This window comes from Mesorhizobium sp. WSM1293, from assembly GCF_000513875.1.
GTDB lineage: Bacteria > Pseudomonadota > Alphaproteobacteria > Rhizobiales > Rhizobiaceae > Mesorhizobium > Mesorhizobium ciceri.
Genome location: NZ_KI911319.1, coordinates 47,855 through 163,197 on the forward strand (window position 1 = coordinate 47,855; position 115,343 = coordinate 163,197).

At 63.3% G+C, this 115,343-nt stretch carries 101 protein-coding genes and 1 riboswitch (1 of these 102 cut by a window edge); of the genes, 55 read left to right on the forward strand and 46 right to left on the reverse strand.

Going from position 1 to position 115,343, the window contains the following annotated elements:
- Window positions 1-85 precede the first annotated feature (85 nt).
- The 4 genes from M729_RS0130530 to M729_RS0130545 all read right to left on the reverse strand — a co-directional run bounded on the left by M729_RS0130530 (window position 86) and on the right by M729_RS0130545 (window position 4,273).
- Complete coding sequence (locus M729_RS0130530) at window positions 86-1,156, reverse strand: ABC transporter substrate-binding protein (protein ID WP_027163813.1); 1,071 nt, start codon at window positions 1,154-1,156, stop codon at window positions 86-88.
- Entirely contained in the window at window positions 1,141-2,010 is an 870-nt protein-coding gene (locus M729_RS0130535) for an ABC transporter permease (protein ID WP_027163814.1), read from the reverse strand. The genes M729_RS0130530 and M729_RS0130535 overlap by 16 nt, the downstream gene beginning before the upstream one ends.
- Window positions 2,007-2,891, reverse strand: coding sequence for an ABC transporter permease (locus tag M729_RS0130540; RefSeq protein WP_027163815.1), 885 nt, complete (start codon window positions 2,889-2,891; stop codon window positions 2,007-2,009). The genes M729_RS0130535 and M729_RS0130540 overlap by 4 nt, the downstream gene beginning before the upstream one ends.
- A 101-nt stretch (window positions 2,892-2,992) precedes the next feature.
- Complete coding sequence (locus tag M729_RS0130545; RefSeq protein WP_027163816.1) at window positions 2,993-4,273, reverse strand: FAD-dependent oxidoreductase; 1,281 nt, start codon at window positions 4,271-4,273, stop codon at window positions 2,993-2,995.
- 237 nt (window positions 4,274-4,510) lie between these two features.
- On the opposite strand from M729_RS0130545, the gene M729_RS0130550 reads away from it, so the two are divergent.
- From M729_RS0130550 to M729_RS0130570, 5 genes are all read left to right on the forward strand, one after another.
- The gene (locus tag M729_RS0130550; protein WP_027163817.1) at window positions 4,511-5,668 is read left to right on the forward strand and encodes a fumarylacetoacetate hydrolase family protein; all 1,158 of its coding nucleotides are present in this window, start codon (window positions 4,511-4,513) and stop codon (window positions 5,666-5,668) included.
- A 343-nt stretch (window positions 5,669-6,011) separates the two neighbouring features.
- Window positions 6,012-6,947 (forward strand): substrate-binding domain-containing protein, encoded by a 936-nt coding sequence (locus M729_RS0130555; RefSeq protein ID WP_013532868.1) that lies wholly within the window; start codon window positions 6,012-6,014, stop codon window positions 6,945-6,947.
- A 114-nt stretch (window positions 6,948-7,061) separates the two neighbouring features.
- Entirely contained in the window at window positions 7,062-8,048 is a 987-nt protein-coding gene (locus tag M729_RS0130560; protein WP_024502616.1) for an ABC transporter permease, read from the forward strand.
- A gap of 3 nt (window positions 8,049-8,051) precedes the next feature.
- Window positions 8,052-8,843, forward strand: a complete 792-nt coding sequence (locus tag M729_RS0130565) for an ATP-binding cassette domain-containing protein (RefSeq protein ID WP_027163818.1) — start codon at window positions 8,052-8,054, stop codon at window positions 8,841-8,843.
- Between the two features lie 136 nt (window positions 8,844-8,979).
- Complete coding sequence (locus tag M729_RS0130570; RefSeq protein ID WP_027163819.1) at window positions 8,980-10,002, forward strand: LacI family DNA-binding transcriptional regulator; 1,023 nt, start codon at window positions 8,980-8,982, stop codon at window positions 10,000-10,002.
- Window positions 10,003-10,331: 329 nt separating this feature from the next.
- Here M729_RS0130570 and M729_RS0130575 read toward each other — a convergent pair whose 3' ends face one another.
- Window positions 10,332-10,922, reverse strand: a complete 591-nt coding sequence (locus tag M729_RS0130575) for a TetR/AcrR family transcriptional regulator (RefSeq protein WP_027163820.1) — start codon at window positions 10,920-10,922, stop codon at window positions 10,332-10,334.
- A gap of 242 nt (window positions 10,923-11,164) precedes the next feature.
- Here M729_RS0130575 and M729_RS0130580 point away from each other — a divergent pair, with 242 nt between their 5' ends.
- From M729_RS0130580 to M729_RS0130590, 3 genes are read left to right on the forward strand one after another with little or no spacing between them, the layout of a single operon-like run.
- Window positions 11,165-11,419, forward strand: coding sequence for a hypothetical protein (locus tag M729_RS0130580; RefSeq protein ID WP_027163821.1), 255 nt, complete (start codon window positions 11,165-11,167; stop codon window positions 11,417-11,419).
- Window positions 11,413-14,589: a multidrug efflux RND transporter permease subunit gene (locus M729_RS0130585; protein ID WP_024502613.1), complete on the forward strand. Its 3,177-nt coding sequence runs from the start codon at window positions 11,413-11,415 to the stop codon at window positions 14,587-14,589. The genes M729_RS0130580 and M729_RS0130585 overlap by 7 nt, the downstream gene beginning before the upstream one ends.
- 15 nt (window positions 14,590-14,604) lie before the next feature.
- Entirely contained in the window at window positions 14,605-15,756 is a 1,152-nt protein-coding gene (locus M729_RS0130590) for an efflux RND transporter periplasmic adaptor subunit (RefSeq protein WP_013532876.1), read from the forward strand.
- 22 nt (window positions 15,757-15,778) lie between these two features.
- Here M729_RS0130590 and M729_RS1000000139580 read toward each other — a convergent pair whose 3' ends face one another.
- Window positions 15,779-15,964 (reverse strand): hypothetical protein, encoded by a 186-nt coding sequence (locus M729_RS1000000139580; RefSeq protein ID WP_027163822.1) that lies wholly within the window; start codon window positions 15,962-15,964, stop codon window positions 15,779-15,781.
- Between the two features lie 124 nt (window positions 15,965-16,088).
- On the reverse strand, window positions 16,089-16,205 hold the full coding sequence (locus M729_RS1000000139895) for a LysR family transcriptional regulator (protein WP_348626688.1): 117 nt from the start codon (window positions 16,203-16,205) through the stop codon (window positions 16,089-16,091).
- A gap of 132 nt (window positions 16,206-16,337) precedes the next feature.
- Here M729_RS1000000139895 and M729_RS0130605 point away from each other — a divergent pair, with 132 nt between their 5' ends.
- The 7 genes from M729_RS0130605 (at window position 16,338) to M729_RS0130635 (ending at window position 25,252) form a co-directional block, all read left to right on the forward strand.
- Window positions 16,338-17,030 carry a GntR family transcriptional regulator gene (locus tag M729_RS0130605; RefSeq protein ID WP_027163824.1) on the forward strand — a complete coding sequence of 231 codons (693 nt, stop codon included), beginning with the start codon at window positions 16,338-16,340 and terminating at the stop codon, window positions 17,028-17,030.
- Window positions 17,031-17,064: 34 nt separating this feature from the next.
- A complete protein-coding gene (locus tag M729_RS0130610) occupies window positions 17,065-18,171 on the forward strand; it encodes a mandelate racemase/muconate lactonizing enzyme family protein (protein ID WP_027163825.1) in 1,107 nt (368 codons plus the stop codon).
- 1 nt (window position 18,172) lies between these two features.
- On the forward strand, window positions 18,173-19,357 hold the full coding sequence (locus M729_RS0130615) for a mandelate racemase/muconate lactonizing enzyme family protein (RefSeq protein ID WP_027163826.1): 1,185 nt from the start codon (window positions 18,173-18,175) through the stop codon (window positions 19,355-19,357).
- Window positions 19,358-19,604: 247 nt separating this feature from the next.
- The gene (locus tag M729_RS0130620; RefSeq protein ID WP_027163827.1) at window positions 19,605-21,269 is read left to right on the forward strand and encodes an ABC transporter substrate-binding protein; all 1,665 of its coding nucleotides are present in this window, start codon (window positions 19,605-19,607) and stop codon (window positions 21,267-21,269) included.
- A gap of 131 nt (window positions 21,270-21,400) precedes the next feature.
- Window positions 21,401-22,354, forward strand: a complete 954-nt coding sequence (locus M729_RS0130625; protein ID WP_013532881.1) for an ABC transporter permease — start codon at window positions 21,401-21,403, stop codon at window positions 22,352-22,354.
- Window positions 22,351-23,229, forward strand: coding sequence for an ABC transporter permease (locus M729_RS0130630; RefSeq protein WP_027163828.1), 879 nt, complete (start codon window positions 22,351-22,353; stop codon window positions 23,227-23,229). The genes M729_RS0130625 and M729_RS0130630 overlap by 4 nt, the downstream gene beginning before the upstream one ends.
- Window positions 23,222-25,252 carry an ABC transporter ATP-binding protein gene (locus M729_RS0130635; protein ID WP_027163829.1) on the forward strand — a complete coding sequence of 677 codons (2,031 nt, stop codon included), beginning with the start codon at window positions 23,222-23,224 and terminating at the stop codon, window positions 25,250-25,252. Before M729_RS0130630 ends, M729_RS0130635 begins: the two co-directional genes overlap by 8 nt.
- A 25-nt stretch (window positions 25,253-25,277) precedes the next feature.
- Here the strand turns inward: M729_RS0130635 and M729_RS0130640 are convergent, their stop codons facing one another.
- The gene (locus M729_RS0130640; protein ID WP_027163830.1) at window positions 25,278-26,180 is read right to left on the reverse strand and encodes a LysR family transcriptional regulator; all 903 of its coding nucleotides are present in this window, start codon (window positions 26,178-26,180) and stop codon (window positions 25,278-25,280) included.
- Between the two features lie 112 nt (window positions 26,181-26,292).
- Between M729_RS0130640 and M729_RS0130645 the strand changes: the two genes are divergently transcribed.
- The 7 genes from M729_RS0130645 (at window position 26,293) to M729_RS0130675 (ending at window position 34,623) form a co-directional block, all read left to right on the forward strand.
- On the forward strand, window positions 26,293-27,948 hold the full coding sequence (locus M729_RS0130645) for an ABC transporter substrate-binding protein (RefSeq protein WP_027163831.1): 1,656 nt from the start codon (window positions 26,293-26,295) through the stop codon (window positions 27,946-27,948).
- Complete coding sequence (locus M729_RS0130650) at window positions 27,945-28,835, forward strand: DUF427 domain-containing protein (RefSeq protein ID WP_198032156.1); 891 nt, start codon at window positions 27,945-27,947, stop codon at window positions 28,833-28,835. Before M729_RS0130645 ends, M729_RS0130650 begins: the two co-directional genes overlap by 4 nt.
- Before the next feature lie 80 nt (window positions 28,836-28,915).
- Window positions 28,916-29,680, forward strand: coding sequence for an SDR family oxidoreductase (locus M729_RS0130655; protein ID WP_013532887.1), 765 nt, complete (start codon window positions 28,916-28,918; stop codon window positions 29,678-29,680).
- 419 nt (window positions 29,681-30,099) lie between these two features.
- On the forward strand, window positions 30,100-31,074 hold the full coding sequence (locus M729_RS0130660) for an ABC transporter substrate-binding protein (protein WP_027163833.1): 975 nt from the start codon (window positions 30,100-30,102) through the stop codon (window positions 31,072-31,074).
- A 77-nt stretch (window positions 31,075-31,151) separates the two neighbouring features.
- Window positions 31,152-32,237, forward strand: coding sequence for a glycine betaine/L-proline ABC transporter ATP-binding protein (locus M729_RS0130665; protein ID WP_013532889.1), 1,086 nt, complete (start codon window positions 31,152-31,154; stop codon window positions 32,235-32,237).
- Window positions 32,234-34,216 carry an ABC transporter permease subunit gene (locus M729_RS0130670; RefSeq protein ID WP_027163834.1) on the forward strand — a complete coding sequence of 661 codons (1,983 nt, stop codon included), beginning with the start codon at window positions 32,234-32,236 and terminating at the stop codon, window positions 34,214-34,216. The genes M729_RS0130665 and M729_RS0130670 overlap by 4 nt, the downstream gene beginning before the upstream one ends.
- Before the next feature lie 29 nt (window positions 34,217-34,245).
- The gene (locus M729_RS0130675) at window positions 34,246-34,623 is read left to right on the forward strand and encodes a GFA family protein (RefSeq protein WP_013532891.1); all 378 of its coding nucleotides are present in this window, start codon (window positions 34,246-34,248) and stop codon (window positions 34,621-34,623) included.
- A 13-nt stretch (window positions 34,624-34,636) separates the two neighbouring features.
- Here M729_RS0130675 and M729_RS0130680 read toward each other — a convergent pair whose 3' ends face one another.
- Window positions 34,637-35,995 carry an NAD(P)/FAD-dependent oxidoreductase gene (locus M729_RS0130680; protein ID WP_027163835.1) on the reverse strand — a complete coding sequence of 453 codons (1,359 nt, stop codon included), beginning with the start codon at window positions 35,993-35,995 and terminating at the stop codon, window positions 34,637-34,639.
- A 317-nt stretch (window positions 35,996-36,312) separates the two neighbouring features.
- Here M729_RS0130680 and M729_RS0130685 point away from each other — a divergent pair, with 317 nt between their 5' ends.
- Both M729_RS0130685 and M729_RS0130690 read left to right on the forward strand, forming a co-directional pair.
- Complete coding sequence (locus tag M729_RS0130685; protein WP_013532893.1) at window positions 36,313-37,029, forward strand: XRE family transcriptional regulator; 717 nt, start codon at window positions 36,313-36,315, stop codon at window positions 37,027-37,029.
- A 153-nt stretch (window positions 37,030-37,182) separates the two neighbouring features.
- Window positions 37,183-37,554: a DUF559 domain-containing protein gene (locus tag M729_RS0130690; protein WP_027163836.1), complete on the forward strand. Its 372-nt coding sequence runs from the start codon at window positions 37,183-37,185 to the stop codon at window positions 37,552-37,554.
- A 119-nt stretch (window positions 37,555-37,673) separates the two neighbouring features.
- Here M729_RS0130690 and M729_RS0130695 read toward each other — a convergent pair whose 3' ends face one another.
- From M729_RS0130695 to M729_RS0130710, 4 genes are all read right to left on the reverse strand, one after another.
- Complete coding sequence (locus M729_RS0130695) at window positions 37,674-38,714, reverse strand: DUF3445 domain-containing protein (protein WP_024502597.1); 1,041 nt, start codon at window positions 38,712-38,714, stop codon at window positions 37,674-37,676.
- Between the two features lie 9 nt (window positions 38,715-38,723).
- Window positions 38,724-39,689: a PDR/VanB family oxidoreductase gene (locus M729_RS0130700; protein ID WP_027163837.1), complete on the reverse strand. Its 966-nt coding sequence runs from the start codon at window positions 39,687-39,689 to the stop codon at window positions 38,724-38,726.
- Entirely contained in the window at window positions 39,686-40,282 is a 597-nt protein-coding gene (locus M729_RS0130705; protein WP_024502596.1) for a dimethylamine monooxygenase subunit DmmA family protein, read from the reverse strand. The genes M729_RS0130700 and M729_RS0130705 overlap by 4 nt, the downstream gene beginning before the upstream one ends.
- Window positions 40,283-40,424: 142 nt before the next feature.
- On the reverse strand, window positions 40,425-41,558 hold the full coding sequence (locus M729_RS0130710) for an aminomethyltransferase family protein (protein WP_027163838.1): 1,134 nt from the start codon (window positions 41,556-41,558) through the stop codon (window positions 40,425-40,427).
- Between the two features lie 286 nt (window positions 41,559-41,844).
- On the opposite strand from M729_RS0130710, the gene M729_RS0130715 reads away from it, so the two are divergent.
- The 16 genes from M729_RS0130715 to M729_RS0130790 all read left to right on the forward strand — a co-directional run bounded on the left by M729_RS0130715 (window position 41,845) and on the right by M729_RS0130790 (window position 59,422).
- A complete protein-coding gene (locus M729_RS0130715) occupies window positions 41,845-42,132 on the forward strand; it encodes a hypothetical protein (RefSeq protein WP_013532898.1) in 288 nt (95 codons plus the stop codon).
- Between the two features lie 12 nt (window positions 42,133-42,144).
- Window positions 42,145-42,522 carry a hypothetical protein gene (locus M729_RS0130720; RefSeq protein ID WP_027163839.1) on the forward strand — a complete coding sequence of 126 codons (378 nt, stop codon included), beginning with the start codon at window positions 42,145-42,147 and terminating at the stop codon, window positions 42,520-42,522.
- Between the two features lie 35 nt (window positions 42,523-42,557).
- On the forward strand, window positions 42,558-42,719 hold the full coding sequence (locus tag M729_RS1000000138140) for a hypothetical protein (RefSeq protein ID WP_027163840.1): 162 nt from the start codon (window positions 42,558-42,560) through the stop codon (window positions 42,717-42,719).
- 14 nt (window positions 42,720-42,733) lie between these two features.
- Window positions 42,734-44,137, forward strand: coding sequence for an amino acid permease (locus M729_RS0130730; protein WP_024502594.1), 1,404 nt, complete (start codon window positions 42,734-42,736; stop codon window positions 44,135-44,137).
- A gap of 45 nt (window positions 44,138-44,182) precedes the next feature.
- A complete protein-coding gene (locus tag M729_RS0130735; protein WP_024502593.1) occupies window positions 44,183-44,872 on the forward strand; it encodes a hypothetical protein in 690 nt (229 codons plus the stop codon).
- A complete protein-coding gene (locus tag M729_RS0130740) occupies window positions 44,869-45,192 on the forward strand; it encodes a hypothetical protein (protein ID WP_013532903.1) in 324 nt (107 codons plus the stop codon). The genes M729_RS0130735 and M729_RS0130740 overlap by 4 nt, the downstream gene beginning before the upstream one ends.
- Before the next feature lie 104 nt (window positions 45,193-45,296).
- Window positions 45,297-46,193 (forward strand): glutamine amidotransferase family protein, encoded by an 897-nt coding sequence (locus tag M729_RS0130745; protein ID WP_027163841.1) that lies wholly within the window; start codon window positions 45,297-45,299, stop codon window positions 46,191-46,193.
- A 4-nt stretch (window positions 46,194-46,197) separates the two neighbouring features.
- Window positions 46,198-46,923, forward strand: a complete 726-nt coding sequence (locus M729_RS0130750) for a GXGXG domain-containing protein (RefSeq protein WP_013532905.1) — start codon at window positions 46,198-46,200, stop codon at window positions 46,921-46,923.
- A 6-nt stretch (window positions 46,924-46,929) separates the two neighbouring features.
- Window positions 46,930-48,258, forward strand: coding sequence for a glutamate synthase-related protein (locus M729_RS0130755; RefSeq protein ID WP_010914750.1), 1,329 nt, complete (start codon window positions 46,930-46,932; stop codon window positions 48,256-48,258).
- A gap of 62 nt (window positions 48,259-48,320) precedes the next feature.
- The gene (gene glnT / locus M729_RS0130760; protein WP_027163842.1) at window positions 48,321-49,628 is read left to right on the forward strand and encodes a type III glutamate--ammonia ligase; all 1,308 of its coding nucleotides are present in this window, start codon (window positions 48,321-48,323) and stop codon (window positions 49,626-49,628) included.
- Window positions 49,629-49,664: 36 nt separating this feature from the next.
- Window positions 49,665-50,918, forward strand: a complete 1,254-nt coding sequence (locus tag M729_RS0130765) for a sarcosine oxidase subunit beta family protein (protein WP_013532907.1) — start codon at window positions 49,665-49,667, stop codon at window positions 50,916-50,918.
- Window positions 50,919-50,934: 16 nt separating this feature from the next.
- Window positions 50,935-51,210 carry a sarcosine oxidase subunit delta family protein gene (locus M729_RS0130770; protein ID WP_024502588.1) on the forward strand — a complete coding sequence of 92 codons (276 nt, stop codon included), beginning with the start codon at window positions 50,935-50,937 and terminating at the stop codon, window positions 51,208-51,210.
- On the forward strand, window positions 51,210-54,191 hold the full coding sequence (locus M729_RS0130775; RefSeq protein ID WP_027163843.1) for a sarcosine oxidase subunit alpha: 2,982 nt from the start codon (window positions 51,210-51,212) through the stop codon (window positions 54,189-54,191). The genes M729_RS0130770 and M729_RS0130775 overlap by 1 nt, the downstream gene beginning before the upstream one ends.
- Entirely contained in the window at window positions 54,184-54,807 is a 624-nt protein-coding gene (locus M729_RS0130780) for a sarcosine oxidase subunit gamma (RefSeq protein ID WP_013532910.1), read from the forward strand. Before M729_RS0130775 ends, M729_RS0130780 begins: the two co-directional genes overlap by 8 nt.
- A 145-nt stretch (window positions 54,808-54,952) precedes the next feature.
- Window positions 54,953-57,322: an aminomethyltransferase family protein gene (locus tag M729_RS0130785; protein ID WP_027163844.1), complete on the forward strand. Its 2,370-nt coding sequence runs from the start codon at window positions 54,953-54,955 to the stop codon at window positions 57,320-57,322.
- A gap of 390 nt (window positions 57,323-57,712) precedes the next feature.
- Window positions 57,713-59,422, forward strand: a complete 1,710-nt coding sequence (locus M729_RS0130790; RefSeq protein ID WP_027163845.1) for an APC family permease — start codon at window positions 57,713-57,715, stop codon at window positions 59,420-59,422.
- Window positions 59,423-59,491: 69 nt separating this feature from the next.
- Here M729_RS0130790 and M729_RS0130795 read toward each other — a convergent pair whose 3' ends face one another.
- From M729_RS0130795 to M729_RS0130810, 4 genes are all read right to left on the reverse strand, one after another.
- Window positions 59,492-62,638, reverse strand: a complete 3,147-nt coding sequence (locus tag M729_RS0130795; RefSeq protein ID WP_013532913.1) for an efflux RND transporter permease subunit — start codon at window positions 62,636-62,638, stop codon at window positions 59,492-59,494.
- A 199-nt stretch (window positions 62,639-62,837) separates the two neighbouring features.
- Window positions 62,838-63,989, reverse strand: a complete 1,152-nt coding sequence (locus M729_RS0130800) for an efflux RND transporter periplasmic adaptor subunit (RefSeq protein WP_027163846.1) — start codon at window positions 63,987-63,989, stop codon at window positions 62,838-62,840.
- Window positions 63,990-64,045: 56 nt separating this feature from the next.
- The gene (locus M729_RS0130805) at window positions 64,046-64,651 is read right to left on the reverse strand and encodes a TetR family transcriptional regulator (protein ID WP_013532915.1); all 606 of its coding nucleotides are present in this window, start codon (window positions 64,649-64,651) and stop codon (window positions 64,046-64,048) included.
- 452 nt (window positions 64,652-65,103) lie between these two features.
- On the reverse strand, window positions 65,104-66,744 hold the full coding sequence (locus M729_RS0130810; protein ID WP_027163847.1) for an acyl-CoA synthetase: 1,641 nt from the start codon (window positions 66,742-66,744) through the stop codon (window positions 65,104-65,106).
- A 190-nt stretch (window positions 66,745-66,934) separates the two neighbouring features.
- Between M729_RS0130810 and M729_RS0130815 the strand changes: the two genes are divergently transcribed.
- The gene (locus M729_RS0130815; protein WP_013532917.1) at window positions 66,935-67,900 is read left to right on the forward strand and encodes a sugar-binding transcriptional regulator; all 966 of its coding nucleotides are present in this window, start codon (window positions 66,935-66,937) and stop codon (window positions 67,898-67,900) included.
- Between the two features lie 91 nt (window positions 67,901-67,991).
- Complete coding sequence (locus M729_RS0130820) at window positions 67,992-70,046, forward strand: bifunctional aldolase/short-chain dehydrogenase (protein WP_027163848.1); 2,055 nt, start codon at window positions 67,992-67,994, stop codon at window positions 70,044-70,046.
- Between the two features lie 53 nt (window positions 70,047-70,099).
- Here the strand turns inward: M729_RS0130820 and M729_RS0130825 are convergent, their stop codons facing one another.
- The 4 genes from M729_RS0130825 to M729_RS0130840 all read right to left on the reverse strand — a co-directional run bounded on the left by M729_RS0130825 (window position 70,100) and on the right by M729_RS0130840 (window position 74,737).
- Window positions 70,100-70,945 (reverse strand): acyl-CoA thioester hydrolase/BAAT C-terminal domain-containing protein, encoded by an 846-nt coding sequence (locus M729_RS0130825; RefSeq protein ID WP_027163849.1) that lies wholly within the window; start codon window positions 70,943-70,945, stop codon window positions 70,100-70,102.
- A gap of 101 nt (window positions 70,946-71,046) precedes the next feature.
- On the reverse strand, window positions 71,047-72,099 hold the full coding sequence (locus M729_RS0130830) for a substrate-binding domain-containing protein (protein ID WP_023808755.1): 1,053 nt from the start codon (window positions 72,097-72,099) through the stop codon (window positions 71,047-71,049).
- Window positions 72,100-72,150: 51 nt separating this feature from the next.
- Window positions 72,151-73,146, reverse strand: a complete 996-nt coding sequence (locus M729_RS0130835; RefSeq protein ID WP_027163850.1) for an ABC transporter permease — start codon at window positions 73,144-73,146, stop codon at window positions 72,151-72,153.
- Window positions 73,147-73,225: 79 nt separating this feature from the next.
- Window positions 73,226-74,737, reverse strand: coding sequence for a sugar ABC transporter ATP-binding protein (locus tag M729_RS0130840; RefSeq protein WP_027163851.1), 1,512 nt, complete (start codon window positions 74,735-74,737; stop codon window positions 73,226-73,228).
- 135 nt (window positions 74,738-74,872) lie between these two features.
- Between M729_RS0130840 and mtnK the strand changes: the two genes are divergently transcribed.
- Both mtnK and mtnA read left to right on the forward strand, forming a co-directional pair.
- Complete coding sequence (mtnK, locus tag M729_RS0130845; RefSeq protein ID WP_027163852.1) at window positions 74,873-76,147, forward strand: S-methyl-5-thioribose kinase; 1,275 nt, start codon at window positions 74,873-74,875, stop codon at window positions 76,145-76,147.
- The gene (mtnA, locus tag M729_RS0130850) at window positions 76,144-77,238 is read left to right on the forward strand and encodes an S-methyl-5-thioribose-1-phosphate isomerase (protein ID WP_027163853.1); all 1,095 of its coding nucleotides are present in this window, start codon (window positions 76,144-76,146) and stop codon (window positions 77,236-77,238) included. The genes mtnK and mtnA overlap by 4 nt, the downstream gene beginning before the upstream one ends.
- A gap of 10 nt (window positions 77,239-77,248) precedes the next feature.
- Here mtnA and M729_RS0130855 read toward each other — a convergent pair whose 3' ends face one another.
- Window positions 77,249-77,788, reverse strand: coding sequence for an Lrp/AsnC family transcriptional regulator (locus M729_RS0130855; RefSeq protein ID WP_013532925.1), 540 nt, complete (start codon window positions 77,786-77,788; stop codon window positions 77,249-77,251).
- Window positions 77,789-77,837: 49 nt separating this feature from the next.
- Between M729_RS0130855 and M729_RS0130860 the strand changes: the two genes are divergently transcribed.
- The 3 genes from M729_RS0130860 to fba all read left to right on the forward strand — a co-directional run bounded on the left by M729_RS0130860 (window position 77,838) and on the right by fba (window position 81,068).
- A complete protein-coding gene (locus M729_RS0130860) occupies window positions 77,838-79,007 on the forward strand; it encodes an MFS transporter (protein WP_027163854.1) in 1,170 nt (389 codons plus the stop codon).
- A 66-nt stretch (window positions 79,008-79,073) separates the two neighbouring features.
- Window positions 79,074-79,288: riboswitch (FMN riboswitch) on the forward strand.
- A 77-nt stretch (window positions 79,289-79,365) separates the two neighbouring features.
- Entirely contained in the window at window positions 79,366-79,839 is a 474-nt protein-coding gene (locus tag M729_RS0130865; protein ID WP_027163855.1) for a 6,7-dimethyl-8-ribityllumazine synthase, read from the forward strand.
- Window positions 79,840-80,003: 164 nt separating this feature from the next.
- A complete protein-coding gene (gene fba / locus M729_RS0130870; protein WP_013532928.1) occupies window positions 80,004-81,068 on the forward strand; it encodes a class II fructose-bisphosphate aldolase in 1,065 nt (354 codons plus the stop codon).
- 57 nt (window positions 81,069-81,125) lie between these two features.
- On the opposite strand, the gene ftsZ is transcribed toward fba, so the two are convergent.
- Entirely contained in the window at window positions 81,126-82,160 is a 1,035-nt protein-coding gene (gene ftsZ / locus M729_RS0130875) for a cell division protein FtsZ (protein ID WP_013532929.1), read from the reverse strand.
- Window positions 82,161-82,643: 483 nt separating this feature from the next.
- On the opposite strand from ftsZ, the gene M729_RS0130880 reads away from it, so the two are divergent.
- Window positions 82,644-83,999 (forward strand): glutamine synthetase family protein, encoded by a 1,356-nt coding sequence (locus M729_RS0130880; protein ID WP_013532930.1) that lies wholly within the window; start codon window positions 82,644-82,646, stop codon window positions 83,997-83,999.
- Window positions 84,000-84,005: 6 nt separating this feature from the next.
- On the opposite strand, the gene M729_RS0130885 is transcribed toward M729_RS0130880, so the two are convergent.
- From M729_RS0130885 to M729_RS0130900, 4 genes are all read right to left on the reverse strand, one after another.
- Window positions 84,006-84,803, reverse strand: a complete 798-nt coding sequence (locus M729_RS0130885) for an amino acid racemase (RefSeq protein ID WP_027163856.1) — start codon at window positions 84,801-84,803, stop codon at window positions 84,006-84,008.
- Entirely contained in the window at window positions 84,800-86,161 is a 1,362-nt protein-coding gene (locus M729_RS0130890) for a cation:dicarboxylase symporter family transporter (protein WP_027163857.1), read from the reverse strand. The genes M729_RS0130885 and M729_RS0130890 overlap by 4 nt, the downstream gene beginning before the upstream one ends.
- 2 nt (window positions 86,162-86,163) lie before the next feature.
- Complete coding sequence (locus M729_RS0130895) at window positions 86,164-87,003, reverse strand: transporter substrate-binding domain-containing protein (RefSeq protein ID WP_050596388.1); 840 nt, start codon at window positions 87,001-87,003, stop codon at window positions 86,164-86,166.
- 205 nt (window positions 87,004-87,208) lie between these two features.
- Window positions 87,209-87,898, reverse strand: coding sequence for an SDR family NAD(P)-dependent oxidoreductase (locus M729_RS0130900; RefSeq protein WP_027163859.1), 690 nt, complete (start codon window positions 87,896-87,898; stop codon window positions 87,209-87,211).
- A 370-nt stretch (window positions 87,899-88,268) separates the two neighbouring features.
- Here M729_RS0130900 and M729_RS0130910 point away from each other — a divergent pair, with 370 nt between their 5' ends.
- Window positions 88,269-89,384: an anhydro-N-acetylmuramic acid kinase gene (locus M729_RS0130910; RefSeq protein WP_027163860.1), complete on the forward strand. Its 1,116-nt coding sequence runs from the start codon at window positions 88,269-88,271 to the stop codon at window positions 89,382-89,384.
- On the opposite strand, the gene M729_RS0130915 is transcribed toward M729_RS0130910, so the two are convergent.
- The 3 genes from M729_RS0130915 to M729_RS0130925 are packed head-to-tail and all read right to left on the reverse strand — an operon-like array spanning window position 89,381 to window position 93,146.
- A complete protein-coding gene (locus M729_RS0130915) occupies window positions 89,381-89,803 on the reverse strand; it encodes a GNAT family N-acetyltransferase (RefSeq protein WP_027163861.1) in 423 nt (140 codons plus the stop codon). The genes M729_RS0130910 and M729_RS0130915 overlap by 4 nt on opposite strands.
- Window positions 89,800-91,191, reverse strand: a complete 1,392-nt coding sequence (locus tag M729_RS0130920) for a sigma-54 dependent transcriptional regulator (protein WP_027163862.1) — start codon at window positions 91,189-91,191, stop codon at window positions 89,800-89,802. Before M729_RS0130920 ends, M729_RS0130915 begins: the two co-directional genes overlap by 4 nt.
- Window positions 91,188-93,146 (reverse strand): sensor histidine kinase, encoded by a 1,959-nt coding sequence (locus M729_RS0130925; RefSeq protein WP_027163863.1) that lies wholly within the window; start codon window positions 93,144-93,146, stop codon window positions 91,188-91,190. Before M729_RS0130925 ends, M729_RS0130920 begins: the two co-directional genes overlap by 4 nt.
- A gap of 169 nt (window positions 93,147-93,315) precedes the next feature.
- Here M729_RS0130925 and M729_RS0130930 point away from each other — a divergent pair, with 169 nt between their 5' ends.
- Complete coding sequence (locus M729_RS0130930) at window positions 93,316-94,644, forward strand: dicarboxylate/amino acid:cation symporter (RefSeq protein WP_024502566.1); 1,329 nt, start codon at window positions 93,316-93,318, stop codon at window positions 94,642-94,644.
- 67 nt (window positions 94,645-94,711) lie between these two features.
- On the opposite strand, the gene M729_RS0130935 is transcribed toward M729_RS0130930, so the two are convergent.
- The 12 genes from M729_RS0130935 to M729_RS0130990 all read right to left on the reverse strand — a co-directional run bounded on the left by M729_RS0130935 (window position 94,712) and on the right by M729_RS0130990 (window position 106,309).
- Window positions 94,712-95,740, reverse strand: a complete 1,029-nt coding sequence (locus tag M729_RS0130935) for an ROK family protein (RefSeq protein ID WP_027163865.1) — start codon at window positions 95,738-95,740, stop codon at window positions 94,712-94,714.
- Window positions 95,737-96,459 (reverse strand): ribulose-phosphate 3-epimerase, encoded by a 723-nt coding sequence (locus M729_RS0130940; RefSeq protein ID WP_013532941.1) that lies wholly within the window; start codon window positions 96,457-96,459, stop codon window positions 95,737-95,739. Before M729_RS0130940 ends, M729_RS0130935 begins: the two co-directional genes overlap by 4 nt.
- Window positions 96,456-97,289: an alpha/beta hydrolase gene (locus M729_RS0130945; protein WP_027163866.1), complete on the reverse strand. Its 834-nt coding sequence runs from the start codon at window positions 97,287-97,289 to the stop codon at window positions 96,456-96,458. Before M729_RS0130945 ends, M729_RS0130940 begins: the two co-directional genes overlap by 4 nt.
- Complete coding sequence (locus tag M729_RS0130950) at window positions 97,289-98,107, reverse strand: sugar phosphate isomerase/epimerase (protein WP_027163867.1); 819 nt, start codon at window positions 98,105-98,107, stop codon at window positions 97,289-97,291. The genes M729_RS0130945 and M729_RS0130950 overlap by 1 nt, the downstream gene beginning before the upstream one ends.
- Window positions 98,107-99,183 (reverse strand): Gfo/Idh/MocA family oxidoreductase, encoded by a 1,077-nt coding sequence (locus M729_RS0130955; RefSeq protein WP_027163868.1) that lies wholly within the window; start codon window positions 99,181-99,183, stop codon window positions 98,107-98,109. The genes M729_RS0130950 and M729_RS0130955 overlap by 1 nt, the downstream gene beginning before the upstream one ends.
- A gap of 11 nt (window positions 99,184-99,194) precedes the next feature.
- Window positions 99,195-100,016 (reverse strand): sugar phosphate isomerase/epimerase, encoded by an 822-nt coding sequence (locus M729_RS0130960; RefSeq protein ID WP_027163869.1) that lies wholly within the window; start codon window positions 100,014-100,016, stop codon window positions 99,195-99,197.
- A 63-nt stretch (window positions 100,017-100,079) separates the two neighbouring features.
- A complete protein-coding gene (locus tag M729_RS0130965) occupies window positions 100,080-100,922 on the reverse strand; it encodes a carbohydrate ABC transporter permease (RefSeq protein ID WP_013532946.1) in 843 nt (280 codons plus the stop codon).
- Between the two features lie 5 nt (window positions 100,923-100,927).
- Window positions 100,928-101,824 (reverse strand): sugar ABC transporter permease, encoded by an 897-nt coding sequence (locus tag M729_RS0130970; RefSeq protein WP_027163870.1) that lies wholly within the window; start codon window positions 101,822-101,824, stop codon window positions 100,928-100,930.
- 138 nt (window positions 101,825-101,962) lie between these two features.
- Complete coding sequence (locus M729_RS0130975) at window positions 101,963-103,210, reverse strand: sugar ABC transporter substrate-binding protein (RefSeq protein WP_027163871.1); 1,248 nt, start codon at window positions 103,208-103,210, stop codon at window positions 101,963-101,965.
- A gap of 110 nt (window positions 103,211-103,320) precedes the next feature.
- Window positions 103,321-104,466: an ABC transporter ATP-binding protein gene (locus M729_RS0130980; protein WP_027163872.1), complete on the reverse strand. Its 1,146-nt coding sequence runs from the start codon at window positions 104,464-104,466 to the stop codon at window positions 103,321-103,323.
- An 88-nt stretch (window positions 104,467-104,554) separates the two neighbouring features.
- Window positions 104,555-105,505 (reverse strand): PfkB family carbohydrate kinase, encoded by a 951-nt coding sequence (locus tag M729_RS0130985; RefSeq protein ID WP_027163873.1) that lies wholly within the window; start codon window positions 105,503-105,505, stop codon window positions 104,555-104,557.
- Window positions 105,506-105,508: 3 nt separating this feature from the next.
- Window positions 105,509-106,309 carry a class I fructose-bisphosphate aldolase gene (locus M729_RS0130990; RefSeq protein WP_023756676.1) on the reverse strand — a complete coding sequence of 267 codons (801 nt, stop codon included), beginning with the start codon at window positions 106,307-106,309 and terminating at the stop codon, window positions 105,509-105,511.
- A gap of 162 nt (window positions 106,310-106,471) precedes the next feature.
- On the opposite strand from M729_RS0130990, the gene M729_RS0130995 reads away from it, so the two are divergent.
- The 3 genes from M729_RS0130995 (at window position 106,472) to M729_RS0131010 (ending at window position 109,613) form a co-directional block, all read left to right on the forward strand.
- Window positions 106,472-107,233 (forward strand): DeoR/GlpR family DNA-binding transcription regulator, encoded by a 762-nt coding sequence (locus M729_RS0130995; RefSeq protein WP_013532952.1) that lies wholly within the window; start codon window positions 106,472-106,474, stop codon window positions 107,231-107,233.
- Window positions 107,234-107,500: 267 nt separating this feature from the next.
- Window positions 107,501-108,649: a Gfo/Idh/MocA family oxidoreductase gene (locus tag M729_RS0131005; protein ID WP_027163874.1), complete on the forward strand. Its 1,149-nt coding sequence runs from the start codon at window positions 107,501-107,503 to the stop codon at window positions 108,647-108,649.
- A gap of 10 nt (window positions 108,650-108,659) precedes the next feature.
- The gene (locus M729_RS0131010; protein ID WP_084652783.1) at window positions 108,660-109,613 is read left to right on the forward strand and encodes an alpha/beta hydrolase; all 954 of its coding nucleotides are present in this window, start codon (window positions 108,660-108,662) and stop codon (window positions 109,611-109,613) included.
- On the opposite strand, the gene M729_RS0131015 is transcribed toward M729_RS0131010, so the two are convergent.
- Window positions 109,610-110,644, reverse strand: coding sequence for a LacI family DNA-binding transcriptional regulator (locus M729_RS0131015; RefSeq protein ID WP_027163876.1), 1,035 nt, complete (start codon window positions 110,642-110,644; stop codon window positions 109,610-109,612). The two genes, M729_RS0131010 and M729_RS0131015, sit on opposite strands and share 4 nt — an antisense overlap.
- A gap of 339 nt (window positions 110,645-110,983) precedes the next feature.
- On the opposite strand from M729_RS0131015, the gene rsgA reads away from it, so the two are divergent.
- Entirely contained in the window at window positions 110,984-112,024 is a 1,041-nt protein-coding gene (rsgA, locus tag M729_RS0131025) for a ribosome small subunit-dependent GTPase A (RefSeq protein ID WP_050596389.1), read from the forward strand.
- Between the two features lie 19 nt (window positions 112,025-112,043).
- Here the strand turns inward: rsgA and M729_RS0131030 are convergent, their stop codons facing one another.
- On the reverse strand, window positions 112,044-112,577 hold the full coding sequence (locus tag M729_RS0131030) for a sterol desaturase family protein (RefSeq protein ID WP_027163878.1): 534 nt from the start codon (window positions 112,575-112,577) through the stop codon (window positions 112,044-112,046).
- Between the two features lie 173 nt (window positions 112,578-112,750).
- Here M729_RS0131030 and M729_RS0131035 point away from each other — a divergent pair, with 173 nt between their 5' ends.
- Window positions 112,751-113,221, forward strand: coding sequence for an NUDIX domain-containing protein (locus M729_RS0131035; RefSeq protein WP_027163879.1), 471 nt, complete (start codon window positions 112,751-112,753; stop codon window positions 113,219-113,221).
- 10 nt (window positions 113,222-113,231) lie between these two features.
- On the opposite strand, the gene pobA is transcribed toward M729_RS0131035, so the two are convergent.
- Together pobA and M729_RS0131045 are read right to left on the reverse strand one after the other, a co-directional pair.
- The gene (gene pobA / locus M729_RS0131040; protein WP_027163880.1) at window positions 113,232-114,404 is read right to left on the reverse strand and encodes a 4-hydroxybenzoate 3-monooxygenase; all 1,173 of its coding nucleotides are present in this window, start codon (window positions 114,402-114,404) and stop codon (window positions 113,232-113,234) included.
- Window positions 114,404-115,343 carry the 3' portion of a 3-carboxy-cis,cis-muconate cycloisomerase gene (locus tag M729_RS0131045; protein ID WP_027163881.1) on the reverse strand. It continues 113 nt past the right edge of the window, so 940 of the gene's 1,053 nt are visible here — the last part of the coding sequence; its start codon lies beyond the right edge, outside the window; the stop codon is at window positions 114,404-114,406. Before M729_RS0131045 ends, pobA begins: the two co-directional genes overlap by 1 nt.

Here is a 115,343-nt window from a genome sequence, read left to right on the forward strand (position 1 = left end):
GGAGTGAGACGCTGGTGTTCCCTGGAGCACCCCTCATCCGTCGCCTTCGGCGACACCTTCTCCCACAAGGGGAGAAGGGGGAGCTTTATCCCCCCGCCTTCACCTTCTCGAACATCTTGGCGAGGTCGTCATTCTGTTTCATCGGTCCGGTGAAGATGGTGGTCTTCAGCATCACCTCCGGGTCGGACGGCAGCTGCAATTTCTCCAGTTCCTCCTTCGGCACCGCCGCGAAGGCCGAACTGGTCGAGCTGCCATAGCCGTAGGCCTCGATCAGGTATTTGCCGGAATCCGTCTCCAGCCGGCTGTTGATGAAATCATAGGCGAGGTCGACATTCTTGGCGTCCTTGAGCATCACGAAGCCGCAGGCCCAAGTCAGCATGCCCTCCTTGGGCTTCATGAACTCGACCGACACGCCCTGCTTCTTGAGCGAGGTGGCCGACGCGTTCCAGGTCATGGCGGCGACCAATTGGCCGCTGGCCAGCGCCTGTTCGACGGAGGTCATGTCGGTGGTGTAGTTGGAGAGCAGCGGGCGCTGCTCGCGCAGCTTCTCGGCCACCTTGTCCATTTGCTCCGGCGTCATGTCGAACGGATTGACGCCGGCGAGCAGCGCCGCCACGACAGGCGTGTCATGCACCGCGTCGATCGTCGCCATGCGACCGGCATACTGCTTGTCCCACAGAAGGTTCCAGCTCGCTTCCGGGTTCTTCACCAGATCGGTGCGGTAGAGGATCGAGGTGTTGCCCCAGTCCCACGGCACCATCCAGACCTTGCCGTCGCCAGCCTGCAGGTCTGGCAGGTTCTTGAACACCGGGAAGATCGAGTCCCAGTTCTTGATGCGCTTGGTGTCGATCGGCTGCAGCAGGCCTTCCTTGTTCCAGCGCGCCACCTTGTCATAGCAGGGATGCGCAATGTCTGGGCGGAAGCCGGCCTTGACCTTGGTGAAGGCGTCATCGTCGTCACCGAAGATCGAGGCCTCGACGCCATCGGGATGCGCGGCAAGGAAGCTCTTGTTGAAGTCGGGCAGTTCATAGCCCGACCAGGTGAAATATTGCAGCTTGTCGCCGGCGAAAGCGACGGTCGACGACAGCGCCAGCGCGAACGCCGTCAATCCAGCGCAAACAGTCTTTGCAGAGATCGATTTCAGGTCGAATGCCATTGCAGTTCTCCTCTCTTGGTTTGTTTTGGTTGTGATGGATCCGCGGGCTTTGGCGCCGTGGCGGACAAGCCGCGATGGCGCAGGATTTCAGCTGCTGCAGCGATGACGAAGGACACCGCCAGGATCGAAGTGCCGAGCGCCATGACCGTCGGCAGCGACCGGGGAAAACGCAGTTGGCTCCAGATGTAGAGCGGCAGCGTCGGCTCGGTGCCGGCCAGGAAGAACACGACGATGAATTCATCGAAGGAGATCAGGAAGGCCAGCATGAATGCCGAGACGATGGCCGGCAGGCTGAGCGGCAGCATGACCCGCCGGAAGGTCGTCCAGTCGGAGGCGCCGAGATCGAGTGCCGCCTCGCGAATGGTTTTCGGGATGGCGGCGAAGCGGCTGCGCATGATCACCACGGTCGTCGGCAGCGCCACCAATATATGGCCGAGAACGATGGCGACGCGCGATGGCCCCAGACCAACGAGGTTGATGAGGATCAGCAGCGATATGCCGACGATGACGCCCGGGATCAGGATCGGCAGCCTTGCGATGGCGCTGATGGTGGCGGCCAGCGGCGAGCGGCCGTAGAGGTCCATGTAGGATACGGTGATGCCGCACAGCGTCGCACCCGTGGCGGCGATGGCGCCGATGGCGAGGCTGTTCAAGAGTGCACCGGTCAGCGCCGAATTGCCGAACAGCGTCGCGTACCATTGCAAGGTAAAACCTTGCAGCGGAAACGCTGCCTGGATCGAGTTGTTGAAGGAAAACAGCGGGATCAGCAGCACCGGCAGATAGAGAAAGACCAGATAGGCGGCGACATACATGCCGAGCCAGCGGCCACCTCCCTGCGTGCGTGCAGTGCTCATGTGCGGCTGCCAAATCTGCGGTCGGCGAAGCGGGCGACCAGCACCACGCACAGGATGACCAGCATGACGGCGACGGAGAGTGCTGCGCCAAACGGCCAGTCATTGGCCTTGCCGAATTGCGCCTGGATCAGCGTGCCGATCATGGTGCTGGCCGGGCCGCCGACGAGCGCCGGCGTGACATAGTCGCCGACCGTCGGCACGAAGACGACGAGGGCTGCCGCCAGCACGCCCGGCATCGAATTGGGCAGCACGATCCGGCGGAAAGAGGTGAATGGCCGCGCGCCGAGATCGGAAGCGGCCTCGATCAGCGATTTCGGGATGGTGTCCAGCGCCACGTAGATCGGCAGGATGGCGAAAGGCGCATAGGCGTGCGCCAGCGTGACGACGACGGCGGCCGGCGTGTTGAGAAAGGCCAATGTCGGCTCGGACCAGATGCCGCTTTCGATCAGCGCCGAGTTCAAAACGCCATTGTAGGCGAGCACGATCTTCCAGGCGAAGACGCGCAGGAGATAGCTGGTCCAGAACGGCAGCGTCACCAGGAACAGCAGCAGGCCGCGCCGCCGGCCGGTATGGAAGGCAAGGTAGTAGGCGACGGGATAGGCAGTGACGACCGTCGCCAGCGTGACCAGAGCGGCAATGATCAGCGAGCGCAGCGTCACCGTCCAGTACAGCGGATCGGACACCACGGTGGCGAAGTTCGCGACGGTGAAACCGGCGCCGAGCAGCGAACCGTCATTGCCGCGGAAGGCGAGGAAAAGCACGAGGCCAAGCGCAAACAGGATCAGCAGCAAGGTGACCAGCGCGCCCGGCAGCAGCATGGCGACCCGGAAGCCCTGGGAAGACCGGGCCTCTGGCGCTGATGTGGCAACTAGGGTCGACATCGACCTGCCTATTGGAGATTTGAAAGCCTAGAGTTTTTCATATCCATGAAACTGTCAAGCAGAATCCCCTAACGGAACTCCAAGGAGATAAAGCGCCCTGGTCAGCGCTCCAACGCATCGAGCAAGCGATACCAGGCGATGGTCGCGGCGACGCCGACCTGGCGGAAGGCGTGAAACGGGATCGGCCGGATCGGCGAGACCGGGAAAGGCAATTGCCTGGCGTCGCCACTTTGGAGGTAGCCGGCGATGCGCTCGCCAAGCGCAGTCATCAGGCCGACACCACGACCCTGGCAGCCGACCACGGCGAGCAGGCCTTTCTCCGGCTCGTGGATGTGCGGCAGGTGGTCCGGCGTCATCGCCACCCGGCCGAACCAGCGCTTCTCGATGGGAACGCCGGACAGCGAGGGATAGAGCCGTACCAGCGCACGCTCGAGATGCGCCCAGTCGCCGGCGCTCGTCGGCAGCGCCATGCGGCCCCGTCCGCCAAGCACCAGCCGGCCGTCGGCGCTCTTGCGGTAGTAGACGAGGATGCGCCTGGAGTCCGACACCGCCTGCCCGCCCGGCAGGATCGTGGCCGCCAGGTTGGACGGCAGCGGCGCCGTGGCGATCTGAAAGGAATGCAGCGGCACGATCGTCTGGGCGAGACCGGGGATCAGACCGTCCGTATAGGCGTTTGTCGCCAGCACGACCGCCTTTGCCTGCAATTCCAGGCCATTTTCGATCAAAATACGCCAAACACCGGCGGCATTGGCGAGCCGCACGACCCTTTGGCGCTCTGCTATCCTCACGCCAGTCGCGGTCCCGACCCGGGCAAGTTCAGACGTGTAGGCGAGCGGATCGATCACACCGGCGCGGCGGTCGAGCCAGCCGCCGAGATAACCCTGTGCGCCGGTCCTGGCTGCGGTCTCCGCTGCGTTCAGCAACCGGACGTCGGCACCGCGCGCGTGCCATTGCCGGTCGCGGTTCGTCGCCGCCTTCAGCGCGGCCTCGGTGTGCGCCGCCTGGATCCAGCCATTTCGAACGAACGGCACCGCCAGATTCTCGTCGCGGATCAGCTCGAACACCGCGTCGGCGGTCGACGCCGCGAAATTGACAAGAGCCTCGCCGCGCTCCGGGCCAAAATGCTCAAGCAACCATTCCGGATCGTATTTCAGGCCGGGAATGACCTGGCCGCCATTCAAGCCTGATGCGCCCTGGCCGATCTCGCCGGCGTCCAGCACCTGCACCGACAGGCCAAGCCGGGCGGCATGCAAGGCAGTCGACAAGCCCATGATGCCACCGCCAACGATGGCGAGATCGACCCGTTCGCCATTCGGAAGCGATTGAAACGTGGAAGCTGCCTGCGGCCTGCGCCAGATGGGATCGGAGAATGCTGTCGCCAAGGGTCACCTGAATGCGCTGCGATTGGTGAAAATCCTAGTCAGAATTTCACAATTTTGAAAGAGCACCATGGCTTTCGCCTGTGGACTGCCGCCGAGACGACCGGAGACCCAGAGTTCCGATCGCCTGCGACGGGATAGACCTTTGACGGGAATCCGGTGAAAGTGCCACGCCGATCCGGCTAGCCCACATTGTCGATCACTTCACCACATTGTCGATCACTAAGAGGACAGAGCGCCATGACGAACCCGACCCACCTGCCCAGCGAGGGCCTTTTTGTCGGACGCGCCAGAAGCAGCGGTGCTGCATACCCGCTGGTCGTCACGGTTCGCGATGGCACGGTCTTCGACATCACCTCGCGTACGGCACCGACCATGCGCGACCTTTGCGAGATGGCCGACCCGGCTGGGCATGTCCGCTCGGCCGAAGGCAGACCGATCGGTTCGCTCGATGACATCGCCGCCAACAGTTTTGAAACCGGGCGCGATCCAGCAAAACCCTACCTGCTCTCCCCGGTCGACCTGCAGGCGGTCAAGGCATCGGGCGTCACCTTCGTCGTCAGCCTGCTGGAACGGGTGATCGAGGAACAGGCGCGTGGTTCGGCTGAAAAAGCCGATGCCATCCGCGCCGACATTGCCGGACTGATCGGCCATGACCTGTCGAAGCTGAAGCCCGGTTCGCCCGAGGCGATGGAGATCAAGGCCAAGCTGATTTCGCGCGGCGCCTGGTCGCAATATCTGGAAGTGGGCATCGGCCCCGATGCCGAGATCTTCACCAAGTGCCAGCCGATGGCCTCGGTGGGCTTCGGCGCCGATGTTGGGCTGCACCCGGTGTCGACCTGGAACAATCCGGAACCCGAGATCGCCATGATCGCCGCCTCCAGCGGCAGGATCGTCGGCGCCACTATCGGCAACGACGTCAATCTGCGCGACGTCGAAGGGCGTTCGGCGCTGCTGCTCGGCAAGGCCAAGGATAACAATGCCTCGGCCTCACTCGGTCCCTTCATCCGCCTGTTCGACGACAAATTCTCCATCGATGACGTCAAGCGCGCCGTCGTGCGCCTGAAAGTCGAGGGCGAGGACGGGTTCTCGCTGGAGGGCGCAAGCTCGATGGCCGAGATCAGCCGCTCGCCGGAGGAACTGGTCGCCGCGGCCATGGGGCCGCACCACCAGTATCCGGACGGGCTGGCGCTCTATCTCGGCACCATGTTCGTTCCATCCAAGGATCGCGGCGAGAAGGGCAAGGGATTTACCCACAAGGTCGGCGACATCGTCACCATCTCGTCGGAAAAATTCGGTGCGCTGGTCAACCGGGTGCGGCTGTCGCCCGACTGCCCGCACTGGACCTACGGCGCCAGCCACCTGATGCGGGAGCTGGCCAGAGCCGATCTGATCTAGCAACTGATATCGTCGGCGCCCTGCCAGGGCGCTGCGACCTGGTCCCGTGGGCCTGGGATGGTCGTCGGCGTGCCCTTGTCGGCGCAGGCCGCGTTCGCGCGAACGAAACAATCACACCAATTATCCGACAGTCGGAAAATCACCTCAACTGATGCAATCTGATGGGACGGCTGATGACGCCCCGTCAGGCGCCCACTACACCTGCAGATGGAGGCCTGGCAGATGGAGGGCTTGCCATCCGTCGAAAAAGGGGATGCTCTGACGCATCCGATCGGCGCTGGCAAAAGACGCAGAACAAGGGAACGGATTTTGAACTGACGATCTACAAACGGGAGGAAATCAAATGCTGACACGGCTAAGACTCGTTCTATACGGCCTGTTGGTGGCGCTGATGGTGGTACCAGCAGCGGCACAGGCCAAGACGTTCTACTGGATTTCGCATGGCGGTCCGGCCGATCCGGTCTGGACCTACTTCCTGGCCGGCGCCAAGCAGTGGGCCAAGGACACCGGCAACACGGTCAACACCTCGTTCCACAACGGCGATGTCGCCTCGCAGCAGGAAGCGGTTCGCGCCGCCCTCTCCGCCAAGGCCGATGGCATCGTCACCACGAGCCCCGATCCGGGCAGCCTGATCGAGATCGTCAAGGAAGCGCGTGCGGCGAAAGTGCCGATCATCAATTTCAACACGCCTGATCCGAAAGCCGATTTCAACGCCTATGTCGGCGGCGACAATGTCACCTTCGGCAAGCATTGGGCACAGTATCTGGTCGACAAAGGCCTGGTGAAGAAGGGCGACTTCGTCTGGATGCCGGTCGAAATCCCCGGCGCCACCTATGGCGTGCAGGAAGAGGAAGGCATCAAGAGCGTCTTCGAGCCGCTCGGCATCACCTATGAAATCACGGAAGCGACGCTTGATCAGGCTGAAGTGATCAACCGCATGGTCGACTACCTCACGGCGAACAAGGCCAAGGTCAAGGCGATCATCGGCCTAGGCGACCTCGTCACCGGCTCGATCAAGCGGGTGTTCGACCAGGTCGGCATCAAGCCGGGCGAAATCCCGGTCGTCGGCTGGGGCAATTCGCTCGACACCACCCAGGAAGTGCTGAACGGCTATGTCAATGCCGGCCAGTGGCAGGACCCGCAGGCGACCAGCTATGTCGCGCTTTCGCTGGCCAATATGGCCGCCGGCGGCATTCCTCCGGGCTTCAACGTCATCACCGGCGCGCTCTATGAAAAAGACACCGCGCAGATCTACGACGACATCCTGTCCGGCAAGTAACATCCAATCTCAACAGTCGCGGCCGCCCAACGGTCGCGACTGGCTCTCCATTTCGCCGAGCCCTTCGCACGCGATGTGCAACGCTCAGCCTTCCACTCATGTCGCGGATTGCCTGTGGAAAATCATTCGCTCGTCCCACGCCTGATCGCACGGCCGGAATTCGGCCCTTTCGTGCTGCTCGTCGTCGAGATCGCCGTTTTCTGGAGTTTCAACCACGACTTCCTGTCGCCGCAGAACATCTCCAACACGCTGGCTTTCACGGTCGAGCTCGGCCTGATCGCGCTGGCGATGACGCTGTTGATGACGTCCGGCGAGTTCGACCTCTCGGTCGGCTCCTTGTTCGGCTTCTCGCCGGTCTTGATGTGGACCCTGTTCAACAGCGGCCTGACCTCGCTCGAAGTTGGCTTTGTCGCCGCGCTGCTGGTCGCCGCCTTCATCGGGCTGGTCAATGGCTGGTTCGTGACGCAGCTCAAGATCCCATCCTTCCTGGTGACGCTCGGCATGCTGCTGGTGGTGCGCGGCACCGCCCTTTTCGTCACCGACGGTTTTCCCCAGCGCACCTGGAGTGCGGAGGGCAGCTGGCTGGCGGAAGCGCTGGTCGGCGACTTCTTCATCGGCCCGTTCCGCATCTACATGTCACTGTTCTGGTTCATCGCCGCGGCGATCGCGCTCGGCTACGTACTGACGCAAAGCCGCACCGGCAACTGGATCCAGGCGGCCGGCGGCAACCCGAGCGCGGCGCGGGCGCGCGGCGTCAATGTCAGCGGGGTCAAGATCGGCTTGTTCGTGCTGTCGTCGGTCATGGCCTCGCTTGCCGGCGTCATCTCTTCGTTGCGCACGTCCGCCGCCAACCCCAACAGCGGTACCGGCTATGAGTTGGAAGTCATCGCCATGGTGGTGATCGGCGGTACCGCACTTACCGGCGGGCGCGGCACGATCATCGGCACCGTGCTCGGCATCCTGATCCTGCGCGTGATGCGCAACGGCATCGTGCTGATCGGCGTGCCTGGTCTTGCCTACAACATCTTCATCGGTGCCATCATCCTCGGCATGATGGCACTGCATTCATGGCTGGAACGCCGGCATCAGGCGGGGACTTGAACCATGGCCGAGCTACTGATCCGCATGACGAACATCCGCAAGTCCTACGGCCGCGTGCAGGCGCTGGAGGATGCCAATTTCCATGTCAATGAACGGGAGATCGTCGGCTTGCTCGGCGACAATGGCGCCGGCAAGTCGACGCTGATCAAGGTGCTTTCGGGTGCCGTTCCGCTGACCAGCGGCGATATCTTCATCCGTGGCAAGAAGGTGAGCCTGCGCAGCACCAGCGACGCCATCGCCCATGGCATCGAGACGATCTACCAGGACTCCGCACTGGTCACGCAACTGTCGATCGCCCGCAATCTGTTCCTCGGACGCGAGCCGATCAAACCGCCGCGCTTCCTCAACCGGATGGACCAGGAGGCGATGAACACGGTTGCCCGCGACCTGCTCAAGCAGGTCGGCATCTCGAAGAACATCCCGCCGACGACGCCGATCGGTTCTCTCTCCGGCGGCGAGCGTCAGGCGGTGGCGATCGCGCGCGCCATGCATTTCGACAGCGACCTGATCATCCTCGACGAGCCCACCAACAATCTGGGCGTCGCCGAAACACAGGGCGTGCTGAGTTTCGTGCGCAGCGCCCGCGATTCCGGCCATTCCTGCATTTTCATCGCCCACAACATCCACCATGTCTTCCAGGTGGTCGACCGCATCGTCGTCATGCGCCGGGGCAAGGTGGTCGCCGACGACATCGACCCGAAGACGACCAGCGTGGCGGAGGTAGAGCGGATCATCACCGGCATGTCGGACAAGGAAATCCGCGATGCCATCACCGATGGCAAGCCGTCGCACTGACTGTCGGGTGATGGCGGCAATCACCGCTGCCTCAGATCGCATCGCTTGTCTGGCGCGGCATCGCAGGGCGCATAGGTAGCGGCATGAAAGCCACCGTTTCGGATATCGTCCGCAATTGCGGGCTGTGGGTAGCGGCATGAAAGCCACCGTCTCGGATATCGCCCGCAATTGCGGGCTATCGACCGCAACGGTCGACAGAGTGCTGAACAACCGGCCGGGTGCGAGTGCGGCCAACCGCCAGCGCGTCATGGAGGCGGCCAAGCAACTCGGCTACCTGCCGGTCGCCGATCAGGTGACGCTGCCCTCGCGGCCCGCCCATCTCGAATTCCTGCTGCCGATCGGCAGCAATGCCTTCATGTGCGATCTCGCCCGGCATATCGAGGACTACGCCGCGCGTCTGCCGCTTGTCGCCTCGTGCCGGATCCACAATCTCGCCGGTATCTCGCCGAACGCGCTGCAGAGCGCTGTCGAAAACCTGTCGCTCAGGGCCAATGGCGTTGGCGTGATCGCTGTCGATCATCCGCGTACGCGCAACATCCTGCGCGACATCGTCGAAGCCGGCATGCGTCTGGTGACGCTGGTGTCCGATGTTCCTGCGGCACCGCGCGCGGCCTATGTCGGCATCGACAACCGGGTGGCGGGACGAACGGCGGCGCTGCTGATGGGACGCTTCCTTGGCGGCCGCACCGGCCATCTGGCGATGGTCGTCGGCTCACGTTCCTATCGCGGCCACGAGGAACGCGAGATGGGTTTCCGCTCGGTGCTCAATGAGGAGTTTCCCAATCTGACCGTCAGCAGCGCCGTCGAGATCAACGACGAGCCCGATGCCAGCTACACCGAGACCATGAAGGCACTGCACGACGAGCCGGAGTTGCTCGGCATTTATTGCGTCGGAGCTGGACATTCGGGCGTTGCAAAGGCGATCCGCGAGGCCAGGCCGAACCGCAAGCCGGTGTTCATCTGCCACGACCTGACCAAGGACACGCGCGGTCATCTCGTCGACGATCTCGCCGATGTCGTCATCGACCAGAATGCGCGGCTGATCGCCGAGCAGTCGGTCATTCGCCTGCTCGGCTCGATTGCCTCCTCCGCACCCTATCTGACGCGCAAGTTCATCGAACCGCGCTTGATCTTCAGGGAAAACGTGCCGGTGCAGTGAAGCAGGCGGCCTGCAAAAATGCCTGTTGCCGGATTTGTATGATAATTGGCACGGCAAATCTGCACAGCAGCTATGCAAGTTTCTTTGTTGCCGGATCGTTGGGCAACTCGTAGGTTCTGGTTGTCGGCCATCTACTCCTCCCAGATGCGATGCCGACGCTGAATGGGGTGCACCTCCTCCCGCGCCACATTCGAAAATCGAGCCCGCTGCCACCTCCTCCCGGCAGCGGGCTTTTTTCGTTCAGCCGTCGGAATTCCCATGCCGCCTGGGTAAATGCGTGGGCGGCCCTCCTTCATAGAGCCGTAAACCGCCAACAATCGTAGCAGATCTCAACCGGCGGCAGCGCCCCGGAACGAAACGATCAGCCCTTCGGCCATGCGCACGAACTGCGTGCTCGGCCCTTCGGTACCCACGGTCTGCACGCTGACACGCGCGCCCTCGAACAGCAGCGACAGCGTATCGGCGAGCAGTTCGGCCTGACCAATGCCGGCATCCCGACATAGCGTCACGAGGCGCGCGCGTTGGGCTTCCTTGAGCTCCTTGATCACCAGCCTGGCCGGATGATCCGGCTCGGTCAGTTCAGCGGCGGCATTGGCCATGTCGCAGCCGCGGCCGTCCGCATTGAGCATGGCAGCCGCCTTACGAACCCAGGCATGCAGTTGGGCCAGCTTGTCACCAGGAAATTCGGCCTCGAAGGCATCCCACATAGCGCCGGCCTTGGCCGCATTGGCGCGCAGGCATTCGACGATCAGTTCGTCCTTGGATTCGAAGTGACGATAGAGCGTCATCTTGTTCGTGCCGGCAGCTTCGGTGATGGCGTCGACGCCGACGCCCTTGATGCCATGCTTGTGGAACATGTCGCGTGCCGTCTCCAGGATTCGATCCCGGGGACGAGAGCGCTCCACGATGCCGTCTGTCATCATGATCTCCTTTCGTTTCCAAAAAACCCTCGGCCACCTCTTGACTAGGGTGTTACCGGTCTGTAACTTCCAGAATGTTACTTACTGGTAACACCTATATCGTCCACCGTCAATAACAAGGCCGTGAACTGGCCCTGCCGGACGAGAGGGACAAGAAACTGCCAATCATGCGGCCTCGGCCGGTGAAGAGATGAAAACGGTTCGCGAGCACGGGCTGCGAATCGACAGACAAGGAGCCGGCCATGCCACAGCGCCGCGATCTTACCATAGATGAGGCCGTCCGGGATCCGATGATCCGGCTGGTCATGAAAGCCGATGGCGTCGACCCGCGCGCCTTCGAGACGATGCTGCGCTCGCTCGCCGATGCGCAGCGCCACGAGGTGCCGTTGCTGCGTTCGCGGGACGACCTCGGTGACAAGCGCGGCCAAAGGCTGTCCAGGGTTGCCAGCGCCTTCGGGCGGGCAACAGCAGCCGGAGAGGCGTGCGTGTCGTGGTAAACTTTTTCATTCACCGTCCGATCTTCGCCTCGGCGATCGCCATCATCATGGTGCTCGCCGGGTCGATTTGTTATTTCCTGCTGCCCGTCTCGCAGTTTCCCGACATCACGCCGCCGCAGGTCGTGGTCAGCGCCCATTATCCGGGCGCCAGCGCGCAAGTGGTGGCCGACACGGTGACGACGCCGCTGGAGCAGCAGATCAACGGCGTGCAGGGCATGACCTACATGTCGTCGACGAGTTCCAATGACGGCTCCTCGACCATCACCATCACCTTCGATGTGGGCTATTCGCTGAGCACCGCCGCCGTCGACGTGCAGAACCGCGTCTCGCAGGCCGCCTCGTCGCTGCCGGCGATCGTCAATCAGGGCGGCGTGACGATCAAGAAGCAGAATCCGAACTTCGTCCTCATCGTCAACCTGACTTCGCCCGACAGTTCGGTCGATCCGGTGGCGCTGAGCAACCTTGCCTATCTGCAGGTGGTCGACCCGCTGAAGCGGCTGCCCGGCGTCGGCGACGTGCAGATCTTCGGCGAGCGGCGCTATTCGATGCGCGTCTGGCTCGATCCCGACAAGCTCGCCAATCTCGGCATCACCGCCGTCGATGTGCAAAACGCCATCGCCGAGCAGAACGTCCAGGTGGCGGCCGGCAAGATCGGCCAGTCGCCGGCACCCGCCGGCACCGCCTTCGAGATGCAGGTCAACGCCGTCGGCCGCTTGAGCGATCCCAAGGAATTCGGCGACATCGTCGTGCGCGCCAACACCGATACCGGCTCGCTGGTCAGGCTGCGCGACGTCGCCCGCATCGAACTCGGCGCGCTGCAATATTCGTCGTCCGCCTTCTTCGGCAAAGACCCGACCGTGGTGCTTGCCGTTTACCAGATGCCCGGCTCCAACGCGCTCGATCTGCAGCAGCGCGTCAAGGACAAGATGCAGGAGCTGTCGGGCCGTTTCCCGAAGGGCGTGTCCTATGCGATGCACTACGACACCACCCGCTTCGTCTCGGCGTCGATGCATGACGTGCTGATCACGCTCGGCGAAGCGCTGGTGCTGGTCGTCGCCGTGGTGTTCCTCTTCCTGCAAAGCTGGCGCACGACGATCATCCCGACCATCGCCATTCCGGTGTCGCTGGTGGCGACGCTGGTCGTCATGGAGATGCTCGGCTTCTCGCTCAACATGCTCTCCCTGCTCGGCATGGTGCTGGCGATCGGCCTCGTCGTCGACGACGCCATCGTCGTGGTCGAGAATGTCGAACGACAGCTGGAGGCCGGGCTCAAACCGCTTGCGGCGACCAAGGCCGCAATGACCGAGGTCACCGGCCCGATCATCGCCACCACCGCGGTGCTGATGGCGGTGTTCGTGCCGGTCGCCTTCATTCCCGGCGTCTCCGGCAAGCTCTACAACCAGTTCGCACTGACGGTGGCGATCTCCGTCGGCATCTCCGCCTTCAACTCGCTGACGCTGAGCCCCGCGCTCAGTGCCGCCTTCCTGCGGCATCGCGGCGAAACGCAGTTCGCCCCGTTCCGCTGGTTCAACACCGGCTTCGACAGGCTGTCGCACGCCTATGCCAATGGTGTGCGCATCCTCATCCGCTTGCGCTGGATCATGCTCGGCCTGTTCGCGGCGGGGCTGGTCGCCACCTACTTCGTCTGGCAGCGGCTGCCCTCGACCTTCCTTCCGGTCGAGGACCAGGGCTATTTCTTCGTCGTCATCCAGTTGCCCGACGGCGCGTCGCTGGAACGCACCGACGCGGTGGCGCAGAAGGCGCGTGACATCCTGCAGGCGACGCCCGGCGTCGACATCGTCGGCTCGATCAGCGGCCTGAACTTCCTGACCAGTGCCGCGCAATCGAATTCGGCGGTCGAATTCGCCATCCTGAAGCCGTGGGAGGAGCGGGGCCCCGACCAGAGCGCGTCGAAGCTCGTCGCCGATGTGCGCGGCAAGCTGATGCAGATCCCGGAAGCCTTCGCGCTGAGCTTCGATCCGCCGTCGATCCCCGGTATCGGCACGACGGGCGGCTTCGAATTCGTCGTCGAGGATCTGACCGGCCGCGGCAGTTCAGCCCTCAACGATGCGACGCAAGCCGTGATCGCCGAGGCGCGCAAGCAGCCGGAAATCAACCCGCAGCAGCTGTTCTCGCCGTTTTCGACCTCGACGCCGCAGTTCAACTACGACCTCGACCGCAGCAAGGCCAAACTGCTCGGCCTCAACCTGCCTGACGTCTTCAACACGCTGCAGATCTATCTCGGCTCGCTCTACGTCAACGACTTCAACCTGTTTGGCCGCACCTTCCGGGTGACCATCCAGGCCGACAAGGATGCACGTGCAGGTGCCGCCGACATTTCGCGGCTCTATGTGCGCAATGCCTCCGGCGGCATGGTGCCGCTCTCGACGCTGGGCAAACTCGTGCCCTTCGTCGGCCCGGAGACCGTGCCGCACTACAACAACAATGCCTCGGCCTCGATCAATGGCGGCGCCGCACCGGGCTTTTCCTCCGGCCAGGCGGTTGCCGCCATGGAACGGGCCGCTGCAACCGCGCTGCCAAGGGATTTCGGTTTCGAATGGACCGGCATCACCTTCCAGGAGCTCAAGGCAGGATCGATCGCGTCCGTCGTCTTCGGCCTCGCCATTGTCTTCGTCTTCCTGATCCTGGCGATGCAGTATGAGAGCTGGGCGATGCCGTTCATGGTGCTGTTGGCGGTGCCACTGGCCCTGTTCGGCGCCTTCGCAGCGTTGTTGCTGCGTGGCATGCAGATCGACGTCTACTCGCAGATCGGCTTCGTCATGCTGATCGGCCTGGCGGCCAAGAATGCGATCCTGATCGTCGAATTCGCAAGGCGACGGCGCGAGGAAGGCCTCAGCATCGTCGACGCGGCGATGGAGGCGGCACGGCTCAGGCTGCGGCCGATCCTGATGACGGCCTTCGCCTTCATCCTCGGCGTGCTGCCGCTGATGTTTGCGACCGGCGCCGGTGCGGCAAGCCGGCAGTCGATCGGCACCACCGTGTTCGGCGGCATGGTCGCGGCGACCATCCTGTCGCTGGTGTTCGTGCCGGTGTTCTACGCGGTCATCGAACAGCTGCGTGAACGCCGCGGCAAAGACGAGCCCACCTCTCAAGACAATGAACCAACTGCTGAGCACGCTTTACCGCCCCTGGCGGAAGCGGCCGAATAAGATTGGAGACTGATCATGCGTAAATGGAAAATCGCGTTGGGAACGGCTGTCGCGCTGGGTGCGATCTCGGTGGCCAGCGTCCACCTGCTCGATATGGGCAATCTCAGCCTCAATGCCGGCACGGCAGGTGCGGCGCCCGCCCCGGCGGCGTTCGTCATGCCGGTGCCGGTGGTCAGTGTCGTCAAGAAGACGATCCCGATCTACCTCGACTATGCCGCGCGGACAGAGCCGATCCGCAGCATCACCTTACAGGCGAGGATTCCCGGCTATCTGCAGGAGCAGACTGCAGCCGACGGCGTCGACGTCCGGCAAGGCGATCTCCTCTACAAGATCTCGCCTGACGACTTCCAGGCGGCGCTCGACCAGGCCAAGGCCCAAGTGCAGCGCGACACGGCGACGCTCGACTATGCCCGCTCGAATCTTGGTCGCGGCACCGAGCTCGCCAAGAGCGGCTACCTCGCCAAGGACGGCTTCGACCAGCGCACCAGCACCTTGCGCGAAGCGCAGGCATCGCTGGCGCTGAACCAGGCGGCGGTCCGCACGGCAGAGCTCAATCTGAGCTACGCTGAAATCCGGGCGCCGTTTGCCGGGCGCCTTGGCCGCAACCAGGCCTCGGTCGGAACGCTGGTGAGCGTCGCCGGCACCGTGCTCAACACGCTGGTGCAGCTCGACCCGATCTACGTCACCTTCAACCCGAGCGAGACGGATCTGACCGAGATCGAGCAAGCCCGTGCGAACGGCCCGATCGAAGTGGATGTCCTGCTCCCCGGCCAGACCGAGGCAAGCCAGAAGGGCGAGCTTACCTTCATCGACAATTCGGTCGACCGCTCGACCGGCACGATCACGGCGCGCGCGACGATCGGCAATGGCAAGTTCACGCTGCTGCCGGGCCAATATGTCCGTGTCCGGCTGCATGTGAGAGAGCAGGCCGATGCGCTGATGGTGCCACAGACTGCGCTGGGCTCAAGCCAGCTCGGCAAATATCTCTATGTCGTCGGCAAGGGCAACACGGTCGACCAGCGGCTGGTTTCGCTCGGACCGACGAGCGGCGATCAGGTCGCCATCCTCAGCGGCGTCGCCGAGGGCGACCAGGTGATTACGGGCAATCTGCAGAAGATCGGCCCCGGAGCGCCCGTATCGCCGATACCGGAAAAGCCGGCCACCTGAACACCCCCGTCAGGATCCGGCTTCAGCGCGGCGCCGCGGCCTTCCCACAGGTCGCGGGCGCCGCTCGACTGAGCAGTTCCACCAGGCCGGCAACATCGGCCCGGTCGGCCTTGGCCGGCGGCATGAATGCACAATAGGGGTGCCCGAGGTGCACCGAGACGGAGGAGAGCGCAATCAGCCGACCGGCCTCCAGATCGGCGCGCGCCATGACCCGCTGGCCAAGCGCGATGCCCAGGCCGAGCCTTGCCGAGGCGATCGGCGTCGGTGAGCGCGATGCGGTTGCCGCTGCGCGCGAACAGCTGCTTGCCGAACCAGGTTTCGAGATTGCGTATCTACTGGCTGACCGCCGCCGACGAAACGCCGAGTTCAGAGGCGGCCAGAGTGAAGCTGCCGGCACGGGCGGCAACTTCAAAAGCCTTGATCGCATTCAGCGGCGGCAACCGTTCCACAGCGGCTCCATATGACTCGCCAGAGGGAATTTCGAAACGGTCTCTGCAGCGTTGGCCAATCAATTGAGATAGCCTCTTGTTAGATTGTCGACAATCTGCTTGTCTTGCTTTCGGTTTCCTGGGAGTGGCCGAATGGCGAAAGCGGATTTCAGTCCTATCGCGGATACGACGCGACGCGCCGAGATCGTTGCGCTGTTGCGGCGCGCGATCCTGACCGGCCAGCTCGCACCCGGCCAGAAGCTCAACGAGCTCCGTATCTCCGAACAGATGCGGGTCAGCCGCGCGCCGCTGCGCGAGGCGATGCGCGAGCTGGTCCAGGAAGGAATCCTGACCAGCATCCCCTATGCCGGCACCTTCGTCATCGAGGTCACAGCCAAGGACATCGACGATGCCTATTCGTTCAACAAGGTGATGGACGAGCTGGCCATCGAGCGGGCGTGGCCGCTGCGTGACCGGCGCTTCTTCGACGAACTCGACCGGCGCCACGAAGCCGTGAAGCAGGCGACCCGCGCATTGGACACGACACGCCAGATCGAAACCGCGCTGCAACTGCATGGCCTGATCTACGAATGGGCCGACAATTCGGTGCTGCTGGAAACCTGGCAGCGGCTGACCAGCCGGCTGCAGATGTATTTCGCGCTCCACCAGCATGCCCGCAACGAGCCGGTGCCGGCCGAAGACGTTCACGAGACCTATGTGCGGTTGCTGAAGGGCAAGGACATGCGTGCGGCCCAGCGCCATGCCAGGGAGCACATCGATCTCGACTTCGAGGAGTTGCTTGCCTACGCCCGCAGCCTCGAACAACGCCCGTCGAGGGGCGCCTGACCGTTCCCAACACCACAGACAGCGGACAAGACACGTGCAGATCGAGACCATCAAGGCCTACCACGTCATGCAGCCCTTCGTGGACGGGCCATACCGCATGTCGAAGGGGCGCGAGGCCGACGCCTTCGACGCGGTGATCGTGTCCATGACATCAGATAGCGGCATCACCGGCTGGGGCGAGATGGCGCCGCTCGGCAATTTTTACTCGGCCGCCTTCCCCGCCGGCGTTCGCGCCGGCGTGGTCGAGATCGCGCCGCATCTGATCGGCCGCGATCCGCGCGGGCTGGCCAGCATCGGGCGGCTGATGGACACGGTGTTCAAGGGCCATCCCTACATCAAGTCGGCGCTCGACATGGCCTGCTGGGATCTGGCGGCGCGCGCAGCCGACGTGCCGCTGGTCACGCTGCTCGGCGGCAAGGAAAGCGACACCGCGGAACTCTACAAGGTCGTCACGCACGGGAGCGTCGACGCCATGGCCGCGCTGGCCAAGCGCATCGTCAAGGACGGCTTCCACCGGCTGCAGGTCAAGGTCGGCGGCAATGTTCATGACGACATCGAACGCGTCATCGCGGTTGCCTCCTCGGTGCCGAAAGGCACGGTCATCTTCTGCGACGCCAATGCCGGCTGGACTCCCTATCAGGCGCGCCAATTCGCCGATGCCACGCGCGCCATCGACTACACGTTCGAGCAGCCCTGCACCACGATCGATGAAAACATGTCGGTGCGCCGCATGCTCGACAAGCCGATGGTGCTCGACGAATCCGTCACCTCGCTCGAGGCGATGCTGGAAATTCATCGCCTGGGCGCGGCCGACGGGCTGACGCTGAAGATCTCGCGCCTTGGCGGCGTGACGAAGACGCGCCAGATCCGCGACATTGCCGTTGACCTCGGCCTCATGATCACGGTCGAGGACACGGGCGGCGCCGAGATCGACACCGCGGCGATGGCGCATCTGTCGCTGTCGACGCCGGAAGAGCGCCGGCTGCACGCCATCGCCTTCCATGAATGGGTGACGGTGCGCACGGCATCGAACATGCCACCAGTCACCGGCAGCCGCATGGGCATTCCAGACGGGCCGGGTCTCGGCATAGACGTCGTTCCCGATCTGCTCGGCGCGCCGTTCTTCGAGGTCGGGCGCTGAGATGAAAATCCGCAGCATCAAAGCCACGCCGATCAATCTGCGCCTCGAAGCGCCCTATGCCTGGGTGTTCGGCGAACTCGACGGATTTTCCCCGACCGTCGTCGAAGTCGAGACCGAGGATGGCCTGGTCGGCCTCGGCGAAGCGCCGACGCCAGCGGCGGCCGCGATCATCAACGATGTCCTGGCGCCGCGGCTGGTCGGGCGCGATGCCTTCGACATCGCCGGCGCCGAGCATGTCTGCCTGCCCTTTTGGACCGGCGTGCAGTCGATCAACGACCGCACACGCATCATGGCTTTCGGCGCCATCGAGATAGCTTTGTGGGACCTGCGCGGCAAGGCGTGGAACCAGCCGCTCTACCAGTTGCTCGGCGGCGCCGTACGCAAGGATATCCCGTTCACCGACTATTTTTCGCTGCGCGGTGATGGGCCAAAGGTGAAGGGCGAGACGGCGCCCGAGGAAGTCGCCGACTATTGCGTCGAATTGCACGAGACGCATGGAACGACTTTCTTCGAAGGCAAGTTCTCGACCGAAGATCCGAAAATCTCGCTCAGGATGGTCGAGCTGATCCGCAGGAAACTCGGCGACGATGCGATGATCCGTATCGATTCCAACCAGGCGTATTCGCTCAGCACCGCGCGGCGGCTGGCGCGCCCGCTGGAAGAATTGGGCGTGCGCAACTGGGAGGATCCGGTGGCGACCATCGAGGAGATGCGCGAGTTGCGGCGCCATTGCTCGATCCCGTTCTCGACCCACAACATCGACATTGCGCGCGCCATGGAAACCAAAGTGCCGGACGCGTTCGTCGGCAACCCGACGACGCATGGCGGCATCGGCCGGCTGCTGCGCTTCGTCGGCGCCTGCGAGCATGCCGGGATCGATTTCTGGTGCTACAGCGGCGACAGCGGCATCGGCAGCGCCGCCTATCTGCACCTGTGCGCGGCACTCGGCTGGATCAGGGAGCCGAACCAGTCGCTGTTTCGCATGCTGCCGATGGATGTCACCGAGGAAGGACCGTTTTCGCCGAAGAACAATTTCGTGCGCGTTCCGGAAGGTCCCGGTCTCGGCGTCACCTTGTCGCGCGAAAACCTCGCTGCCTGTCACAGAGACTTTACCGAGAAAGGACCGTGCAACAAGTATCATGACCCGGCAAAGCCCGGAACCTATCGCCGTTTGCCGCTGAACTAGATGACGGCTAGCGGCCAAGACCGACGGCCAGACACGAGAAGCCAACCGCCGCGACTTCGGTCGGGAAGGTTGGACAAAGACGGTGGAAGCCGTGCAGCCAACAATCCCGAGCGTCCATGCCACGACTGGATGGACCGGACAAAACCGCATGCTAAAGTTCCGGTAGACAGGCCTCCGATGCCGGGAAAATGGAGCAATCCACGAAAATTTCGTCAACCATAAGAAATAGGGGAAAGGGTAAAAACCCATGAGCAAGAACCACAGCATTCTCGACCTGATCCGGCGCAATCGCACGCCGCTTGAAAATCACCTGATCGATGGCCTCGTCGACGGCCGTGTCAGCCGCCGCGACTTCGTCCGTCACGGCAGCCTGCTCGGCCTGTCGTTGCCGCTGCTGGGCCGCATAGGCATGGCCGCCGGCCTTGGCGGCATGCCGTCGCTGGCGCGCGCCCAGGGCGCGCCGGGCGCCACCATCCGCGTCGCCAGCAGTGTGCCGGCGGCGACGATCGACCCGGTCAGCATTGCGGACGCCGGCGGCCTGCTGATCATGCAGCAGGTTGCCGAATTCCTTTGCGTCGACGGCCCCGATCTGGTGCTGCAGCCGGCCTTGGCCGAAAGCTGGAAGCCGAACGACAACGGCACGGTGTGGACCTTCAAGCTGCGCAAGGGCGTAAAATTCCACAGCGGCGGCGAGATGAAGGCCGACGACGTCGTGGCCAGCATCGACCGCCTTGCCGACCCGGCCAACTCGTCCAATGCGCTGTCGGTGTTCACCGGCATCCTGCAGAAAGGCGCTTCAAAGAAGGTCGACGACTACACGGTGGAATTCCACCTCGATGCGCCGAACGGCAACTTCCCCTACATGGTGTCGTCCGACAACTACAACGCCGTCATCATCCCGGCGAGCTACAAGGGCGACTACGAAAAGAGCTTCGACGGCACCGGGCCGTTCAGAATTGAGAAATACACGGCAAAGGTCGGCGCGTCCTTCGTCCGCAACGAGGACTATTGGGGGCCGAAGGCCTTGCCCGAGCGCACCGAATTCACCTTCTTCACCGACATGCAGCCGCAGATCCTGGCGCTGCAGGGCGGACAGGTCGACATCATCAACCAGATGCCGGTGCTGGCCGGCGTCGCTCTGCTCAACGATCCGAACATCGACATCATCAGCCTGAAGTCGTCGGCCCATCAGCAACTGCACATGCGCTGCGACGAGGGTCCGTTGAAGGATGCGCGCGTGCGCCGAGCCATTGCGCTCTGCCTCGATCGCGACAAGCTGGCCGCCGGCCTGATGAAGGGACGCTCCGCCCTGGGCAATGACAGCCCGTTCGCCGCCGTCTATCCTTCGACCGATACGAGCGTGCCGCAACGCAAGCAGGATATCGCCCAGGCCAAGCAGCTCATGGAAGCAGCCGGCCTTGGCCAGGGCTTCAAGATAACCCTGACCACCGAACGCTACCTGGAAATCCCCGAATACGCCCAGCTCATCCAGAACTGGGTCAAGGAGATCGGCGTCGAGCTCGACCTCAACATCCTCGACCAGAGCGGCTATTACGGAGACGCGGTGTTCGGCAAGTCGAACTGGCTGGATTCGGTGATGGGCATCACCGACTACGGCCACCGCGGCGTGCCGAACGTCTATCTTGCGGCACCGCTGAAGAGCGAAGGCACTTGGAATGCGGCGCATTTCAAGAACAAGGACTATGACGCGCTGGCGACCAGCTACATCGCAGCCCTCGACCTCGAGGCGCAGAAGGCCGACGCCGGCGAGATCCAGAAGCTGTTGCTCGAGGAAACGCCTGTTATTTTCGGCTATTTCTACGACTATCTGACGGCGACGGCGAAGGGCGTGGCCGGCGTACAGCCGACCGCCATGTCGCAGCTGTTCCTCGACAAGGCATCGAAAGCCTGAACTAACTCTTTGTTGGAGCATGACCTTTTCCGAAAACCGGTCCCCACTTTTCGGGATCATGCTCAAAGGGAAAGCCAATCCTCTAACAGCCAGCTCCCGCATGGGGGCTGGCTCCACAAGGAGTCTTAGCCATTCTCTCCTTCCTTGCCCGGCGTGTCTCGCTGTCGCTGGTGACGCTGTTCCTGCTCAGCATCATGGTGTTCCTGGGCGGCCAGGTGCTGCCCGGCAATGTCGGGCGCGCCATATTGGGTCCGTTCGCCGACCAGCGCGCGGTCGACGCGCTCAATCACACGCTCGGCGTCGATCGCCCGCTGCTGGCACAGTACTGGGGCTGGATCTCCAATTTCGTCCAGGGCGACATGGGCACGTCCTACATCTTCCGCTCGCCGGTCGCGCCTTTCGTCATCGATGCGCTCGGCAATTCGATGAAGCTGGCGGCGGTCGCCTTCGTGCTGGTGGTACCGATCGGCATCCTCGGCGGCGTCGTCGCCGCGCTCAACCTCAACCGCCCGCTCGACCGCATCATCAGCCTCGGCGGTCTGTCGGTGACGGTGCTGCCGGAATTCGTCACCGGCATCATCCTGATCCTGATCTTTGGTGTCTGGCTGCGCTGGCTGCCGATATCGGCCGCATGGCCGCGCGACGCCGGCTTCTTCACGCAGCTCTACTACCTGATCCTGCCGTCGCTGCCGCTGTTCCTGGTGCTGTTCGGCTACATCGCCCGCATGGCGCGCTCCGGCATGATCGAAGCGCTCGATTCCGACTACACGCGAACGGCCGTGCTGAAGGGCCTGCCCTGGCGCACGGTGATCTGGCGCCATGTGCTGCGCAATGCGCTGCTGCCGACCATCACCGTTATCGCCACGCAGACCGGCTACCTCATCGGCGGCCTTGTCGTTATCGAAACGCTGTTTCGCTACCAGGGCATCGGCTCGCTGATCTTCACTGCCGCGCGCGGCAAGGATTTCCCGATGCTGGAATCCGGCATCCTCACCATCGGCATCGTCTATGCCGTGGCCACTCTTGTCGCCGACTTCCTCTATTCCGTGCTCAATCCGCGCATCCGGCTGGGGTCAGACCAATGAGCACCATCCAGACCACCTCCTCGACACCCGACGACACGCGCCCGCGCGGCCCGCTGGCCGAGGTCTTCTTCTCGCTGCTGCGCTCGCGAACATTCCTTGTCGGTTTCGCCATCGTGCTGTTCTGGGTTGCCTGCGCGCTGTTCGGCGAGCACTTCGCACCCTACGACCCGCTCGCCGACGACATCATCAACGCGCTGGCGCCGCCTTCTTCCGAACACTGGTTCGGCACCGACCAGATCGGCCGCGACGTCTTCTCGCGCGTCATCGTCGGCTCGCGCGACATCCTGACCGTCGCCCCGCTGGCGACCTTGCTGGCGACAGTGGCCGGCACGGCGCTCGGCCTCGTCACCGGCTATTTTCGCGGCCTCGTCGACGATGTCGTCAGCCGAATCCTGGAAGCCTTCATGGCGATCCCGGTGGTCATCGTTGCGTTGCTGGCGATCGTTGCGCTCGGCACCTCGAAGACGACGGTCATCGTCGTCATCGGCTTGAGCTTCGCGCCCATCATCGCGCGCACCGTGCGCTCCGCGGTGCTGGCCGAGCGTGAACTCGACTATGTCGCTGCCGCGCAGCTAAGGCATGAAAGTGCCCTGCATACGATGTTCGTCGAGATCCTGCCCAACGTCATTCCGCCGATCCTGGTCGAAACCACTGTGCGGCTCGGCTATGCCATCTTCGCCGTCGCCACGCTCTCCTTCATGGGTTTCGGCATCCAGCCGCCCTCGCCCGACTGGGGGCTGTCGATCTCCAACAATTACGGCATGATCGGCGGCGGCTTCTGGTGGACGGTGCTGTTCGATGCGCTCGCCATCGCCTCGCTGGTCATCGGCGTCAATCTGGCCGCCGACGGCGTTCACGGAGCGCTCAATGACTAACTCCGCCAAGGCCGAAAACGCACTCGAAGTCACCGATCTTTCGGTTGCCTACCGCGTCGCCGGCCGCAACCGCGCCGTGCTGCGTAACCTCAGCCTCACCATCGGCCAGGGCGAAGCCTATGGCCTGGTCGGCGAATCCGGCTGCGGCAAATCCACCGTGGCGCTTACGGTGGTGCGCTATCTGCCGAGAAACGGTTCTATCACCGGCGGCACGATCTCGCTCGACGGCCAGAACGTGATGAAACTCGACGCCGAGGCGCTCAGGCGGGCGCGCGCGGAAAGCGTCTCCATGGTCTATCAGGACCCGGGCAAGGCGCTGAACCCGTCGATCCGCGTCGGCCGTCAGTTGACCGAGATTTTTGAACTCGGCGGTATTTCGGGACAAGCGGCCACCGACCGGGCGATTGCGATGCTCAATCGCGTGCGCATCTCCGATCCGATGAGCGTGATGCAGCGCTACCCGCACCAGCTTTCCGGCGGCATGCAGCAACGCGTGGCGATCGCCATGGCGCTGGCCAACGATCCCTCGATGCTGATCCTCGACGAGCCGACCACCGGCCTCGATGCGACGGTAGAGGCCGAAGTGCTCGACCTGATCGCACGGCTGCGGCAAGAACTCTCGGCCTCGATCCTGTTTATCAGCCACAACCTCGCCGTCGTCTCCAACATGTGCGACCGCGTCGGCGTGCTCTATGCCGGCATGCTGGTCGAGGAAGGACCGACGGAGGTCGTCTTCAACGACCCGCGCCATCCCTACACCGTAGCCTTGCTGCGCTGCCTGCCGCGCGGGGGCCAGCGCAAGGACCAGGGCCGCCTCGATACCATTCCCGGCTTCCTTCCCGGCATCGGGGCCGACATCAAGGGCTGCGCCTTCGCCGATCGCTGCGCGCTCGCCGACGACCGCTGCCGCAGCGAATTGCCACCGCTCTACGATCTGGGCGGCCGGCTGTCGCGCTGCTTTCATCACGACAAGGCGCAGGCGCTGCCGCGTGCGACACCGAGCGATGTGGCGCCTGTACCAAGGGCGGCGGCAGCGCCGGTGCTGCGCGTCACCGGGCTGAACAAGACCTATGCCAGCCATGGCCATGCACTGCGCGCCGTGAAGGACGTGTCGCTCGACCTGCGGCCTGGCGAAACGCTCGGGCTGGTCGGCGAATCCGGCAGCGGCAAAACGACCTTCGCCAGGCTGCTGCTCGGCCTTGTGCCGCCGGACGCAGGCGGCACGATCGAGCTGGAAGGCAAGGCGCTGGCGCCCAGGCTGGAGAACCGCAGCGACGACCAGATCAAGGCGATGCAGATCGTCTTCCAGAACCCGGACTCCGCACTCAACCGATCGCATTCGATCCGGCATCTGATCGGACGCGCGCTGAAGCGGCTGGCGGGCCTCTCCGGCAAGGCGCTGGAGGCTCGTCTCAACGACCTCGTCCGCTCGGTGCGGCTCACCGACCGCCATCTTGCCGTCAAGCCACGCCAGCTCTCCGGCGGCCTGAAGCAACGCGTCGCCATTGCCCGCGCCTTCGCCGGAGACCCGCGCATCGTCGTCTGCGACGAGCCGACCTCGGCGCTCGACGTCTCGGTGCAGGCTGCCATCCTCAATCTGCTCGCCGACCTGCAGTCGAAGGAAGACGTCAGCTACATCTTCATCTCGCATGATCTGGCCGTGGTGCGTTACCTCTCCGACAAGATCGCCGTGCTCTATCTCGGCCGCATCATGGAGCTCGGACCGTCGGAAGAGGTCTTTTCCGGGCCGCATCATCCCTACACCGAAGCGCTGCTGTCGGCCGTGCCCAAACTCGACCAGACCGAGACGGCGCGCATTCGTCTCGACGGCGAAATCCCGAGCGCCACCAATCCGCCGTCGGGCTGCGTGTTCCACACGCGCTGCCCGCGCAAGATCGGTCCGATCTGCGAACAGCAGGAGCCGCCGCTGAGCGAGGCCCAGCCCGGCCATTCGATCCGCTGCCACATTCCATATGCCGAACTGGCCAGGCTGCAGAGAGCGGCCGTGACCGAGCCGGCATAGCGCCGCGCTTCCGTGGCTTGGCCAGTCAGACCTGGCCGGCCATGCTGAGAGCACGGTCACCTTCCGAAAAGCCCTGCCCTTCGGCCCAGTCCCTGGCCAGCGTGCGCAGGCCTGTGAGCGCGACATCCAGGACATCCGAAGAAACAGGATTGGAGGGATAGGCGAGGTAGATCGGCCGCTGGAACACCGGCGCGTCGTCGATGCGCCGCATTTCGCCGCGCTCGATATGGCCGCTGACGGCGCTGAGCGGCAGATAGGCGGCGGCTTGCTGCGACAGGACATGCTGGAGGCCGATAAAGACCAGTCCGGCCGATATGGCCGGCTTGACCATGCCGGCAAAGGCGCGGTCGTGCTCGATGCGGAACTCAAGCCCCCAGTCCATCAGGATGTAGTTTTCGGTCCACGGCCTGGTCTGCGCGGCGTGCTGCACCAGCACGACCTGATCGACGGCCAGTGTTTCGTAGACGATGCCGGGGTGCGGCCGCGGCAGATAGAGGATGCAGATATCGAGCAGGCCTTCCGCCAGTTGGTCGATCGCCGAGTCCGGGAAACTGCCTTCAAGCCGCAGCGCCACGTTCGGCCGCCTGGTGCGCATCCACTCGACCCATGGCGAGGTGACGCGGTCCCACAGATAGGCAGGCGCGGTCAGCCGCAGCAAGGTCTCGTAGCCATCGGGAACGGCGATGTCCTGCCGCGATTGCTCCCAGGTGCGGGTGATGGAAGAGGCATGTGGCAAGAACTGCCGGCCGGCCGGCGTCAGCGTGACGCCATCGCGGTCGCGCACGAAAAGCCGGCGGCCCAACTGCTCCTCCAGCCCCCTGATCCGTGCGCTGACGGTGGACTGCGCGAGGTTGAGCCGGCTGGCCGCAACGGTGAAGCTGCCATGGGTGGCGACTTCGAGAAAGCTGCGCAGATTTTCAGTGTCCATGCCCACCTCTGCATCGAAAATTTCGATGACCCCTATCAAAAAATATCGCTTTCCGGCGACAGTCAACAATGAACTAGATGGCCGAACCCCAAGACAAGCGAGGAATCCAGCCATGCCCAAGCATTTCCGGATGATCGACAACGCTCGCAGAACGCTCACTGCAATCGAAAATTCCGCTGTCGACGAATTGCTGGCCGGCAGGATGGACCGCCGCGACTTCCTGCGCCATGGCAGCGTGCTTGGTCTCTCACTGCCGTTCCTGGGCAGCCTTGTCGCGGCCGCCGGCCTCGGCACGCAGCAAGCACGCGCGGAGGGCAAGCCGGGCGGCACGGTGCGCGCCGGCGTGGCGACGCCGGGCGGCGCCATCGATCCCGTCACCTATTATGACAGCGGCAGCTACCAGCTGGTTTTCCAGACCGCCGAATTTCTCTGCATCACGCAGCCGGACCTCACCTTGAAGCCGGTGCTGGCGGAAAGCTGGGCGCCGAACGAGGACGGCAGCGTCTGGACGTTCAAGCTGCGCAAGGGCGTGAAATTCCACAATGGCGAGGATTTCAAGGCCGACGACGTCGTCGCGACCTTCGACCGGCTGGCCGACCCCAACGGCGCTTCTAATGCACTTTCCGTGTTCAAGGGGCTGCTGTCGAAAGGCGGCACCCGGAAGGTCGACGACCACACCGTCGCCTTCCATCTCGATGCGCCGAATGGCAGCTTTCCCTATTCGGTGTCGATCGACAATTACAACGCCGTCATCCTGCCGGCGAGCTACAAGGGCGACTACGAAAAGACGTTCGAAGGAACCGGGCCATTCCGGCTGGAGACCTACACGCCAAAGGTCGGCGCGACCTTCATCCGCAATACCGACTATTGGGGCGAGAAGGCGCTGCCTGACCGGCTCGAATTCAAATTCTACGGCGACGTGCAACCGCGCATCCTGGCGCTGCAGGCCGGCGAGGTCGACATTCTCGACGCCGTTCCGCTCGATGTAAGCCAGGTGGTGCTGAACAGTCCTGATATCACGGTGCTGCGTGTCGCTTCGACCGCGCACCGGCAGCTTCACATGCGCTGCGACACCGGCCCCTTCACCGACAAGCGCGTGCGCCAGGCGCTGGCGCTGTGCATCGACCGCTCCAAGCTGGTCGACGGGCTGTGCCGCGGCATGGCGGCGACCGGCAATGACAGCCCCTTCGCACCCGCTTTCCCCGCAACCGACAAGACGGTGCCGCAGCGCGTCCAGGATATCGCCAAGGCCAAGCAGTTGCTGGAGGCGGCGGGCCTTGCCAGTGGTTTCGACATCACGCTAACGACGCTGCGCTATTCCGACATTCCCGGCTACGCGCAATTGTTCCAGAATTTCGCCAAGGAAATCGGTGCCCGCATCTCGCTCAACATCGAGGACCAGGACAAATATTACGGCAAGGCGGTGTTCGGCCAGTCGGACTGGCTGGACAGCCCACTTGGCATCACCGACTACGCCCATCGCAGCGTGCCGAACGTCTTCCTGAAGAGCCCGCTGGTCAGCGACGGTCCGTGGAATGCGGCGCATTTCAAGAGCCCGGCCTATGACGGCATGGTCACCAGCTATCTCAAGGCGCTCGATGTCGGCGCGCAGCGCGCTGCCGCCTCCGACATCCAGAAACTGCTGCTCGACGAGACGCCTGTCATCTTCAGCTATTTCCCCGATCTGCTGGTGCCGGTGCGCAAGAATGTCAGCGGCTTGCCGCCGATCGCCGCCGGCCTGCTGCTCGATCGCGTGTCCCTGAGCTGATCGTGCCTCAACGCCCGATGACAGAAGAAACAAAACGGGAGACTACCATTCGCAAGCCTCATCTGCGCGGCCGCGGGCCGCATTTTCCCTTGCTCGACACCATCGTGCAATACGACTTCGAGCCGGGCTACATAGCCTTCACCATGCCGACGCAGAAGCGCCTGCGCGTGCAGGTGGGGTCAATGACCGTGGCCGATACGACCAACGCCTTGGTGTTCTACGAATCCGATCATCTGCCGGTCTACTATTTTCCGATCGGCGACGTTCGCGAGGAGTTCCTGCTGCCGAGCAAGACCACGACAGAGGACCCATTCAAGGGCACAGCCACCCACTATTCGCTCAACACCGGCATCACGCTGGTCGAGGACGCGGCCTGGCGCTATCTCGATCCGGTCAAGGGCTGTCCGCCGATATCGGACTACATGTCGTTCACCTGGAGCAAGATGGGGCACTGGTTCGAGGAGGACGAGGAGATCTTTGTCCACGCCCGCGATCCCTTCCGCCGCGTCGACTGCCTGCCGTCGTCGCGGCGCGTGCAGGTCATCCTCGATGGTGAGCAGGTCGCCGATTCACGCCGCGGCGTGTTCCTGTTCGAGACCGGCCATCCGGTGCGCCACTATCTGCCGATCGCCGACACGCGGCTCGATATGTTCGCGCCCAGCCGCTACATCTCGCGCTGTCCTTACAAGGGCATCTCCAACTACTATCACGTGACGACCAAGGCCAAGCGCCACGAGAACCTGGTCTGGTATTATCCTGAGCCGGTGCACGAGGCGGAGCGCATCAAGGGGCTGGTCTGTTTCCACCACGAGCTGGTCGACAAGATCCTGGTCGATGGCGTCGAAATCCCGAAGGAAGCCACGGCCGCGTCGAGCGGTTATTTCTAGGCATCGACGCCGCTTGCGCGCGGGCGCTTGATCGAAGCACGGGTCAGCGCATACCCTCCCTGGGACAGGGAGGACACTCGATGGATCTTTTCAAGCTGGATGGCGATGTCGCGCTGGTCACCGGCGCCGGCAGCGGCATCGGCCAGGCCATCGCGATCGGGCTGGCCGAGGCAGGCGCCGACATCGCCTGTTTTGGTCATGCGTCGAAAGGTGGGCTGGATGAAACGGCGCACCGGATCACGGCACTCGGCCGCAAGGCGCTGGTGCTGAACGGTACAGTGACATCGCAGAGCGATCTGGCGGCGGCGATCGATCGAGTCGAGAGCGAACTCGGTGCGCTGACCGTTGCGGTCAACAATGCCGGCATTGCCGGCTCCGAACCCGCCGAGACGATGCCGCTGGAGACGTGGCAGAAGGTGCACGAGGTCAATGTCGCCGGCGTGTTCCTGTCCTGTCAGGCCGAAGCGCGCAAGATGCTGGTGCGAGGCAAGGGCTCGATCATCAACATCGCCTCGATGTCGGGCACCATCGTCAACCGGGGCCTGACGCAGGCGCACTACAACTCTTCGAAGGCCGCCGTCATCCACATGTCCAGGAGTCTCGCCATGGAGTGGGCCGATCGCGGCCTGCGCGTCAATGTCGTCAGCCCGGGCTACACACTGACGCCGATGAACAAGCGGCCTGAGGTGGCCGAAGAGGTGAAGATCTTCAAGCGCGACACGCCGATGGGGCGGATGGCGGCGCCGGAGGAAATGGTCGGACCGACGGTGTTCCTGGCCAGCCGCGCAGCGAGCTTCGTCACCGGCCTCGACCTGATTGTCGATGGCGGCTACGTCTGCTGGTAGAGGTTCAACTTCGCCTGCAGTCTGAATTTATACGCCTCGCGCGGTGTTAGTCGTTGCGCGACATGAACCTTGATCTATATAATTTCATCCCATGAAACTGGCTTGGCGAGATGGCGCTTGCCGGGTCGACAGCCGAGAACATGAGACCTTGATGGCTCGCACCTTGCAAGGCGCCGCAAGACTGGCAATCGATCCGCAGATGACCGCCCCCGCAGCGATCCGTCGGCAACCATGACGCCGACACTGCAGTCCTGTTCCATCATCACTAGAATTGAGCACCATCTTGCCTGCGCCGGCCAAAGCCGGGGCAACAATCTGGCGCCGACGGCCTTGCGCAAAGACCAGCCTTTCCAACACAATCAAGAAAAGCCGCAAGAAGGGAACGAACGATAATTTTCACAGCTTGAAGGAGAACAAGCATGTCACTTCGCAGTGTGATTTCGAACTTAACAATGGGAACCTTCGCACTCGCCGCGGCGAGTGCACTGACACCTTCCGCCCAAGCCGCCGCACCAGAATCCAACGATCCGATCAAGATCGCGCTGTTCGACTGGACCAGCGTCAATCTGAACGCCAAGATCCTTGGCGGTATCCTGGAAAAGCTCGGCTATACCGTCGAGTATCCCACGGCCGACTACCTCTCCAGCCTGACCACGGGCCTCACCAATGGCGATCTCGATGTCGGCCTGGAGTTCTGGGACACGACCGCCGGCGAAGCCATGAAGGCTTCCGATGCGACCGGCCAGACCGAACGGCTGGGCAAGCTCGGACCCAAGGCCAAGGAAGAGTGGTGGTTTCCGGAATACATGAAGGAGAAATGCCCGGGCCTGCCCAATTGGGAAGCGCTAAAGGACCCGAAATGCGCCGAAGCCTTCTCGACGGCGGAGACCGCACCGAAGGGACGCTATCTCGGCGGCCCGGTGACCTGGGAAGGCTTTGACGACGAGCGCGTCGAGGCGCTGAAACTGCCCTTCACCGTCATCCATGCCGGCACCGACGCGGCGATGTTCGCCGAGCTCGATTCCGCCTATCAGCGCAAGGCGCCGATCATGCTGTGGATCTATTCGCCGCATTGGGCGCCGGCCAAGTACAAGGGCGAGTGGGTTGAATTCCCGGAATACACGCCCGAGTGCTACAACGACCCGAAATGGGGCGTGAACCCCGACGCCAAATATGACTGCGGCAAGCCGCATGGCGAGATCTGGAAATACTCCTGGTCCGGCATGAAGGACAAATGGCCGGTCGCCTACAAGGTGGCCAAGGCCTACACGATTGACACCGATGAGCTCAACAAGATGAGCGGCGAGATCGATCTCGGCGGCAAGACACCGGAAGACGTCGCAGCTGCCTGGATCGCCGCCCACGAGGCCGACTGGAAAGCCTGGGCGCAGTGATCGTTCCGACTGGAAAAATGAGACCCGGCTGCTGACCAGCCGGGCCTCACTTGTTGATATTCCAGAGGGACGTTCGAATGACGGACAGGACTGAACAGGAGCCAAACACGGCGGGCGCGCCAAAAGACGCCCGTCCGGTAAAGCTTGCCTGCCGCAATGTCTGGAAATTGTTCGGATCGAACGCGGCCAATTTCATCCGTGAACGTGACGGCAAGGCCAGCATGGCCGACGTCACGGCTGCCGGGCTGGTCGGCGCGGTGCGCGCCGTCGACCTTGAAATCCGCCAGGGCGAGATTTTCATCATCATGGGCCTGTCGGGCTCCGGCAAGTCGACGCTGGTGCGCTGCATGTCGAGGCTGGTCGAGCCGACCCACGGCAAGGTCGAATTCGAGGGCAATGACCTGCTGAAAATCTCCGATGCAGCACTCATCGAATTGCGACGACACCGCATGGGCATGGTGTTCCAAAATTTTGCGCTGTTGCCGCATCTCAACGTGCTGGAGAACATCGCCTTCCCACTCAGCATCCAGGGGCAGGACCGGGCGACACGCGAAGCAAGGGCGCGCGAGGTCATCGAGCTTGTCGGCTTAAGGGGTCGCGAGCATTTCTATCCGCGCGAACTGTCCGGCGGCCAGCAGCAGCGTGTCGGCATCGCCCGCAGCCTGGCGACAAAACCGGAAATCTGGTTCCTCGACGAGCCGTTCTCGGCGCTCGATCCGCTGATCCGCCGCGAGATGCAGGACGAGCTGATGCGGTTGCAGATGATGCTGCACAAGACCATCGTCTTCATCACCCATGATTTCGACGAGGCCATCCGGCTGGCCGACCGCATCGCCATCATGAAGGATGGCGAGGTCATCCAGATCGGCACGCCGGAGGAACTGGTGGTCAATCCGGCGACCGACTACGTCGCCGAGTTCACCCGCGACGTCGACCGCGCCAAGGTGATCTCGGCACGCAGCCTCATGCGCGCCTGCGACGGCTCGGAGCACGGCGGAACGGTGGCGCCGGAGGCCAAGATATCCAGCTTTTCCGCCAGCATCGTTGCCGCCAACAAGCCGTTCGCGGTCGTCAACGGCAGCGGCAAGCCGATCGGCGAGGTGACGCCGCAAGCGGTGATCGATCTGCTGGCCGGCATTGAGCGTTCCGGAGCCGGCACATGACGGTGACGGCAAGCGCCGGCGAAACACGGTCGCGCCCGGTTCAGGTCTGGCTGCTCGTCTGGGCGGTGGCACTCGCGGCCGCGCTTGTCGTGTTCCTGTTGCAAGACCACCTGCCCTGGGCGGTCAATTATCCGGCCAGCGCCGTCGTGCCGGTCGCCGATTGGATCAGCGCGCTGATGCGCTGGATCAAGTCGAACCTGTCGTGGCTCACCCGCTCGATCACCGCTGTGCTCGGCGTTCCGCTCGATTTCGCGCTCAATCTGCTGGCCAAGAATTTCAAGATCGGTCACGGCGCGGACGCCTATGTCCTGCCGCGGCTGTCCTGGGTCGGCGTCTGTGCTGCCGCCTTCATCGCCGGGCATGCAGCCGGCGGCAGAAAGCTCGGCCTGCTGGTCGGCGGCTGCTTTCTCTATATCGCGCTGTTCGGCCAATGGACCAGCGCCATGCTGACGCTTGGGCTGATCTCCATCGCCGTGCCGTTCTGCATCGTCACCGGGCTGTTCGCCGGCATTTGGGCGTGGCGCAAGCCGTGGGCCGAAAGGCTCATCGTCTCCCCTGCCCTTGACCTGATGCAGACGATCCCGACCTTCGCCTATCTCATCCCAATGCTGCTGCTGTTCGGCAACAGCCCGGTCTCGGCGATGATCGCAACCGCCATCTTCGCCACCCCGCCGATGGTGCGAGCAACGATGCTCGGCCTGTCGCGGGTGCCGTCGGAGATCGACGATTTCAGCGAAATGGCCGGCTGCACGGCGCAGCAGAAACTGTGGCGGGTGCTGCTGCCGTCGGCGCGGCCGACATTGATGGTCGGCGTCAACCAGGTCATCATGCTGGCGCTGAACATGGTGATCATCGCTTCGATGATCGGTGCCGGCGGCCTCGGCTACGACGTGCTCCTGGCGCTACGCGCGCTGAAGGTCGGCGAGGCGATGGAAGCCGGCCTTGCCATTGTGGCACTCGCCATCGCACTCGACCGGCTGAGCCAGGCCATCGCGCACAGCCAAGCAAAGGGCCATGTCCATCAGGAGGTAAGCCCGAGCCTCTGGCGGCGCTACCCCAACCTGACGCTGGCCATCGCCATCCTTGTCGTGACAACACTGTCCGGCCTGTTCGTGCCGGCCTTGGCAGTGGTGCCGAAAGCGATCACTTTCACCACGGCGCCGCTGTGGAAGGCGGCGGTGAACTGGGTGACCATCAATTTCTTCGACACGATCGAAGCGTTTCGCGTGGCGCTCATCCTCAATCTGCTGAACCCGCTGCGCGCCTTTTGCGAGGGCTTTCCGTGGCTCGGCGCCGTCTTCCTGCTCGGCCTTGCCGGCTATCAACTCTCCGGCCTGCGTCTCGCCGTCCTCGTCGCCGCGCTGACCGCCTTCTGCGCCATCACCGGCCTGTGGGAAAAGACCATGGCGACGGTCTATCTCTGCGGTATTTCGGCCTTCATCGCCTGCCTGATCGGCATCCCGATCGGGCTGATGGCTTCGCGCAGCGACCGGTTCGAGAAAATCGTCACGCCGGTCATCGATACGCTGCAGGTGCTGCCATCCTTCTGCTTCATCATCCCGGTGGTGATGCTGTTTCGGGTCGGCGACGTCACCGCCATGATCGCGACGATCGCCTTCGCCGTGGTGCCGGCGATCCGCTACACCAATCACGGCATCAGGCAGGTGCCGCCGGCGCTGATCGAGGCGGCCAAGGTTTCGGGCTGCACGCCGCGCCAGACCTTCTTTCGCGTGCAACTGCCGCTGGCGCTGCCGGAGATCATGCTGGGCGTCAACCAGACGATCCTGATGGCGCTGGCAATGATCATCATCTGCGCCATGGTCGGCACCCGCGATCTCGGCCAGGAAGTGTTCATCGCACTGTCCAAAGCCGATTCCGGCCGCGGCATCGTCGCCGGTCTCGCCATCGCCTTCATCGGCATCGTCGCCGACCGGCTGTTCAGCGCCTGGACGGCGAAGGCGCGCGCAAGGCTGGGTTAGGATTAGCCGCCCCGACACAGGAGAGAATGATGACTGGCCGGATCGCTCACTGCACCTGCGGCCAATTGCAGATCCGCTGCCCGCAAGAGCCGGCCAAGGTCTCGCTTTGCCATTGCCTGGACTGTCAGCGGCGGACCGGCAGTCCGTTCGGGATCGCCGCTTTCTTCGATGCCGCCGAGACCGAGATCAGCGGCTCATTCCAGACATTCCAACGCGATTCCGACAGCGGCTTTCCCGTCACCTTCCATTTCTGCGGAACGTGCGGCTCAACGGTCTTCTGGTATCCGTCACGAAAACCGGCGGCGGTAGCCGTCGCAGTCGGCTGCTTCGGAGACCCGGCATTTCCGGCGCCGACGCAGTCTGTCTATGGCGAGAGTCGCCACGGTTGGGTCGAGGCGCCGGCCTGACGGCGCCCACTCGTTATTCCGCCGCAACGCCCTTCACCTCAAGATAGCTCTCCATCGAATCATCGAGCGCCTGCAGCCACGGCGTATGATGCAGCGGCGCCATGGTGCCGGTCATCAGCGAGCGGTAGGCGTGGTCGCGGAAGCTCATAATGTCTTCGCCCTTGTGGTGTTCCCATTCCATGAAGGTCTGGTTGACCGCCTCGACGTCGAAACCGGGATAATCGGTCTGGTCCATCAATTCCTTGGTGTAGTCGCCCTGGAACCAGATCATGTGCTCGGCGTCTTCCAGCGTTTCCTCACGCGCGCGCCACTTCGCGCCGTGAGCGGCCATCGCCTCGGCCGAGGGCAGCTTGATGCGGCCCATGATGACGTCGCGGGCAAACCAGGCCTGCGCGTCGAACATATTGAAGGTGTAGAACTGATCCTGCATGCCGATATAGGAAAGCTGTGGGTTCTTCTCCCAGACGACGCCTTCATAGAGATCGAGCGGCCACATGCGGTTGGCTGTCTTGAGCTTCAGATCGTCGGTCAGGAAGGGGAAGGAATGCAGGTACCCGGTGCACAGGATGATGGCGTCGACATCCTTGGTCGTGCCATCCTTGAAATGCGCGGTCTTGCCGACGACCTTCTGCAGCAGCGGCACCTCTTTCCAATTCTCCGGCCATTTGAAACCCATCGGCTTCGAGCGGTAGCTGGAGGTGATGGATTTGGCGCCGTATTTGTAGCATTGCGAGCCGATGTCCTCGGCCGAATAGGAGCGGCCGATGATCAGGATATCCTTGCCCTTGAACTCCATCGCGTCGCGGAAATCATGGCTGTGCAGGATGCGGCCATTGAAGGTGGAGAAACCCTCGAAATAGGGCACGTTGGGTACCGAGAAATGCCCGGAGGCGACGACGACATTGTCGAACTCTTCCGAGTAGGTGACGTCGTTGGTGCGGTCATGCGCGGTGACGGTGAATTTCTTCGTCTCGTCCGAAAACGTCACCATGCGCACCGGGCTGTTGAAGCGCACCCATTTGCGCAGGCCTGATTTCTCGACGCGCCCCTTGATGTAGTCCCACAGCACGGCGCGCGGCGGATAGGAGCCGATCGGCCGGCCGAAGTGCTCCTCGAAAGTATAGTCGGCGAATTCCAGGCATTCCTTTGGTCCGTTCGACCAGAGATAGCGATACATGGAACCGTGCACCGGATCGCCATGCTCGTCGAGACCGGTGCGCCAGGTGTAGTTCCACAGGCCGCCCCAGTCCGACTGCTTTTCGAAGCAGACGATCTCGGGAATGTCGGCGCCCTTGTCGGCCGCCGATTTGAAGGCCCTGAGCTGTGCCAGGCCGGATGGGCCGGCTCCGATGACGGCAACGCGACTTTTCATGGCAGGCCTCCCGATCTGGTTTCGACTTTTGCCTTGAAGCAACTCCCAAGGGGAAAGCGCTATGCGCTTTCCCGGAATTGCTCTTACGAAACAAATTTCACTCACAGGGACAGTAATTGGCCCTTTCGTGCTGTCAACAGCCCGGTGCGGAAACAACGTTCCGCCGATGTGGATTTCCCGCAAAAAACCGGACGCGGCCAAACGCCGGATCGTGCGCATGCGCTTTCAGGCGACTTGCCGTCGCAGTTGCGCTGCTGTATCGGCACCTGACATGTTCACCTAGAGTGAAATAAATCCGCAGGAGTGCCGGGGGCGACATGGCGAAGAAGGTTTCCGATTCCAAGGCTGGTCCAGCCGGTGCAAAGGCCAAGCCGCAGCCAAAGGTCTCGGCCGACGGGAAAACCATCCGCGCGCCGCTGACGCAGAACCCGCATGCCATTCGCGACACGCGCGAAAAGGTGCTGGAGGTGGCGATCGGCCGCGAGGTGCGCGCCTTCCGCAAGAAGCTCGGCATCACCGTCGCCGATCTGGCGGTCGCCACCGACATTTCGCTGGGCATGCTGTCGAAGATCGAGAATGGCATCACCTCGCCGTCACTGACCACCTTGCAGGCGCTGTCGCGGGCGCTCGGCGTCCCGGTGACAGCCTTCTTCCGCCGCTTCGAGGAAGAGCGCAGCGCCGTTTTCGTCAAGGCCGGCCAAGGCCTCGATGTCGAGCGCCGCGGCACGCGCGCCGGTCACCAGTACAATCTGCTCGGCCATATCGGCTCCAACACCAGCGGCGTCGTCGTCGAGCCCTATTTGATCACGCTGACCGAGGATTCCGATGTGTTTCCGACCTTCCAGCATGAGGGCATGGAGTTCCTCTATATGCTCGAGGGCGAGGTCGTTTACCGGCACGGCAGCAATCTCTACCCGATGAAGCCCGGCGACAGCCTGTTCTTCGACGCCGACGCGCCGCACGGGCCGGAACAGCTGACGAAACTGCCGATGCGGTATCTGTCGATTATCTGCTATCCGCAGAGCGCGGGTTGAGCGGGACTCGATCTCCCCTTGGTCTCTCGTGAGGCAAATCGGCTTCGCGACGGCTCCTCTTTTGCAGCACTGGTAGTTGGCGAAAGCCGAAGTGACATTCGATCTCCCCCCTTGAGGGGGAGATGTCCGGCAGGACAGAGGGGGCGAGCCGCGATGACACACAATCTGGTATCCGCCAAGAACCGCCGCAATGCGCGCACGATGCGCAAGGTGATGACCGATGCCGAACTAAAGCTTTGGAATGAGATCAGGGCACACAGGCTAATGGGACTAGGGTTTCGGCGCCAGATGCCTATCGCCGGCCATATCGTCGATTTTGCATGCCCGGACAAAAAGCTGATCGTCGAGCTTGATGGTTCTCAGCATGGCCAGGCCGAAACGTCGGAATCAGACGCTGCAAGAACTGCCAAGTTTGAAGCGCTGGGCTGGACGGTCCTGCGCTTTTGGAACGACGATGTCATTCGCGATATCGACAATGTCTGCCAGCATGTCGTGATTATGGCTGGGCTGGACGACGCGTCGTAAGCGCGGAGGTGGAGATTGGGCAAGGCAGTCGCTCCACGGCGCCCCCCTCTGCCCTGCCGGGCATCTCCCCCTCTTGGGGGGAGATTGGCTGCTTTGGAGGCAGCGCCAACATCAGCTATTCAATCCGGCCCGAACCCAGGGCTCGTCGGGCTGCCGTCGTCGAGCTTCGACAGCCACTCGACCAACGTTGACCTATATCGGGTCAGGCCCTTGTAGTTGGCGAGTTCGTCGGGAAGGTCGCGGATGACACGGTGCAGGCGCCGGGCCCATTTTGGTTGCGTCACCAGCTCATCCATCTTGATCAGATAGCAGCGGATCGGAAAGACGATGCCATTCGAGCGCGGCAGGCGCCAAAAACTCTGCAGCTCGACGCGCAGATGCACTTTGTCGCCGACATTTTCCGGCGTCACCGTAGCCCGGTCCGGACCCCATTTGTGATAGTTTTCGGGGCTGGTGTCGAGGCGCGGATTGATGGTCATCGTCCAGTTCAGGCGCCTGGCCGGCTTGCCTTGCTGGATGTTGGTGAGGAATTTCAGCGCCCTGACAAAAATCCCCTTCTCATGCGCCAGCGGCACCGGCGCGTGCCATTCGAAAAAGTTCATGCCGATGTCGAAATCGAGCGACCAGTCGGCTTGGGTGGTGACCATGCCGGCATCCATCCACAGATTGCCGTCGCGCTGGTCGAGGATGCAGAAGTCGCCCTGGCTCTGGCGGGTGATGTACTCCATCGGGCCGTAAGGCAGCGTCGAGGTGTCGCCGAAGGTGAAGGTGTCGTCGATGCCGAGCGGCCGGTTGATCCAGCGCCAGCGGTCGCCGTCGCGGGTCAGCGTGAAATGCTCGGGATAGCCCAGCGCCTGCTGCTCCATCAGCAGTTCCAGCAAGTCCCAACCGGCCAGCGTCATGTGCGGCAGCGACTGGCAGCGCAGCGGGTCCTCGGCCAGCACCAGCGCGCGGTCCTGCATCTCGGCGACATAGTGCTCGTCGACGTCGATCAGGTTTTCCAGCACGCTGCCCTTGGGGCCGACGACATGCGGCTCGATGTTGACCGCATACATGTAGGCGTCTTCGTGGAACGGAAACGGGAAGCGCCTGATGTGCTCAGGGCTGTTCCTGAAGGTGAAGTCGTCGCGGAACGTTTCCTTGCGAAAGGTGATGCCCATGATTTCCTCCTAGCGCTCCAGGACCAGCGACCGGCCCTCGAAGCGCGACACGCACGGCATGATCTTCTTGCCCGAACGGTGCTCTTCCTCGCTCAGCCAGTGGTCGTTGTGGATGAACTTGCCGTCGCAAGAGATGACGTTGGTTTCGCACTGGCCGCAGACGCCGCCGCGGCAGAGATAGGGCGGATCGACGCCGGCCGCTTCGATCGCTTCCAGCAGGCTCTGCTGCTCATCGACGCGGATCGTCTTGCCGCTGACGGCAAGCGTCACGTCGAAAGGCAGGCCAGGCTGGGGGGCCGCGAAATGCTCGAAATGCACGGTTTCCGATGGCCAACCGAGGCTTGCCGCGCGATCACGCACCCAGTTGATCATGCCGGCCGGGCCGCAGACATAGAGATGCGTGCCGAGCGGCTGCGTCGACAGCAGCCGGTCGAGTTCGATGCGCTCGTCAAGGTCGTCATGATAGAGCCTGACCCGTCGGTCGTAGCGCTCGCGCAGCACATCGGCGTAGGTGCCGAGCGATGCGGTGCGGCAGGTGTAGTGCAGTTCGAAATTGCCGCCTTCCGCCGCAAGCTGAGCGGTCTGCGCCATGAACGGCGTGATGCCGATGCCGCCGGCCAGCATCAGATGCTTTTTGGCGCGCAGGTCGAGCGAGAACAGATTGACGGGATAGCTGACCACCATCTCCATGCCGGGCTTGACGTTCCGGTGCATGAACAGCGAGCCGCCGCGGCCGACATCGTCGCGGCGCACAGAGATCGTGTATTCGCGCGTGTCGAGCGGCGAGCCCATCAGCGAATAGGGGTTGAGCCTGGTGCGTTCGCCGTCGCGCATCTCGACCACGATATGAGCGCCGCCGGAAAAGGTCGGCAGCAACTCGCCGTCGCGCCGGCGGAAATGGAAGCGGGTGACGAGGTCGTTGACCGGGACGACGTCGCTGACCACGACATCGAGTTTTGTGGTTCCGGTGCTCATCGGAAAACCTCCTCCATCGGAGGAATCTCGCTGCGATCCTCGGCGTTGATGCAGACGCCCTGGAACGCCGCGATGCGCCTGGAATAATGATCGCGCACCAGAAGCAGCAGGCCGCAATGCGCGCAGGTCGCCGGCTGCGTCGTCACATTCTCGGTGATGCCCTTGCAGTGGACGCATTGCATGCGCCGCGCCAGCGAACCGCGGTGCTCGGTCTGGATCGAAGTGTGGTCGATGCCGGCTTCAAGCGCCACCTGCATCGCCTGGCCGATCAGGCCCTCAGTGCCGGCGAGATAGAGGCGCAGGCCCATATGCGCATTTGCCAGTGTCTGCCTAAGCCGTGGCAGCAGGCTGGCGAAGGATGGCGACAGATGAAACTGCACCGGTCTCAGCGCTTCGAGGGCTGCGGTGTGTTTGCCGTCAGGCCCGGGAATGAAGACGATTTCGGCGTCGTCGAAAAACCCGGGCGGCGCCCTCCCGGCCATCTCCGCTATCGCCAGCGCCCCTTCCGCATCCGCGATAAAAAGATGATGCTTGCCGGGCTGCGGAGACAAGGTTCCGTAAACAGGCCGGCTGATGATGCTTTTGGCTGCCATTTAAGTCTTCTTGCCTTCGAGCGCTTCACCGTTTCATAGAAACGGCGGACCGCTCTATCTCTTTGCTTTGACGCAATTCCGGACGGAAAACCGTTTCACACTTTTCCTGGAATTGCTCGAACCCCTCGCTGTTGATTATGCCTCAACCTTTCGCCGTGCGCTTGGTCTTCTTGGGATCGTCGAATGGCAATGGCTGGGCGGTGGCCTTGATGGCGCCGCTCCTGTTGCGGATTTCGAGCTTGGTGTCCTTGACCGCGCAGTCGACGTCGAGGCGGGCTATGCCCATCGATTTCTCGACCAGGGGCGAATACATGGCGCAGGTCACCACGCCCACCTTCTTGCCGTCGCGATAGACCGGCGCACCCTCATCGGCCGGCTCCTTGCCGTCGAGCAGAACGCCGTAGATCTTGAAGCGCTCCTTACCCTTGAGGCGATAATGCTCCTCGGCGCCGCGAAAGCCGGTCTTTCCGGGGCTGACGGTGAAGTCGAGGCCGAGCTCCCACAGCGTGTCGCCGGGTCCTTCGTTCTCGAACGGATATTTCTGCGAATTGTCGTAGGGGTAGAACAGCAAGTAGCTTTCCACCCGCAGCATGTCGAGGGTGGTGAAGCGGCACGGAATGATGCCGGCGCTCTTGCCCTCGTCGAGGATCCTGTCCCAGATCGTGCCGGCATCCTGGCCGCGGCAGAAGATCTCGTAGCCGCGCTCGCCGGTGTAGCCGGTGCGCGAGATCATGACGGGCAAACCGAACAGTTGCGTCTGCATATGATGGAAATAGTTGAGGTCGCGAATGCCCGGCACGTGCTTGGCCAGATAGTCGACGGCGGTTGGCCCCTGCAGCGAAAGATCGTGCAGATTGTCGTCGAAGCGCAGCGACACGTCGCGGCCCATAGCCGCCCGCTGCAACTCCTCATGACCGGTGCCCGAACCATGCACGACCATCCAGGCATTGGGGCCGGTGCGGTAGAGGATGCAATCGTCGGTGAATTTTCCCGCCTCGTTCAGCATGCAGGCATAGGCCGACTTGCCGGGGTAGATCTTTTCGACGTCGCGCGTCGTCGCCAGGTCGATCAGGTGTGAAGCATGCGGCCCGGTGATGTGCACCTTCTTGAGGCCGGAGACATCCATCAGGCCAGCCTTGGTGCGGATGGCGATGTACTCCTCGTCGGCATCCTTGTCGTAGGTCCAGGCGGTTCCCATGCCGCTCCAGTCTTCGAGCTTCGAACCGAGCGCTCGGTGGCGATCCGCCAGGGTCGAAAATCTCCAGGATGCCGTCATCCGCTCGTCCTCCGTTTCGATAATGCTCTGCTGTTCCCTGCCCCCTGCGCAGTGGCGGGAGCTTTGACCGAATATTGATCGCAAACGCCAGGACGCCGCAATACCCATAAGCAATTAATTTCATTGTCAGGCAAAATCCACCGCGCAAAGCAAACAGTTAACCTCACGTAAATCGCGCTTGACAATTGCGGGATTCGGACTGAATTTATGAAAAAAATTTCACTCTCTTGAAAGAGGGCAGCGGCCGGCCAATTCGGGGCCTGGCGTTGGAAAAAGGGGAAAACCGATGTCAGACATGCAACAGCGCATCGAAGCGCTGTACCGTTCCGACGTGCGCGGATCTGCGCTCCTGATCGTCTGCCTGTGGGCGACGATCCTCTTCGTCCTGCTCATGACATGGCCCTACATCCCGCACAGCGGCATCAAGGCCGTGGTCGCGATCGCCGCCGCCGCCGTGCTGATCTTCAACACGGCCGCCATCCTGGCGATGGTCAAGCACTACAAGGAAGACAAGGAATTCATCTACGGGCTCGACATCAAGAACGCCGACGCATTCCGCAACCGCAAGTCCTGAGGGGTAGAAGAAATGTCCCGCTACACGCCGCCGGAGCAGAGCAAGGCCGGGCAGGTTTTCGACATCGCCGTCGTCGTCGTCGCCATTTTCGTGGCGCTGTGGCTGCCGCTGAAACTGGGCCTCGCCGGTGCGGCGAAATCCATCGATGCGCTCGACGCCAAGACGTGGGAAGCGCTCGGCCAGAACCCGACCATGGCCTCGATCTGGGAAAAGCTCGGCTACACGCCCGAGACCGCGCACGACATCATCCAGAACCGCTTCCATTATGTTATCGACTGGCCGACGCTGATCATAATGGCTGCGGTGCTGATAGGCTATTTCGTCTTCCTGTTTCACGCATCCGACCGCGAATATCGCGACGTCATCAACGAAAAATTCGACGACAAGTAAGAGTTCTGAGGACGATTTAATTCGGGGACACGATCATGTGGGTGGCACTCTCTTACGCATGCTGGGGCATCTCGATCGTGCTCGCTTTGTGGATGCTCTACGACTGGTTCAATGTCGACACGACCTTCTCCGAAGAGGTGCTGACCTCCTCGCGCGAAGGCGAACTGGAAGCCACTTCCGAAAAACACCGGATCTGAGTGAGGATTGAACAATGACGATCGCACTTGAACCGGCTGCCCCGGCTGTCCAAGGGGACAGAGTTTCACTCCTGCGCGTGCTCGGACCGGCCCATGTCTGGGCGCTCGGCGTCGGCATCGTCCTGGTCGGCGAATTCACTGGCTGGAATTTCTCGGCGGACAAGGGTGGCGCGCTGGCCGCGCTGATCGTCTGCTGGGTCGTCGGATTGCTCTACACCTCGGTCGCGATGATCGATTCCGAGGTGACATCGACCGTGGCCGCCGCCGGCGGCCAGTATGCGCAGGCAAAGCACATCGTCGGACCGCTGATGGCGTTCAACGTCGCGCTGTTCCTGGTCTTTGCCTACACGATGCTCGAGGTGTCCGACGCCATCCTGCTCGGCGACACCATCGTCGCCAAGGCCGGCGTCGAAGGGCTCACCCACAATTCCTTCATCGCCGCGACCATCGTCGTGCTGGCGTGGCTGAACTATCGCGGCGTGCTGATGACGCTCAACGTCAACTTCGTCATCACCGCGATCGCCTATATCTCGATCGTCATCCTGTTCTTCTCGGTCAGCCCGTGGACACAAGGCGCCGTGCTGAAGCTGAACGAACTGGTCACCCCAGGCAATGCGCTTCCCTATGGCTGGATCGGCGTCATCGCCGCCTTCCAGTTCGGCATCTGGTACTATCTCGGCATCGAAGGCACCACACAGGCCGCCGAGGAAGTGCGCTCCCCGGCCCGCTCGCTGCCTTACGGCACCATGGCCGGCATGATCACGCTTTTGATCGCGGCGGCCATGACCTGGTATGTCTGCGCCTCGCTGATGCCCTGGGAATATCTCGGCATCACCTACTATCCACTGTGGGACGCCGGCAAGCTGACCGGCAGCCCGCTGCTCGAGAACCTGTTGTTCGTCGCCACGCTGCTGGCGGCGCTGGCGTCGGCCAATGGTTGCATCAACGATGCGGCGCGCGCCTGGTTCTCGCTCGGCCGTGACCGCTATCTGCCGACATGGTTCTCGGCCGTGCATCCGAAATATCGCACGCCCTATCGCTCGATCCTGTTCCTGCTGCCGATCGCGCTGGCCTTCGCCTTCATCGCCGACCTCAACCAGGCGATCACCTTCTCGATCCTGTCGGGGGTGCTGCAATACACGTTCATGAGCATCAACATCATCATGTTCCGCAAGAAGTGGCCGCTGGGCTCGATCCGCCGAGGCTACACCCACCCCTTCCATCCGATCCCGGCCATGGTGCTGTTCTGCCTGTGCGTGGTGACCTTCTTCGCCATCTTCCTCGGCTTCGGCTCGCAGCTGATCGCCATGGTCGCCTTCTACTTCCTGATCTCGCTGTGGTTCCACTTCTACCGTTACAAATTCGTGCGGCGCGGCGACCAGTTCACCATGCCGTGGCCAAAGCCGCAGGGTTATTGATGGGAGTAGGCCCGTCCGGATCCCGGGCGGGCCTGGCATGAGAAAATGTCCGATCTGACATCAGCACTGCTGGCCGGGGCCATTGTCCTGGTTGTCGTTCTCCACCTTGCCTGGCAAGCGCGTGCCAGCCGCAGCAGGGCATCGATGGCGCTCGCCGTCGAGCAGGACCGCATCCGCACAATCATCGCCGATGCTGCCAATGTTTCGGATGGCACCGCCGGCGTCATCACCTGGGAAGGATCCTGGAACAGCAAACGTGTCCAGGTGCGCACCATCGTCGATACGCTGGCGACGCGCAAACTGCCGGCGCGCTGGCTCAGTGTTTCGATCACCGAAGAGGTCGCGGTACCAGCCACCTTCGACATGATGATGCGGCCGGGCTCGCCGACGACCTTTTCCAATTTCGATCATCTCGAGCATACGCTGCCCAAGGCTCCGGGATTCCCCGCCGAGTCGGTGCTGCGCACCGACCGCAGGGCGGCGCGCTTTCCGCAAGGCCTTATCGCCAGCCATATCGAGATCTTTTCCGAAGGGCGCGCCAAGGAACTGCTGATCACGCCCAAGGGTATACGCATCGTCTGGCTTCTGGCCGAAGCCGAGCGGGCGCGCTATGGCGTTTTCCGGCAGGCCGAATTCGGCGACGCCGCACTCGATCCCGCGCTGATCGAAAGGCTGCTGATGTCGGTGTCGGCGCTTCGCGACGCGATCAACAAAAGCGAACGGCAGGCCGCATGACCAGTTCCGCCACTGCACCCACCAATCCCTATCTGGTTCTCGGCGCCGCAATCGTGCTGCCGGGAAGCGGGCACGTCATTCTGGGCGTGCCGGTGCGCGGCCTTCAATTCCTTTTCTTCATGGTGATCCTGGCATGGGTGACGGCCAAGATCGCGCCGCCCGATGCCAGCTTCGTCGGCCGTCACGCCGGCGGCTTCCTGATCTATGCTTTGTCGATCCTGGACGCCTACAAGCTCGCCCGCATCCGCACCGCCAAATGGGTTCACAACGCCCGGCAAGGCAACGATAGTGGGCAGAGCGGCATTGAGACGCATAGGTAACTAGAGGAATATTTTTTTCATACGATTGAATTTGCGGACCTCATTCGATACATCATTTCAGAGTTGCAAACGATCTCTTAGCTACAAAACGTCGGGAGGCTGACATGTGTGGAATTGTCGGACTGTTTTTGAAGGACAAGTCGCTGGAACCCCAGCTTGGCGCGATGCTGTCGCAGATGCTGATCTCGCTCAGCGATCGCGGTCCCGATAGCGCCGGCATCGCCATCTATGGCGCGCCGTCCAAGAATGAGGCCAAGATCACCATCCAGTCGGCCAAGCCCGACCGCGATTTCCGCGGCCTCGAGGCGGAGCTCGCCAAGGCCATCGGCACGCCGGTGACGATCGCGGTGAAATCCACCCATGCAGTCGTCAGGACCACCCCCGCGAAGATCGATGAAGCGCGCGAAACCATCCAGGCGCTGCGCCCCGACGTCCGCATCATGGGCGCCGGCGACGTGGTCGAGATCTACAAGGAAGTCGGCCTGCCCGAGGCTGTCGTCGATCGCTTCGATGTCCGCAAGATGACCGGCACACATGGCATCGGCCATACCCGCATGGCGACGGAATCGGCGGTGACGACGATGGGCGCGCATCCGTTCTCGACCGGCGCCGACCAGTGCCTGGTGCACAATGGCTCGCTGTCGAACCACAACAATGTCCGCCGCGAACTGATCCGCGAAGGCATGGCCTTCGAAACCGAGAACGACACCGAAGTCGCTGCCGCCTATCTCTCGTCACAGATGGCGCATGGCAAGAATCTCGGCGAGGCGCTGGAAGGCACGCTCTCCGACCTCGACGGCTTCTTCACCTTCGTCGTCGGCACCAAGAACGGCTTTGGCGTGGTGCGTGATCCGATTGCCTGCAAGCCAGCCGTGATGGCCGAAACCGACCAATATGTCGCCTTCGGCTCGGAATATCGCGCGCTGACCAAACTGCCCGGCATAGACAATGCGAGGGTCTGGGAACCCGAGCCCGCAACCGTCTATTTCTGGGAGCATTGAGTTCATGCCGGCAACCACGCTTTCAAAAACCGCGGCACACGACCCTCGGGTCTTCGATCTCGACCAGTTGTCGCTGCGCGAACTCAACCAGGCGCTGCACAATCTGGCTCCCGGCTCGAACGAAACGGCATGGGAAGTGCTGAACCCGAAAGGCAGCCATTCGGTGGCCGTTGGCGTCGACCAGCCTGTTGCCATCGATGTGCGCGGCAGCGTCGGCTATTACTGCGGCGGCATGAATTCCGGCAGCACCATTACCGTGCATGGCTCGGCAGGGCCTGGAGTCGGCGAGAACATGATGTCGGGCTCGATCACCATCAAAGGCGACGCCAGCCAGTATGCCGGCGCCACCGGCAAGGGCGGCCTGCTGGTCATCGAAGGCAACGCCTCGTCGCGCTGCGGCATTTCGATGAAGGGCATCGATATCGTCGTGCATGGAAATATCGGCCATATGTCGGCCTTCATGGCGCAGTCAGGCAATCTGGTGGTGTTGGGCGATGCCGGCGATGCGCTCGGCGATTCCATCTACGAGGCGCGGCTCTTCGTGCGCGGCAAGGTCGACAGCCTCGGCGCCGACTGCATCGCCAAGGAAATGCGGACCGAGCATCTGGAATTGCTGCAGGGCCTGCTCGACCGCGCCGGCGTCACCGGCGTCAAGCCGTCGGAGTTCAAGCGCTACGGCTCGGCGCGTACCCTCTATAATTTCAATATCGACAACGCCGACGCGTATTGAGGCAGCATGACCTACAGGAACCCGCCGACGACGCCGCGCAAATCCGCGACCTTCGACGACTACACGCTTTCCGAGATCCGCCGTGCCGCGGCGACCGGCATCTATGACATCCGTGGCGCCGGCGCCAAGCGCAAGCTGCCGCATTTCGACGACCTACTGTTCCTCGGCGCCTCGATCTCGCGTTACCCGCTCGAAGGCTATCGCGAGCGCTGCGACACATCGGTCGTGCTCGGCTCTCGCCATGCCAAGAAGCCGATCGAGCTGAAGATTCCGATCACCATTGCCGGCATGAGCTTCGGCTCGCTGTCGGGCCCGGCCAAGGAAGCGCTCGGGCGTGGTGCGACCCTGTCGGGCACCTCGACCACGACGGGCGACGGCGGCATGACCGAGGAGGAGCGCGGCCATTCCAAGCAACTGGTCTATCAATATCTGCCCTCGCGCTACGGCATGAACCTGCGCGATCTGCGCCGCGCCGATGCGATCGAGGTCGTCGTCGGCCAGGGCGCCAAGCCGGGTGGCGGCGGCATGCTGCTTGGCCAGAAGATTTCGGATCGTGTCGCCGAAATGCGCACGCTGCCGAAAGGCATCGACCAGCGCTCGGCCTCACGCCATCCCGACTGGACTGGACCCGACGATCTCGAGATCAAGATCCTCGAATTGCGCGAAATCACCGACTGGGAAAAACCGATCTACGTCAAGGTCGGCGGCGCGCGCCCCTATTATGACACGGCGCTTGCCGTGAAGGCCGGCGCCGATGTCGTTGTCGTCGACGGCATGCAGGGCGGCACCGCCGCCACCCAGGAAGTGTTCATCGAAAATGTCGGCCAGCCGACGCTTGCCTGCATCAGGCCGGCCGTGCAGGCGCTGCAGGACCTCGGCATGCACCGCAAGGTGCAGCTGATCGTCTCCGGCGGCATTCGCAACGGCGCCGATGTCGCCAAGGCGCTGGCGCTCGGCGTCGACGCGGTCTCGATCGGCACGGCGGCCCTTGTCGCGCTCGGCGACAACGATCCGCGCTGGGAGGCGGAGTACAACGAGCTTGGCACCACGGCCGGCGCCTATGACGATTGGCACGAGGGGCGCGACCCCGCCGGCATTACCACGCAGGATCCGGAACTGATGAAGCGGGTCGATCCGGTGGCTGCCGGGCGCCGGCTGGCGAACTACCTCAAGGTGATGACCCTTGAGGCTCAAACGATCGCCCGCGCGTGCGGCAAGAACAGCCTGCACAATCTCGAACCCGAGGACCTGGTCGCGCTGACGATCGAGGCAGCCGCCATGGCCGGCGTGCCGCTGGCCGGCACCAACTGGATACCGGGGAAGAACGGCTTCTGATCAACGAAGGGCCGATTCCCGCATACTCGGGAACAACAATCGACAAAAAATGGGGAACTACCGTGGCAACTGATCTTGCTGAATTCGCAAGGGCGAAAAACGTCAAATATTTCATGATTTCCTACACTGACCTGTTCAGTGGCCAGCGTGCCAAGCTGGTGCCGGCGCAGGCGATATCAGACATGCAGAAGGACGGCGCCGGCTTTGCCGGTTTCGCCACCTGGCTGGACCTGACGCCGGCGCATCCCGACATGCTTGCGGTGCCGGATCCGGATTCGGTGATCCAGCTGCCGTGGAAGCCTGAGGTCGCCTGGGTGGCGGCCAACTGCATCATGGACGACAAGGAGGTCGACCAGGCGCCGCGCAACACACTGAAGCGGCTGATCGCGGAAGCCGCCAGCGACGGCATGCATGTCAAGACCGGCGTCGAGGCCGAGTTCTTCCTGATCTCGCCTGACGGCAAGACGATCTCCGACGAATACGACACGGCCTCAAAACCCTGCTACGACCAGCAAGCGGTGATGCGGCGCTACGACGTCATCGCCGAGATCTGCGACCACATGCTGGCGCTCGGCTGGGGCGCCTATCAGAACGACCATGAGGACGCCAACGGCCAGTTCGAGATGAACTGGGCTTTCGACGACGCGCTGGCCACCGCCGACAAGCACTCGTTCTTCAAATTCATGGTCAAGTCGATCGCGGAAAAGCATGGCCTGCGCGCGACCTTCATGCCGAAGCCCTTCCAGGGCCTGACCGGCAATGGCTGCCATGCGCATATCTCGGTCTGGGACAAGGCCGGCAAGACCAACGTCTTCGCCGACAATTCGATGGAGCTCGGCCTGTCGGCCAAGGGCAGGAATTTCCTCGGCGGCATCATGAAACATGCCTCCGCACTGGCCGCGATCACCAACCCGACGGTGAATTCCTACAAGCGCATCAACGCGCCGCGCACCATTTCGGGCGCGACCTGGGCACCGAACACGGTGACCTGGACCGGCAACAACCGCACCCACATGGTGCGGGTGCCCGGCCCCGGCCGCTTCGAGCTGCGGCTGCCGGATGGCGCCGCCAATCCCTATCTCCTGCAAGCGGTCATCATCGCCGCCGGCCTCGACGGCATTCGCTCGAAGGCCGATCCTGGCAAGCGCTACGACATCGACATGTACCAGCTCGGCCATACCGTCACAGACGCACCGAAGCTGCCGCTCAACCTGCTCGACGCGCTGCGCGAGTTCGATAATGACAAATCGCTCAAGGCGGCGCTGGGTGAGGAATTTTCGTCGGCATATCTAAAGCTGAAGCAGCAGGAATGGAATTCCTATGCTTCGCACTTCACGCAATGGGAGCGCGACCACACGCTGGATATTTGACCACCAGCGCGACGCGAGCGACCTCGGAATGAACTGATGAAATATTCGATCTTCTCGCTCGCTCGTGCCGCCCTGTCCGGCCACAAGAACTGGCAGCGCACCTGGCGCGACGCCACGCCGAAGGATCGCTACGACGTGGTGATCATCGGCGGCGGCGGGCACGGGCTGGCCACCGCCTGGTTCCTCGCCAGCGAGTACGGCATCAAGAATGTCGCCGTGCTCGAAAAAGGCTGGATCGGCTCCGGCAATGCCGGCCGCAACACCACCATCATCCGCTCCAATTACGGTCTGCCCGGCAACACCGGCTTCTACGAATTGTCGATGAAGCTGTGGGAGCGGATGGAGCAGGACCTCAACTACAATGCGATGGTCAGCCAGCGCGGCGTCATCAACCTCTACCATTCCGATGCGCAGCGCGACGCCTATGCGCGGCGCGGCAACACTATGCGCATCAACGGCATCGACGCCGAACTGCTCGACCTCGCTGCCGTCAGGAAGATGATCCCGTTCCTGAACTTCGACAATGCGCGCTTTCCCGTGCAAGGCGGGCTGTTGCAGCGGCGCGGCGGCACGGCGCGGCACGATGCGGTGGTCTGGGGCTATGCGCATGCGGCGAGCGAACTCGGCGTCGACATCATCCAGAATTGCGAAGTCACCGGTTTTGTCAGGGACGCCAATGGCAAGGTGACCGGCGTCGAGACGTCGCGCGGCAAGATCGGCGCCGGAAAGGTTGGCATGGCGGTCGCCGGCTCCTCGTCGCGCGTCGCAGCAATGGCCGGTCTGCGCCTGCCGATCGAGAGCCACGTGCTGCAGGCCTTCGTCTCCGAGGCGATCAAGCCGCTCATCCCGGGCGTCATGACCTTCGGCGCCGGCCATTTCTACGTCAGCCAGTCCGACAAGGGCGGCCTCGTCTTCGGCGGCGATATAGACGGCTACAATTCCTACGCCCAGCGCGGCAACATGCCTGTGATGGAAGACGTCTGCGAGGGCGGCATGGCGCTGATGCCGATGATCGGCCGCGTGCGCCTGCTGCGCCAGTGGGGCGGCATCATGGACATGTCGATGGATGGTTCACCGATCATCGACAAGACGCCCGTCGACGGGCTCTATCTCAACGCGGGCTGGTGCTATGGCGGCTTCAAGGCGACGCCAGGGTCCGGTTTTGTCTTTGCGCACCTCCTGGCTCGCGACGAGTCGCATGAAGAAGCGGCACGGTTCCGCCTAGACCGGTTCCGAACTGGCGCCATGATCGACGAAAAGGGCCAGGGCGCCCAACCGAACCTGCATTGAAGGCGGTTTAGAAGAAATGCGCATTGCCTGTCCTTTCTGCGGTGAACGCGAACTCGGCGAGTTCACCTATCTCGGCGACGCCAAGCCGGTGCGGCCCGAGGCCGGCGCCTCGGAAGACGAGGTCTTCGACTATGTCTATCTGCGCGACAATGTCGCCGGCGCGACCAGCGAATACTGGTACCATGGCGGTGGTTGCCGGGCTTGGCTGAAGGTCACCCGCAACACGCTGACGCACGAGATTTCCTCCATCGAACCGGCGGCTGGTGCCGGCGCTGCGAAGGTTGGTGCGTGATGGCCGGCGCGCAGACACACCGGCTCGGCAATGGCGGGCTTGTCGACCGCTCGGCACCGCTGAACTTCCGTTTCGACGGCAAGGCTTTCTCCGGCTTCCAGGGCGACACGCTCGCCTCCGCGCTGATCGCCAACGGCGTCAAGCTGGTCGGCCGCTCGTTCAAATACCACCGCCCGCGCGGTATTCTCACCGCCGGTTCAGAAGAACCCAACGCGCTGGTCGAGCTGCGCACCGGCGCACGGCGCGAGCCGAACACCAGGGCGACGACGGCCGAACTCTATGACGGGCTCGAGGCCGCCAGCCAGAACCGCTGGCCGTCGCTGCGCCACGACGTGATGTCGGTCAACCAGCTGTTCGCGCCGATCTTCGTCGCCGGCTTCTACTACAAGACATTCATGTGGCCGGCGAAGTTCTGGGAAGCGATCTACGAACCGGCGATCCGCCGCGCCGCAGGCCTTGGCCGTGCCGCCGGCCTTGCCGATCCCGACCACTACGACAAGGCATGGGCGCATTGCGACGTGCTGATCGCCGGCTCCGGCCCGGCTGGTCTGGCCGCGGCGTTGGCAGCCGGCCGCGCAGGCGCCCGCGTCATCCTGTGCGAGGAGGATTTTGTCCTCGGCGGCCGTCTGCTGTCGGATGGCGGAATGATCGACGGCGAACCTGCGGCCGAGTGGATTTCGCGGACGCTGGCTGAACTGGCTGGTATGCCCGACGTCCGCGTCATGACCCGCACGACGCTGTTCGGCGTCTACGATGGCGGCACCTATGGCGCGATCGAGCGGGTCAACGACCATTTGCCCTCGCCGCCCGAGCACCAGGTGCGCCAGCGCCTGTGGCGGATCGTGGCGAAGCGCTGCGTCGTGGCAGCCGGCGCCATCGAACGGCCGATCGTCTTTGCCGGCAACGACACGCCCGGCGTGATGATGGCCTCCGCCATGCGCACCTATGTCGCGCGCTACGCCGCCACACCGGCAAAACGGATCGCGCTGTTCACCAACAATGAGGATGGCTGGCGCACGGTCGAAGCGGCCCTCGGTGCCGGCCTGCAGATCGCGGCGGTCATCGATGCACGGCCCGAAATATCGCCGGCGCATCGTTCGCTGGCCTCGAAGGGCGGCTTCCCGGTGCTGCACGGTTCCGTCAGTGGCGTCGACGGCGGCAAGGATGGCGTCAGGAAAATCGCGGTGTCGCTGACCGGCGGCGCGCGCGCCGAGGTCGAAGCGGACGGGCTCGCCGTTTCCGGCGGCTGGAACCCGGCGGTCGGGCTGACCTCCTATCATCGCGGCCGGCCGAAATGGCGCAGCGACATCTCCGCCTTCGTGCCCGACGGCGCGCCTCCAGGCATGGTCGCCGCAGGTGCCGCCAATGGTGCCTTTGGCCTTGGCGCCTGCCTGAGCCAGGGATTTGCCGCTGGCGCGGCAGCGGCGCGTGACACGGGGCACAATGGTACGGCGGGCGCCGCGCCTGCCGCCGATGACGAGGCTTTTTCGCTGACGCCGCTCTGGCATGTCGCGGGCAAGGGAAAAGCCTTTGTCGATTACCAGCACGATGTCACCGCTTCCGACATCGAACTGGCGCAGCGCGAAGGTTTTGAATCGGTCGAGCACCTGAAGCGCTACACGACGCTCGGCATGGCGACCGACCAGGGCAAGACCTCCAACGTCGCCGGCCTCGCCATCATGGCTGCGGTCAGCGGCCGTTCGATCCCCGAGACCGGGACAACGATCTACCGGCCGCCTTACGTGCCCGTCGCCATCGGCGCCTTCGCCGGCCATCACCGCGACGAGACTTTTCATGCGACGCGGCTGACGCCGTCGCATCACTGGGCGGTGGAACAAGGTGCTGTCTTCGTCGACACCGGTCTTTGGAAACGGGCGCAGTGGTACCCCCGCGCGGGCGAGAAGGACTGGCTGGAATCGGTGACGCGCGAGGTCAAGGCGGTGCGCTCAGGCGTCGGATTCTGCGATGTCTCGACGCTCGGCAAGATCGACGTGCACGGTCCGGATGCCGGCGCCTTCCTCGACCGCGTCTACATCAACACCTTCTCCAGTCTTGCAGTGGGCAAGGCGCGCTACGGTCTGATGCTGCGCGAGGACGGCATCGTCTATGACGACGGCACGACGTCGCGGCTGGCCGAGGATCATTATTTCCTGACCACCACCACGGCCAAGGCCGGTCTGGTGATGCAGCATCTCGAATTCTGCCGCCAGGTGCTGTTCCCGGAGCTCGACGTGCAGCTCACTTCCGTCTCCGACCAGTGGGCGCAGTTCTCGATCGCCGGACCGAGCGCGCGGGAGTTGCTGAAACAGATCGTTGATGAGTCCGAGGACCTTTCCAACGAAGGCTTTCCGTTCATGGGCGCGCGCGAAGTGACATTGCGCGGCGGCCTCAAGGCGCGGCTGTTCCGCATCTCGTTCTCCGGCGAAATGGCCTTCGAGATCTCGGTACCGGCACGCTTCGGCGATGCGATGGCGCGCAATCTGATGCTGGCCGGCGCGCCATTCGGCGTGACGCCTTACGGCACCGAGGCGCTCGGCGTCATGCGCGTCGAAAAGGGCCACATCGCCGGACCGGAACTGAGCGGCACGACGACAGCGGCCGATCTTGGTCTGGGCAAGATGATGTCGACCAAGAAAGACTATATCGGCCGCGTCATGGCCGGACGCGAGGCGCTGGTAGCCCCAGATCGCCAGGTCGTCGTCGGCATCAAGCCGACGGACGAGACACGCCGGTTGCGCTCCGGCGCACACATCATCCCGAAGGGGCAGACGCCCGGCCCCGGCAACGACCAGGGCTATGTCACCTCGGTCTGCTTCTCGCCGACGTTGGATCAGTGGATCGGGCTCGCGCTTGTCGAACGCGGCCGCGAACGCATCGGCGAGATCGTGCACGCGCATGATCCATTGCGCGGCGAAGACTATGACGTCGAACTCTGCAATCCCGTCTTCTACGACCCGGATGGAGGGCGCCAGCGTGGTTGAGTTTTCCTGGGTTTCTCGCAGCCCACTCGAGCATGCGCTTGTCACCGGTACAGATGGCGCACGCGGTATCGAGGCCGGCATTTCGCTGACCGAGATCCGCAATTTTGATCTGATCCAGGTGATGGCGCGGCGCGGCCAGGCGGCCGAGCTGGGACAAGCCGCCAAGGCTCGGTTTGGTGTTGCTGTCCCTGATGCGCCGAAGGCGGTGCGGACTTCGGACGCAACGCTGATCTGGTCGGGACCGGACCAGTTCTTCGTGCTGTCGAAGGGCGGCAAGCACACGATGCAGACGCTGGAGCCCGCATTGTCCGGCTCGCTGTCGGACCAGTCGCATGCGCGGGTTCTGGTCAGCATCTCCGGCGCCAAGGCGCGGACAATGCTGGCGAAACTGTCGTCGATCGATTTGCATCCCGATGCGTTTCCGGTTGGCGCCGCCGCCGCGACGTCGATGGATCACACCAGCGTCACGCTCTGGCGCGGCGGTGATCGGACGGATGGGCAGGCGGTGTTCAACGTTCTGATGTTTGCGACGTTTGCCGAGAGCCTTTGGCATACGATGCTGGATTCGGGCGCGGAGTACGGCGTCGACATCAACCATACAGAGAGACTGGCTTAGCCTTGGCTCGTCTTCCCTTCTCCCACAACGGGAGAAGGTAAAGCGCGCGCCACCTCCGCCTTGCCAAACCCAACCGCACTGCTATTCTTGCTGCTAAAATAATTTCACGCACAGGCAAACTTGTTTCTCGAACCGCAAGGCTGAGATGAGCCAGTCGCCCTACCCCGCAATTGCTGCCGGACCGCCCAAGCCTAGCCTCATCCTGAGGCCCGGCCAGATCGCGCTGCCGCCGGGCATGGAGCGTTATACGATCCAGGGCAACGGCGCGGTGCTGATCGACATCGAGGCCGGCGACGCGATCACCGTGCGCAATGTCGAAGGCGGCCAGGCCTGCGAACTTCTGGCCTGGGACAGGACCGGCGCGACCGATCCCGGCATTTTTGGTGAAGCATCGAACAGCAACGCTGCCGGCATCAAAGCGCTGCTCATAGAGGGCGACGACAGTCTCGCATCCCTGCGGAGCGGGCTCGCCCGCCGGCAGGTGCAGCTTGACCACGCCAAGGCCGTGCGGGTGTTCGGCGTCACGACACCGGCCGGCACCGAGCAGGCTTTCACCGTCGCACGCGATGGTGCGGTGCTGATTGCCGCCCCCGGCGGGCCGATGCTGGTCGATGGTCATGACACGGCGACACCGCTGACCGTCTTCGTTCGCCGCGCCACGATCCGCCCGGCGGCGAAATCGGTATTGGCTGATCCGCTTGCCGACCCGGTGCTCGATTTGCGCGTCCATTCGGCGACCGCGGAGGCCTATTTCGTTAGGGCTGGCGACTATCTGCAGATCATCGATGTCGACGGGCGCCAATGCACCGATTTCCAGTGCTTTTCGGCGCGCAAGCTGGACAGGGGACTGGATCATCCGCTCGACGTGACGACGACGCGCACGCTCATGGGTGCGAGCTACCCGATGCCCGGCCTGCATTCCAAATACTATGACCAGGACATGGAGCCGCTGGTCGAGGTGGTGCAGGACACATGCGGCCGGCACGACGCCTTCGCGCTCGCCTGCGCCGCCAAATATTACGACGACATCGGCTATCCCGGACACACCAACTGTTCGGAGAATTTCAACGGCGCTCTGGCCGGCAAGGGCGTCAATCCCCGCGCGGGCTGGATGGCGATCAACTTCTTCTTCAACACGGCGATCGACGCGCATGGCGTCATGGTGTCCGACGAGCCGTGGTCGCGGGCGGGCGACTATGTGCTGCTCAGGGCGCTCACCGACATCGTTTGCGTTTCCTCCGCCTGCCCCGACGACACGACGCCGGCCAATGGCTGGAACCCGACCGACATCCATGTGCGGACCTATTCCGGCCAGCACAAATTCTCGCGAGCGATCGCCAGACGCATGACGCCCGATTCGGAACCGAAAATGACCCGCGAGACCGCTTTTCATTCGAGCTTTGCCAAGCACACCCGCAACTTTCAGGAGTACAAGGGCTATTGGCTCGCCAATTCCTTCGCCAAGGACGGGCCGATCGCCGAATACTGGGCCTGCCGCCAAGGCGCGGTGATCATGGACCTGTCGCCGCTGCGCAAGTTCGAGGTCACCGGCCCGGATTCCGAAGCGCTGCTGCAATACACGCTGACCCGCGACGTCAAGAAGCTTGGCGTCGGCCAGGTGGTCTACTCGGCCATGTGCTACGAGCATGGCGGCATGATCGACGACGGCACGCTGCTGCGGCTCGGCAAGGACAATTTCCGCTGGGTCGGCGGCGACGATCTGTCTGGCGAGTGGCTGCGCGAGACGGCGACAAAACTCGGCCTCAATGTCCTTGTGCGTTCCTCCACCGACCAGATGCACAATGTCGCCGTGCAGGGACCGAAGAGCCGCGACATCCTCAGGGAGGTGATCTGGACCTCGCCGCTGCAGCCGTCGATCGACGAACTCGATTGGTTCCGCTTCGCCGTCGCCCGCATTGGTGGCGGCAACGGCATTCCGGTCGTCGTCTCGCGCACCGGCTATACCGGCGAGCTCGGCTACGAGATCTGGTGCCATCCGCGCGACGCCGAAAAGGTCTTCGACGCCATCTGGGAAGCCGGCCAGCCTCACGGGCTGAAGCCGATGGGACTGCAGGCGCTGGACATGGTGCGCATCGAGGCCGGGTTGATCTTCGCCGGATACGAATTTTCCGACCAGACCGATCCGTTCGAGGCCGGCATCGGCTTCACCGTGCCGCTGAAGAGCAAGACCGACGATTTCGTCGGCCGCGAGGCGCTGATCCGCCGCAAGGAGCACCCGCAGACGAAGCTGGTCGGTCTCGACATCGACGCCAATGTCGACGTCGGCCATGGCGATTGCGTGCATGTCGGCCGTGCCCAGATCGGCGTGGTCACGTCAGGCATGCGCTCGCCGGTGCTGAACAAGACCATCGCGCTGGCCAGGCTCGATGTCACCCATTCGGCTGTCGGTACCGAGGTCGAGATCGGCAAGCTCGACGGCCATGCCAAGCGGCTGCCGGCGCGAGTCGTCGCCTTCGCCCACTACGATCCGCAAAAGACCAAACCGCGTTCCTGACGGCCCTTCCCTCCCAAGACAGTGAGGCCGTGCTGCAGTTCGTGATAGGAATTTTTTCTTGACCTGCTGAGGGTAGCTATGCTACATATTCGTCCATGGTGCTGATTTGCGCCGCGACCCGCCTCCGGCGGGTTTTTCGCTTCCTGACCCTTGGTCCTTTTCCGAACAATCCCACCGCGGCAGTGTGAAGCCGACATGTTTCGCAAGCGTGATGTGCACGGCGCGACAAATCGCTTGACCTGAAAGCGCGCCGGATCAATCTTCACTGTTAAGAAAAAAATGCGACTGAGTGGAAACACCGACAGCCGCCCAAAGCATGCGTCGATGATGAAGCCTCGCGAAGTCGCGGCCGTCACGAACGGGGAACATCAAAATGGGGAACAAAGACATATGAGCACGATAACGACTGTCCTGGAGCCGCTTGCCGAAGGCAAGTTGCACCGAAATATCGACTGGCGCGGCGCCTTCTGGGTGGCGAGCGGCGTGCCGGCCCTGGTCCTGTTTTCGATCGGCGGCATTGCCGGCACGACCGGCACGCTGGCCTTCGCGATCTGGATCTTCTCCATGATCATGGGCTTCCTGCAATCCTTCACCTATGCCGAAATCGCCGGCCTGTTTCCGAACAAGTCGGGCGGCGCGTCGATCTACGGCGCCACCGCCTGGCTGCGCTATTCCAAGTTCATCGCGCCGCTGTCTGTCTGGTGCAACTGGTTCGCCTGGTCGCCGGTGCTGTCGCTCGGCTGCTCGATCGCCGCCGCCTACATCCTCAATGCGCTGGCGCCAGTGCCGCTGTTCACAGAAACCTCACCCGATGTCGTCGCCTATATCGCCGCGCATGCCGGGACGAGTGCCGCCGACGCCATCACAGCGGTGACCGCGGCGGCGACGCCGGCAATCCGCAACTGGACGCTTTACAGCCACACGCTGGGACCGGTCTCGTTCACCTTCAACGCGACCTTCTTCATCGGCGCAGTGCTGATGCTGATCATCTTTGCGATCCAGCATCGCGGCATTCTCGGCACCGCCAATGTGCAGAAATATATCGGCCTCTTGGTCATCGTCCCGATGCTGATCGTCGGCGTGGTGCCGATCGTCACCGGCCAGATCAACTGGGCGAATTTTTCGCCGCTGGTGCCGCTGGCCGCAGCCTACGCGCCCGAGCCCGGTGCCTGGAACATCGCCGGCTGGACGCTGGTGCTTGGTGGTATGTTCATCGCCGCCTGGTCGACCTACGGCTTCGAGACCGCCGTCTGCTACACATCCGAGTTCAAGAACCCCGGCACCGACACGTTCAAGGCGATTTTCTATTCCGGCCTTCTGTGCATGCTGCTGTTCATCCTGGTGCCGTTCACCTTCCAGGGCGTGCTTGGCCTCAACGGTATGCTGGCGACGCCGATCGTCGACGGCTCCGGGGTCGCCGACGCGCTGGCCGGCATGGTCGGCGGCGGCGCGCTAGTCCACAGCCTGTTGGTGATGCTGATGATCCTGGCGCTGGTGCTGTGCATCATGACGGCCATGGCCGGCTCTTCGCGTACGCTCTACCAGGGCTCGGTCGATGGCTGGCTGCCGCGCTATCTCAGCCATGTCAACGAACATGGTGCGCCGACACGGGCAATGTGGACCGATCTCGTCTTCAACCTGATCGTGCTGGCCATCGCCTCGGCCGACGCGACGAGCTTCTTCCTCATCCTCGCCGTGTCGAATTGCGGTTACATCATCTTCAACTTCCTCAACCTCAACGCCGGCTGGATCCACCGCATCGACAACGGCCATATCGCACGGCCCTGGAAGGCGCCGAGCTGGCTGCTCGGGATCGGGGCGATCTTCGCCTATGTCAACGCGATCTTCATGGGCGCCGGTGCCAAGGTATGGAACCCGATGGCGCTGTGGGCCGGCCTGATCACGGCAGCGCTGATCATCCCGGTGTTCTGCTTCCGACACTACATTCAGGACAAGGGCAAGTTCCCCGACCACATGCTGGCCGATCTCGGCATGACGGGGGCCGACCTCTCGGTCAAAAAGGCGGGCATGCTGCCCTATCTGACGCTGGTCGCCGGCTTGGTGGTGATGCTGCTCGCCAACTGGTTCTTCGTCATCTGACTTCATAAAAAGGAAAAAGGATCGGGCGCGCTTCGGCGCGCCCGATCCTTTTCGACTGGCGTGATCGATCTATTCGGCGGCCAGCGCCAGTTGCGGCTTTTCGGCTTCCTGGCTCAGTTCCAGATCGTCCGTCCGTCCCTCCGCCCCGCGCTTCTTCGGCTCCCGGCCGAAGAACAGGGCGTAACCGGCCGGCAGGACCAGGATGGTCAGCACCGTGGCAACCAGGATGCCGCCCATCATGGCGTAGGCGAGCGGACCCCAGAAGACGCCGCGCGAGATCGGGATCAGCGCCAGCACCGCCGTCAGCGCCGTCAGCGTGATCGGCCGGAAACGGCGAACGGCCGAACCGATGATGGCCTCGTAGCGGTCCATGCCCGCGGCGATGTCCTGGTCGATCTGGTCGACCAGGATGATCGAGTTGCGCATGATGATGCCGAGCAGCGCGATGACGCCGAGAATGGCGACGAAGCCGAACGGCGCACCGCTGATCAGGAGTGCCGCGGCAGCACCGATAATGCCAAGCGGACCGGTCGCCAGCACCAGCATCGCCTTGCCGAAATTCTGCAGCTGGATCATCAAAAGCACGACAATGACGGCCAGCATGATCGGCGCCTTGGCGGCGATCGAAGCCTGGCTTTCCGCCGAATCCTCCGCACCGCCCTGGATTTCGATCTTGTAACCGGGCGCCAGACCCGCACGCAGGTCCTTCATGTCATTGTACATCTTGGTGACGACGTCGTTGGACTGCACGCCGTCGGGCAAGGTGGCGCGCACGCTGATGGTCGGCAGGCGGTCGCGGCGCCATTCGATGCCTTGCTCCAGCACCGGCACCACCTTGGCCACCTGCGACAGCGGCACGAAACCGCCGAAGTCGGTCGGGATATAGACCGAGTCGACCGAGGACAGCAGGCTGCGGCTGGCATTCGGCTCGCGGGCGACGATGGACACCGTCTCCTCGCCGTCGCGGAAGTCGTCGAGCGGCGCGCCGGACATCGTCGCCTGCAGCATCTGGCGGATGCGCTGCGAGGTGACGCCGAGTGCGCGGGCACGATCCTGGTCGATGACCAGCTTCATCGCCGGAACCGGCTCCAGCCAGTCATCATGCACGGCGCCAAGCAGCGGATCTTCACGGAACTTCGCCTTCACCTGGTCGGCGATGCGGCGCACCTCCTGGCGATCCGGCCCCATGACGCGCATCTGCACCGGCCAGCCGGTCGGCGGACCGAGGAACAGACGATCGACCTTGGCACGGATGGACGGGAAGTCTTGCGCCAGGACGGTGCGCAACTTGACGATCAGACGCTCGCGAGCCGGTTCGTCATTGGCCATGACGAGCAACTGGGCAAAGTTGGGGTTGCTCAGCTGCTGGTCGAGCGGCAGGAAGAAGCGCGGCGCGCCCTCGCCGATATAGGTGGCGATGAAACGCTTGTCCTTGTCGTCCATCATCTTGGTCTCGAGCGCCTTGGCCTGCGCCTCGACTTCCTTGATGCTGGTGCCTTCCGGCAGCCAAAGGTCGACGAGGATTTCCGGCCGCGACGATTGCGGGAAGAAGTTCTGCGGAATGAACTGGAAAGCCCACAGGCTGGTGCCGAAGGTGACCAGCGTCATCACCAGGACGATGATGCGATGGCGCACGGCCCAGCTGACGGTGGCACGAAGCCGGCGGTAGAAACGCGTGTCGAAGACATCGTGATGGCTGCCGGCATGCTTGCGCTGCTTGAGGATCATGTTGCCGAGCCATGGCGTGAAATAGACCGCGACGAACCAGGAGACGATCAGCGCGATGCCGACGACATAGAACAGCGTGCGGACATATTCGCCGGCGGTCGAGGCCGCGAAGCCGACCGGAATAAAGCCGGCCGTGGTGATCAGCGTGCCGGTCAGCATCGGGAAGGCGGTCGAGGAATAGGCGAAGCTCGCCGCCTCGACCTTGACCATCCCCTCCTCCAGCTTGCGCTCCATCATCTCGACGACGATCATCGCGTCGTCGACCAGAAGACCGAGCGCGATGATCAGCGCGCCGAGCGAGATGCGCTGCAGGTCGATGCCGAGCTCGTACATGATGGCGAAGGTCGCGGCCAGCACCAGCGGGATGGCGATGGCGATGACCAGGCCGGAACGCCAACCGATCGACAGGAACGAGACCACGAGCACGATCAGCAACGCTTCGCCAAGCGCATGCATGAACTCCGCCACCGCATCGGTGACGACGCCCGGCTGGTCGGAGATCTGGTCGACCGCAACGCCGTAGGGCAGCGCCTCTTCGAAGCGCTTGTAGGTGGCCTCGACATCCTTGCCGACATCGGTAACCTTGAAGCCCTTGGCCATGACGACGCCCAACTGCACGCTGTCGTGACCGTTGAAGCGGTACTTTCGCTGGAACGGATCCTGCAACCCCGAACTCACCGTGGCGATGTCGCCCAGCCTCGTGACCTGACCGCCGGCGCGCAGGCGCAGGTTCCTGATATCCTCGACCTTGCCGACATCGCCCTCGACGGAAATGCGCACCGAGTTGGTGCCGGTATCGACGGAGCCGGCCGGGTCGACATTGTTCTGTCCCTTGATCGCATTCTGCAGATCGGTCAGCGTCAGGCCGCGTTCCGCCAGGGCCTTGGACGAGACGTCGATGTAGAGCTTTTCAGGCTGGTCGCCGATGATGACGGCCTTCTCGACGCCGGGCGTCGTCAAAAGCATGTCGCGCGCCTGGATGGCGAACTTCTTCAGCTCGGGATAGCTGAAGCCGTCGCCGCTGATCGAATGCAGGGTGATGAAGGTGTCGCCGAATTCGTCGTTGAAATAGGGGCCGAGCAGACCTTGTGGCAAGTCACCGGCAATGTCACCGACCTTCTTGCGCACCTGGTAGAACGCGTCGGTCACCTCGGCGGTGTTGGTGTCGCCCTTGATCTGCACGGTGATGATGGCGCTGCCGGCGCGGGTGAAGGAGCGCACGAAATCGAGATGCGGCGTTTCCTGCAGCTTGCGTTCGATCTTGTTGACGACCTGGTCTTCCATCTCCTGGATCGAGGAGCCCGGCCAGATCGCCTGGACGACCATGACCCGGAAGGTGAAATCGGGATCTTCCTTCTGGCCCATGCGCATCAGGCCGAGCGCGCCGGAAATGATGATCAGGCCGAACAGGAACCGCGCAATGGCGGGATGGCCGATTGCCCAGCGCGACAGGTTGAAGGGCCGCTTCTCTTCCGTGGAATTGGTCATCGACGCTGGTCCATCTATCTAGCGCAACAAAATCGAGGGTTCGTAGTGGCTTCCGGGCGGCAAGGCTCTCCCAGCGGAGAAGCACTCATCGCGGTGGGACGCGAAATCGATGTGGGGGTTACATCAATCGAGCGTCTCGGTCGGGCGCCTGCCGCCCGGAAACCAGCGGCTGCGGGAACGCGCAGCCGGTTGTCTGTCGTCAGCGCACCTGCTTGGCGTCGCCGTCCGCCGCGGATGCCGATTGCAGCGCCGTATCACCGGCGAGCTTCACCTTGAGGTTCTCGGTCATGAATTGCGTGCCGGCGGCGACCACGACATCGCCGGGTTTCAAACCCTCCGCGACACGCACGCCATCGGCGGCGAACTCGGCAACCTTGATCGGACGAGCATGAACGGTGTCGGCGCCACGATCGACGGTCCAGACGATCGATTGGGTGCCTTGCTCGGCCAGTGCGCTCAGGGGGATCGAGACCAGCTGCCGCTCATTGGCCGCCGTGGCTTCGATGCTGGCGGTCATGCCGAGCAGCACACGCGGATCGTTGGGCAGGCTGACGCGGACGGCAAAGGTGCGTGATTGCGGATCGGCGCTGCCGGCGACTTCGCGGACCTTGCCGTCGAGCGCCAGCGCATCGTCCGACCAGAAGCCCGCCTTGACCGCCTTGCCCGGCTTGAATTCGGCGATTTCCATTTCGGGGACGGCGATCAGCACTTCCTTTTCGCCGTCGACAGCGACAGTGACAACCGGCGTGCCGGAACCGACCACCTGGCCAACGTCGGCGCTGACCGTGGTGACGATGCCATCCCTGTCGGCCTTGAGATCGGTATAACCGACCTGGTTCTTCGCCTGAGCCAGTGTCGAAAGGGCGGAATCACGGGTGGCGACCGCTTGGTCATAGGTCAAGGTCGCCTGTTCGAGCTGTGATTTCGGGGCAAAATTCTTGGCAAAAAGCTGCTCGGCACGCTTGCGGGCGAGTTTCACGGTCTCGACCTGCCGCTCGGCGGCATCGAGCGCTGCCTGCGCGCTCTTGACCGAAAGGTCGTAGTCAATGGGGTCGATGCGGGCGAGCACATCGCCCGAGGCCACATGCTGGCCGATATCGACGAGGCGCTCGGTAATCTTGCCATTGACGCGGAATGCCAGAGCGCTCTCGGTGCGGGCCCTCACCGACCCGGAATAGGAGAGCGTGCGGGTGTCATGTACCTTCGCGATCTCGACAACCTTGACCGGGCGGATGATATCCTTGACTTCGGCTTTTTCCTGGCTGCAGCCGGCAAGCCCGAGAGTGGCGGTGACAAGCAGCACCGGGCCTACAGCCGGCAGCCTGCCGATGATTGAACTGAACGAAGACACGCGCGTACTCCCGAAATGGAGATGAATCGTTGAAACCGGCGCCCGACGGGCGGAGGCTACTTCAAGGCCTTGATTGCATAGTCGACGAGGTCGTCAGGCATTGCCCGGTTGGTCTTGGCAAGGCATTGCGCCACCATCTGCGGGTGACACAGGATGACGGTCGCGGCGCCGAAACAGCGAGACGCGATAACCGGATCCTGTTTTCTGAACTCACCGGCCTCGATCCCGTCACGAATGATTTCCGCGAACAGGTCGTGAATGCTGTCGACATGCTTGTCGATCACACCCCAATCCCGTTCGAGGGCGACGATGACCATCTCGTGGACCTTCTGGTCGTCGAGCATGACCTCCATCGTCATCTTGTATTGCGCATGCACGTAGCGCCGGAGCCGCTCCTCGGCGCTGATCGGCAGGCGCGAAATCTCGTAGGCCATCTTGTAGCTGGCGCCGAGCATCCGGCCGCAGACGGCCTGGTGGATTTCGACCTTGGAGGCGAAGAAGCGGTAGATGTTGGCCGGCGACATGCCGAGCTCACGCGCAATGTCGGCGACATTGGTCTTGCCGTAGCCATAGTGCCGGAACAGGCGCTCGGCGCAATCGAGAATGCGCGTTACATTTTCCTGTCGGGCGGCTTCGGCGACTATGGTGGCGGCTTCGGACATGATCCTCTATCGATTTACGAGTGACGAATTTTGATTTTCATCACTCGTAAATCGAAAAGAAGGACCTGTCAATGCGGATTCGGTATACACGTACGAATGATGACAGATGGTGACAGTGAGAAGGTGGAATCGACGATCGCTGTTAGCGGCTGGCCCTGATGAATTCGTCATCCTAGGGCGAAGCAAGGAGCGAAGCGACGCGGCGCAGACCCTAGGATCCATGCCGCGGCGTTGGTCAAAGAGTGCGACGGATCAACAGGTTACACCGGTCAGCGAGCTGTAGCCTGCAGCCGCCATTCTCGACTGTCGGAGCTCGGCCGCAAGGTGACGGCATGGATCCCTTGGGCTGCGGAGCAGCTCCAGGGTTTCCGCGACGTCGCTCGCGACTGCTACACCCTAGGATGACGAAGCCCGCGACAAATTGTCGAGGCGAAGCATGGGTGGCGATGCAGCTAAGCCCCCTTGGCCATCTCGCGTAGCCGGAATTTCTGGATCTTGCCGGTCGAGGTTTTCGGGATTTCGGCGAAGATGACCGCCTTCGGCACTTTGAACCGGGCAAGCAGCGCGCGGCAGTGATTGATGATCTCGGCTTCGGTCGCGACCTTGCCGGGTTTCAGCTCGACATAGGCAACAGGCACTTCGCCCCATTTGTCGTCGGGCCTGGCGACGACGCCGCAAGAGGCAACCGACGGGTGCTTGTAGAGCGCGTCCTCGACCTCGATAGAGGAAATGTTCTCGCCACCGGAGATGATGATGTCCTTGGAGCGGTCCTTGAGCTGGATGTAGCCATCGGGGTGCATGACGCCGAGATCGCCGGAATGGAACCAGCCGCCGGCGAAGGCTTCGTCGCTCGCCTTGCGGTTTTTCAGGTAGCCCTTCATGACGATGTTGCCGCGGAACATGACCTCGCCGATTGTCTCGCCGTCGGCCGGTGTCGTCCGCATCGTCTCGGGGTCCATGACCGTCAGGCCTTCGAGCGCTGCATAGCGCACGCCCTGCCGCGCCTTCCTGGCGCTGCGCTCGCCCTTTTCGAGATCATCCCAGGCGCCGTGCCATTCGTTGACGACCGCCGGGCCATAGGTCTCGGTCAGGCCGTAGAGATGGGTGACGGCAAAGCCGGCATCCGCCATCCCCGACAGCACGGCTTCCGGCGGGGGTGCTGCAGCCGTGTTGAAAGTGACCGTCTGCGGAAATGCGCGCTTGTCCTCGTCCCTGGCATTGATCAGCACCGACATGACGACCGGCGCGCCGCACAGATGGGTGACGCCCTGATCGGCGATCGCATCGTAGATCGGCTTCGGCCGCACCCAGCGCAGACAGACATGGGTGCCGGCCTGGACGGCGAGCGTCCAGGGAAAGCACCAGCCATTGCAGTGGAACATCGGCAGCGTCCACAAATAGACCGCGTGCTTGGCCATGCCGGCATGGATGGTGTTGGTGTAGGCCATCAGGGCCGCACCGCGATGGTGGTAGACGACGCCCTTCGGATTGCCCGTCGTTCCGGACGTGTAGTTGAGCGAAATCGCATCCCACTCGTCGTCGGGCATCGACCAGGCGAAGTCCGCGTCGCCGCCTGCGACAAATGCCTCATAGTCCAGTGAGCCTACCCGCTCGCCCTTTGGGTACGGCGCGTCGGCGGCGTATTCGGGATCGTCATAGTCGATGACCAGCGGCTTGACCCTGGTCAGTTCCAGGGCCTGCTTGACGACGCCGGAGAATTCGCGGTCGACGATCAGCACCTTGGTCTCGGCATGATCGAGCTGGAAGGCGATGACCGCCGCATCGAGGCGGGTGTTGAGCGAATGCAGCACCGCCTTGGTCATCGGCACGCCGAAATGCGCCTCCAGCATCGGCGGCGTGTTTGACAGCATGACGGTGACGGTGTCGCCCTTGCCGATGCCGCGCTTCTGAAGGGCCGAGGCAAGCTTCAGCGACCGCTGCCAGAAAGTGCGATAGTCGATGCGCTGGCGGCCATGGATGATGGCGATATGGTCGGGATAGGTCTTGGCCGCGCGCTCCAGATAGGTGAGCGGCGTCAGCGGCTGATGGTTGGCCGCGTTCTTGTCGAGATCCTGTTCGTAAGGATTGCCCATCCCATGCTCCCCGCGATTTTCTTTCAGACGTTCTAATCACAGGCTCGGGCCGCGTCACCACAAACGATGCCACGACAGAGCGCATTCGGCACAATGATGAACCAGATTCGGCGTAAGCACGAGCATCGCATACCTCTGCCCAGTTTGACTTTTGTCGAGAGCCATGAATAATGTCAGCCGAGGAGACGGCATGGCGATCCGACCGGCAGAACAACTCATCCACAAGGCCGCCTGGCTCTACTATGCCCATGGCCTGCGGCAGGACCAGGTGGCGAGCCAGCTTAACATTTCCCGTGCCTCGGTCGCCATGTACCTGCGCAAGGCGCGCGAGACCGGCATCGTCAACATCTCGACTTCGACCCAGCTTTTCACCGACGACGTGCTGGCGCGCAAGCTCGAGGATGCGCTGAGCCTCGACGCCGTCTGGATCGCGCCGGAGAATGATCATATTGCCGACCCGTCGACGGAAATCGCCGTGCTGGCGGCGAGCGTCTTTCTCGAACTGGTCAAGAAGGGCGACCGCATCGGCGTCGCCTGGGGCCGCACCGTCTATATGATTGCCGACGTCATGTCCTATGCCGATCTGCAGGATGTCACGGTGGTGCAGCTCTGCGGCAATCTCGGCGCGCCCTATTCCTATCGCCCCGACCAATGCACTATGGAAATCGCGCGGCGGCTCAACGCCAAAGGGCTCAATTTCTACGCGCCGCTGGTGCTGTCTACGGAAGAACTTGCGCGTGCGCTGCGTGCCGAGCCGGTGATCCGGGAACAATTGTCGGGTGTCGGCGAATGCGACCTGGCGTTATACTCGGTCGGCGCGGTCGACGCCGACAGCCATCTGGTCAAATGCGGCGCGCTGACGCCAAGCGAAATGGCGGATCTGCGCAGCCAAGGCGCTGCCGGCGTAATTGCCGGGCAGATCATAGACGCCGAGGGCAAGGTGCTCGACTGCAGTTATAACAGGCGGGTGATCTCCGCCGAGCTTGCATCGCTGCGCGCCATCGCCAGGCGGTTGGTGGTGGTGCAGGAGGACAGCAAGTTCGAACCGCTGCTCGCGGCGATCGCCGGCGGCCTTTGCACGCATCTGGTGGTCGGCGCGCACATGGCGCAGCGGCTCCTGGATCATGCGGCTGCCACGACAGAAAAGGCCTCCTAGGAAATCCCCTCTCCGTCGCCGGCGCATTGTCATCAAAGCGTCGCGGCATTCCTGTTTCACCATCAAAGACAAACAACCGGACGAAGCGAACATGAAGAATTTGTGGAATGACGAAGCCGCCGAAAAACTCGTCGCAGACTACGCGAAAAAGGGTGTCGGCCGCGATCTGGCGCTGCGCGTCTACACGACCCGGCTGCTCGGCGGCGAACCACGGCTGGTCCTGCATGGCGGCGGCAACACCTCTTGCAAGACGACGGCAACCGACCTTGTCGGCGACCAGTGGGACGTGCTGTGCGTCAAGGGCAGCGGCTGGGACATGGGCGTCATCGAGCCGCAAGGCCTGCCGGCGGTCAAGCTCAAGCCGCTGCTCAAGGCGCGCGCGCTGAACAGGCTGGCCGACGAGGACATGGTTGCCCTGCAACGCGTCAACCTCATCGATCCGTCCTCGCCCAACCCGTCGGTCGAGACGTTGCTGCATGCCTTCCTGCCGCACAAATTCGTCGACCACACGCACTCGACCGCCATTCTCGCCATCGTCGACCAGGAGGACTCCAAGCCGCTGGTGAAGACGGTTTTCGGCAGCAAGATGGGTTACGTGCCTTACATCATGCCCGGCTTCGACCTCGCCAAGGCGGCTGCCGACATCTTCGACGCCGATCCTGACGTCGAGGGCCTGATCCTCGACAAGCATGGCATCTTCACCTTCGGCGACGATGCGAAGCAGGCCTACGACCGGATGATCCATTATGTGAACGTCGCCGAGGACTATATTGCCGCAAGCGGCAAGCCGAAGGCGGCAAAGGCAGCCTTGCCGGCAAAGCTCGCGACGCCGGCGTCGATCGCGCCGATGCTGCGCGGCGCGGTGGCGGTAGCGCGCGGCGAAGGCCGCTTCGACCGAATGGTCAGCGATTTCCGCACTTCGCCGGCAATTGTCGATTTCATCAATTCAGCCGAGATCGCCGATTATGCCGGGCGCGGCGTCTCGACGCCCGATCTGTCGATCCGCATCAAGACCGGGCCGATGGCGCTGCCGGCGCCCGACGCGGACAAGGCCGGCGACTACAAGGCGGTGATCAAGAGCCATGTCGACGCGTTCGCCAAGGATTATCGCGCCTATTTCGAAACCAATGATGCGCTCGACGACGTCAAGCGCACCATGCTTGACCAGATGCCGCGGCTGACGCTGGTGCCCGGCCTCGGCATGTTCGGCCACGGCCGCACCCTGAAGGACGCGAAGATCGCGTCGGATGTCGGTGAGATGTGGATCGAGGCAGTGCGTGGCGCCGAGGCCGTCGGCCGGTTCCATCCGCTTTCCAAGGCCGACCTGTTCCCGCTCGAATACTGGTCGCTGGAACAGGCCAAGCTCGCCTCCAACAAGCCGAAGCCGCTGACCGGCCAGGTGGTGCTGATCACCGGCGGTGCCGGCGCGATCGGTGCAGCGACGGCAAAGCTGTTCGCCGACAATGGCGCCCATGCCGTCGTCGTCGATCTCGACGCCGAAAAAGCCGCCGATGCAGCGAAGAAAGCCGGCAACAATTCGATCGGCGTCGCCGCAGACATCACCGACCCGGCACAGGTGCGTGCCGCCTTCGACAAAGCGGTCGCCGTGTTCGGCGGTGTCGACATCCTGGTTTCCAATGCCGGCGCCGCCTGGGAAGGCCGCATCGGCGAGCTCGACGATGCACTTTTGCGCAAGAGTTTCGAGCTCAATTTCTTCGCCCACCAATCGGTGGCGCAGAATGCCGTGCGCATCATGCTCGAGCAGGGCACCGGCGGCGTGCTTCTGTTCAACACCTCCAAGCAGGCCGTCAACCCCGGCCCGAAGTTCGGCGCCTATGGCGTGCCGAAGGCGGCGACGCTGTTCCTGTCCAGGCAGTACGCGCTCGACTATGGCGCGCATGGCATCCGCTCGAACGCCGTCAACGCCGACCGTATCCGCTCGGGCCTTTTGACCGACGCCATGATTGCCAGCCGCTCAGGCGCGCGCGGCGTGTCGGAGAAGGACTACATGTCCGGCAATCTGCTCGGCCAGGAAGTGACGGCGCAGGACGTGGCGCAGGCCTTCCTGCATCACGCGCTGGCCGACCGCACCACCGCCGACGTGACGACCGTCGACGGCGGCAATATCGCGGCAGCGATGCGGTAGGGAAAACCGGCCGAGACTGACGCAAAACAGGCGAAGGTATTCGGGATCTGCAGCTACAGCAGTTCTCGGATGCCTTCCCACGCCATTCTGCCCAACCGTGATTCGGCCTCGTCATTGCCGCCATGTGCATGCAATGTCGAGCGTGGTGTGTTCTCGCCAGGCAAGAGAATGCGATGCCCCGCATCCGGCGATGACACGAGACGTGTGATCTTGCCTGCTTCGCTGCGCCGCCGAACAATTTCTGTCGCGAACCATAGGGAGGGCCACAGCGCATCGTCGCCGCCTGCGACCAGCAGGATCTCGGCCGATGCGGTCTCAACGGGAATGGTCGCCGCAGCCGCTTCCTGCCTGAAGGTTTTCAAGCAATGTTCGAAGAGTCCCCTGTAGGATACCAAGCCATCCACGTATTCTGGTGTCCAGTTTGGATCCGTCGGCACAAACGGCAGGGGGATTCCGTCGAGCGACCATGAGGATCGTTCAGGCCAACTGACGCCATCCGGGCCAGCACCAATATTTCCCCAAATCACCGATGACGGGCTGATGGCGACCACAGCGTCGATGCGCGGGTCATGGACCGCCGCAAGCAGTGAGGCCTCGGCACCCTTGGATGTGCCGACATAGACGATGCGGTGGCATCCTGTTTCAAGGAGACAATCGGTTGCCGTGAAGAAGGTTTCGAGGGGAATTTCGCATATTCCGGGAGGCTGGCCCTCACCGCCGAACCATTGCAGGGCCAAAGCCGACGAGCCCTCGTTTGCAAAGAGCCGTGCGCGCCCAACATCGACGCGGCCACTCGACCCACCCAACACCACGACACCCGTGGTGGCCTGCGGGCGTCGAAACAAGGTTCCGGCGACGGCGCCGGACAGGTTCTCCTCGATTGCCGCCTGAGCTTCCATATACGCACCGAACCTTGGGCCGGAGCCTGGCGCCGGCTGCAGATATTCGGCAAAAAGGCCGCCTGCAGCAAGCGGCTGCAGGCGGCCTTCGATTGCGAAAGTTACTTGGCGTTCGGGTTCGGCATCCAGGCCGGCATCGCGACATCGGCGTGGGCGAACTGCGGCAGCTTGGCCGACAGGTCCTCCATGTTCTTGATGTCCTTGTCGATGAGGTCCTTCTGGGTGATCAGTGTCGGCGGCACGACGACGTTGTGGCCCGGATCTTCACCGGCCAGCAGCTGCGCCAGCGCACGCACCGAGACCTGGCCGACGACGGCCGGGTTGGTCGCGGCGGTCGCGGCCCAGGCGCTGTCGGGCTCGCGCATCGCAGCGATGTCCGAGGTCGAAATGTCGGCCGAATAGATCTTGATGCCCTTGTTCAAGCCCGCTTCGTCGACAGCGATCTTCACGCCCTTGGCGAATTCGTCATAGGGAGCGAACATCACCTTGATGTCGGGATGCGCCGTCAGCACCGAACGCGCCTGGTTGGCGACGGAGTTGGCGATCGGATTGTCGAGCGTGCCGAACATCGCGACTTCCTTGATGCCGGCATATTTCTTCTTGACGTCAACCCAGGTCTCGTTGCGGCGGTCGAGCGGCGCGATGCCGGCGACATAGACATAGCCGGCATTCCAGCTTTCGCCATTGTCCTTGACCGCCTGCTCGAGCGCGAGGCGGGCCAGGTCGCGATCGGACTGTTCGATCTGCGGGATCTTGGGGTTTTCGACATTGACGTCGAAGGCCACAACCTTGATGCCGGCGTCGACCGCACGCTGCGCGGCGTCCTTCATCGATTCGGTCAGGCCGTGCTGGATGATGATACCCTGCACGCCGAGCGCGATGGCCTGATCGACCATGTCGGACTGAAGAGCCGCATCCTGGCGGCTGTCGAGGACGCGCAGGTCGATGCCGAGCGCCTTCGACTGCGCCTCGACGCCCGAGAGATAGGCCTGGAAGAAGTCGCCGGTCGAGAGATAGCGCACCAGCGCGATCTTGACGCCGGGCTTGTCGAAGGGCGCCGGCTTGTCCGCGGCAAAAGCCGGGACCTGCATCAGCATGGTTGCGCCGGCCAATCCGAGCGCCACCTTCCCCAGAAGTCTTCTTGTAATGCTCACTTTGTTTTCCTCCACTCTTGTTGAACTCGAAAATCCTGTTCCGGTCGAAAGCTATCTCCTGCCCCTGCCCGAAAGCGCAAAGGTGAAGACAAGGGCGACGACCAGAACCACGCCCTTGATGAAATCCTGCGTGTAGTAAGGCGCGTTCATCATCGTCAGGCCTTGCAGCAAGATGCCGACGAACAGCGCGCCGATGGCTGTGCCGAACGCATTCGGCTTGGCGGCACCCAGCACCGCGTAGCCGATCAGCGCCGCGGCAACCGCATCGAGCAGCAGATTATTACCCGAGGCGATGTCGCCGCGTCCAAGCCGGGCAGCGAGCAAAATGCCGCCGATCGAGGCAAAAACACCTGAAATGACGTAAGCCCAGATCTTGTATGCCTTGACAGGCGCACCGGCGAGTTCGGCGGCGCGCTCATTGCTGCCGACGGCATACATCATGCGGCCGAAACGTGTGTATTCGAGGAAGAACCAGATCAGCACGGCGAGCACGAGCAGCACCACCACCGACACTGGAATGAGGTTCGGGATGAAGAAGTCGAAGCGGTGGCGGCCGAGCGCCAGGAAGGCATCGGAGAATTTGCCGTTGGCGACCGAACCGTCCGGCATGGTCATGCCGGTGGCGATCGAGCGGCCTTCGGTTGGAATGCGCTGCAGGCCGACGAGCAGGAACATCATGCCGAGCGTCGCCAGCAGATCGGGCACACGCATGTAGACGATCAGCCAGCCATTGATCAGGCCGACGATGGCGCCAATGAGCAGGCAGACGACGACCGCGACAAGGGCGTTCTGCTCCAGCACCACCATGACATAGGCGGCCGCCATCATGGCTGAGGTGGCGACCGAGCCGATCGACAGATCAAAACCTCCGACGACCAGCGTGGCGGTGACGCCGAGCGCCAGCACGCCGGTGATGGCGACCGACTGGAAGATGAAAACCGCACTTTGCGGCGAAACGAAACCGTCGGCGGCGGTCGAGAAATAGGCGACGAGCCCGAACAAGAGCACGATGAATCCGTAGCGGATGGCGTGGTCGCGTAATGTCATTCGGCGCTCCCGCGCGCTGCTGCCGTTTTTAGCCAATCCGAACCCATGCTCTCTCCATTCCCATTCCTAACGCCCGTGCTCAGGCGGCACTGTGCAGCGGCCCGCCGGCGACCTCGGCCAACAGGCGGTCGAGATCGACATCGGCATTGCGGTGCTCGCCGACGATGGTCTGTTCCGACATGACCAGGATGCGATCGGCGGTCTCCAGCGCCTCGTCGAGTTCGGTGACGAACAGCAGCGTGGCGCGTCCGTTTGCACTGGCCCTGAGCTTGGCGGCGATGTCGCGCCGGGCGGAAATATCGACGCCCTGAAACGGCTCGTCCAGAATGAACAGTCTCGCATGCTGGGCCATCCAGCGGGCGACCATCACCTTCTGCTGGTTGCCGCCGGAGAGCTCCGACATCTCGTCCTTCTCGGAGCGGCAGACGATGCCCAGCTCCTCGATCTGCCGGCGCGCCGTGGCGCGTTCCAGACGGCGCTTGAGAACAGCGAAACGTGACATGCGCTTGTGAAACGGCAGGCTGATATTTTCCTGGATGTTGAAGCCGCCGACGATGCCGTTCTCGCCGCGGTCCTTGGCAACGAGGAACACGCCGGCGGCGATCGCCTCGCCGGCTGTTTCAGGCGCATAAGGCCTGCCGTTCAGCGTCATTGTGCCGGCCAGCGGCTGGCGCACGCCAAACAGCGTCTCGGCAAGCGCCGTCTTGCCGACGCCGACGAGGCCGGTGATGGCAACGACCTCACCGTCGCCGAGCGTCAGCGAGATCGGCCGCGCGCCTTGTGCGATGCGCAGACCGTCTATCTTGAAGACGGCATTGGCTGAATCCCTGACAACAATCCGGTCGAGATGGATCTTGCGGCCGAGCATGGCGTTGACCGCGCCTTCATAGTCGAGCGGTTTCTTGTCGAAAATGCCTGAGATGATCCCGTCCCGCATCGATACGATGCGGTCGGCCAGCCGCCTTATGTCCGACATACGGTGCGAGATGTAGAGGATGGCCACGCCTTGCTCGCGCAGCCTGTCGATCAGGGCAAACAGCCGATCAGCCTCGGCGCTGGAGAGCGATGAGGTCGGCTCGTCGAGGATCAGCACTTTCGGCTTGTGCGCCAGCGCGCGGGCAATCGCCACCATCTGGCGATCGGCCAGCGAAAGATCACTCACCCGCGCCTTCAAATCGACGGCCAGCCCCATGCGGTCGGCAACCGCCTTGGCCTCTCGCCGCACGCGCATTGGATTGAACAGGGTCGGCGCACCGCTGCCGCTCAGCCGGTCCAGCGTCAGGTTGGTGGCGACGTCGAGATCGGCAACGACACCGTCATTGATGTTCTGGTGCACGGTGACGACGCCGGCGCGGATCGCCTCGGCCGGGGTTTTCGGCGCGAAATCCTGGTCGGCGAGCACCATCGTCCCGCCGCCGCGTTCGTAGACACCAGAGATGATCTTGACGAGGGTGGATTTGCCGGCGCCGTTGGCGCCCATCAGCACGGTCACTTCACCGGCATACAGTTCCAGCGAGACGCCGCCAAGCACCTCGTTATGGCCAAAGGATTTCCTCAGTCCCTCTACGCGGAACACGGCATTGCCGACCATGCGTTCCTCCCTGACATGACGCTATGGGCTGTATCGGCAATTGTCAACACGATTGACAATTGCCAGATCGCTTCCTAGCTTGGCCCGGCCGCCACGCCTCCGTTATGTTGGAAGCGCATATGCGGGAGGATAACGATGACTGAAGAATTGCCGTTCGAAGCCCTGTCGGTCGAAACCCTGGCTGCACGCCTTGGCGGCAACGAGGCGCTGTGCGCGAAGATCGGCAAGGACACCGGCGCCTGGAAGGTCCGCGAGGTCGGCGACGGCAATCTCAACCTGGTGTTCATCGTCGAGGGCGCCAGCGGTGCGGCCGTGGTCAAGCAGGCCCTGCCCTATGTCCGCCTGGTCGGCGACAGCTGGCCGCTGCCGTTGAAGCGCTCCTTCTTCGAATATCACGCGCTGACCAGGCAAGAGGCGCGCGCGCCGGGCTCGGTGCCGGCGATCCATTATTTCGATGAAGGTCAGGCGCTGATCATCATGGAATATCTTGCGCCGCCGCATATCATCCTGCGCCGTGCCCTGATCGACGGCCGCCAACTGCCGAACATCGCCCGGGATATAGGCCTGTTCATGGCCCGCACGCTGTTTCGCGGCTCCGACCTGCATATGGCCGCCAAGGATCGCAAGGCCGATCTGGCGCTGTTCGCCGACAATGCCGAGCTTTGCGACATCACCGAAAACCTGGTGTTCTCCGATCCCTATTTCGATGCCAAGATGAACCGGCACACCTCGCCGCAGCTCGACGGCCTGGTCGCCGAACTGCGCGCCGACCGCGACCTCAAGGTCGAGGCGCAGCGGCTGAAGCACATCTTCGCCGCCAATGCCGAAACGCTGCTGCATGGCGACCTGCATTCCGGTTCGATCATGGTCACCGACACGGAGACCCGGATGATCGACCCGGAGTTCGCCTTCTACGGCCCGATGGCTTTCGACGTCGGCATGCTGCTTGCCAATTTCTGGATGTCCTTCTTCTCGCAACGCGGCCACGAACAGAAGGGCAAGCGCGACGCCATGCGCGCCTATCTGCTCGGTGTGACGGTCGAGACCTGGTCGGTGTTCCGCGCCGAGTTTTCGCATCTATGGCGCAGCGAGCGCACCGGCATGCTCTACCAAAAGAGCCTGTTCGAGGATCAGGGCGACATCCTTGCCTCAGAGCAGGCGCTCGACCATGTGCTGCACCAGATCTGGACCGATCTGCTAGGCTTTGCCGGCGTCGAAGTGCACCGGCGCATCCTCGGTCTCGCTCACAATGCCGATTTCGAGACCATTGCCGACGAGGATCTGCGCGCCAGTTGTGAAGCAAAGGCGCTGAAATTCGGCCGCCACCTCGCCGTCAACCGGCGCCAGATCCACAGCATCGACGAGGTCAACCAACTGGCCGCGCTGATCGAACAGGAGAGCAGCATTTGAACGTCGGCGACCGCCACTATCGCACCATCTGGCTGAGCGACGACGGGCGTTCGGTCGATATCATCGACCAGCGCTGGCTGCCGCATGATTTCCGCATCGAGAGGATCGGCACGGTTGCCGGCATCGCCACCGCCATCCGCGACATGTGGGTGCGCGGCGCGCCGCTGATCGGCGTCACCGCTGCCTATGGCGTCGCCATGCAGATGGCCGACGATGCGTCGGATGCAGCGCTCGACGCGGTGTGGGAGACCCTGCACGAGACGCGGCCGACCGCGATCAATCTGCGCTGGGCGCTGGACGAAATGCGGCGCTTCCTGCGGCCTTTGCCTACCGAACAACGCGCTGCAGCCGCCTATCGGCGGGCCAGTGAGATCGCCGACGAAGATGTCGGCCTCAACCGCGCCATCGGCGAGAACGGTCTCACCATCATCAAGGCGATCGCGGCGCGCAAGCAGAAGCGCGAGCCGGTCAACATCCTGACCCATTGCAACGCCGGCTGGCTGGCGACGGTCGATTACGGCACGGCGACCGCGCCGATCTACCTGGCCACAGAAGCCGGCATTCCGGTCCATGTCTATGTCGACGAGACGCGGCCGCGCAACCAGGGCGCCCAGCTGACCGCCTGGGAGATGGCCGGGCACGGCGTGCCGCACACGCTGATCGTCGACAATGCCGGCGGCCATCTGATGCAGCGCGGCGCAATCGACATGGTCATCGTCGGTACCGACCGCACCACGGCCGACGGCGATGTCTGCAACAAGATCGGCACCTATCTCAAGGCGCTCGCCGCCGCCGACAATGACGTGCCGTTCTATGTCGCATTGCCGTCGCCGACCATCGATTGGACGGTGCATGACGGTCTGGCCGAGATCCCGATCGAGCAACGCTCGGCCGACGAGGTCTCGCTGGTCTGGGGCAAGACCGCCGCCGGCGAGATTGCCCAGGTGCGCATTTCGCCTGAGACGACGCCGGCGGCCAACCCGGCCTTCGACGTGACGCCGGCGCGGCTGGTGACCGGCCTGATCACCGAGCGCGGTGTCGCCAAGGCCTCGCGCGAGGGCCTGAAGCAGATGTTTCCCGAGCGGGCGTAGCCGCTCGCTTCTAGTACAGAGGCTCGGCCATGTGCTTGGGTGTCGGCCAAGTCTCGGTGATACCCGGCTGCACCGGCCGCTCCAGATAGGTCGAGAGCACCACATAGCTGCGCGTCGAGGTGACGCCCGGCGTTTCGTAGAGGCGCGCCAAAAGGCCTTCGAGGGCCCTGGTGTCTTCGGTGCGGACCTTCAGCAGCATGCAGGTGTCGCCGGCGACGGTATGGATTTCCTCCACTTCGGGATATTGCGAGACCGCCATCAGTTCCGGCGTCTTTCCCCAGCCCCTGGTGTCGATATGGACAAAGGCGAGCAAAGGCTTTTTCACCGCCCGGGGATCGATGATGGTGACCGTGTTGCGGATGGCGCCGCTGCGCCGGAGCCGTTTGACCCGCTCATGCGCTGCCGGTGGCGACAAGCCGACGCGATCGCCGAGTTCGGCGTAGCTGATCGTGGCATCATCGACCAGGACACCTAATATTCTTCGGTCTATCGCGTCGAGATCGCGGGCCGCCGGCCTGTTCTGCAGAATGCCATCTGTTTCTTCATCCATGGCGAAATTCCTGGTTCTCCGCTGAATATAATACGGCCATTATGCCGATATGTCGAACATTGATCAACTTGCACCATTGACTGCCCGAGCCCCGATCCCGGCGCTTGCCTATCTGTTGACGGGCTGCATCGCGGTCATCGGCTCGAACTCGCTGGTGCTGGGTCCGATTGCACCGGCTGTCGCCTCGTCGTTCGGAACCAGCGTGCCGGCCGTGATGATTGCGGCGGCCGCGTTCGGCCTCGGCACCTCTGCCAGCGCGCTGTTCCTGGCGCGCTACATCGACCGGCTCGGTGCTCGCAGAATGCTGCAGGGCGCACTGCTGCTGTTGGCACTGGCGCTGGTCGCCAGCGCCGCGGCACCCACGGTGATCATGCTGGTCGCCGCACAGCTGCTGGCCGGCATCGCCGCCGGCGTCGCCATGCCGGCGATCTATGCCAGCGCGGCGGCCATCGCTCCTCCGGGCAGGGAGAGCGGCACGATCGGCGTCGTGCTGACCGGATGGACACTCAGCATGGTTGCCGGCGTTTCGCTTTCGGCCGTGCTTGCCGATCTGGTGCATTGGCGCGCCGTTTTCGCAGCGGTCGCGGTGCTTGCGGCCCTTGCATGGATGGGGCTGACAGCGACGTCGCTCAGCGACACCAGGAAGGCCGGACCGGCGCCCGCCCCGCTGGAAGCGCTCGGCATTCCCGGAATCCTGCCGCTGCTGGTCGCGTGCGCGGCCTTCATGACTTCGTTCTACGGCGTCTATGGCTATCTCGGCGACCATCTTCATGTCGGGCTTGGACAGCCGGTGAGCGCCAATGGCCTGGCGGCGCTTGCCTACGGCATAGGCTTCGGGACGGCTGCTCTGCTCGACGGCATCATCGACAGACTGGGTGCGCGGCGCGTCATGCCGTTTGCCTATCTTCTTGTCGCCGTCGTCTACGTCGCGATGGCGGCGACGAGCGACAGTTTCGGGCTGACCCTGACCATGGTGGCAATCTGGGGACTGGCCAACCATTTCGGCCTGAATGTCCTGGTGATGCGCCTGTCGGCGCTCGATCCGTCGCGGCGCGGCACGATCATGGGGCTGAACAGTGCGGTGACTTACCTCGCGGTCTTTGTCGGCACCACCAGCTTCGGGCCGCTTTATTCCAACTTCGGCTTTGCTGTCTGCGTGATGGTTGCAGCACTGCTCATGCTGATCGCCGCATCGGCGGCGGCGTGGCGCACGCGGTAGTCGAACGGACTTGGCCCAACCTTCTCACGGTTGACAGCAGCGTCCTGCCCTTTCATACAAAGCCGTTAATGTTCTCAGGGCGGGGTGAAAGTCCCCACCGGCGGTAAGGGTTTCTACCCAAGCCCGCGAGCGCTTTCCGGTCCACGCATCAATGCGTGGATTCTTAAGTGCTAGAGCGTCCTTTACGCGTCCAAGGGACGCGTGGCGCTCTAGTGGAAAGGTCAGCAGATCCGGTGTGATTCCGGAGCCGACGGTTACAGTCCGGATGGAAGAGGACGAAACGGAAGCCGGCCCGCTTTTCGCGGGCTTAATCCGTATCGTGCGTCCTGATTCTGGTTCGAAACGGAAGGATGGACCCATGAATCAGCATTCCCATAAAGACTACGAAACGACCCGCATCGCCGTTATCCGCGCGCGCTGGCATGCCGATATCGTCGACCAGTGCGTACTGGCGTTCGAGACGGAACTGGCCTCTCTGGGAGGCGAGCGCTTCACCGTCGACATCTTCGATGTGCCCGGCGCCTATGAGATCCCCCTGCATGCCAAGACCCTGGCCGGGACCGGCCGTTATGCCGCGATCCTCGGCACAGCCTTTGTCGTCAATGGCGGCATCTACCGGCATGAGTTCGTCGCAAGTGCCGTCATCGACGGCATGATGAACGTGCAGCTGTCGACCGGCGTGCCGGTGCTGTCGGCGGTGCTCACCCCGCACAACTACCACGACAGCGCCGAGCACCACCGCTTCTTCTTCGAGCACTTCACCGTCAAGGGCAAGGAAGCGGCGAACGCCTGCGTGCAACTCCTGGCGGCGCGGGACCTGATCGCGGCCTGAGGTCGTCAAACTGGCCGGATTTCAACCCTGCAACAAGAATTGCGATCGATAAGCGCTCCGAAGGTTGCGGTTCCCTTGAAATCCCGCCAGAAGCATCAAGGGCCGACCGGCAAACCGGCCGGCCCGCGACGTTGCGCTTGAAACCAGATACGGGAGACTATTGGGTGGCTCGCATAACACTGAGACAATTGCTCGACCACGCCGCCGAATACGGCTACGGCGTGCCCGCTTTCAACATGAACAACATGGAACAGGGCCTCGCCATCATGGAGGCCGCCGAGGAGACCAAGTCGCCGGTCATCCTGCAGGCTAGCCGCGGCGCGCGCGCCTATGCCAATGACGTGGTGCTGGCCAAGCTGATCGACGCGCTGGTCGAAATCCATCCCGACATTCCGGTCTGCATGCATCTCGACCATGGCAACAACGAAGCCACCTGCGTCACCGCGATCCAGTACGGCTTCACCTCCGTCATGATGGACGGATCGCTGAAGGAAGACGGCAAGACGCCGGCCGACTACGCCTACAATTCCGGCATCACCAAGCGCGTCGTCGACATGGCGCATTGGGGCGGCGTGTCCGTCGAAGGCGAGATCGGCGTGCTCGGCTCGCTCGAGAGCGGCGGCGGCGAGCAGGAAGACGGCCACGGCGTCGAAGGGGCGATCAGCCACGACCAGCTTTTGACCGATCCCGAACAGGCGGTCGAGTTCGTCAAAGACACCCATGTCGATGCGCTGGCGGTTGCCATGGGCACCAGCCATGGCGCCTACAAATTCTCGCGCAAGCCGGACGGCGCGGTGCTGGCCATGAACGTCATCGAGGAGATCCACCGCCGCCTGCCGAACATGCACCTGGTCATGCACGGCTCGTCCTCGGTGCCCGAGGATCTGCAGGAGATCATCAATAAATATGGCGGCCAGATGAAGCCGACCTGGGGCGTGCCGGTCGAGGAGATCCAGCGCGGCATCAAGCACGGCGTGCGCAAGATCAACATCGACACCGACAACCGCATGGCGCTGACCGGCGCCATCCGCAAGGTGCTGACCGAGAACCCGAGCGAGTTCGACCCGCGCAAGTATCTGACACCGGCCATGGCCGCCATGCGCAAGCTCTGCAAGGAGCGCTTCGAACAGTTCGGCACCGCCGGCAACGCGCAGAAGATCAAGCCGCTGCCGGTCGCCGAAATGGCCAAGCGCTACAAGTCGGGCAGTCTGGACCCGAAGTTCGGCTGAGCTGAACGCTGGTATCGAGGGCAGGAGCGCGGCAGCGCCCTGCCCGTTTACCGAACACTATTGAAGCGTCCGCGCCGGCTGACCGGCGTGGTCGCGCGCGATGCCGGCGTCGGCATCCTCGGCGCCAAAAGCACGGTCGAGGCCCGTCGCCACGACCGAGACCCTGAAGCGGCCTTCCATGCCCTTGTCGAAGATGGCGCCAACGATGATGTCGGCATCCTCGTAGACCTCTTCGCGAATGCGGGTGGCGGCCTCGTCGACTTCAAACAGGGTCATGTCCCTGCCGCCCGATATCGAGACCAGCACGCCCTTGGCGCCTTTCATCGACACTTCGTCGAGCAGCGGGTTGGCGATCGCGGCTTCGGCCGCCTTCATCGCGCGGCCTTCACCGGAAGCCTCACCGGTGCCCATCATGGCGCGGCCCATGTCGCGCATCACGGATTTGACATCGGCGAAGTCGAGATTGATCAGGCCTTCCTTGACGATGAGATCGGTGATGCAGCTGACGCCGGCATAGAGCACCCGGTCGGCAATGACGAACGCATCGGCGAAGGTGGTCTTGGCATCGGCGATCCTGAACAGGTTCTGGTTCGGGATGACGATCACCGTGTCGGCGCTCTCGCGCAGCCGCTCGATGCCTTCTTCGGCCATCTGCATGCGGCGCCGGCCTTCAAAGGTGAACGGCTTCGTGACGACGCCAACCGTCAGGATGCCGGCTTTGCGCGCCGCCTGGGCGATGATTGGAGCCGCACCGGTTCCCGTGCCGCCGCCCATTCCGGCGGTGACGAAACACATATGCGTGCCGGCCAGATGGTCCATGATCTCGTCGAGCGATTCCTCGGCCGCGGCGCGACCGATCTCGGGAAGCGATCCGGCGCCCAGCCCTTCGGTGACATGAGCGCCAAGCTGGATCAGCCGCGTCGCCTTGGACATGGTCAGCGCCTGCGCGTCGGTGTTGGCGGCGATGAATTCGGTACCCTGAAGCTGCTCGGCGATCATGTTGTTGACGGCATTGCCGCCGCCGCCGCCGACGCCGATAACGGTGATCTTGGGTCTCATCTCGGAGATTTCGGGCTTCTTGAACTCGGCCATGCCTGTTTCTCCTTCGTCAATTGCGCGCGCTTCACGACCCACCCGCAGACTGCCTTGGGCATATTGCAATCGAGCGGCATGACGCGAATCAGTCCGTTGCGATGGGTACCCCAAAAAGCCAGACAGCGGCCAGAGGTGCAAGTGCATGCGAGGTCAAGATTTGTGATGACCGTTTTGCACAGCGTGGCTCGGGCGCTGCGTGCGCAAGATCTTACCGCAGCGAGCTCGCCGCTCCCGCCGATAGCGGCTGCGCGCTGGTTTACCGGCTCGTGCTTGGCATTCCGCCCTCCAACCTCTATGTTGCGATCGCAGATCGCGCAATTGGTTTTGAAATGCCTCCCGACATACCAGCTAGTGACTTGAAAAAATAAGGAAAAGCGCTTGGCGACAGCCACGTCTGTTTTCCTAAAACTCACCAGCTATTTTTACCAGGGACGTGCGGCCGGTCAGGCTGCGGCACCTTCGAAAACCAGAGGTTTTAAATTGAGCGATGCAATTGCGGACGTTTTGAACTGGCTTGAAAGCAGAACCGACATCCAGAGCCTGAGGGCGGCGGTGTGCGACCTCAACGGCATCATGCGCGGCAAGCGCATTCCCGTCGAGCAGGCAAGAAAGGCGCTGGAAGGCAAGCTGCGCATGCCTTTTTCGCTGATCGGACTGGATGTCTGGGGCGAAGACATCGAAGGCAACAGCCTGGTTTTCTCGACCGGCGATGCCGATGGACTGTGCCAGTGGACCGGGCGCGGCATTCTGCCGGTGGCCTGGACGGCGCATCCGACGGCACTTGTCCCGCTGTGGCTTGCCGACGAAAGCGGCGCGCCCTATCTCGGCGACCCGCGACGGGCGCTGGCCCGCATCCTCGATCGTTACAAGGCCCTGGGCCTGACCCCGGTCGCGGCAACGGAACTCGAATTCTACCTCGTCGATCCGCAATCGCAGCGGCCGGTCGGCCCTGTCTCGCCGGTGACCGGACGCCGGCTCGATTCCGACGCGGCGCTGTCGATCGACGAAATCGACGATTTCGAATCCTTCATCCATGACGTCTACGAGGCTTGCCGGACGCAAGGCATTCCCGTCGACACGGCCATCGCCGAAAACGGCGTCGGTCAGTTCGAGATCAATCTGAACCATGTCGCGGACGCGTTGCGGGCGGCTGACGATGCGGTGCTGTTCAAGCGCACGGTGAAGGGCATTGCCCGCAAGCACGGCTTTGCCGCCTGCTTCATGGCCAAGCCCTATGGCGACCGGGCGGGCAACGGCTTTCACGTTCATTTCAGCCTGGTCGACGGTGAAGGGCGCAACGTCTTCGACGACGGCACCGACCAGGGCTCGGAGACCATGCGCCATGCAGTCGGTGGCCTGCTTGCGGCAATGGCCGAGAGCACGCTGGTATTCGCGCCGCACTTCAATTCGTACCGCAGGCTGCGCCCAAGATCCTATGCGCCAACCGCGGTCGCCTGGGGCTATGAGAATCGCATGGTCGCGATCCGCATTCCGGGCGGGCCGACCGCTGCTCGCCGTATCGAGCACCGCGTATCGGGAGCCGACGCCAACCCCTATCTGGTGCTTGCGGCCATATTGGGCGCCGCGCTGACCGGCATCGAAAGACAGTTGTCGCCGGGTGATCCGATCGGCACAGACGGCCAGGGACTTCCGCCGGCAAAGCTGCCGCCGGACTGGGCATCCGCGATCGCCGCCTTCGAGAGCGGGACGCATGTGGCGGAGATTTTTCCAGCCATCCTGCGCGACTCCTTTGTGGCCTGCAAACGCCAGGAGCTGAACACGTTTGCGCTCAATGTCAGCGATTTCGAGATCGAGACATACCTCGAGAGCGTCTAGATCGGGTTACGCCAGTACGGCCAAGCTGCCGCGCATCGGCCAATCATGTCCTGGCGGTCGCGATACGGTCGGCAGCCCTCGGGCTTCCTGCGTACCGAACCCTAATCGCGTCAGGCAGGCTCGCGCCAGGGCCGCATTGCTGTCGATGACGAGCAATCCATTCACGTCGTTGAGGCTGGCGGCCACCACCGACAGTTCGGTGCAGCCGAGCAGGGCGGCATCGGCGCCGGTCGCTTGCGCGATGTCGAGCGCGCGCTCGGTTTCAACCGCCGCATCCGCGATCGAACCCGCCTTGACGAGGCTGATCGCGCTGTCGGCGCACGCCTGAAATTCGGTGTTCGCGGGAAGGCAGAGCTCAAATCCCGCCGCCGACATCCTGTCCTGATAGAAGCCGGAGACCAGCGTGCCCTGGGTGGCGAGAACAGCAACCCGGCCCCGCTCCAGGCTACGACGCGTCTCCGCCACCACGGCGTCGCCGATATGGATGATTTCCGCGCGCGAATTCGCCGCCAGTTGGTCGTACCAATGATGGGCGGTGTTGCACGGCATCGCGACGCAGGCGACGCCGAGCGCATTGAGCGTCGCGACCGCCGCTTTCAAAGGCGCCAGCGGGCCGTCATGGCCGGCAAGGATGGCTTCGGTCCTGTCGGGCAGCTGCGGTATGCTGAGGATCACGGCAGGCACATGTTCGTTGTCTCTGAACGCCTGGGTCATCCGGGTCAATTTGAAGTAGAAGTCAGCCGATGCAAGCGGCCCCAGGCCGCCGATAATGCCGAGCTGGGGACGGATGGTGTCGTCGATCATCCGGCGGGCTCGGCTTCGAGCTGTTCCGAGACGGTTTCAGGCTGTGTCGCCTCCCTGTGGCTGGGAGCGATCATTGCCGTGCTCGCTGCGACGGTGCAGACGCTGGCCAGCGTCATGAACGTGTCCACGGCCGCATCCACCGCGACGAACAGGGCGAACGCCGCCTCGAAGGGAAGCTTCAGGTAGCCGCAGACGATGGACATCTGCGACAGGATGAGCAGGCTGCCCATGCCGCCGGTGGTGAGGGCGAGAAGCGCCGAGATGATGCCGACGAGCACGAGGTCGGGGACTGCAAGCGGATGGCCGTAGAGCTGGGCGATGAACAGCGCACCCGAAGTGTAGAGCAGCGCCGGGCCTGTACGCAGCAAAGCCGCCTGCAGCGGCACCAGCAGTTCCACGACCACCAGGCTGAACCGCAGGCGCTCGCTCAATAGGTTGATGACCCATGGCAGCGAGGCGACCGTAGAGCGTGTGGTGATGGCCACCATGAGAAGGGGCTGGCAGGTCTTGATCGTCGTCCAGTAGCTTCGTCGCGACCGGATGGCGATAATGGCAAAGGCGCCGGCAACGAATATGAGGCAGGAAAGACCCATCACCAGCAGGTAACCGCCCATCAGCGTGAGCGGCTTGGTTCCGGTCGACGCGGTCTGGTCCGCGATCAGGATGAAGGTTGCAAAGGGCAACCCCCAGATGAACCAGTTGGTCAGCACCGTACAGGCCCTGTAGACCGCGTTGAGCGCCTGCGTCAGGCTCATGGACGAGGGCTGGGGAATCTTCCCCATCGCGAGCCCGAAAAGCAGGCAGAACAGCAGAACCTGGATGGTCTGTCCCGAGGCCAGCGCATTGAAGACGTTGTTCGGCACCAGGTCGAGCAGGATCGAATGCCCGCCGCTGGGATCCCCATTGGAGGGCGGCGGCTGGAACGGGAAGGCGAGATCGGTGGACACGCTGCCTTGCGAATTGATGAACTCGCCAAGCTCGATGCGCGACTGGGGATTCTCGATCTGGCCCGGCTGCAGGATCAGCGACAAGGTGCCGCTCACCAGCACGGCCAGGAACGACACGACCAGCACGGCCATACCCACCTTACCGAGGTAGCGGACCGATTTCGGGTCCTGGACCATCGCCGTGATGGAGAAGATGACCGACGAGACCAAATAGGGCAGGACGACCATCTTGAGGAAATTCAGGTAGAGTTGTGCGACAGGGCTGATCGCATGGGCAAAGTCTGGATAGTAGAGGCCGCACAGGATTCCTGCAGCAATCATCGCAATCGTCGTCACCGGCGATCGCAAGATACGCCTTGCCGCGAGGCGCCAATCGAAAGGCAGGGGTCCGGCTGCGTCGGAGATGGCCATTGTCAGGCTTTGCTCCCCAGGCGATAGCGGGCGATGATCTCGTCTGTGTTGAGAATCTGCTGACCCCGCGCGAGGTCGAGATACAGATCGACAAAGGCCGCGAGATGCGGATTGTCCGGCCGCACGCCGACTGCGATCGTATCGACCTTGTCGGTCAGCGTGATGGAGCGCGCTACGACTGTCATCGACGGATCGTCGACCATCAGCTTCTTGATCTCGAAATCATCGCGATAGGCCATGTCGATCGTCCCGTTTCGGATCGCATCGATGATCAGATCCCAGCTTGCCAAGCGATGGATTTGCGCATGTGGGAAAGTCGTGGCCGCATAAGTGGCGAAGGAAGAGCCCTCGATCACGCCGAGATCGCCTGAGAAATCACGGACAATCTGTTCTGGCGGCTTGCCTTGCGCGATACGCGCCAGGTTGAGGCGGTTGGCGATCAGCCCTTGCCGCAGCATGGCGTAGGGGCGGGAATAGATGATCGACCGGCCGCGCTGAAGCGTCCTGCTGAGCTTGCCAATCGCCATGTCGGCCTGTCCGGAACTGACCTGTCTGACGATATCGTCGAACGTTGCGGCGGATCGGTCGAACACCGGCTCGACGCCAAGCGCCGCGGCGATGCCGTGGGCCAGTTCCATGTCTATGCCATTGTCCCCGGATCCGTCGGCCGGGAAGAACGGATTGGAAGCGAAGACCGGCATTGCGATGCGCAAGGCATCGCCGCTCGCGATCGGCTTTGGGGCGTTCTCCGCCTGCTGTCCTGGAGTGTTGGCCGCCTGGGCTTGCGAGATCAGCAACCCGCCGCTCCCGGCCGCAAGCAGTGTACGACGTGTAACCGGCATACGCGTTCTCAATTAGACCGGGAAAGCCAGCAAGATGCACAACCGACGTTAAACAAACGTATATATTACACTGCGCTTTTTTATGTATTGGATAAGCAGCTCAGCGCCACAAAATATTAGTATCACCTAATGTAAAAGGAATGGCGGAAGGATCGCGTTACTTCCCGCCAGGCGATCAGTTGCCCCTAGGCGATCAGCTGCACTGTCAAAACGTCTCTGCCCAGGGCCGCAGCTCAAGCTCCGAGCTCCAGGCGCTGCGATGCTGGCGATGGATTGTAAGATAGGCCTCGGCGATGGCGTCCGGCGATAGACGGCGGTCCGGCCGGCCGGGATCGGCCACCTGTCCGGGCGGCTCGATCTGGCCGTCGATGATGAAGTGGGCGACGTGGATGTTCTGCGGAGCGAGCTCGCGGGCCATGGACTGCGCCAGGCCGCGCAGGCCGAATTTCGGCATGGCGAAGCCGGCTGAGCCGGGAAATCCCTTCACGCTGGCGGTGGCGCCGGTGAACAGGATCGATCCGGAACCCCGCGCCAGCAGCCGGCGCGCCGCCTGCTGGCCGACCAGGAAGCCGCCATAGGCGCCGACCAGCAATGCCTGCTTGACCGCTTCGGCATCGAGCTCGGCGATCGGTCCGCGGGTGCGCGCGCTGGCGTTGAACACTGCAAGCGCCAGCGGGCCGGCCTTGTCTGCGGTGTCGAACAGGCTGGCGACGGACGCAACGTCGGCAACATCCGTCTCGACGGCCAGCGCCCCGGTTTCGTCGGTCAGAGCGCTGAGCTTCTCGACATTGCGGGCGGCCAGAACCACGCGAAAGCCTTCCCGGGTGAGAAGGCGCGCAAGCGAGGCGCTCAGACCAGCGCCGGCGCCTGCAATGACGGCCACATCGGATGCCATGATTTTTCACTCCTTGCGGATTTCGGCGGAAGCGTTCGCCAGATCAGGCAAGGTCGCGCCTTCGGGGCTGACAGGCAAGAGGTGGCATCTCGGCGGTTGTTGAGCCAGACGGCTGCAGAACCGACGTTGCGCGGTCCAGCATCGCCTGTGGCGCTACGAAGGCCGTTCGGTCTTCAGCACCGAGACCGCCACTTCGACAGTGGCAAGGCTTGGACCTTGCCCGCCAACCGGATTCATCCGACCGATATTTTGACGGTAGAATCGTCAGGCTTCGCAAAGCGATCGGCGATCTCATCGATGGGGACTGGAGCATGGTCCCGAAAAGTGGGAAACGGTTTCGGAAAAGATCATGCTCAACGAGGAAACGACTATGGAACCAATCTGGGCCGTCGGCCTGATGACCGGCACGGTGCTGGACGGCAACATCGACGTCGCGCTGATCAAGACCGATGGCGAGCAGATCGAGGATTTCGGCACCTATCGGTTGATGCCCTATCCCGCGTCGATCCGCTCGCTGCTGGAAGAGACGCTGACGGAGGCGCGGGCGTGGAATTTCGTCGGGCCGGAGCCGGCGATCTTCCGCACCGCGGAGGATGCCCTGACACGCGCGCAATCGGCGGCCGTCAAGGAGTTGGTCGAAGGCTATGGCATGACGATGGCCGATATCGGCATTGTCGGTTTTCACGGCCAGACCGTTCTGCATCGTGCGCCGCAGGTTGGACGGCTGGGCCAGACCCGGCAGCTCGGCGACGGTGAGCTGATGCATGCCATACTGGGCACCAAGGTCGCATACGATTTCCGCTCGGCCGACATGCGCGCCGGGGGGCAAGGCGCGCCGCTGGCCGCGGTCTATCACACCGCGCTGATGCGCAGCGCCGGTGCCAATGGCGAGGTCGCCGTACTCAATCTCGGCGGCGTCGCCAACATCACCTGGTGGGACGGCGCTGACAATGTCGTCGCCTTCGACACCGGCCCCGCCAACGCGCCGCTCAACGATTTCATCAAGTCGAAGGGGCTCGGCGAGATGGACCGCGACGGCGCGCTTGGCCGGGCGGGAACGGTCGACGAGGCCCGGCTCGCCAAGCTGCTGCAGCACCCTTATCTGAGCAAAGCCTACCCGAAATCGCTGGATCGTTTCGACTTCGGTGCCGCGATGGCGGACGGCCTGAATGCAGAGGATGGTGCGGCCTTGCTCACCGCGTTCACCGCCGGCGCCGTCGGCAAGGCACTCGACCTCTTACCAAGCCGGCCTAAAAAGCTGGTGGTCAGCGGCGGAGGTCGCCATAATCCGACCATGATGGCGATGCTGGCCAGCCGCGCCGGCGTCGAGGTGGTGCAGGCCGAGAGCCTGGGCTGGAGCGGCGACGCGGTGGAGGCGGAATGCTTTGCCTTCCTCGCGGTTCGCGTGCTGCGCGGGCTGCCGATCAGTTTTCCGAGCACGACCGGCGCACCGCGGCCGATGCAGGGCGGAAATCTCGCCGGTTAAGCCAGTTTCTTCTGCAGGAAGATGCGGCTGCGGCCGACGGGGAAGTCGGCAAGTGTTCCAAAGGGCTGATAACCCTGGCGCTGATAGACCTTGGCGGCATTCGGATTTAAGGTGTCGATCCAGGCGTTTTGACAGCCGCGCGCCACCGCTTCATGTTCGGCCGCGTCCAGCATCTTGCCGGCCATGTGCTGACCGCGCAGCCGCTCATCCACCCAGAGCCATTGCACATAAAGCCATCCCCAGGCGGTGTAGCCGGAAATGCCGGCGACGACCGCGCCATCCTCGCCCCGCACGAACACCGCAAGCGCTTGCCTTTCGGACGCGCCGACATCGCCGTCGTTGAACGCCGTAAGCCTTTCGCTGAGAAAAGTGAGGTCTTGCGGCGAGGGATTTGCCGTCGTTTCCAGTGTCGTGTTCATCGCTTTTCCGAGATGGGTTGCGTATCGGCATCGCCGCCATTGCGAAATTCGGACGCGGCAATGCCGTAGCGCTTGAGCTTGTCATAAAAGGTCTTACGCGGCACGCCGAGCGCGTCGATGGCGGCGCGCACGTCGCCGCCATGGTCGCGCAGCGCATCGCGGATCAGTTGCGCCTCATAGTGGCCGACCCGTTCGGGCAATGCTGCCGCAGGCTCCGGCGAATACGCGCGAACCGTTTTCATCTCCTCGTCCGGGCCGAGACCGAGCGCGACGCGATCGGCGAAATGGGCGAGCTCGCGCACATTGCCCGGCCAGTCATGCGACTGGAGATGATCGCTGACGGCTGCATTCACCTTGGCGACAGGCCGGCCAAACCGTTCGGCCGCCTTGCCGAGGAAATGCCCGAACAGCATCGGGATATCGCCGCGGCGTTCACGTAGCGGCGGAATGCGCAGCGTCACCACGTTGAGGCGAAAATACAGATCCTCGCGAAAATCGCCGCGCTGGTCCGGCCGCCCGAGATCGACCTTGGTCGCTGCGACGACCCTGAGATCGATGCGCCGTATCTCGTTCGAGCCAAGCGGCGTGAGGCTGCGCGTTTCGAGCACGCGCAGCAGCTTGACCTGGAGCGCAGGCGGCATGGATTCGATCTCGTCGAGAAACAGCGTGCCGCCGCTCGAATGCTCGATGCTGCCAATCCGCCGCCGCTGCGCGCCGGTGAACGCGCCCGCCTCGTGGCCGAACAACTCGCTCTCTATGACCGTCTCCGGCAGGGCGCCGCAATTCAGCGCCACGAAGGGTTTTGCGCGCCGCCGCCCCCATCGGTGCAGGAGGTCCGCCACCACTTCCTTGCCGGTTCCGGTCTCTCCCTCGACCAGCACGTCGACATCCATGTCGGCGATCTGGCGCAAGGTCTCGCGCAGCCGTTTGATGGAAGGTGCCTCGCCGATCAGCGGCAGGCCGTCGGCGGCCAGTGCCGCGGCTTCGCGCAGCCGCCGGTTCTCCATCACCAGCCGCCGCTTCTCACTCGCCCGTTTCAGCGCCTCGAGAAGGCGATCGCCGGCATAGGGTTTCGAGATGAAATCGTAGACGCCGTCCTTGAGCGCCGCCACCGCAAGATCGACGTCGCCATGGCCGGTGACCAGGATCACGGGTATATCCGGATCGATCGCCTTGATGCGATCGAACAGCTGCAGACCATTCATGCCCGGCATGCGGATATCGCTGACGACGACGCCCTCGAAATTCCTGTCGACGACGGCAAGTGCTGCCTCGGCGGCGTCGAGTGCGACCACCGTGAAGCCGGCAAGCTCGAGCAATTGCGTGGTGGCGTGAAGGAGGTCCGCATCGTCGTCGACGAGCGCGACCAGCCCTGATCCGTCTGTCATTCAATTCGCCTCAAATCTATGGTGAAGGATGCGCCGCTGCCATTGCCGGGATCGAGCCGCAGCGTGCCGCCCAATTCCTGGGCGATCTCCTGCGAGATCACCAGCCCGAGACCAAGCCCCTTCTCCTTGGTGGTCTGGAACGGCATGAACAGATTGCCAGCCGCCTCCGGACCAAGGCCGGGGCCATTGTCGCGCACCGAAATCAGCACCCTGTCGTCGCGCTCGGCAAGTTCGATCTCGATGCGGGGATCGGGCTGGTCCTTCATCGCGTCCAATGCATTTTGCAACAGATTGACCAGGATCTGCTCCAGCCGGATGCGGCTCGCCATGACCACCGGCGAGGCATTGCCGCGCGGCCTGACGATGGTGACGCCGGAATCGCGTATGCGGCCTGACAGCAGCGACAGCGCGCCGTCGATCGCCTCGCGCACCGGCAGCGGCGAAGCGGCGACGCCCGGCCGGCGGGCGAAAGTGCGCAAGGTGCCGGTGATCGCGCCGATGCGTTCGGTCATCGAAACGATCGATGTCAGATTGCCGCTGGCCGATCCGGTCTTGCCGCTGTCCAGAAAACGACCTGCATTCTCGGCATAGGTGCGGATGGCGGCGACCGGCTGGTTGATCTCATGCGCCACGCCGGCGGCGATCTGGCCGAGGATGGAAAGCCGGTTGGCCTGGGCGAGATCGTCGCGCAGTCGGCGGACCTTGGCTTCGGCATTCTCGCGCTCGGCGATTTCGCCGGCAAGTGCGGTGTTGGAGCGCGTCAGCTCGGCCGTTCGCGTGCTGACCCGGCTTTCGAGCTCGGCATTCATGCGCGCCAGCGCTTCCTGCCGCAGCCTGCGCGTTCGCCGGCGCCGGGTCAGCACGTAGGCAATCAAGCCTAGAAGCAGCAAGCCCAGGAGCGTGGTCAGGCGCGCCGTATTGGCGGCCGAGGAGAGAGCAGCGTCGGCGGGCGTCAGCAGCCACAGACGCCAGCCTGGGACTGCACCGGGCAAATCCTGCACCACCTCGACGAACTGGCGTGGTTTTCCGGCGTTGTCGATCGTCGCCAGGCCATCGCCGGCGCCGCGTCTGAACGGCAGCGGCTCGAAGGCAGCATCGGCCAATTGCAGTTGCTCATGGGCGGCGGCCACGTCCTCGGCCGACAGTGGTGCCAGCGCACGAAACCGCCAGTCGGGCTGGCTGGTGGCCAGCACGACGCCTCGTTCATCGGTGACAAAGACAAGGAAACCGCTGGAACGCCAATTTGCCTCGACGCCGTCGAGCTCGACCTTCAACACCGCAACGCCAAGCGGCTTGCCGTTATCGTCGACGCGGCTCGAAAGGTAGAGTCCCGGCCGTCCGCTGATCGTGCCGAGACCATATTGGCTGGCGGCGCCGTTGGCCATGGCCTCCTGGAAATAGTGCCGGAAATTATAGTCGATGCCGACAAAGCTGGTCGGTTCGCCGGCATTGCTGGCTGATATGGCGATGCCTGCCGTATCGATGACATAGATGGCGGAGGCCGAGGCATCGCCGGCAATCGCCTTGAGCTTGTCGTTGAGGGCCGCTTCTTGCATCTTCCCGGCCCGGCGCAGCGCGCCCCGCACAGCATCGTCGCGGGCCAGCACCAAGGGAACCAGGCGCTGCTTTTCGATTTCGCCGGTCAGCGTTCCCGCCGCCAGCGGCAGAGCGGCAAGTGCTGTGTCGCGCAGATTGTCGGCCGCCTGGCCGGAGGCGATGCGCCCGGCGATGGCGATCGCGCCAGCCAGGACGGCAAGGGCTGCGACCACGGCAAGCCAGCGGCCATCGCGCAGCCGGGCCACCGCCTCGCGCAGCAACTCACGGCCGGCAAACCCTTGGGATTCGCTATCGGTGCCTGCCTGCGGCGTCTGCCCTCTCCCTTTTCTTCGCGGCTTTCCGGTCAGTGTAATGCGAAAATCCGCCCAGGCAAACGCCACTTGTGCGGAAATCCGCACAAGTATTGTCCGCGCGACCTCTGACAAAGGCGGAAATCCGCGATTCCGGCCTTTCCCCGATCTGGCACGACGCTTGCAAAACTGTTTTCAGCGGCGTGCGACCGGAGCGCCGCGATGGGAGAAGTCACGCAGGCGATCCGTTTTCGCCCATCCGGCCAGGGAGAGTTCGATGCACATCGCAGACCAATCAGGCGCGCTTGCCGCGCAGCGCAAACCTTTCTATGCCCAACTATACGTGCAGGTGCTCGTCGCGATCACCGTCGGCATCCTGCTCGGCCATTTCTATCCGTCGGTCGGCGAGAGCATGAAGCCGCTCGGCGACGCCTTCATCAAGCTGGTCAAGATGATCATCGCCCCGGTCATCTTCCTGACCGTGACAACGGGCATTGCCGGCATGAGCGACCTGCAGAAGGTCGGGCGTGTTGCCGGCAAGGCGATGCTCTATTTCCTCACCTTTTCGACGTTGGCGCTGATCATCGGCCTTGTCGTCGCCAATGTCGTGCAGCCGGGCGCCGGCTTCAACATCGACCCGGCGACGCTCGACGCCTCGACCGTCAACACCTACGCCGCCAAGGCGCACGATCAGTCGGTCACCGGGTTCCTGATGAACATCATCCCGTCGACCATCGTCGGCGCCTTCGCCGACGGCGACATCCTGCAGGTGCTGTTCTTCTCGGTGCTGTTCGGCATCGCGCTGGCGCTGGTCGGCGAGAAGGGCGAGCCCGTCCTCAATTTCCTGCAGGCGCTGACGACGCCGATCTTCAAGCTGGTCAGCGTGCTGATGAAGGCCGCCCCCATCGGTGCCTTCGGCGCCATGGCCTTCACCATCGGCAAATACGGCATCGGCGCGGTCATCAATCTCGCCATGCTGGTCGGCACCTTTTACGTGACGTCGTTCCTGTTCGTGTTCATCGTGCTGGGTGCGGTCTGCCGCTACAACGGATTCTCCATCCTGTCGCTGATCCGCTACATCAAGGAAGAGCTGCTTTTGGTGCTGGGCACCTCCTCGTCGGAGGCCGCCCTGCCCTCGCTGATGGAAAAGATGGAGAAGGCCGGCGCCAAGCGCTCCGTGGTCGGCCTGGTCATCCCGACCGGCTATTCCTTCAACCTCGACGGTACCAACATCTACATGACGCTGGCGGCGCTGTTCATCGCGCAGGCGACCAACATCCACTTGTCGATGGGTGACCAGATCCTGCTGCTGCTGGTTGCCATGCTCTCGTCCAAGGGCGCCGCCGGCATCACCGGAGCGGGCTTCATCACCCTTGCCGCCACGCTGTCGGTGGTTCCGGCGGTGCCGGTCGCCGGTATGGCGCTGATCCTCGGCGTCGACCGCTTCATGTCGGAATGCCGGGCGCTGACCAACTTCGTTGGCAATGCCGTCGCCACGCTGGTGGTGGCGCGCTGGGAAGGCGAACTCGACGAGGCCAAGCTGGCGAGGGCGCTGGCGGGCACGGCTGACGACAGCCTGCCGGCGGATGTCGTCCCCGCCGAGTAACCACGCGTGGCTTATGCGTAAAAGGCCGGAGGCATGCTGCCTCCGGCCTTTGTCATGCAGTCGCACGTCAGACGGTGCCGATCTTGCTCAGTGGTGTGTCCGGATATGTGCTTGGGCCGACAGGCATGCGGGCTGCCAAAGTGCCCTCGTCGTCGAACAGCACAAGGCTGGCGGCGCCGACGAGCCCGGCATGGCGGCCGAGCTGTGCTGGAACGACCGGTACGTCGCGATAGGCGCGCATGGCCCGCTGCCTGATGGTTGCCTCGATGGTCGGCGCCATCAGGTCGAGCCCATTGGCGATGCCGCCGCCGACGACCAGCACATCGGGCGAATAGAGATGTAACAGGTTGGTGAAGCCGACGCCCAGCCAGCGGGCTTCCTCGTCCAGCAAGGCCGAGGCAAGATCGTCGCGCAGCCGTGCCGCCTCGACGACGTGGCGGCCGGTCACCTCCGCATCCGCTGACAGGCGCCGCAAGGCAGAGCCGTCGCCGGCCGCCGTGGCGGCGCTGGCGCGGCGGCCGAGCGCGGTTCCCGAAGCGATGGCCTCGAAGCAGCCGATGACGCCGCACACGCAACGCTCGCCCTCATTGGTGATGGTCATGTGACCGATCTCGGCGGCAAGGCCACGGCGGCCATGCAGGATGCGCCCATCGACGACGACACCGCCGCCGATGCCGGTCGACACCGTGACAAAGACCAGCGAGCGAGCGCCATGGCCGGCGCCGAAGCGCCATTCGCCGAGCGCCGCGGCATTGGCGTCGTTCTCCAGACGGACCGGCAGGCCGAGCCGCCGCTCGAGGATGTCGGCAAGCGGTACATCCAGCCAGCCGGTGAGTGTCGGCGGGCCGACGGCGATGCCGGCCAGCGGATCAAGCGGTCCCGGCGCACCGACACCGACGCCGACGACCGACAGTGCCGGGGCTTCGGCATGGACGGTCGCCGCCAGCGCCTCGATCTGGCCGATCACCACGTCTGGACCGGCCTGCGCCTGCGTCGGCACCGCCGCGAATGCCAGGATCTTGCCCTCACGGTCGACCAGGGCGGCGCGAAGCTCCGTCCCGCCAAGATCGATCGCAAGGGCGGCTTCCGTTGTCATGCCGCGACCTTCAAGCCGTGCAGCCAGCCGATGCGGCCGGCGAGGTCCTTGTCACCGAAGGCGAGCGAACCGAGGACCACGGTTTCGGCCCCGGCGGCACGCAGCAACGGCACGGTCTCGTGGCGGATGCCGCCGTCGGCGGCCAGAACCACTTGCGCCTCACGGCCGGCCTTTCTCAGGATAGCGCGGGTAGCGCCCAGCCTGTCGCAGGCCTTGTCCGACAGGCTCTGTCCCTTGACGCCGATTGCGGTTCCAAGAAGCGTTACGAAGGCGACTTCCGGGACGAAGGCCGTCACCGCTTCCACAGGCGTCTCCAGCCTGAGCACGACGCCCGCCTCGGCGCCGAGCTCCCGCGCCAGCCGCACGGCGCGCAATCCCGCTTCGCCATTCTCGGCATGGACGCTGATCATGTCGGCGCCGGCTTCGATGAACTGGCGCGTCTGCGCCTCGACGATTGCTTCATCGACCATCAGGTGGACATGGATGGGCTTGGCCGTCAGCCCGGCGATGCGGGCGACGAGGTCGGGGAAGAACAGGAAGGACGGGGCGAAATGACCGTCCGCCACATCGATATGATGAAGATCGACATAGGGTTCGATGCGCTTCAAGTCGTTCTCGAAATTGGCAAGATTGGCAGACCAGAGCGAGAATTCGGCGATCATGCGATCGCGTGGCAGTTCGGCGATGGCGGCCGGGCCGGAGAGAGATTTCGAGATCATGATTGGTCCTGGTTGTCAAAATTTGTGTTGAGAAAGCTGCCGATGGCGGCGCGGATTTCGGCGAAATGGCGCTCCTTGTCGGTGGCCTTCGGCGTCACCTCGACAAAGGCGGCATTGGGGATGGTGTCTGCAAGGCTGCGCGCGGTGGCCAGCGGATGGACGAGATCGATGCCGCTGCCAATGACGAGCGTCGGGAGCGCGAGGCCGGCGGCCGCTGCCCGCGTTACGCCGGGCCCATCGTTTGCGATTGCTCGCATCACCTCGGCGAAAACATTCGCGTTGGCGCGCGCGAAGAAGCCGAGCAGGGAAGCAAGATTGTCCGGCGCTGCGGTTCGAAAGCGTGCGGCCGTCGCGGAGGCCGCGAAGATATCTCGCGCGTCATCCAGCGGACGGCTGAGGATGAGCTCCGCCACTTCCACGTAAGGGCGCATGTTTTGCGGTGCCGCGTCGAAAGCCCAGGCAGGGCGAACAAGCACCAGACCTGTGACCCTATCCGGGTGCCGGGCCGCAAGCCGCAAGGCGATTGCCGCGCCCATCGAGATGCCGCCGGCGACGAAACGGTCGAGGCCGACCGCATCCGCGGCGGCCAGCACATCATCGGCGAACATCGCGATCGAAAACGGCCGTGTCGTGCCGGCGCCAGAGCTGCCCTGAGCGCGGCATTCGACGGTCAGTCGGCGGCATGAGGGACCATCGGGAAAGTTCTGCGCCACTTGTGCCGCATCACCGCCGAGGCCGTGCTGGAAGACGACGGGAGGCCTGCCCTGCCCCGTGTCGAAGACACGAAGCGATGCATCGTCGCGAAGCAGGATCGTTGGCGCGGCGACCATCAGAGGAGTCCCCGCAGAAAGGCTGCGACGCCGGGGGCTTCATCGGCGGACAGCCCGTGGGTGACGAGCGATCCGTCGAAGCCCGCTGCCTTCAGCCGTGAAACAAAATGCGGAAAATCGACGATGCCTTGTCCGGCGGTGGCAAAGCCGCCGTCACCAGAGCGATCCTTGGCGTGCGCCATGGCGATATGGCCGGCAGCCTCGTCGATCGCGGCGGCGACGATGGCGCGCGCTTCGTGTTGCGTCGCGTGCTCGAACAGGTTCGCCGGATCGAGCACGATCTTCAGATGCTTCGATCCCATTTCGGCGATCAGCCTGGTCGCGTCCCTGGCCGAGGTGACGATGTTGGCCTGCTCGGGCTCGATGCCGAGATCGACGCCGGCGTCTTCGGCAAGCGCCAGCGCTTTCTCCATCTCGGCGGCCATGTCGGACCAGGCGGCCGGCGTGCTATTGTCGGGATGATACGCCCACTGATCGGCGGCGTTGCGCGAGCCGGTGCAGAGCGTGACCAGCGGAATGTCGAGGGCAGCAGCAGCATTGATGATGGCCGCGAGACGCCTGAGGCCACCGTCGCGGACGACCTTGTCGGGATGCGCCATGTTGTAGGTGCCCGACAGTGCGGCCAGCGAAACGCCTGACGATCGCACTGCGGCACGGACGGAAGCGATGGCATCCGCCGGCACGACATCCGGCATCGACGGCAGGCCGGCGCAGGCGAGATTGAACTGCGTCGTCTCATAGCCAGCCTGCTTAACCGCCGTCAGCACGGCAGCCGGCTCTGTGCCGGCAAATGTCTTGGCGAAAATGCCGAGACGCATCAGACCGCTCCCGAAACCGAGGCGAGTTCGACCCGTTCACCTGTCTCGACCGAACGCGCGATGGCGACCATGGCGCGGATCGAGGCGATACCGTCCTCGACATTGGCGCCGCGCATCGGCGTGCCGTTCAGGACTGTATCCGCTAGGCCTTCCAGTTGGCGGCGGAAGAAATGACCGTCGGCGCCGAGCGGCTTGTGGGCGGTGGCGGTCTTCTCGTGAAATATCTCGACCTCGCTGGCGCGGAAGTACCAGGGGTTGAAGGTTTTCGCGATGACGGAGCCGTTCTCGCCATAGAGCTGAAAACCTTCGTGCCAGTCCATGCGCACGGCAACGGTCAGGTCGAGATGCCCGAGCGCGCCGCTGGCGAACTCGGTCTCGACGAACCAGCAATAGGCGCCGAATTTCTCATTGAGGCGGGCGCGCACGGCAACGATATCGCCGCACAGGAAACGCGCCGTGTCGACGAGATGCGAGCCGTGCGCCAGCATGAAATATTGCCTGAGATCAGCCTTGGGATTGCCGGTCGGCTTCTTCGCCAGCTTGCTGGTGACCGGCAGCGGCTGAATGGCATCGGTGTTGGTGTAGCGATGGGTGGAATCGCAGTACCAGGCCTTAAGCGCCAGCACCTCGCCGATCTCGTCGCGCACGAAGTCGCGCGCGGCCTCCAGCGCCGGGTCGAAGCGCTTCATGTGACCGACCTGCAGGACCTTGGCCGAGCGCCTGACCGCCTGCGCCAGTGCCTCGCCTTCCTCCACCGAGGTGCCGATCGGCTTTTCGCACAGGACATGCTTTCCCGCATCGAGCGCCTTGATCGACATCGGCACGTGATAGGCGTCCGACGTGGCGACGATCACCGCTTCCAGTTCGGGATCGGCGAGCATGGCGTCGTAGTCGGCATACATCTTTTGCGGCTCGTAGGTGGCGCCCATGCGGGCGAGCAGATCGGGTGCCGCGTCGCAGATGGCGTAGAGGTCGGCATTCCCAGCCTTCACGCAGGATTGCAGATGCGCGAACTGCGCGATGGGACCGCAGCCGAGCACACCGACCCTGAGGCGTCTGTCTTGTTTCTTGATCATCGTATCGTTCTTCAGGCGCCCAAGCTGCGCATTGTCTGGCGGTTGGTCTTGACCGCGCCGGCGGGATCGGCGGCGGCCGTTTCGGATTCTTCCTCCAGCACCAGCCAGCCGTTGAAGCGCGGTGCGGTGTTGGCGATCTCGATGACAACAGGCGTGTCGCAGACGCCCTTGCCGAGCATGGCCCAGCTGCCGTTGGCATCGACGTCCTTGAGGTGGATGTAGCGGATGCGGTCGCGGTAGGTGCGCAGCGTATCGGACATGTCCTTGTGGCCGCGCAGTATATGGCCGGTATCCGGCACCCAGCCGACCAGGTCGGGGTCGAGCCAGGCAAAGATCGCATCGTAATCGGCGCGGTCGAACAGCAGCGTGTTGTGGTGCGAGCTTGGATGCACCGCGACCTGAACACCGGCCCTGCGGCCAAGCTCGCCGGCCTGGTTGTAGACCTCGGCCGCGATGGCGAACTTCTCGTCGCGCGGCCCGTCGGACACCACCGTCGCCGAGCCCATCGAGACCAGCGCGCCCGGGAACGCAGCCGCGAAGCCGATCCAGCGTTTGGCGGTCTCGAGATCGTCGCCGATCTTCTCCTTCAGCGTAAAGCCACTGTTCGAACCAAAGGCGAAGGAAACCAGCGTCAGCCCCCACGCCTTCAGCGCGGCGGCGAACTCCTCCGGCTTGTCGCCATAATGTCCGATCATGGTGTCGGTGATCTCGATGCCGGCATAGCCACCGTCAGAGATCGCCCTCAGCAGATCGTCGGGGCCGCCGGTGAACCGGTCTCCCAGCATTTCCCAGGTGAAGGTCTGGCAGCCGACTTTGAGGTCTTTCAAGTTCATCCTTTCAATCCTTGATACCGCTTATTGATTGATGCCACCCTGCGTCGCCGTGGGATGAACATCCTACTTGACCGAGCCCGCGGTCATGCCGGCGAGGAAGTACCTCTGGGCAACGAGGTAGATGAGCAAGAGCGGTAGCGAGCCGAGCACGCTCATCGCCATCATCTGGTTCCATTCGAAGGCGTGCTGCCCCATCAACAGCTGGATGCCGATCGGGACGGTTCGCATGGACGTCGATTTCGTCAGCGTCAGCGCAAAGAGAAATTCGTTCCAGCACAACAGGAAGGTGTAGACCGACGTCGCCACGATACCAGGCAGTGAAATCGGGACAATCACCCGCCAAAGCGCGGTCCAGCTGCTGCCGCCGTCGACAGCCACGGCTTCATCGAGATCGCGGGGCAAGGTGTTCAGATATCCCGTCATCAGCAGGATCGCGTAGGGCAGCGTAAACACCAGGTAGGTCAGGATCAGTGCGACATAGGTGTCGAAGATACCGTATGAGACGACAAGCCCGAAGAAGGGGATCAAAAGTGTGATCGGCGGAATCGTCTGCGTGCTGATGATGATTGTGTTCAGGCTGCCCTTGCCGCGGAAATTGAAGCGGCTGAACCCGTAGGCCGCCAGCAAGGCGATCAGCACCGTCAGCACGGTCACCGCTCCCGCCACGAAATAGCTGTTGAAGAAGAAGCGCAGCTTTACCGGGTCGCCAAGGATGGCTGCATATGCTTCCAGCGTGAACGCCTTTGGCAGGATGGTTGGTGGCAGGGCAAAGATTTCGGTATTCGATTTGAACGAGCTGCTCAGCATCCAGTAGATCGGGAATGCCGCGAAAAAGAGCCCTGCTGCAAGCGCTACATGGAGCGCCACGGTGATCAGCCTGTCTTTCGGCGTGTGCCTTTTCCTCATGGTGACTACCGAGCCTTTTGATAGCGAATGTAGAACAGCGTCAGACCGAGAGAGATCAACAAGATGACCACAGCGCTCGCCGAAGCCTGCGACAGGTTGTAGCTCGAAAACGCCAGCTTGTACGTGTAGGTGCTGAGGACCTCGGTCGAGTAGATCGGGCCACCGCCCGTCGTTATCCAGATCAACGGGAAGACCTGCATGGTCCAGATGAAGTCAAGCAGCGAGATGCTGATGATGATCGGCATCAGCTGCGGGATCGTGATGAAGATCAGCTTCTGGTAGGCTTTCGCCCCGTCGATATCAGCCGCCTCGTAGAAATCCTTGGGAATACCCTGCAGACCCGCGAGCAGGCTGACCATGAAGAGCGGATATCCCGCCCAGATGTTGGCAAAGGTGACGGCGTGCAGTGCGGTCTCGGGCGAGGAAAACCATTCGACCTTGGACCCGATGATGCCGAGTTGCATGAGAATGCTGTTCACGACACCGTTCGGCTCGAGCAGGAGGCGCCAGATCACGGCGATGATCACCGCGGTGAACAGCCAGGGCAGTATGTAGAGCACGCGCAGAACATTGCGCAGCGTCGGATTGATGCGGTCGCTGTTCAGCATGAGCGCGAAGACCATGCCGATTGTCATGTGGAAAATGACACTCATGCATGTGAAGTAGAGCGTGTGCCACAGCGAAGCCCAGAACACCGGGTCGTCGAAGATCGCCTGGTAGTGTTTCAGTCCGGCAAAGGATGGGTCCCGACGCAGCACCGCGCTGTTCTGGAACGAGTAGGCAATCACCGTCACCATCGGCAGCAGCATCAGAAGCCCGATTATGAGCAGCGAGGGCGACAGATAGAGGTAGGGTGCGACCGCTCGTTTCAGCTTGTAGCGGGAGCGCTTTTGCCGGGTCATGTGCCAACCTTGGGATACGCCTTCAAGAGAAGGTGAGCTTCGAAAACAGGTCCATCTCAAATTGCCGATCCGTTGTTGCCGGGTGGCCTGCCCGAAGTCAGGCCACCCGGCCGAAGATAGCAAACGGGAACAGGCCGATCAGAATTTCGCCATCCAGCCTTTCTGAGCGGCGGCGGCGGCCTGTTCGGGAGACTGTTCGCCGGCGAGCATCTTCTGGGCTTGCACGTCGAACTGGGTCATCAGGTCTTCAGCCACCGGCAGGCCCGTGAACTCATTGGCGAGATAACCGGTCTTGAAGATTTCAAAAGCCTTGCCGAAAGCCTTGTCCGAGGTCACGAAATCGGGCTTGGCGTTGACGTTGCCCGGGAAAGCGTTTGCGAGCGACACGAGCTTGGCATTGACCTTTTCACTCATCAGATATTGGACGAGTTTCCAGGCCTCTTCCTGATGTTTCGACGCAGCAGAGATGCCGATGCCCCAGGAGGCATAGGGAAGGCCGCGCTTGCCGGTATAGTTCTCCACGACCGGGACCGGGATGAGGTCGAAGTTCAGCTTGGGATTGCGCTTGCGGATGAGGTTCACATGCGCGAGCGAGTCGATCATCATCCCGACGCGGTCGTTGACGAACTCCTCGACCTTTTCCTGCTCGGTCTTGGTGGCGATGCCGGGCGAGATGGTGCCGGCGTCGTTGAGCGATTTGACGAAGGTGAGCATATCCACCACCGGCTTGCCTTCAAGGTCCGGCTTGCCGTTCGCCATCATCGACTGACCCGAAGCCCAAACCCACGACATCATGTCGTTCTGGACGCCAGATGGCGTTTGCAGCGACAGGGGCAGCACCCAGCCATACTGGTTCTGGTCGGCGTGCGTCATCTTCTTGGCGGCTTCGAGAAACTCCGCACGGGTCGACGGCAGCTTGGTCACGCCGGCCTTGGCGGCGAGGTCCAAATTCACGAAGACCGGATAGACGAACGAAGCCACGGGAAACATCACGGCCTTGCCGTCCACCTTGATGATATCCGCGACCTGGCTCTTGTCGAAACCGCTCGCATCCATCATCGGATTCATGTCGGCGAGTGCGCCCTGCGCATTCAGATTGTTCACCCAGGCGCCGTCGAGACCGACGACGTCGCTGAGCGTTCCGGTTGCAGCACCAACCGAGATCTGGTCTCGCGTGGTGGCGTAGGGGCCGCTGACCAGCGTCACTTTGATTCCGGGGTTTGCCGCCTCGAACTCATCCATGATTGACCTGAGCGAGCCAGCCGGCAATTCGGGCTCCCACCATTGGGTGAATTCCAGCGTCGTGTCCGCCATGGCGCCGGTTGCGCCAAGCAACCATGCGGCCGCGGCCATTTTCAGCATCGCGGGTTTTATACGAAACATCATTTTCTCCTCCTTCTTTAGGATCGACCGCACAATGCGCCCGATCGTCTGCTTATTCAGAAGTCTCCTTATGCAGGTGCCTCACCCTCACCCGCGGGTCTCGTCGCGAATATTCAGATCGCCAGATGCGTCTCGGGATCGAAGAAATGGAGCTTGGCGTCATCCAGGGCCAACCTGATTTCCGAGCTGGAGCGCACTGTGCTGACCGGTTCGAATCTCGCCACCGCATTCGACGCCAGGCCGAAATCCTGCACCGCGTCAGGGTCGCCGGAGTCCACCCGGACCGCGTCGATGTTGAGATGGACGATATGTTCGGATCCGAGTTCTTCGATCGAGGTTACCCTTGCCGGTATCGTTTGATACTTGCGGCCGGATTCGAGGCTGCTGTCGTAGAGATCCTCCGGTCGTATCCCGAACACGACCTTGCGCCCCGCATACGACCTCAGGCCAGGCCTGCGCACGAAGGCTGCATCCTGCAGCCGGATGGCCAGGGCGCCGGACGTCAGTTCGTCGCCCGTCAGGGTCGCCTCGAAAAGGTTCATCGAAGGGGACCCGATGAAACCGGCAACGAAGGCGTTCACCGGCGATTCATAGAGCCCCTTGGGTGTGTCGACCTGCTGCAGCACGCCGCCCTTCAACACCGCGACCCTGTCGCCCATCGTCATGGCTTCGGTCTGGTCGTGGGTCACATATATGGTCGTTACGCCAAGCTGCTTTTGCAGACTGGTGATTTCGGCGCGCATTTGAACACGCAGTTTCGCGTCCAGATTGGAAAGGGGTTCGTCCATGAGAAAGGCTGCCGGCTCGCGCACCATGGCGCGGCCCATGGCGACCCTTTGACGCTGCCCGCCTGAAAGGTTCGCGGGTTTGCTATCCAGCAGAGACGTCAGTTGAAGGGTTTTGGCGATCTCATCCACGCGCTTCTTGCGCTCGGCCTTCGGCTTGCCTGCCAGCCGCATCGAAAAGGCGATGTTTTCGAATACCGTCATATGCGGATAGAGGGCGTAGCTCTGGAAGACCATCGCGATGTCGCGATCCTTGGGCGGCATGTCGACGACGTCGACCCCGCCGATCCGGAGGCTGCCGCTGGTGACGTCCTCCAATCCCGCGATCATCCGCAACGCGGTGGATTTGCCACAGCCGGACGGCCCGACGAGAATCAAGAACTCGCCGTCCTTGACCGACAGGTTCAATTGGTCGATTGCATGAAAATTGTTCCCGTATGTCTTGCAGATATTCTCAAGAACGACTTCTGCCATATTCCTCCCTCCACAAGTCTAAGCCATTGATTTTTATGATTGTCCTCGGCTTACGTTCACCTGCGAAATTTTCCTCGGATAGTTCAGGCTATGTTCCGGTATCAAGCCGCGCATATTTCAGTTCGACTGCCGACGGCGCGTTCGTCGATGCCAGGAGTTCCTTGACCTGGTCGTCGGTCGGAAGCGCCTCGCGCCCGCCCCGCCCCGTTATCGAAAGGGCCGCCGCCGCGGCCGCGAATGCGACCCGGCCTGCGGTGTCGGCCCCGCGCGTCAATGCAAGGGCATAGGCGCCATGAAAGCAGTCACCGGCGCCGGTCGAGTCGACGACGGCAACCCGGTGCGGAGGCAGGTGCCAGAGCCCTGTCTCGTCGCGTCCGCGATAGAAGACGCCTCTGCCGCCATCCGTCAGAACCACGGCGGACCGCGACGGCAACCACAATGCGTCGAGTATCTCGGCCGGAGCCTGGCGGCCGGTGGCGGTCCGCGCGAAACCGAGCGGAAGAATGAGATGGTCGCAGAGCCCGATCAGTCTCTCGGTGGCCGGGCCGTGGCTCCATTCGACATCGCCGAGGATCGCAAGGCCGAGATCGCGAGCCCGAGCCACGACATCCAGCGACTCGATCCCGTAACTGTCGACGATCAGGACAGTCGCGCGGCTGAGAACCTCGTCCGGAAAGTCCGGCGCGGTGCCCAGCATCGCTTCGTCGTCATACGCGATGAACCGCTCCCCATCCGAACCGACGGTGATCCGCGAGCGCACCGGGCGCGCGTGCGGGTGGCGCGGCGCGAACGCGGTTTCAACGCCGCTCGCAACGAGATCGCACAACACGGCGTCGTCGGCGGCACTGCCCAGCCATCCGACGAACCCGGCGCTTCCGCCGAGCCGCGCGACGGCGGCAAGTGCCGTCGCGACGTTTCCCCCGAAAGCCCGGGCACTTTGCAAAACCTTCCCCTTGCCCGCCGACAACGGCTGATCGACATAGACGATGTCGTCGATCGCAATAGCTCCGAAGCCGAGGATTGAAGGGACGGCGGGCATCGTTCAGGCACCCGCCTTCGCCAAGGCGTCTTGCGCCGAAAGGCCGTCATGGATGACGCCCCGAAAGGCGATCGCTGCCTTTTCCGGATCGCCGTGCCCCCAGAGATTGCGGCCCACCACGGCACCGCGCGCGCCGGCACGGATGGCGTCCGCCGTCTGCTGAAGGGCGCCGAGCAGCGTGTCGGTCTTCGGACCTCCGGCGATCACAACCGGCACCGGGCAGGTCCGAACGGTCTCTCGAAACGACTCGAAATCGCCCGTGTAACCGATCTTGATCACATCGACGCCGGACTCGTAGCCGATGCGTGCCGCATAGGCGATCTCGTCGGGGGTGAAGACGATTTTTGCCCCGTCGGTGAAATCGCGAGGGTAGATATGCGCCACCACCGGCATGCCGTAACGAGCCGCCGCGTTCACCGAATCGGTCAGCCAGCGTATGTATTTTCCCTCGGTCGCGCCACGCACCGGAATGGCCACGGCCAACGCATCGGCGCCGGCGCGCACCGCATCCTCGGGCGTTGCAATCAGTTCACTGATGCGATCGTCTGGGGTGAAGCAGCCGGCCTGGATCACCAGGGAAGCCTTGCCCGCATATTGCGGCCACAGATGGCGCGCGGTGCCAGGCTGGATGCTGACGTAGTCGGGTTTGCCTACCATGACGCGTGCAAGCGCACCCGGCAGGTCGGCAAGACCTCCTTTGCGCACGTCGCCATAGCCGACAAAGTGGTCGACCGCGCCGCCAAAAAGATTCCCCGATGGATGTGAGAAGAGGCGCGCCAGGCGCACCTTGGTTCCGAGGCTCATGAGTCCAAAACTCTCCAATTGATTGATTTCAAAATCCTGGATCCAGTGTTTGCGAAAGAAATAACAAATGCAATCTTTCGAAATCTTTCGAATTCGCCTATTTTTGGTAGAGTGAACCGAGGCCAGGGCGATCGCTTGGCGCATGGGGGCAAGGACAGGCCAATGTTGTCAGAGCAGAGACGCCAATCGATCCTGGGTGAAGTGCAACGCAGCGGGCAGGTTCGCATCAAGGACCTGTCAGACGATTTTGGCGTGTCGGAAGTCACGGTGCGCTCCGACCTCGAGATACTGGATCGCAAGGGACTGCTGACCAAGACCCGCGGAGGCGCGGTGACCCGGACCACGGATTCGACCACGGCCGCGTTCGCCCGGCGGATGCAAACAAACCTCGATGCAAAGAAACGCATCGCCCGGGCAGCGATAGACCTGTTCGAGGACAACCAATCGGTCATCTTCGATGGCGGCTCGACATTGATGCAGGTTGCCATGCTGTTACCGCCGCTCAGCAATGTCGTGGTCGCGGCCACGGCGATGAATATCGTGCAGCATCTGATGCATCGGCCCGGGCTCGACGTTCACATGATCGGCGGCCGGGTCTACCCGGACACGGTAAGCACGCTGATCACCGATGCCGACACGGCTCTCGGCGGCTTGGTAGCGCATCAGGTCTTTGTTGGAGCGCATGCAATTGACTCGTCACTGGATGTGGTCGACGTGAACGAAGACATGGCGCGAACCAAGCGAAACCTCGTGCGCATGGCCCGGCGCGTTGTCCTCCTTGCGGATTCGAGCAAATGGGGCGTCAGCGGAACCTCCAAGGCCTTTTCGCTGTCGAGCGTCGATGTCGTGATCACCGACGATGGCCTGTCCGGCCCAATACGCAGCCAGCTTGATAGGACAGGGGCCAAGGTGATCTATGCCTGACCCCGTCGAGGTCCCTGGCCGCGGCGGAAATATCCGATGCGCGCATGACCCACGGCATCCGCATCGGCGGTCGGCCGTTTTTTCATGTCGGTCATTTTCTCCTCCCAGGACTGGCAGCCTCCCGATATCGCGCCAGCATTTTCGCATGTTGTATAAAAATTTTACGCGCGTCAATATTTAAAATGTTGTATAGCCCTTTGCGAAGGCGATCCGTTACTTCTGGGCGGATTCGGCAGACGGTGACCGCGTTGGGAGGTACGATCGAAAATGCACGGGATATCAACGACGAAACTCGGGATCGGCGTCATCGGATGCGGCAATATCTCGATGACCTATCTGCGCAATGCCACTCTCTTCGGCGGCATCGAGTTGCGCGCCTGCGCCGATATCTCGGCCGACATGACGGCGCTGCGGGCGAAGGAATATGGCATACGGGCACTCGGCGTCGATGCACTGCTGGCCGACCCCGAGATCGATCTCGTCCTCAACCTGACCATTCCGGCGGCGCATTTCGACATTTCGTTTGCCGCCCTTTCGGCCGGCAAGCACGTCTTCACCGAAAAGCCGCTCGCCACCTCGGCCGCCGATGGACGGCGCCTGGTCGACGAGGCGCGGTCGCGCGGGCTGCTGCTCGGCTCGGCGCCCGACACCTTCCTTGGTGCAGCCGGACGCCGCGCCCGCCGGCTGATGGATGACGGCGCCATCGGCCGCCCGGTCACCGGCACCGCCTTCATGATGGGCCGCGGCATGGAGCACTGGCACCCCAACCCGCAGTTCTACTACCAGCCAGGCGGTGGCCCGGTGTTCGACATGGGCCCCTACTATCTGACCATGCTGGTCAATCTGCTCGGCCCGGTCGAACGCGTCATGGCGATGGCGACGCGCGGCCAGGAGGAGCGGCTGATCACTGCCGAAGGGCCATTCAAGAACACCACATTCAAGGTCGGCACGCCGACCAATGTGCTGTCGCTGCTGGAGTTCCGCTCCGGCGCAACCGTCACCTTCGGCGCCTCGTGGGATGTCTTTCGCCACTCCAACCATCCGATCGAACTGCACGGCACGGAAGGCTCGCTGCGCCTGCCCGACCCCGACACGTTCGGCGGCACCGTGTCGCTGTCGAAACGCGGCACCGACTGGAGGGATTTCGCCAGCGAAGGCGAACTCTATGGCGCCCGCAACTGGCCTTATGCGGCGCCCGATCGCGCCAATTACCGCATGCTCGGCGTCGCCGATCTGGTGCGCTCGCTTCAGACCGGCAACACGCCACGCGCCTCCGGCAATCTGGCGCTGCATGTACTGGAGATCATGGAGGCTATCCTGCGCTCCGGTGAAACACAGGGCTCGGTCGCCATCGCGGGCGATGTCGTCCAGCCGGCCCTGCTGACCGAGGAAGAGGCGAGCGATCTGCTGGCCTGAGGGTATGATCATGACGCTCGATCCGGATGCGCTGCGCGTCCTCGACATGGCTCGTGCAGCCGGCGGCAAGCCATTCGAGACCGGCAGCGTGGCGGCGGCGCGAGCTGCCTACAACGCCTCGTTCCCGACGCTGCAAGGTGAGCATGAGCCGGTCGCGACGACCTTTGAACAGCAGATCGACGGGCCGAACGGCCCCATCACTGTCCGCATCCATCGCGGCATCGACGCACTGCCGAGCGGGGCGCCGGCGCTGCTCTATCTGCATGGCGGCGGCTGGGTCATCGGCAATCTCGATTCACATGACGAGATCTGCCGCCTGATGGCCAATCTCGGCAACGCCGTCATTGTCTGCCCCGACTATCGCCTGGCCCCGGAGCACAAATTTCCCGCCGGGCTCGAGGATTGCCTGGCGACACTTCGCTTCATGGCCGAGAATGCCGTCGACCTGGGCATCGACAAGGTGCGCATTGGTGTTGCCGGCGACAGCGCCGGCGGCAATCTTGCCGCAGTGCTGGCGCTGCTCGCACGCGATGGGCTCGCTCCACCACTTGCGACGCAGATCCTGATCTATCCCAACACCGACGCGCGGCAGACATCGGACAGCTACCGGCGTTTCGGCGACGGCTTCGGCCTTACCGCGACGACCATGGCATGGTTCCGCGACCATTATGTGCGAACGCCCGACGATATCATGGACTGGCGCGTCTCGCCCTTGCTGGCGCCTGATCTTGCCGGCGTCGCGCCGGCATTCGTGGCGCTTGCGGGCTGTGACATCCTGGCCGACGAAGGGGCAGCCTATGCGGCGCGCCTGCAGGCCGCGGGCGTGCCTGTGATCCTGCGGCAATGGCCGGGCCAGATCCATGGCTTCGTCTCGATGGGACGCCATATTCCCGCCGCCCGGCAAGCGGTGGTCGAGGAGGTGACGGCCTGGCGCCACTTCGAGGGATCGACGTCGACCGGTTAGGCCGACTTACGCATCACCAGGGCGGCACCGAGCTTGACGGTGCGCGCCATGCCCTGCTTCGGCGGATCGGCCTCGTCCAGCAGGGCCAGCAGGATCTCCACGCTGCGGCCGGCCATGGCGGTGAAATCCTGCGCCATGGTGGTCAGCGCCGGACAGGTGTAGCGGCTCAGCGGATGGTCGTCGTGGGCGGCAACGCGCAGATCGCAATCGGGCCTGCGGCCGACCTTCAGGCCGCGCGAGTACGCGGCCGCCATCACGCCAAAGGCGAGACGATCGTTGGCGCACAGGATGGTGCGGCCAGGCAAGGTCCCGGCCTCCAGCATTTTTTCCGTCTGCTCGTAGCCGATGCGTTCGAAGTCCCAGGTGTAATCGCGCGCGGCCTCGATGACGACCGGCTTGAAGCCGGCGGTCTCCATCGCGACGATGTAGCTCTCCTGGCGTTCGCCGGAGTTGTGGTTGACATGCGGAATGTCGAGATAGACCGGCGGTTCGCCCGAGCGACAGAGATAGTCGACGATGGTCGACACGCTCTGCCGGTTGTCGTTGCCGACGAACGGCGTATCGCCCTCGATATAGGTGTCGAAATAGACGATCGGAATGTCCTGCCCGAGCTTGTCGAAGACACTGCGGTCGGAGGCAAGGCCGAGCGGGGCGATGATCGCGCCGGCCACCTTCAGCGACAGCAGCGTCCTGACCGACTCCGCCTCCAGCTTCGGCGAGCCATGCGAGGAAATGACGATCGGCCAGTAGCCTTCGTCGCGGCAGCGAAATTCGATGCGGCTGACCATCTCGGCGTAGAAAGGATCGGTGATCGTCGGCACGACGATGCCGATGTTGCGGGTGCGCTTGCGGTTGAGATTGCGGGCGAAAAGGTTCGGCTGATAGTCCGAGGAACGCAGGGCGGCTTCGATGCGCGCCCGCGTCGCCGGCTTCACGCTCGCCGGATCGTCGAAATATTTGGACAGCGTCGGGCGCGACACGCCGCATGCCTGGGCGAAGTCGTCCATCGTGCGGTGCGTCTTCTCCGCCATCGATATATTCCTGATCCCCTGCCAACGATCGGCCCCGCCCACAGTCATGCGACCGTTGACCGGATGCGACAATGCTTGACGGAACTTATTCAGTCAATTTTCACAGTTCCCAATAGAACGCAAAAATATTCCATGCGTCAAATTATTTGTTAGCGCTTCAAAACTGATGGCGTCATGGACTTCATTGTCAGTTCGACGAAGGGCTGCAGAAGCTTGCCGCTCAGCCCTCGGCTACGGGCCTGCTTGCCAAATGTCGCCATGCCGCCCATACACGGCTTGGAAATCACCCCACCCCGTTCGCCCCCCCTGCCAGGGATACCGTCCAATGTCCGTGACGCCGTGGTCAAAGCCGTGACGGATCACTCCACGCCATCGCTCGCCAGCCTGGGCTGGACCGAATTTTTCGGCGATCAGCTCGAGCCCGGCGAAGCCAATCTTGTCCCGACGCGGATCGCCACCGTCCACCGCGATCGCCTGACCGGCCTGTCCCAGGCAGGGCCGGTCGATCTGACGCTGGCGGCGCAGGCGAACACCGGTGACTATGCCGTCGGAGACTGGGTGCTGGTCGATGGGCATGAACACCTTGTGAAGCGCCGCCTGACCCGCAAGACGGTGCTGGAACGCCGCACCCAGGGCGGCGGCAGGGTGCCGCAGCTTGCCGCGGCCAATGTCGATACGCTGTTCATCGTCACCTCGTGCAATGCCGACTTCAATCCCGCCCGGCTCGAGCGCTATCTGGCGCTGGCCAACGAGGCCGGAACGACGCCGGTGATCCTGCTGACCAAGGCCGATACCGCTGAAGACGCCGAGACCTACCAGAAGCAAGCTGCGGCGTTGCAGCGTGGATTGCCGGTGGTGATGCTGAACCCCCGCACATCGGATGCGGCAACCGTCCTGGCTGCCTGGTGCGGTGTCGGCCAGACGGTGGCGCTGATCGGCTCCTCCGGCGTCGGCAAATCGACGCTGGTCAACACGCTGGCCGGATCGGCGCAGCAATCGCCGCAACAGACCGGGGGCATCCGCGAGCACGATTCCAAGGGACGCCACACCACCACGTCGCGATCGCTGCATTCCATCGCCGGCGGTGGCTGGGTGATCGACACGCCGGGCATGCGGACGCTGCAGGTCAGCGATGTCGGCTACGGCATCGACACGCTGTTTGCCGAAATCACCGAGCTTGCACCGCTCTGCAAGTTCCGCAACTGCACGCATGTGCACGAGCCGGGTTGCGCGGTTCAGACTGCCTTGAAGGCGGGGACGCTCGACCCGGAGCGCCTTGCCCGCTGGCGAAAACTGTCCGACGAGAACCAGAACAACACGCCGGTCCAGAGCGGGCCTCGCGGAGCCAAGACTTCCGGCGGTCGCGGAAAGAGGCGCTGAACGGCGAGGACTGAGGACTTCAGAGCTGCGCCGTGCCGAAAACGCGATCCCAGAATGCCGAAGTCACACCGAAATTGGCCGTTTCGTCGATGTGGTGATGCACCGCATGACGGCGCTTGAGCGTATAGAGATAGCTCGGATGCGCCGGGTGCCAGTGATGGATCATGTGGTGGATGCTGATGTACCACAGATATCCCAGCATCAACCCGCAGCTCACCGCGCTCGCGGTGGCGAAATCTGAGACCACCCAAACGGGCACAAACGCGACCAGCGCATGCACGCCGAGACTGAGCCAGGTTGGCGTGCCCACAGAACTGCGTTCCTCGACATGGTGACGGTCGTGCAGGTCCTTGACGTAAGGAATATGGTGAAGAGCGAACCTGTGCAGCACATACTCGATCAGCGTCCAGAGGCCGAGACAGGCGAGGACAGTGCCGATCCAGCCTGGCGCACTCTCTTCGCCAGCCTCGAGCAGCCCGGCTACTGCCAGCACGGCGATCACCAGCGGATACACCACGAAGTCGCTATAGTAGCCAATAAGACCGAGTTGCATCGTCACCTAGCCTTCGAGCCGCCAAATAAGCGATGGTATCAGATTGCCGGACTCGCGACCGAGGTGCAATGCAGACGCGCCTGACATAGCGTCGCAATCCCCTAGTGCAAGGTTCGCATCAACGATTCAAGGGCCATCGGCAGGCTGCCGGCTTCGCAAATGGACGTACAAAAATGGCAAAACGCAGTGCGGGATTGCTGATCTATCGCCGCAGCGATGGCGATCTCAGGGTGTTGCTGGTTCACCCGGGCGGGCCGTTCTGGGCGAAGAAGGACGATGGCGCCTGGTCGATGCCGAAGGGTCTCGTCGGCGAGGACGAGGATGAGTTGACGGCAGCGCAACGCGAGACCGAGGAAGAGCTCGGCGTCAAGGTTGATGGTCCCTTCGCGCGGCTCGGCGACTACAAACAACCCGGCGGCAAGATCGTCTCGGCCTGGTCTGTCGAGGCGACCATCGACATCGACGTGGCCGCCATCAAGAGCAACATTTTCACCATGGAATGGCCGCCAAGGTCAGGATCCCTGAAGGAGTTCCCGGAGGTCGACAGAGCGGGCTGGTTCACCTTGCCCGAGGCCGAGGTGAAAATCCTCAAGGGGCAGCGCCCGATGCTTTTGGATTTTGCCAGGCAGCAAGGCGCCGGATGATCCGCAGCCCTCAATAGGGCAGGCCGACATAGTTCTCGGCGAGCGCGGTCGATGCGGCACGCGACTGCACGAGATAGTCGAGCTCGGCCTCCTGGATGCGCTGGCCGAACTCGCCGGTGTCGGGAAAACGGTGCAGCATCGTCGTCATCCACCAGGAAAAGCGCACCGCCTTCCAGACCCGTGCCAGCGCCTTGCCGGAATAGGCGTCGATGCCAACAGATGATTTCTCGATGTAGAAGTCGCGAAAACCGGCGAAGAGATAGCGCACGTCGCTGGCGGCGAGGTTGAGGCCCTTGGCGCCGGTCGGCGGCACGATGTGGGCGGCGTCCCCGACCAGGAACAGCCTGCCGAAACGCATCGGCTCGGCAACGAAGGAGCGCAGCGGCGCGATCGACTTTTCAAAGGATGGTCCGGTAACGACGCTTGCCGCGGTCTGCTCCGGCAAGCGGCGGCGCAACTCGTCCCAGAAGCGATCGTCCGGCCAGGCTTCGACGCGATCGTCCTGCGGACACTGCACATAATAGCGGCTGCGATGCGTCGAGCGCATCGAGCACAGGGCAAAACCCCGCTCGTGATTGGCGTAGACCAGTTCGTGATCGGCCGGCGGCACTTCGGCCAGCACGCCGAGCCAGCCGAACGGATACTGCCGCTCGAAGATTTTCAGCGCACGCTCGGGCACCGATTTGCGGCTGACGCCGTGATAGCCGTCACAGCCGGCAATGAAGTCGCAATCGATGCGATGCGTGACCCCGTCCTTGTCATAGGTCGCGAAAGGTGCGGCGCCGTCGAAATCGTGCAACGCGACATTTGCCGCCTCGTAGATCGTGGTCAGTCCCTCCGCATCGCGCTTGTCCATCAAATCGTGCGTCACCTCGGTCTGGCCATAGACGGTGACATGCCTGCCGCCGGTCAGTGCCTCGAGGTCGATGCGGTGCAGGCGTCCGTCGAAGGCGAGCGAGATGCCGGAATGCGGCAGTCCTTCCGCGTGCAGCCTTGCCGCCGCGCCGGCCTGTTCCAGCAATTCGACGGTGCCCTGTTCGAGCACCCCTGCCCGCACTCGGCCAAGCACGTGCTCGCGGCTCGCGCGTTCCAGAATGACCGTCTCGACGCCGATGCCGGCCAGAAGCTGCCCAAGCAGCAGGCCGGACGGTCCGGACCCGACGATGACGATTTGCGTGCGCATCAGTGGCCGAGACTTTCGACCTGTGCGGCCAGCTCAGCGGCAAGGCGGAGCGACGCGGCCGTCGCGATGACCATTTGCGGCAGCAATAGCCATTCCAGCGTCCAGGCAGCGCCCGAGCGCTCCTGCTCATGCACGAGCGCGTGATGCATGCCCGCAAGCTGCGTGGCGTTGAAGCGGGCAAGCGCCACCAGCGCTTCGGCCTTCACCGGGTTCTGCTTGTGCGGCATGGCCGAAGAGCCGCCGCCGCCGGAAAGCTCGATCTCGGTTCCACCTTGCGCCATCAGCGCGATGTCCTGGCCGAATTTGCCGAGGCTGCCTGATAGCAGCGACATCAGGCCGGCGAAATCGGCGAGTGCGTCACGCTGGTTCTGCCAATGCGGTGCGTCGCCAAGGCCGAGCTTTGCGGCTAGTGCTGCGCGCACCGCCGGACCTTTGTCGCCTAGCTTTTCCAGCGTGCCGGCGGCACCGCCGAACTGCACCACCAGCAGACGCCTCGACTGTTCCGACAATCTTTCCTGATGCCGTTGCAGTGGCGCCCGCCACGTCCTGACGCGGTCGGCCGCTTTGATCGGAATGGCTGGCTGCATGCGCGTCATTCCCGTCAGCGCCCTGCCGCCAAACCGCTCTCCGAGCGAGACGAGCCGTATAATGGTCTCGGTCAGGAGCAGGCCGAGATGCTCGACGACGGACTTCAGCCGAAACACCAGGCCGGTATCGAGGACATCCTGGCTGGTTGCGCCGAAATGCACTTTGTCGCCATGCGGTTCGCCGACCGCCGCCCTGATCTGGCGTACCAGTTCCGGCACAATGACGCCGTCTTTGGCGACGGCAGCCCGCAGCAAGGCGGTGTCGGGCCGGAATGTGGCAAGTGCGGCCACGATCGCGGCGGCATCATCCCTGGTGATAATCCCGTTTTCAGCTTCCGCTTGCGCCAGCGCC

Coding starts and splice junctions, on each gene's coding strand:
- M729_RS0130670 (WP_027163834.1), top strand. CDS start 32,234: ATGACGGTGACGGCAAGCGCCGGCGAAACACGGTCGCGCCCGGTTCAG.
- M729_RS0130685 (WP_013532893.1), top strand. CDS start 36,313: ATGGCGAAGAAGGTTTCCGATTCCAAGGCTGGTCCAGCCGGTGCAAAG.
- M729_RS0130640 (WP_027163830.1), bottom strand. CDS start 26,180: ATGGACACTGAAAATCTGCGCAGCTTTCTCGAAGTCGCCACCCATGGC.
- M729_RS0131015 (WP_027163876.1), bottom strand. CDS start 110,644: ATGGCGGAGAAGACGCACCGCACGATGGACGACTTCGCCCAGGCATGC.
- M729_RS0130720 (WP_027163839.1), top strand. CDS start 42,145: ATGTCCCGCTACACGCCGCCGGAGCAGAGCAAGGCCGGGCAGGTTTTC.
- M729_RS0130550 (WP_027163817.1), top strand. CDS start 4,511: ATGACGAACCCGACCCACCTGCCCAGCGAGGGCCTTTTTGTCGGACGC.
- M729_RS0130945 (WP_027163866.1), bottom strand. CDS start 97,289: ATGGTCGCCGCGCCAACGATCCTGCTTCGCGACGATGCATCGCTTCGT.
- M729_RS0130840 (WP_027163851.1), bottom strand. CDS start 74,737: ATGGTCGGCAATGCCGTGTTCCGCGTAGAGGGACTGAGGAAATCCTTT.
- M729_RS0130775 (WP_027163843.1), top strand. CDS start 51,210: ATGGCCGGCGCGCAGACACACCGGCTCGGCAATGGCGGGCTTGTCGAC.
- M729_RS0130655 (WP_013532887.1), top strand. CDS start 28,916: ATGGATCTTTTCAAGCTGGATGGCGATGTCGCGCTGGTCACCGGCGCC.
- M729_RS0130575 (WP_027163820.1), bottom strand. CDS start 10,922: ATGACAGACGGCATCGTGGAGCGCTCTCGTCCCCGGGATCGAATCCTG.
- M729_RS0130770 (WP_024502588.1), top strand. CDS start 50,935: ATGCGCATTGCCTGTCCTTTCTGCGGTGAACGCGAACTCGGCGAGTTC.
- M729_RS0130940 (WP_013532941.1), bottom strand. CDS start 96,459: ATGATCTCGAAATCTCTCTCCGGCCCGGCCGCCATCGCCGAACTGCCA.
- M729_RS0130750 (WP_013532905.1), top strand. CDS start 46,198: ATGCCGGCAACCACGCTTTCAAAAACCGCGGCACACGACCCTCGGGTC.
- M729_RS0130985 (WP_027163873.1), bottom strand. CDS start 105,505: ATGCCCGCCGTCCCTTCAATCCTCGGCTTCGGAGCTATTGCGATCGAC.
- M729_RS0130710 (WP_027163838.1), bottom strand. CDS start 41,558: ATGACGGCATCCTGGAGATTTTCGACCCTGGCGGATCGCCACCGAGCG.
- M729_RS0130990 (WP_023756676.1), bottom strand. CDS start 106,309: ATGAGCCTCGGAACCAAGGTGCGCCTGGCGCGCCTCTTCTCACATCCA.
- M729_RS0130810 (WP_027163847.1), bottom strand. CDS start 66,744: ATGGGCAATCCTTACGAACAGGATCTCGACAAGAACGCGGCCAACCAT.
- M729_RS0130900 (WP_027163859.1), bottom strand. CDS start 87,898: ATGGCATCCGATGTGGCCGTCATTGCAGGCGCCGGCGCTGGTCTGAGC.
- M729_RS0130620 (WP_027163827.1), top strand. CDS start 19,605: ATGAGCAAGAACCACAGCATTCTCGACCTGATCCGGCGCAATCGCACG.
- M729_RS0130755 (WP_010914750.1), top strand. CDS start 46,930: ATGACCTACAGGAACCCGCCGACGACGCCGCGCAAATCCGCGACCTTC.
- M729_RS0130890 (WP_027163857.1), bottom strand. CDS start 86,161: ATGGCCATCTCCGACGCAGCCGGACCCCTGCCTTTCGATTGGCGCCTC.
- M729_RS0130930 (WP_024502566.1), top strand. CDS start 93,316: ATGCACATCGCAGACCAATCAGGCGCGCTTGCCGCGCAGCGCAAACCT.
- M729_RS0130735 (WP_024502593.1), top strand. CDS start 44,183: ATGTCCGATCTGACATCAGCACTGCTGGCCGGGGCCATTGTCCTGGTT.
- M729_RS0130815 (WP_013532917.1), top strand. CDS start 66,935: ATGGCGATCCGACCGGCAGAACAACTCATCCACAAGGCCGCCTGGCTC.
- M729_RS0130885 (WP_027163856.1), bottom strand. CDS start 84,803: ATGATCGACGACACCATCCGTCCCCAGCTCGGCATTATCGGCGGCCTG.
- pobA (WP_027163880.1), bottom strand. CDS start 114,404: ATGCGCACGCAAATCGTCATCGTCGGGTCCGGACCGTCCGGCCTGCTG.
- M729_RS0130730 (WP_024502594.1), top strand. CDS start 42,734: ATGACGATCGCACTTGAACCGGCTGCCCCGGCTGTCCAAGGGGACAGA.
- M729_RS0130745 (WP_027163841.1), top strand. CDS start 45,297: ATGTGTGGAATTGTCGGACTGTTTTTGAAGGACAAGTCGCTGGAACCC.
- M729_RS0130540 (WP_027163815.1), bottom strand. CDS start 2,891: ATGTCGACCCTAGTTGCCACATCAGCGCCAGAGGCCCGGTCTTCCCAG.
- M729_RS0131005 (WP_027163874.1), top strand. CDS start 107,501: ATGCACGGGATATCAACGACGAAACTCGGGATCGGCGTCATCGGATGC.
- M729_RS0130635 (WP_027163829.1), top strand. CDS start 23,222: ATGACTAACTCCGCCAAGGCCGAAAACGCACTCGAAGTCACCGATCTT.
- M729_RS0130935 (WP_027163865.1), bottom strand. CDS start 95,740: ATGACAACGGAAGCCGCCCTTGCGATCGATCTTGGCGGGACGGAGCTT.
- mtnK (WP_027163852.1), top strand. CDS start 74,873: ATGACTGAAGAATTGCCGTTCGAAGCCCTGTCGGTCGAAACCCTGGCT.
- M729_RS0130915 (WP_027163861.1), bottom strand. CDS start 89,803: ATGAACACGACACTGGAAACGACGGCAAATCCCTCGCCGCAAGACCTC.
- M729_RS0131010 (WP_084652783.1), top strand. CDS start 108,660: ATGACGCTCGATCCGGATGCGCTGCGCGTCCTCGACATGGCTCGTGCA.
- M729_RS0130680 (WP_027163835.1), bottom strand. CDS start 35,995: ATGAAAAGTCGCGTTGCCGTCATCGGAGCCGGCCCATCCGGCCTGGCA.
- M729_RS0130825 (WP_027163849.1), bottom strand. CDS start 70,945: ATGGAAGCTCAGGCGGCAATCGAGGAGAACCTGTCCGGCGCCGTCGCC.
- M729_RS0130975 (WP_027163871.1), bottom strand. CDS start 103,210: ATGATGTTTCGTATAAAACCCGCGATGCTGAAAATGGCCGCGGCCGCA.
- M729_RS0130695 (WP_024502597.1), bottom strand. CDS start 38,714: ATGGGCATCACCTTTCGCAAGGAAACGTTCCGCGACGACTTCACCTTC.
- M729_RS0130795 (WP_013532913.1), bottom strand. CDS start 62,638: ATGACCAATTCCACGGAAGAGAAGCGGCCCTTCAACCTGTCGCGCTGG.
- M729_RS0130820 (WP_027163848.1), top strand. CDS start 67,992: ATGAAGAATTTGTGGAATGACGAAGCCGCCGAAAAACTCGTCGCAGAC.
- M729_RS1000000138140 (WP_027163840.1), top strand. CDS start 42,558: ATGTGGGTGGCACTCTCTTACGCATGCTGGGGCATCTCGATCGTGCTC.
- M729_RS0130700 (WP_027163837.1), bottom strand. CDS start 39,689: ATGAGCACCGGAACCACAAAACTCGATGTCGTGGTCAGCGACGTCGTC.
- M729_RS0130855 (WP_013532925.1), bottom strand. CDS start 77,788: ATGGATGAAGAAACAGATGGCATTCTGCAGAACAGGCCGGCGGCCCGC.
- M729_RS0130950 (WP_027163867.1), bottom strand. CDS start 98,107: ATGCGTCTCGGCATTTTCGCCAAGACATTTGCCGGCACAGAGCCGGCT.
- M729_RS0130805 (WP_013532915.1), bottom strand. CDS start 64,651: ATGTCCGAAGCCGCCACCATAGTCGCCGAAGCCGCCCGACAGGAAAAT.
- ftsZ (WP_013532929.1), bottom strand. CDS start 82,160: ATGGCCGAGTTCAAGAAGCCCGAAATCTCCGAGATGAGACCCAAGATC.
- M729_RS0130605 (WP_027163824.1), top strand. CDS start 16,338: ATGGCGAAAGCGGATTTCAGTCCTATCGCGGATACGACGCGACGCGCC.
- M729_RS0130980 (WP_027163872.1), bottom strand. CDS start 104,466: ATGGCAGAAGTCGTTCTTGAGAATATCTGCAAGACATACGGGAACAAT.
- M729_RS0130865 (WP_027163855.1), top strand. CDS start 79,366: ATGAATCAGCATTCCCATAAAGACTACGAAACGACCCGCATCGCCGTT.
- M729_RS0130740 (WP_013532903.1), top strand. CDS start 44,869: ATGACCAGTTCCGCCACTGCACCCACCAATCCCTATCTGGTTCTCGGC.
- M729_RS0130665 (WP_013532889.1), top strand. CDS start 31,152: ATGACGGACAGGACTGAACAGGAGCCAAACACGGCGGGCGCGCCAAAA.
- M729_RS0130555 (WP_013532868.1), top strand. CDS start 6,012: ATGCTGACACGGCTAAGACTCGTTCTATACGGCCTGTTGGTGGCGCTG.
- M729_RS0130785 (WP_027163844.1), top strand. CDS start 54,953: ATGAGCCAGTCGCCCTACCCCGCAATTGCTGCCGGACCGCCCAAGCCT.
- M729_RS0130675 (WP_013532891.1), top strand. CDS start 34,246: ATGACTGGCCGGATCGCTCACTGCACCTGCGGCCAATTGCAGATCCGC.
- M729_RS0130955 (WP_027163868.1), bottom strand. CDS start 99,183: ATGATCAAGAAACAAGACAGACGCCTCAGGGTCGGTGTGCTCGGCTGC.
- M729_RS0130860 (WP_027163854.1), top strand. CDS start 77,838: ATGTCGAACATTGATCAACTTGCACCATTGACTGCCCGAGCCCCGATC.
- M729_RS0130835 (WP_027163850.1), bottom strand. CDS start 73,146: ATGACATTACGCGACCACGCCATCCGCTACGGATTCATCGTGCTCTTG.
- M729_RS0130765 (WP_013532907.1), top strand. CDS start 49,665: ATGAAATATTCGATCTTCTCGCTCGCTCGTGCCGCCCTGTCCGGCCAC.
- M729_RS0131035 (WP_027163879.1), top strand. CDS start 112,751: ATGGCAAAACGCAGTGCGGGATTGCTGATCTATCGCCGCAGCGATGGC.
- M729_RS0130535 (WP_027163814.1), bottom strand. CDS start 2,010: ATGAGCACTGCACGCACGCAGGGAGGTGGCCGCTGGCTCGGCATGTAT.
- M729_RS0130645 (WP_027163831.1), top strand. CDS start 26,293: ATGCCCAAGCATTTCCGGATGATCGACAACGCTCGCAGAACGCTCACT.
- M729_RS0130630 (WP_027163828.1), top strand. CDS start 22,351: ATGAGCACCATCCAGACCACCTCCTCGACACCCGACGACACGCGCCCG.
- M729_RS0130570 (WP_027163819.1), top strand. CDS start 8,980: ATGAAAGCCACCGTCTCGGATATCGCCCGCAATTGCGGGCTATCGACC.
- M729_RS0131030 (WP_027163878.1), bottom strand. CDS start 112,577: ATGCAACTCGGTCTTATTGGCTACTATAGCGACTTCGTGGTGTATCCG.
- M729_RS0130895 (WP_050596388.1), bottom strand. CDS start 87,003: ATGCCGGTTACACGTCGTACACTGCTTGCGGCCGGGAGCGGCGGGTTG.
- M729_RS0130960 (WP_027163869.1), bottom strand. CDS start 100,016: ATGAACTTGAAAGACCTCAAAGTCGGCTGCCAGACCTTCACCTGGGAA.
- M729_RS0130920 (WP_027163862.1), bottom strand. CDS start 91,191: ATGACAGACGGATCAGGGCTGGTCGCGCTCGTCGACGACGATGCGGAC.
- M729_RS0130970 (WP_027163870.1), bottom strand. CDS start 101,824: ATGACCCGGCAAAAGCGCTCCCGCTACAAGCTGAAACGAGCGGTCGCA.
- M729_RS0130615 (WP_027163826.1), top strand. CDS start 18,173: ATGAAAATCCGCAGCATCAAAGCCACGCCGATCAATCTGCGCCTCGAA.
- M729_RS0130590 (WP_013532876.1), top strand. CDS start 14,605: ATGCGTAAATGGAAAATCGCGTTGGGAACGGCTGTCGCGCTGGGTGCG.
- M729_RS1000000139580 (WP_027163822.1), bottom strand. CDS start 15,964: ATGGCGCGCGCCGATCTGGAGGCCGGTCGGCTGATTGCGCTCTCCTCC.
- M729_RS0130690 (WP_027163836.1), top strand. CDS start 37,183: ATGACACACAATCTGGTATCCGCCAAGAACCGCCGCAATGCGCGCACG.
- M729_RS0130995 (WP_013532952.1), top strand. CDS start 106,472: ATGTTGTCAGAGCAGAGACGCCAATCGATCCTGGGTGAAGTGCAACGC.
- M729_RS0130715 (WP_013532898.1), top strand. CDS start 41,845: ATGTCAGACATGCAACAGCGCATCGAAGCGCTGTACCGTTCCGACGTG.
- M729_RS0130580 (WP_027163821.1), top strand. CDS start 11,165: ATGCCACAGCGCCGCGATCTTACCATAGATGAGGCCGTCCGGGATCCG.
- M729_RS0130910 (WP_027163860.1), top strand. CDS start 88,269: ATGGAACCAATCTGGGCCGTCGGCCTGATGACCGGCACGGTGCTGGAC.
- M729_RS0130790 (WP_027163845.1), top strand. CDS start 57,713: ATGAGCACGATAACGACTGTCCTGGAGCCGCTTGCCGAAGGCAAGTTG.
- M729_RS0130660 (WP_027163833.1), top strand. CDS start 30,100: ATGTCACTTCGCAGTGTGATTTCGAACTTAACAATGGGAACCTTCGCA.
- M729_RS0130565 (WP_027163818.1), top strand. CDS start 8,052: ATGGCCGAGCTACTGATCCGCATGACGAACATCCGCAAGTCCTACGGC.
- M729_RS0130965 (WP_013532946.1), bottom strand. CDS start 100,922: ATGAGGAAAAGGCACACGCCGAAAGACAGGCTGATCACCGTGGCGCTC.
- M729_RS0130705 (WP_024502596.1), bottom strand. CDS start 40,282: ATGGCAGCCAAAAGCATCATCAGCCGGCCTGTTTACGGAACCTTGTCT.
- M729_RS0130530 (WP_027163813.1), bottom strand. CDS start 1,156: ATGGCATTCGACCTGAAATCGATCTCTGCAAAGACTGTTTGCGCTGGA.